This window comes from Streptomyces venezuelae (assembly GCF_008642315.1).
Taxonomy (GTDB): domain Bacteria; phylum Actinomycetota; class Actinomycetes; order Streptomycetales; family Streptomycetaceae; genus Streptomyces; species Streptomyces venezuelae_D.
The window spans coordinates 6,877,652-6,989,581 of sequence record NZ_CP029192.1 but is presented as its reverse complement, the minus strand read 5'-3'; the positions used below and the strand labels follow the sequence as shown (position 1 = coordinate 6,989,581).

General features: G+C 70.7%; 106 protein-coding genes, 3 rRNA genes and 1 pseudogene (2 of these 110 only partly in view). 40 read left to right on the top strand and 70 right to left on the bottom strand.

Going from position 1 to position 111,930, the window contains the following annotated elements; translation table 11 throughout:
* Positions 1-352, top strand: partial view of a DNA polymerase beta superfamily protein gene (locus tag DEJ48_RS30850; RefSeq protein WP_150219455.1) — the 3' end only. Its footprint begins 410 nt before the window's first position; 352 of the gene's 762 nt are visible here — the last part of the coding sequence; its start codon lies off the left edge, out of view; the stop codon is at positions 350-352.
* On the opposite strand, the gene DEJ48_RS30845 is transcribed toward DEJ48_RS30850, so the two are convergent.
* The 12 genes from DEJ48_RS30845 to DEJ48_RS30790 form a co-directional block, all read right to left on the bottom strand.
* Positions 260-1,042: a DNA polymerase beta superfamily protein gene (locus DEJ48_RS30845; RefSeq protein WP_411757498.1), complete on the bottom strand. Its 783-nt coding sequence runs from the start codon at positions 1,040-1,042 to the stop codon at positions 260-262. The genes DEJ48_RS30850 and DEJ48_RS30845 overlap by 93 nt on opposite strands.
* Before the next feature lie 3 nt (positions 1,043-1,045).
* Positions 1,046-2,047, bottom strand: coding sequence for an ADP-ribosylglycohydrolase family protein (locus tag DEJ48_RS30840; RefSeq protein ID WP_150219454.1), 1,002 nt, complete (start codon positions 2,045-2,047; stop codon positions 1,046-1,048).
* A complete protein-coding gene (locus tag DEJ48_RS30835) occupies positions 2,044-2,769 on the bottom strand; it encodes an NUDIX hydrolase (RefSeq protein ID WP_150219453.1) in 726 nt (241 codons plus the stop codon). Before DEJ48_RS30835 ends, DEJ48_RS30840 begins: the two co-directional genes overlap by 4 nt.
* A 71-nt stretch (positions 2,770-2,840) precedes the next feature.
* On the bottom strand, positions 2,841-3,968 hold the full coding sequence (locus DEJ48_RS30830; RefSeq protein ID WP_150219452.1) for a pseudouridine synthase: 1,128 nt from the start codon (positions 3,966-3,968) through the stop codon (positions 2,841-2,843).
* A 12-nt stretch (positions 3,969-3,980) separates the two neighbouring features.
* Complete coding sequence (scpB, locus tag DEJ48_RS30825; protein WP_223832259.1) at positions 3,981-4,637, bottom strand: SMC-Scp complex subunit ScpB; 657 nt, start codon at positions 4,635-4,637, stop codon at positions 3,981-3,983.
* Entirely contained in the window at positions 4,634-5,560 is a 927-nt protein-coding gene (locus tag DEJ48_RS30820) for a segregation and condensation protein A (protein ID WP_150219451.1), read from the bottom strand. Before DEJ48_RS30820 ends, scpB begins: the two co-directional genes overlap by 4 nt.
* A gap of 19 nt (positions 5,561-5,579) precedes the next feature.
* Positions 5,580-6,167: a hypothetical protein gene (locus DEJ48_RS30815; RefSeq protein WP_150219450.1), complete on the bottom strand. Its 588-nt coding sequence runs from the start codon at positions 6,165-6,167 to the stop codon at positions 5,580-5,582.
* A complete protein-coding gene (locus tag DEJ48_RS30810) occupies positions 6,152-7,324 on the bottom strand; it encodes a ParA family protein (protein ID WP_223828263.1) in 1,173 nt (390 codons plus the stop codon). The genes DEJ48_RS30815 and DEJ48_RS30810 overlap by 16 nt, the downstream gene beginning before the upstream one ends.
* Positions 7,325-7,680: 356 nt before the next feature.
* A complete protein-coding gene (ald, locus tag DEJ48_RS30805) occupies positions 7,681-8,796 on the bottom strand; it encodes an alanine dehydrogenase (RefSeq protein WP_150219449.1) in 1,116 nt (371 codons plus the stop codon).
* Positions 8,797-8,941: 145 nt separating this feature from the next.
* Positions 8,942-11,032: a tetratricopeptide repeat protein gene (locus DEJ48_RS30800; protein WP_190537688.1), complete on the bottom strand. Its 2,091-nt coding sequence runs from the start codon at positions 11,030-11,032 to the stop codon at positions 8,942-8,944.
* Positions 11,033-11,198: 166 nt separating this feature from the next.
* Complete coding sequence (locus tag DEJ48_RS30795) at positions 11,199-11,825, bottom strand: NUDIX domain-containing protein (protein WP_150219448.1); 627 nt, start codon at positions 11,823-11,825, stop codon at positions 11,199-11,201.
* 85 nt (positions 11,826-11,910) lie between these two features.
* Positions 11,911-13,587, bottom strand: a complete 1,677-nt coding sequence (locus DEJ48_RS30790; RefSeq protein ID WP_150219447.1) for a CTP synthase — start codon at positions 13,585-13,587, stop codon at positions 11,911-11,913.
* A 442-nt stretch (positions 13,588-14,029) separates the two neighbouring features.
* Between DEJ48_RS30790 and DEJ48_RS30785 the strand changes: the two genes are divergently transcribed.
* Together DEJ48_RS30785 and DEJ48_RS30780 are read left to right on the top strand one after the other, a co-directional pair.
* Positions 14,030-15,841, top strand: coding sequence for a glycoside hydrolase family 15 protein (locus DEJ48_RS30785; RefSeq protein WP_150221498.1), 1,812 nt, complete (start codon positions 14,030-14,032; stop codon positions 15,839-15,841).
* 175 nt (positions 15,842-16,016) lie between these two features.
* Positions 16,017-17,660 (top strand): PucR family transcriptional regulator, encoded by a 1,644-nt coding sequence (locus DEJ48_RS30780; protein WP_150219446.1) that lies wholly within the window; start codon positions 16,017-16,019, stop codon positions 17,658-17,660.
* 7 nt (positions 17,661-17,667) lie between these two features.
* Here DEJ48_RS30780 and DEJ48_RS30775 read toward each other — a convergent pair whose 3' ends face one another.
* The 4 genes from DEJ48_RS30775 to recN all read right to left on the bottom strand — a co-directional run bounded on the left by DEJ48_RS30775 (position 17,668) and on the right by recN (position 22,685).
* On the bottom strand, positions 17,668-18,804 hold the full coding sequence (locus tag DEJ48_RS30775; RefSeq protein WP_150219445.1) for a glycosyltransferase family 4 protein: 1,137 nt from the start codon (positions 18,802-18,804) through the stop codon (positions 17,668-17,670).
* 199 nt (positions 18,805-19,003) lie between these two features.
* Positions 19,004-20,089 carry a hypothetical protein gene (locus tag DEJ48_RS30770; protein ID WP_150219444.1) on the bottom strand — a complete coding sequence of 362 codons (1,086 nt, stop codon included), beginning with the start codon at positions 20,087-20,089 and terminating at the stop codon, positions 19,004-19,006.
* 51 nt (positions 20,090-20,140) lie between these two features.
* Complete coding sequence (locus tag DEJ48_RS30765; RefSeq protein WP_150219443.1) at positions 20,141-20,911, bottom strand: hypothetical protein; 771 nt, start codon at positions 20,909-20,911, stop codon at positions 20,141-20,143.
* 46 nt (positions 20,912-20,957) lie between these two features.
* Complete coding sequence (recN, locus tag DEJ48_RS30760) at positions 20,958-22,685, bottom strand: DNA repair protein RecN (protein WP_150221497.1); 1,728 nt, start codon at positions 22,683-22,685, stop codon at positions 20,958-20,960.
* A gap of 235 nt (positions 22,686-22,920) precedes the next feature.
* On the opposite strand from recN, the gene DEJ48_RS30755 reads away from it, so the two are divergent.
* Positions 22,921-24,276, top strand: coding sequence for an ABC transporter permease (locus DEJ48_RS30755; RefSeq protein ID WP_223832258.1), 1,356 nt, complete (start codon positions 22,921-22,923; stop codon positions 24,274-24,276).
* Positions 24,277-24,371: 95 nt separating this feature from the next.
* Here the strand turns inward: DEJ48_RS30755 and DEJ48_RS30750 are convergent, their stop codons facing one another.
* From DEJ48_RS30750 to DEJ48_RS30740, 3 genes are read right to left on the bottom strand one after another with little or no spacing between them, the layout of a single operon-like run.
* Complete coding sequence (locus DEJ48_RS30750) at positions 24,372-25,292, bottom strand: NAD kinase (RefSeq protein ID WP_411757497.1); 921 nt, start codon at positions 25,290-25,292, stop codon at positions 24,372-24,374.
* Positions 25,289-26,104 carry a TlyA family RNA methyltransferase gene (locus DEJ48_RS30745; protein ID WP_150219441.1) on the bottom strand — a complete coding sequence of 272 codons (816 nt, stop codon included), beginning with the start codon at positions 26,102-26,104 and terminating at the stop codon, positions 25,289-25,291. Before DEJ48_RS30745 ends, DEJ48_RS30750 begins: the two co-directional genes overlap by 4 nt.
* 7 nt (positions 26,105-26,111) lie before the next feature.
* Positions 26,112-26,426 (bottom strand): hypothetical protein, encoded by a 315-nt coding sequence (locus DEJ48_RS30740; RefSeq protein WP_150219440.1) that lies wholly within the window; start codon positions 26,424-26,426, stop codon positions 26,112-26,114.
* Positions 26,427-26,468: 42 nt separating this feature from the next.
* On the opposite strand from DEJ48_RS30740, the gene DEJ48_RS30735 reads away from it, so the two are divergent.
* Positions 26,469-26,816 (top strand): alkyl sulfatase C-terminal domain-containing protein, encoded by a 348-nt coding sequence (locus tag DEJ48_RS30735; RefSeq protein ID WP_150219439.1) that lies wholly within the window; start codon positions 26,469-26,471, stop codon positions 26,814-26,816.
* On the opposite strand, the gene DEJ48_RS30730 is transcribed toward DEJ48_RS30735, so the two are convergent.
* The 3 genes from DEJ48_RS30730 to DEJ48_RS30720 all read right to left on the bottom strand — a co-directional run bounded on the left by DEJ48_RS30730 (position 26,800) and on the right by DEJ48_RS30720 (position 29,763).
* Entirely contained in the window at positions 26,800-27,633 is an 834-nt protein-coding gene (locus DEJ48_RS30730; RefSeq protein WP_150219438.1) for an ABC transporter ATP-binding protein, read from the bottom strand. The genes DEJ48_RS30735 and DEJ48_RS30730 overlap by 17 nt on opposite strands.
* A 61-nt stretch (positions 27,634-27,694) precedes the next feature.
* Positions 27,695-28,723, bottom strand: a complete 1,029-nt coding sequence (locus DEJ48_RS30725; protein WP_150219437.1) for a FecCD family ABC transporter permease — start codon at positions 28,721-28,723, stop codon at positions 27,695-27,697.
* Positions 28,720-29,763, bottom strand: a complete 1,044-nt coding sequence (locus DEJ48_RS30720; RefSeq protein ID WP_150219436.1) for a FecCD family ABC transporter permease — start codon at positions 29,761-29,763, stop codon at positions 28,720-28,722. The genes DEJ48_RS30725 and DEJ48_RS30720 overlap by 4 nt, the downstream gene beginning before the upstream one ends.
* Positions 29,764-29,816: 53 nt before the next feature.
* Between DEJ48_RS30720 and DEJ48_RS30715 the strand changes: the two genes are divergently transcribed.
* Together DEJ48_RS30715 and DEJ48_RS30710 are read left to right on the top strand one after the other, a co-directional pair.
* Positions 29,817-30,863: an ABC transporter substrate-binding protein gene (locus DEJ48_RS30715; protein ID WP_150219435.1), complete on the top strand. Its 1,047-nt coding sequence runs from the start codon at positions 29,817-29,819 to the stop codon at positions 30,861-30,863.
* A complete protein-coding gene (locus DEJ48_RS30710) occupies positions 30,860-31,702 on the top strand; it encodes a siderophore-interacting protein (protein WP_150219434.1) in 843 nt (280 codons plus the stop codon). The genes DEJ48_RS30715 and DEJ48_RS30710 overlap by 4 nt, the downstream gene beginning before the upstream one ends.
* A gap of 86 nt (positions 31,703-31,788) precedes the next feature.
* On the opposite strand, the gene DEJ48_RS30705 is transcribed toward DEJ48_RS30710, so the two are convergent.
* Positions 31,789-32,844 (bottom strand): HAD hydrolase-like protein, encoded by a 1,056-nt coding sequence (locus DEJ48_RS30705; RefSeq protein ID WP_150219433.1) that lies wholly within the window; start codon positions 32,842-32,844, stop codon positions 31,789-31,791.
* A 72-nt stretch (positions 32,845-32,916) separates the two neighbouring features.
* On the opposite strand from DEJ48_RS30705, the gene DEJ48_RS30700 reads away from it, so the two are divergent.
* On the top strand, positions 32,917-34,215 hold the full coding sequence (locus tag DEJ48_RS30700) for a DUF1015 family protein (RefSeq protein WP_150219432.1): 1,299 nt from the start codon (positions 32,917-32,919) through the stop codon (positions 34,213-34,215).
* 54 nt (positions 34,216-34,269) lie between these two features.
* Here DEJ48_RS30700 and DEJ48_RS30695 read toward each other — a convergent pair whose 3' ends face one another.
* The 6 genes from DEJ48_RS30695 to DEJ48_RS30670 all read right to left on the bottom strand — a co-directional run bounded on the left by DEJ48_RS30695 (position 34,270) and on the right by DEJ48_RS30670 (position 42,395).
* The gene (locus DEJ48_RS30695) at positions 34,270-35,046 is read right to left on the bottom strand and encodes a tetratricopeptide repeat protein (protein WP_190538084.1); all 777 of its coding nucleotides are present in this window, start codon (positions 35,044-35,046) and stop codon (positions 34,270-34,272) included.
* The gene (locus DEJ48_RS40825; protein ID WP_263399488.1) at positions 34,938-35,762 is read right to left on the bottom strand and encodes a hypothetical protein; all 825 of its coding nucleotides are present in this window, start codon (positions 35,760-35,762) and stop codon (positions 34,938-34,940) included. Before DEJ48_RS40825 ends, DEJ48_RS30695 begins: the two co-directional genes overlap by 109 nt.
* A 243-nt stretch (positions 35,763-36,005) precedes the next feature.
* Positions 36,006-36,122: ribosomal RNA gene (gene rrf, locus DEJ48_RS30685) — 5S ribosomal RNA — on the bottom strand.
* Between the two features lie 138 nt (positions 36,123-36,260).
* Positions 36,261-39,383, bottom strand: a 23S ribosomal RNA gene (locus tag DEJ48_RS30680).
* Positions 39,384-39,692: 309 nt separating this feature from the next.
* Positions 39,693-41,218, bottom strand: a 16S ribosomal RNA gene (locus DEJ48_RS30675).
* Together the 16S, 23S and 5S rRNA genes form the textbook arrangement of a ribosomal RNA operon.
* A gap of 535 nt (positions 41,219-41,753) precedes the next feature.
* Entirely contained in the window at positions 41,754-42,395 is a 642-nt protein-coding gene (locus DEJ48_RS30670) for a DNA-3-methyladenine glycosylase (RefSeq protein WP_150219431.1), read from the bottom strand.
* A gap of 161 nt (positions 42,396-42,556) precedes the next feature.
* On the opposite strand from DEJ48_RS30670, the gene DEJ48_RS30665 reads away from it, so the two are divergent.
* The 3 genes from DEJ48_RS30665 to DEJ48_RS30655 all read left to right on the top strand — a co-directional run bounded on the left by DEJ48_RS30665 (position 42,557) and on the right by DEJ48_RS30655 (position 44,600).
* On the top strand, positions 42,557-43,339 hold the full coding sequence (locus DEJ48_RS30665; RefSeq protein ID WP_150219430.1) for a sporulation protein: 783 nt from the start codon (positions 42,557-42,559) through the stop codon (positions 43,337-43,339).
* Positions 43,340-43,387: 48 nt separating this feature from the next.
* Positions 43,388-43,927 (top strand): YbhB/YbcL family Raf kinase inhibitor-like protein, encoded by a 540-nt coding sequence (locus DEJ48_RS30660; protein ID WP_150219429.1) that lies wholly within the window; start codon positions 43,388-43,390, stop codon positions 43,925-43,927.
* Between the two features lie 166 nt (positions 43,928-44,093).
* Positions 44,094-44,600, top strand: a complete 507-nt coding sequence (locus tag DEJ48_RS30655) for an HNH endonuclease (RefSeq protein ID WP_150183357.1) — start codon at positions 44,094-44,096, stop codon at positions 44,598-44,600.
* Between the two features lie 78 nt (positions 44,601-44,678).
* Here the strand turns inward: DEJ48_RS30655 and DEJ48_RS30650 are convergent, their stop codons facing one another.
* The 3 genes from DEJ48_RS30650 to DEJ48_RS30640 all read right to left on the bottom strand — a co-directional run bounded on the left by DEJ48_RS30650 (position 44,679) and on the right by DEJ48_RS30640 (position 46,996).
* Positions 44,679-45,617, bottom strand: a complete 939-nt coding sequence (locus tag DEJ48_RS30650; RefSeq protein WP_055569440.1) for an SPFH domain-containing protein — start codon at positions 45,615-45,617, stop codon at positions 44,679-44,681.
* Positions 45,618-45,724: 107 nt separating this feature from the next.
* Complete coding sequence (locus DEJ48_RS30645; protein WP_150219428.1) at positions 45,725-46,153, bottom strand: NfeD family protein; 429 nt, start codon at positions 46,151-46,153, stop codon at positions 45,725-45,727.
* 45 nt (positions 46,154-46,198) lie between these two features.
* On the bottom strand, positions 46,199-46,996 hold the full coding sequence (locus DEJ48_RS30640; RefSeq protein ID WP_150183359.1) for an ABC transporter ATP-binding protein: 798 nt from the start codon (positions 46,994-46,996) through the stop codon (positions 46,199-46,201).
* Positions 46,997-47,117: 121 nt separating this feature from the next.
* Between DEJ48_RS30640 and DEJ48_RS30635 the strand changes: the two genes are divergently transcribed.
* A complete protein-coding gene (locus tag DEJ48_RS30635; protein ID WP_150219427.1) occupies positions 47,118-47,906 on the top strand; it encodes a hypothetical protein in 789 nt (262 codons plus the stop codon).
* Positions 47,907-47,966: 60 nt separating this feature from the next.
* Here DEJ48_RS30635 and DEJ48_RS30630 read toward each other — a convergent pair whose 3' ends face one another.
* From DEJ48_RS30630 to DEJ48_RS30615, 4 genes are all read right to left on the bottom strand, one after another.
* The gene (locus DEJ48_RS30630; protein WP_150219426.1) at positions 47,967-48,215 is read right to left on the bottom strand and encodes a chaplin; all 249 of its coding nucleotides are present in this window, start codon (positions 48,213-48,215) and stop codon (positions 47,967-47,969) included.
* A gap of 76 nt (positions 48,216-48,291) precedes the next feature.
* A complete protein-coding gene (locus tag DEJ48_RS30625) occupies positions 48,292-48,537 on the bottom strand; it encodes a chaplin (RefSeq protein WP_150219425.1) in 246 nt (81 codons plus the stop codon).
* Between the two features lie 148 nt (positions 48,538-48,685).
* Positions 48,686-49,366 (bottom strand): response regulator transcription factor, encoded by a 681-nt coding sequence (locus DEJ48_RS30620; RefSeq protein WP_317850937.1) that lies wholly within the window; start codon positions 49,364-49,366, stop codon positions 48,686-48,688.
* On the bottom strand, positions 49,359-50,504 hold the full coding sequence (locus DEJ48_RS30615; RefSeq protein WP_150219424.1) for a GAF domain-containing sensor histidine kinase: 1,146 nt from the start codon (positions 50,502-50,504) through the stop codon (positions 49,359-49,361). The genes DEJ48_RS30620 and DEJ48_RS30615 overlap by 8 nt, the downstream gene beginning before the upstream one ends.
* Before the next feature lie 201 nt (positions 50,505-50,705).
* On the opposite strand from DEJ48_RS30615, the gene DEJ48_RS30610 reads away from it, so the two are divergent.
* From DEJ48_RS30610 to DEJ48_RS30600, 3 genes are all read left to right on the top strand, one after another.
* Positions 50,706-51,404 carry an SDR family NAD(P)-dependent oxidoreductase gene (locus DEJ48_RS30610; protein ID WP_150219423.1) on the top strand — a complete coding sequence of 233 codons (699 nt, stop codon included), beginning with the start codon at positions 50,706-50,708 and terminating at the stop codon, positions 51,402-51,404.
* Positions 51,405-51,421: 17 nt separating this feature from the next.
* Positions 51,422-52,465: an S-adenosylmethionine:tRNA ribosyltransferase-isomerase gene (locus DEJ48_RS30605; protein ID WP_411757556.1), complete on the top strand. Its 1,044-nt coding sequence runs from the start codon at positions 51,422-51,424 to the stop codon at positions 52,463-52,465.
* Between the two features lie 323 nt (positions 52,466-52,788).
* Entirely contained in the window at positions 52,789-53,505 is a 717-nt protein-coding gene (locus tag DEJ48_RS30600; protein ID WP_150219422.1) for a transglycosylase SLT domain-containing protein, read from the top strand.
* A 113-nt stretch (positions 53,506-53,618) separates the two neighbouring features.
* On the opposite strand, the gene DEJ48_RS30595 is transcribed toward DEJ48_RS30600, so the two are convergent.
* Positions 53,619-56,225, bottom strand: coding sequence for an FHA domain-containing protein (locus DEJ48_RS30595; protein WP_150219421.1), 2,607 nt, complete (start codon positions 56,223-56,225; stop codon positions 53,619-53,621).
* A 265-nt stretch (positions 56,226-56,490) separates the two neighbouring features.
* On the opposite strand from DEJ48_RS30595, the gene DEJ48_RS30590 reads away from it, so the two are divergent.
* Entirely contained in the window at positions 56,491-58,437 is a 1,947-nt protein-coding gene (locus tag DEJ48_RS30590) for a streptophobe family protein (protein WP_150219420.1), read from the top strand.
* 541 nt (positions 58,438-58,978) lie between these two features.
* Complete coding sequence (gene serB, locus DEJ48_RS30585; RefSeq protein ID WP_150219419.1) at positions 58,979-60,193, top strand: phosphoserine phosphatase SerB; 1,215 nt, start codon at positions 58,979-58,981, stop codon at positions 60,191-60,193.
* A gap of 117 nt (positions 60,194-60,310) precedes the next feature.
* Here the strand turns inward: serB and DEJ48_RS30580 are convergent, their stop codons facing one another.
* The 4 genes from DEJ48_RS30580 to DEJ48_RS30570 form a co-directional block, all read right to left on the bottom strand.
* Positions 60,311-60,829, bottom strand: a complete 519-nt coding sequence (locus DEJ48_RS30580; protein WP_150219418.1) for a SixA phosphatase family protein — start codon at positions 60,827-60,829, stop codon at positions 60,311-60,313.
* Between the two features lie 100 nt (positions 60,830-60,929).
* Positions 60,930-61,193, bottom strand: a complete 264-nt coding sequence (locus DEJ48_RS30575) for a hypothetical protein (protein ID WP_317850936.1) — start codon at positions 61,191-61,193, stop codon at positions 60,930-60,932.
* 143 nt (positions 61,194-61,336) lie between these two features.
* On the bottom strand, positions 61,337-61,453 hold the full coding sequence (locus tag DEJ48_RS40820; RefSeq protein WP_263399467.1) for an SGM_5486 family transporter-associated protein: 117 nt from the start codon (positions 61,451-61,453) through the stop codon (positions 61,337-61,339).
* Positions 61,454-61,508: 55 nt separating this feature from the next.
* Positions 61,509-62,825 (bottom strand): CynX/NimT family MFS transporter, encoded by a 1,317-nt coding sequence (locus DEJ48_RS30570; protein ID WP_150219417.1) that lies wholly within the window; start codon positions 62,823-62,825, stop codon positions 61,509-61,511.
* An 88-nt stretch (positions 62,826-62,913) separates the two neighbouring features.
* Here DEJ48_RS30570 and DEJ48_RS30565 point away from each other — a divergent pair, with 88 nt between their 5' ends.
* Positions 62,914-63,600, top strand: coding sequence for a FadR/GntR family transcriptional regulator (locus tag DEJ48_RS30565; RefSeq protein WP_150219416.1), 687 nt, complete (start codon positions 62,914-62,916; stop codon positions 63,598-63,600).
* Positions 63,601-63,629: 29 nt separating this feature from the next.
* Here the strand turns inward: DEJ48_RS30565 and DEJ48_RS30560 are convergent, their stop codons facing one another.
* The 3 genes from DEJ48_RS30560 to fabG form a co-directional block, all read right to left on the bottom strand.
* Positions 63,630-63,947 (bottom strand): hypothetical protein, encoded by a 318-nt coding sequence (locus DEJ48_RS30560; protein WP_411757555.1) that lies wholly within the window; start codon positions 63,945-63,947, stop codon positions 63,630-63,632.
* A gap of 144 nt (positions 63,948-64,091) precedes the next feature.
* Positions 64,092-64,853, bottom strand: a complete 762-nt coding sequence (gene fabI, locus DEJ48_RS30555) for an enoyl-ACP reductase FabI (RefSeq protein ID WP_150219414.1) — start codon at positions 64,851-64,853, stop codon at positions 64,092-64,094.
* Positions 64,854-64,857: 4 nt separating this feature from the next.
* Positions 64,858-65,577, bottom strand: coding sequence for a 3-oxoacyl-[acyl-carrier-protein] reductase (fabG, locus tag DEJ48_RS30550; protein ID WP_150219413.1), 720 nt, complete (start codon positions 65,575-65,577; stop codon positions 64,858-64,860).
* A gap of 186 nt (positions 65,578-65,763) precedes the next feature.
* Between fabG and DEJ48_RS30545 the strand changes: the two genes are divergently transcribed.
* On the top strand, positions 65,764-67,290 hold the full coding sequence (locus DEJ48_RS30545) for a TldD/PmbA family protein (RefSeq protein WP_150219412.1): 1,527 nt from the start codon (positions 65,764-65,766) through the stop codon (positions 67,288-67,290).
* Positions 67,291-67,441: 151 nt separating this feature from the next.
* On the opposite strand, the gene DEJ48_RS30540 is transcribed toward DEJ48_RS30545, so the two are convergent.
* On the bottom strand, positions 67,442-67,750 hold the full coding sequence (locus DEJ48_RS30540; protein ID WP_150219411.1) for an MFS transporter: 309 nt from the start codon (positions 67,748-67,750) through the stop codon (positions 67,442-67,444).
* Between the two features lie 592 nt (positions 67,751-68,342).
* On the opposite strand from DEJ48_RS30540, the gene DEJ48_RS30535 reads away from it, so the two are divergent.
* Positions 68,343-69,986 (top strand): ABC-F family ATP-binding cassette domain-containing protein, encoded by a 1,644-nt coding sequence (locus DEJ48_RS30535; RefSeq protein WP_150219410.1) that lies wholly within the window; start codon positions 68,343-68,345, stop codon positions 69,984-69,986.
* 396 nt (positions 69,987-70,382) lie between these two features.
* Complete coding sequence (locus tag DEJ48_RS30525) at positions 70,383-71,183, top strand: GAF and ANTAR domain-containing protein (RefSeq protein ID WP_150219408.1); 801 nt, start codon at positions 70,383-70,385, stop codon at positions 71,181-71,183.
* A 260-nt stretch (positions 71,184-71,443) separates the two neighbouring features.
* On the opposite strand, the gene DEJ48_RS30520 is transcribed toward DEJ48_RS30525, so the two are convergent.
* The 3 genes from DEJ48_RS30520 to DEJ48_RS30510 form a co-directional block, all read right to left on the bottom strand.
* Positions 71,444-72,130 carry an ANTAR domain-containing protein gene (locus tag DEJ48_RS30520; protein ID WP_150219407.1) on the bottom strand — a complete coding sequence of 229 codons (687 nt, stop codon included), beginning with the start codon at positions 72,128-72,130 and terminating at the stop codon, positions 71,444-71,446.
* Between the two features lie 83 nt (positions 72,131-72,213).
* Positions 72,214-72,942, bottom strand: a complete 729-nt coding sequence (locus DEJ48_RS30515; protein ID WP_150219406.1) for a GAF and ANTAR domain-containing protein — start codon at positions 72,940-72,942, stop codon at positions 72,214-72,216.
* Positions 72,939-73,658: a GAF and ANTAR domain-containing protein gene (locus DEJ48_RS30510; RefSeq protein WP_190537686.1), complete on the bottom strand. Its 720-nt coding sequence runs from the start codon at positions 73,656-73,658 to the stop codon at positions 72,939-72,941. Before DEJ48_RS30510 ends, DEJ48_RS30515 begins: the two co-directional genes overlap by 4 nt.
* A 319-nt stretch (positions 73,659-73,977) precedes the next feature.
* Here DEJ48_RS30510 and DEJ48_RS30505 point away from each other — a divergent pair, with 319 nt between their 5' ends.
* From DEJ48_RS30505 to tyrS, 4 genes and pseudogenes are all read left to right on the top strand, one after another.
* Positions 73,978-74,718: a GAF and ANTAR domain-containing protein gene (locus DEJ48_RS30505; protein WP_150219404.1), complete on the top strand. Its 741-nt coding sequence runs from the start codon at positions 73,978-73,980 to the stop codon at positions 74,716-74,718.
* Positions 74,719-75,162: 444 nt separating this feature from the next.
* Positions 75,163-75,429: pseudogene (locus DEJ48_RS30500) on the top strand (TldD/PmbA family protein); the annotation flags it as partial.
* Positions 75,426-76,820 carry a metallopeptidase TldD-related protein gene (locus DEJ48_RS30495; protein ID WP_150219403.1) on the top strand — a complete coding sequence of 465 codons (1,395 nt, stop codon included), beginning with the start codon at positions 75,426-75,428 and terminating at the stop codon, positions 76,818-76,820. The pseudogene DEJ48_RS30500 and the gene DEJ48_RS30495, both read left to right, overlap by 4 nt.
* A 57-nt stretch (positions 76,821-76,877) precedes the next feature.
* A complete protein-coding gene (gene tyrS, locus DEJ48_RS30490; RefSeq protein ID WP_150219402.1) occupies positions 76,878-78,143 on the top strand; it encodes a tyrosine--tRNA ligase in 1,266 nt (421 codons plus the stop codon).
* Between the two features lie 64 nt (positions 78,144-78,207).
* Here tyrS and DEJ48_RS30485 read toward each other — a convergent pair whose 3' ends face one another.
* Complete coding sequence (locus DEJ48_RS30485; RefSeq protein ID WP_150183375.1) at positions 78,208-78,483, bottom strand: GlsB/YeaQ/YmgE family stress response membrane protein; 276 nt, start codon at positions 78,481-78,483, stop codon at positions 78,208-78,210.
* Positions 78,484-78,708: 225 nt separating this feature from the next.
* Between DEJ48_RS30485 and DEJ48_RS30480 the strand changes: the two genes are divergently transcribed.
* Both DEJ48_RS30480 and DEJ48_RS30475 read left to right on the top strand, forming a co-directional pair.
* The gene (locus DEJ48_RS30480; protein ID WP_150219401.1) at positions 78,709-79,095 is read left to right on the top strand and encodes a DUF3099 domain-containing protein; all 387 of its coding nucleotides are present in this window, start codon (positions 78,709-78,711) and stop codon (positions 79,093-79,095) included.
* A 201-nt stretch (positions 79,096-79,296) separates the two neighbouring features.
* Entirely contained in the window at positions 79,297-79,506 is a 210-nt protein-coding gene (locus tag DEJ48_RS30475; RefSeq protein ID WP_190537684.1) for a hypothetical protein, read from the top strand.
* On the opposite strand, the gene moaA is transcribed toward DEJ48_RS30475, so the two are convergent.
* The 3 genes from moaA to DEJ48_RS30460 all read right to left on the bottom strand — a co-directional run bounded on the left by moaA (position 79,503) and on the right by DEJ48_RS30460 (position 82,737).
* Entirely contained in the window at positions 79,503-80,510 is a 1,008-nt protein-coding gene (gene moaA / locus DEJ48_RS30470; protein ID WP_223832257.1) for a GTP 3',8-cyclase MoaA, read from the bottom strand. The genes DEJ48_RS30475 and moaA overlap by 4 nt on opposite strands.
* 173 nt (positions 80,511-80,683) lie before the next feature.
* A complete protein-coding gene (locus DEJ48_RS30465; protein WP_150219398.1) occupies positions 80,684-82,321 on the bottom strand; it encodes a cation acetate symporter in 1,638 nt (545 codons plus the stop codon).
* Positions 82,318-82,737 carry a DUF485 domain-containing protein gene (locus DEJ48_RS30460; RefSeq protein WP_223832256.1) on the bottom strand — a complete coding sequence of 140 codons (420 nt, stop codon included), beginning with the start codon at positions 82,735-82,737 and terminating at the stop codon, positions 82,318-82,320. Before DEJ48_RS30460 ends, DEJ48_RS30465 begins: the two co-directional genes overlap by 4 nt.
* A gap of 352 nt (positions 82,738-83,089) precedes the next feature.
* Here DEJ48_RS30460 and DEJ48_RS30455 point away from each other — a divergent pair, with 352 nt between their 5' ends.
* The 4 genes from DEJ48_RS30455 to DEJ48_RS30440 all read left to right on the top strand — a co-directional run bounded on the left by DEJ48_RS30455 (position 83,090) and on the right by DEJ48_RS30440 (position 88,007).
* Complete coding sequence (locus DEJ48_RS30455; RefSeq protein WP_150219396.1) at positions 83,090-84,634, top strand: S8 family peptidase; 1,545 nt, start codon at positions 83,090-83,092, stop codon at positions 84,632-84,634.
* Between the two features lie 38 nt (positions 84,635-84,672).
* A complete protein-coding gene (locus DEJ48_RS30450; RefSeq protein WP_150221490.1) occupies positions 84,673-86,226 on the top strand; it encodes a S8 family peptidase in 1,554 nt (517 codons plus the stop codon).
* Between the two features lie 82 nt (positions 86,227-86,308).
* Positions 86,309-86,851, top strand: a complete 543-nt coding sequence (locus DEJ48_RS30445) for a hypothetical protein (protein ID WP_150219395.1) — start codon at positions 86,309-86,311, stop codon at positions 86,849-86,851.
* 142 nt (positions 86,852-86,993) lie between these two features.
* Positions 86,994-88,007 (top strand): CopD family protein, encoded by a 1,014-nt coding sequence (locus DEJ48_RS30440; RefSeq protein WP_223832528.1) that lies wholly within the window; start codon positions 86,994-86,996, stop codon positions 88,005-88,007.
* On the opposite strand, the gene DEJ48_RS30435 is transcribed toward DEJ48_RS30440, so the two are convergent.
* From DEJ48_RS30435 to DEJ48_RS30410, 6 genes are all read right to left on the bottom strand, one after another.
* The gene (locus DEJ48_RS30435) at positions 87,914-88,633 is read right to left on the bottom strand and encodes a lysoplasmalogenase (protein WP_150219393.1); all 720 of its coding nucleotides are present in this window, start codon (positions 88,631-88,633) and stop codon (positions 87,914-87,916) included. The genes DEJ48_RS30440 and DEJ48_RS30435 overlap by 94 nt on opposite strands.
* The gene (locus DEJ48_RS30430; protein ID WP_150219392.1) at positions 88,630-89,535 is read right to left on the bottom strand and encodes a sterol desaturase family protein; all 906 of its coding nucleotides are present in this window, start codon (positions 89,533-89,535) and stop codon (positions 88,630-88,632) included. Before DEJ48_RS30430 ends, DEJ48_RS30435 begins: the two co-directional genes overlap by 4 nt.
* Positions 89,536-89,704: 169 nt before the next feature.
* Positions 89,705-90,967 (bottom strand): amidohydrolase family protein, encoded by a 1,263-nt coding sequence (locus tag DEJ48_RS30425; protein WP_150219391.1) that lies wholly within the window; start codon positions 90,965-90,967, stop codon positions 89,705-89,707.
* The gene (locus DEJ48_RS30420; RefSeq protein WP_150219390.1) at positions 90,964-92,256 is read right to left on the bottom strand and encodes an amidohydrolase family protein; all 1,293 of its coding nucleotides are present in this window, start codon (positions 92,254-92,256) and stop codon (positions 90,964-90,966) included. The genes DEJ48_RS30425 and DEJ48_RS30420 overlap by 4 nt, the downstream gene beginning before the upstream one ends.
* Positions 92,257-92,270: 14 nt before the next feature.
* Positions 92,271-93,155 (bottom strand): SDR family NAD(P)-dependent oxidoreductase, encoded by an 885-nt coding sequence (locus DEJ48_RS30415; RefSeq protein ID WP_150219389.1) that lies wholly within the window; start codon positions 93,153-93,155, stop codon positions 92,271-92,273.
* Between the two features lies 1 nt (position 93,156).
* A complete protein-coding gene (locus DEJ48_RS30410; RefSeq protein ID WP_150219388.1) occupies positions 93,157-93,954 on the bottom strand; it encodes an acetoacetate decarboxylase family protein in 798 nt (265 codons plus the stop codon).
* A gap of 83 nt (positions 93,955-94,037) precedes the next feature.
* Here DEJ48_RS30410 and DEJ48_RS30405 point away from each other — a divergent pair, with 83 nt between their 5' ends.
* From DEJ48_RS30405 to DEJ48_RS30380, 6 genes are all read left to right on the top strand, one after another.
* Positions 94,038-94,673, top strand: a complete 636-nt coding sequence (locus DEJ48_RS30405; protein ID WP_150219387.1) for a TetR/AcrR family transcriptional regulator — start codon at positions 94,038-94,040, stop codon at positions 94,671-94,673.
* Between the two features lie 31 nt (positions 94,674-94,704).
* On the top strand, positions 94,705-95,700 hold the full coding sequence (locus DEJ48_RS30400) for a DEDDh family exonuclease (RefSeq protein WP_150219386.1): 996 nt from the start codon (positions 94,705-94,707) through the stop codon (positions 95,698-95,700).
* Between the two features lie 93 nt (positions 95,701-95,793).
* The gene (locus DEJ48_RS30395) at positions 95,794-96,027 is read left to right on the top strand and encodes a hypothetical protein (protein ID WP_150166323.1); all 234 of its coding nucleotides are present in this window, start codon (positions 95,794-95,796) and stop codon (positions 96,025-96,027) included.
* Positions 96,028-96,076: 49 nt separating this feature from the next.
* A complete protein-coding gene (locus DEJ48_RS30390) occupies positions 96,077-96,865 on the top strand; it encodes an SURF1 family protein (RefSeq protein ID WP_150219385.1) in 789 nt (262 codons plus the stop codon).
* A 154-nt stretch (positions 96,866-97,019) separates the two neighbouring features.
* Entirely contained in the window at positions 97,020-98,798 is a 1,779-nt protein-coding gene (locus tag DEJ48_RS30385) for a glycoside hydrolase family 15 protein (protein ID WP_411757554.1), read from the top strand.
* 4 nt (positions 98,799-98,802) lie between these two features.
* On the top strand, positions 98,803-99,558 hold the full coding sequence (locus DEJ48_RS30380; protein ID WP_150219384.1) for an SDR family oxidoreductase: 756 nt from the start codon (positions 98,803-98,805) through the stop codon (positions 99,556-99,558).
* Positions 99,559-99,569: 11 nt separating this feature from the next.
* Here DEJ48_RS30380 and amaP read toward each other — a convergent pair whose 3' ends face one another.
* From amaP to DEJ48_RS30355, 5 genes are read right to left on the bottom strand one after another with little or no spacing between them, the layout of a single operon-like run.
* Complete coding sequence (gene amaP / locus DEJ48_RS30375) at positions 99,570-100,148, bottom strand: alkaline shock response membrane anchor protein AmaP (RefSeq protein WP_150219383.1); 579 nt, start codon at positions 100,146-100,148, stop codon at positions 99,570-99,572.
* 5 nt (positions 100,149-100,153) lie between these two features.
* Entirely contained in the window at positions 100,154-100,822 is a 669-nt protein-coding gene (locus DEJ48_RS30370; protein ID WP_150219382.1) for a DUF6286 domain-containing protein, read from the bottom strand.
* On the bottom strand, positions 100,819-101,163 hold the full coding sequence (locus DEJ48_RS30365) for an Asp23/Gls24 family envelope stress response protein (protein ID WP_150219381.1): 345 nt from the start codon (positions 101,161-101,163) through the stop codon (positions 100,819-100,821). Before DEJ48_RS30365 ends, DEJ48_RS30370 begins: the two co-directional genes overlap by 4 nt.
* Before the next feature lie 3 nt (positions 101,164-101,166).
* Positions 101,167-101,352: a hypothetical protein gene (locus DEJ48_RS30360; protein WP_150166335.1), complete on the bottom strand. Its 186-nt coding sequence runs from the start codon at positions 101,350-101,352 to the stop codon at positions 101,167-101,169.
* A gap of 11 nt (positions 101,353-101,363) precedes the next feature.
* Positions 101,364-101,849: an Asp23/Gls24 family envelope stress response protein gene (locus DEJ48_RS30355; protein ID WP_150219380.1), complete on the bottom strand. Its 486-nt coding sequence runs from the start codon at positions 101,847-101,849 to the stop codon at positions 101,364-101,366.
* 108 nt (positions 101,850-101,957) lie between these two features.
* Between DEJ48_RS30355 and DEJ48_RS30350 the strand changes: the two genes are divergently transcribed.
* Positions 101,958-102,671: a nucleopolyhedrovirus P10 family protein gene (locus DEJ48_RS30350; RefSeq protein ID WP_150219379.1), complete on the top strand. Its 714-nt coding sequence runs from the start codon at positions 101,958-101,960 to the stop codon at positions 102,669-102,671.
* 16 nt (positions 102,672-102,687) lie between these two features.
* On the opposite strand, the gene DEJ48_RS30345 is transcribed toward DEJ48_RS30350, so the two are convergent.
* The 4 genes from DEJ48_RS30345 to DEJ48_RS30330 form a co-directional block, all read right to left on the bottom strand.
* The gene (locus DEJ48_RS30345) at positions 102,688-103,491 is read right to left on the bottom strand and encodes an enoyl-CoA hydratase/isomerase family protein (protein ID WP_150219378.1); all 804 of its coding nucleotides are present in this window, start codon (positions 103,489-103,491) and stop codon (positions 102,688-102,690) included.
* A 135-nt stretch (positions 103,492-103,626) separates the two neighbouring features.
* Complete coding sequence (locus tag DEJ48_RS30340; protein ID WP_055550175.1) at positions 103,627-103,848, bottom strand: helix-turn-helix domain-containing protein; 222 nt, start codon at positions 103,846-103,848, stop codon at positions 103,627-103,629.
* Positions 103,849-104,202: 354 nt separating this feature from the next.
* Entirely contained in the window at positions 104,203-105,801 is a 1,599-nt protein-coding gene (locus tag DEJ48_RS30335; RefSeq protein ID WP_150183400.1) for an ABC-F family ATP-binding cassette domain-containing protein, read from the bottom strand.
* 122 nt (positions 105,802-105,923) lie between these two features.
* Positions 105,924-106,676 (bottom strand): hypothetical protein, encoded by a 753-nt coding sequence (locus DEJ48_RS30330; protein WP_150219377.1) that lies wholly within the window; start codon positions 106,674-106,676, stop codon positions 105,924-105,926.
* Positions 106,677-106,902: 226 nt separating this feature from the next.
* Between DEJ48_RS30330 and DEJ48_RS30325 the strand changes: the two genes are divergently transcribed.
* Positions 106,903-107,793, top strand: a complete 891-nt coding sequence (locus tag DEJ48_RS30325; protein ID WP_150219376.1) for a neutral zinc metallopeptidase — start codon at positions 106,903-106,905, stop codon at positions 107,791-107,793.
* A gap of 35 nt (positions 107,794-107,828) precedes the next feature.
* Here the strand turns inward: DEJ48_RS30325 and DEJ48_RS30320 are convergent, their stop codons facing one another.
* The 3 genes from DEJ48_RS30320 to DEJ48_RS30310 form a co-directional block, all read right to left on the bottom strand.
* Positions 107,829-109,286 (bottom strand): hypothetical protein, encoded by a 1,458-nt coding sequence (locus DEJ48_RS30320; protein WP_190537682.1) that lies wholly within the window; start codon positions 109,284-109,286, stop codon positions 107,829-107,831.
* Positions 109,287-109,387: 101 nt separating this feature from the next.
* Entirely contained in the window at positions 109,388-110,524 is a 1,137-nt protein-coding gene (locus tag DEJ48_RS30315; protein WP_150219375.1) for an alpha/beta hydrolase family protein, read from the bottom strand.
* Positions 110,525-110,534: 10 nt separating this feature from the next.
* Positions 110,535-111,257, bottom strand: coding sequence for a class II aldolase/adducin family protein (locus DEJ48_RS30310; RefSeq protein ID WP_150219374.1), 723 nt, complete (start codon positions 111,255-111,257; stop codon positions 110,535-110,537).
* A gap of 314 nt (positions 111,258-111,571) precedes the next feature.
* On the opposite strand from DEJ48_RS30310, the gene DEJ48_RS30305 reads away from it, so the two are divergent.
* Positions 111,572-111,930, top strand: the 5' end (the start) of a protein-coding gene (locus DEJ48_RS30305) for an inorganic phosphate transporter (protein ID WP_150219373.1). The gene runs 940 nt beyond the window's last position; only the first 359 of its 1,299 coding nucleotides appear in the window; its start codon is at positions 111,572-111,574; its stop codon lies off the right edge, out of view.

The following is a 111,930-nucleotide window of genomic DNA, read 5'->3' as shown; positions in this document are numbered from 1 at the left end:
CTGGAAGCACGCCATGCACCTGCTGCGGCTGCTGATGTCCTGCCGCGACCTGCTGCGCACCGGCGAACTGACCCTCGACGTCGGCCACCAGCGGGAGCCGCTGCTGGCGGTGAAGCGCGGCGAGGTGTCCTGGCCGCAGGTCGAGTCCTGGATGAACCGGCTCGCCGCCGAGTCGGAGGACGCGGCCGTGCACAGCCCGCTCCCGGCCGGGCCCGACCGGGAGCGGATCGAGGACTTCCTGTTCCGCACGCGCCGGACGTCAGCCCTGGAGTCCCTGAAGCCCCTGGAGGCGCACGCGGACGACGAGGTCGTGCAGGGCGTCGTACGCCGTGTGGGAACCGGGCAGGGCTGACTTGGCCTGCGCCTCGTCCAGGAGAGCGTGCAGCCGCTCCACGTCGGCGGCCACGCGCGCGTGGTCCACGTCGGCGCCACCGTGCTCGGCCTCGGCCTTGACGGCGACGAGTTCCGGCAGATAGGCGGGGGCGGCCTTCTCCTCCTCGACGAGCGTGGGCAGGTGGGCCACCACCGCACCGCTGCGCATGAGGTGGATCCCGGTCAGCAGCACACGGAACGTGTAGAGCAGCGGCTTGAGCTCGCCGTTCTTCTCGAAGAGCCGCCACTGGGTCCTGGCGAACCCCCGGTAGTGGTGGGCGTGGTGGCTGGTGAGGACGTCCGGCGCGTGCGCGACGAGCTCCGCGTGCGCCTCGGTGGTGTGCACGACCAGCGGCGAGAGCAGCTGCTCCAGGACGTATCCGTTGTGGCGCAGCATCAGCCGGACGAACTTGCGCAGGTCGTGCGTGACGAGGTCCATCTCGACGCCGTCCGTGAACCACATCCTCGACCGTGTCTCCTCCGGCTCCCGCAGCCCCACGAGATCGGTCACGGGCAGCAGGTGCACGCCCCGCAGGTCCACGTCGGAGTCCCGGGAGGGAAAGCCGTACAGGTGCGCCCCGGAGACCGTCGCGAAGAGCAGCGGGTCACGCTGCTCGGCGACGACGGAGGTCAGATCGATGTCCAGGTCGGGGCCCAGGTCCACAGTCATGGCTCAAGCGTCCCAGAGCACCCCGAACGCCTGGAGTTCGACCCCGTGTTCGACCCGTCCTGTCCACTCCTCGGGCCAGGCGTCCGCGCCGAGGTGAGCCCCCGCGAAGGCACCCGTGAGGCACGCGATCGAGTCCGAGTCGCCCGATGTGCAGGCCGCCCTGCGCAGCGCGGTGACCGGCTCGTCGACGAACGTCAGGAAGCAGAGCAGCCCGGTGGCGAAGGCCTCCTCGGCGATCCAGCCCTCGCCGGTCGCGAGGCAGGGGTCGGTCTCCGGCGAGGGCGAGCGGAGCGCGTCGCGGAGCCGCTCCAGGACGCCGAGGCACTCGTCCCAGCCCCGCGCGATGAACGCCTCGGGCGACGCGTCCCCGCCCCGCCTCCACAGCTCGCCGAGCCAGCGCTCGTGGTACGTCTCCCGGTTGTCGTACGCGTACGAGCGCAGCAGCCCGACCAGGCCCGTCGGCTCGGCGCCCGCGGCGAGGAGCCGGACGGCGTGCGCGGTGAGGTCGGAGGCGGCGAGCGCGGTCGGGTGGCCGTGGGTGAGGGCGGACTGGAGCTGGGCGGCGCCCGCCCGCTGTTCGTCGGTGAGTCCGGGTGCGAGCCCGACGGGCGCGACGCGCATGTTGGCGCCGCAGCCCTTCGAGTAGGTCTGGCTCGCCTCCTCCCACGGCTTGCCGGTCTTGAGGAGGCAGCAGGCCTTGAGGCAGGTGTTGCCGGGCGCGCGGTTGTTCTCCGGCGACTGGTACCAGTCGACGAACTCCTCGCGCAGCGGCCGCTCAAGACGCTTGGGGCCGAGCGGTCCCCGGTCCATGGCGGTGCGCAGCCCACGGCTCAGGGCGAGGGTCATCTGCGTGTCGTCGGTGATGTACGCCGGGTCGGGCAGCGCCATCTCGCGCCAGGGCCCGCACTTGGCGAGGATCGCCGGCACGTCGTTGAACTCGGTGGGGAAGCCGAGCGCGTCCCCGAGGGCGAGACCCATGAGGGATCCCGTGGCGGCACGCTTCATGAGGGCTGTCCTTCCGGGGCGGGGCGGAGCAGGGGCGGGTGCAGGGCGGACGCGGTGCCGGCCCGGAAGAGCGCGGCGGGCTTCCCGCGCCCGCCGGTCAGCCGTGCGGCGCCGGGCACGGCCTCCACCAGCCCGGCCGTGCCGACCACTTTGCGGCGGAAGTTGGCGGGGTCGAGCTCGGCGCCCCACACCGCTTCGTAGACCTGGCGCAGCTCGCCGAGCGTGAACTCGGGGGCGCAGAAGGCGGTGGCGAGGCCGGTGTACTCGAGCTTGGCGCAGACGCGGTCGTGGGCGTCGGCGAGGATCCGGTCGTGGTCGAAGGCGAGCGGCCGGTAGGCGGCCGGGCTGTGGGGCAGCCAGGCCGCGCGGGCGGCGTCGCCGCCTCCGTGCACCTCGGGCGGGTCGGGGACGAGGGCCGCGAAGGCGACGGAGACGACCCGCATGCGCGGATCGCGGTCGGGGTCGCTGTAGGTGCGCACCTGCTCCAGGTGGAGCCGCCCGACGTCGGCGATCCCGGTCTCCTCGGCGAGCTCGCGCCCCGCGGCCGCCTCGGCGGACTCGTCGGGCAGCACGAAGCCGCCGGGCAGGGCCCAGCGGCCGGCGTGGGGCTCCTGGCCGCGTTCGACGAGCAGGACGTGCAGCGCGCCGTCGCGGACGGTGAACACGGCCAGGTCGACGGTGACGGCGAACGGCTCGAAGGCGTGCTTGTCGTACTCCTGCATGCACGACCACCCCCCTCTCTTTATGGTCTTGATGACTATAAAGAGAGGGGGGTGGTTCGGGCAAGCGATTCCTACAGGTCGACTTCCTGCATCAGCATCCCGACCTCCGTGTTGGAGAGGCGACGCAGCCAGCCCGACTTCTGGTCGCCCAGGGTGATCGGCCCGAAGGCCACCCGCACCAGCTTGTCGACGGGGAAGCCCGCCTCGGCGAGCATGCGCCGCACGATGTGCTTGCGGCCCTCGTGGAGGGTCACCTCGACCAGGTAGTTCTTGCCGGTCTGCTCGACGACGCGGAAGTGGTCCGCGCGGGCGTACCCGTCCTCCAGCTGGATGCCGTCCTTGAGCTGCTTGCCCAGGTCACGCGGGATGGGGCCCACGATGTGCGCGAGGTAGACCTTCTTCACGCCGTACTTGGGGTGCGTCAGGCGGTGCGCCAGCTCGCCGTGGTTGGTGAGCAGGATGACACCCTCGGTCTCGGTGTCGAGCCGCCCCACGTGGAAGAGCCGCGTCTCGCGGTTGGTCACGTAGTCACCCAGGCACTGACGGCCCTCGGTGTCCTCCATCGTGGAGACGACACCGGCGGGCTTGTTCAGCGAGAAGAACTGGTACGACTGCGTGGCCACGGTCAGGCCGTCGACCTTGATCTCGTCCTTCTCCGGGTCGACGCGCAGGCCCTGCTCCAGGACGATCTCGCCGTTGACCTCGACACGGGCCTCCTCGACGAGCTCCTCGCAGGCGCGCCGCGAGCCGTAGCCCGCGCGGGCCAGGACCTTCTGCAGCCGCTCGCCCTCCTGCTCGGCGCCCGGGAAGGTCTTGGGCAGGTTGGTCTTCGCCTTGCCCGCGTACCGCTCGCGGTTGCGCTCCTCGGCCCGCGCGTCGTACTCACGCGAGGTGGCCGGGGCCCAGCGCCCCCGTCCGGTGCCCTGGCCCTGCTTGGGGCCGCCCTTGGCACCGCCGCGCGCCGAGGCGCCGCGGCCCGACTTGGGACCGTCCTGCGTGCCGCCGGAGCCCACGTCGTAACGCCGCTCCTCCGGACGCGGCTTCTTCGGACGGCCGGAGCCGCCCTGCTTGTCATCGCGGTTGTTACCGGCACCGCGGTAGTTACCGCGGCCACCGCTGCTCCCGCCGCGGCCGCCGCTGTTGCCACCACGGCTCCCGCCGTTGTTTCCGCTGCTGTTCCTGCCGCTGCTGCTTCGCATCAAAAGTTCCGTCTAGTCGGCTGTGTCCTGGGTGTACCCGTACCCCGGCGCATCGGGTGCGTCCGGGTCGAACGACGGGACACCTTCCTGCGTCTCTCCCTCGATCGCGTCCGCCTCGGGGAGGAAGGGCGCGAGCTCAGGGAGCTCGTCCAGGCCGCGCAGGCCCATCCGCTCCAGGAAGTAGTTCGTCGTCCTGTACAGGATCGCACCTGTTTCGGGTTCCGCGCCCGCCTCCTCCACCAGACCCCTCTGGAGGAGGGTGCGCATCACGCCGTCGCAGTTCACCCCGCGCACCGCGGAGACCCTGGAACGGCTGACCGGCTGGCGGTACGCGACGACGGCGAGGGTCTCCAGGGCCGCCTGGGTGAGCCGCGCCTGCTGCCCGTCCAGGACGAAGCCCTCCACCGCGGCGGCGTACTCGGGCCGCGTGTAGAACCGCCACCCGCCGGCCACGAGCCGCAGCTCGAAGCCGCGCTTCTGCGCGGTGTACTCGTCGGCGAGCTCCCGCAGCGCGACGGCGACGGCGCGCCGCGGCCGCTGCAGGATCTTCGCCAGGTGCTCCTCGGTGGCCGGCTCGTCGACGACCATGAGGACCGCCTCCAGGGCGGGCCGCAGCTCGAGATCGGCCACGGCCCCGGCAAGCTCCCCCACGGGGCTCTGCGTGCTCACGCCTTCTCCTCCAAGGGCTCGGGTGCCCGGTCGAACTCGTCGGTCACGGTCGGCTCCGCGGCGCCGTCCCCGCCGGTCCACCGCACCATGAGCTCGCCCAAGGGGTCCTCCTGGTCCAGGGCGACGGCCTTCTCGCGGTAGAGCTCCAGCAGGGCGAGGAAGCGGGCGACGACGGTGAGGGTGTCCCCCGCGTCCTCCACGAGCACCCGGAAGCTGGCCTCGCCCTGCTCCCGCAGCCGGGCGACGACGAGCCCCGCCTGTTCCTGCACGGAGACGAGCGGGGCGTGGATGTGTTCCACGTACACCTGCGGCTTCGCGCGGGGCTGCATCGCCTTCACGGCGAGCTTGGCGAATCCTTCCGCCCCGATGCTGATGACGACTTCCGGGAGCAGTTCGGCGTGGTGCGGTTCGAGGCCCACGGTCCGCGGATGGCGCCGCGCCTCGTCGTCGAGCCGCCCGCTGAAGATGTCCGCGATCTGTTTGTACGCGCGGTACTGCAGGAGCCGCGCGAACAGCAGGTCCCGCGCCTCCAGGAGCGCGAGGTCGGCCTCGTCCTCGACCTCGGCGGCGGGCAGCAGCCGCGCCGCCTTCAGGTCGAGCAGCGTGGCGGCGACGACCAGGAACTCGGTCGTCTGGTCCAGGTCCCAGTCGGCCCCCATGGCCCGGATGTGGGCCATGAACTCGTCGGTGACCCTGGAGAGCGCGACCTCGGTGACGTCGAGCTTGTGCTTCGAGATCAGCTGGAGCAGCAGATCGAAGGGCCCCTCGAAGTTCGCGAGCCGAACTTTGAACCGCCCGTCGTCGGGCTCTGCGGCTTCCGCGGGCTCGGCCGGGGGTTCCGGCTCGGCAGAAGACGCCCCTGGACCGCGCCCCAGGGCGCGGCGCCGAGCGGCGGGCGGTGCGGATTCACTGTTCGAGGCCATGAGGCCAGAAACGCTACCCCTACCGCCCGCGCAACCGTCGTACAAGGATGCTCGCGTCCCCGCGGGACTCCAGATCGGCGAGGACGACGGCGACCGCCTCCCGCACGATCCGCCCGCGGTCGACCGCGAGCCCGTGCTCGCCGCGCAGCACGAGCCGCGCGTGTTCGAGGTCCATCAGTTCCTCGGCTGAGACGTACACGGTGATCTTCTCGTCGTGCCGCTCGCGCCCGCTGGGCCGCCGGTTCGCCGCCCGTGCCCGCCGCCGCGCCTGCGCGGTGGAGGAGCCGCCGGACTTGCCGCCCTGCGCGGCAGAACCTTCCTGCGCCGTTGCCGGGCGCCGTCCGGCGCTCTTGTCGCCCTCGGCGCCTGCCGCCCTCGCGCGCGACTCGGTGCCCGACTCCGCGTCCGATGCCGCGTGTTCGGCGGGCTCACCGTCACCCTGGGCCGCGTCCTCGGCCGAGGCCGCCGCCTCGTCGCTCTCGCCCGCCGGAGCGGGCACCTTCGCCTCGCCGTTCGCCTGACGTCGCGGCGACGACGACTGCAGCGCCATTCCCCCGGTCGTGCGGAACAGTTCGTCGGCCCCCGGCAGACTCACTCGGCGTGACACCGGGCGAGCACCTCCCTGGCGAGCTGGCGATAGGCGGCCGCGCCGACCGAGTTGGAGGCGTACGTGGTGATCGGCTCACCGGCGACCGTGGTCTCCGGGAAGCGGACCGTGCGGCCGATGACCGTGTGGTAGACGTGGTCGTCGAAGGCCTCGACCACGCGCGCGAGCACCTCACGGCTGTGCACCGTGCGGGAGTCGTACATGGTCGCGAGGATGCCGTCGAGCTCCAGGTCGGGGTTGAGCCGCTCCTGGACCTTCTCGATGGTCTCCGTCAGGAGGGCCACGCCGCGCAGCGCGAAGAACTCGCACTCGAGCGGCACGATCACCTTGTGAGCCGCCGTCAGGGCGTTCACGGTGAGCAGGCCGAGCGAGGGCTGACAGTCGATCACGATGTAGTCGTAGTCCTGCATGAGCGGCTTCAGGGCGCGCTGCAGGGTGGACTCGCGCGCGACCTCGCTCACCAGCTGGACTTCGGCGGCCGACAGGTCGATGTTGCTGGGCAGCAGGTCCATGTTGGGGACCGCGGTCTTCAGGAGCACCTCGTCCGCGGACATGCCGCGCTCCATGAGGAGGTTGTAGACCGTCAGGTCCAGCTCCATCGGGTTGACCCCGAGGCCCACGGAGAGGGCGCCCTGCGGGTCGAAGTCGACGAGCAGGACCCGGCGTCCGTACTCCGCGAGGGCCGCGCCCAGGTTGATGGTCGACGTCGTCTTGCCGACGCCGCCCTTCTGGTTGCACATCGCGATGATCTTCGCGGGACCGTGGTCGGTCAGCGGGCCCGGGATCGGGAAGTACGGCAGCGGGCGTCCCGTCGGGCCGATGCGCTCGCGGCGCTGACGGGCGGCGTCCGGCGCGAGCGTGGCCGCGTACTCCGGATCGGGCTCGTACTCGGCGTCGGGGTCGTAGAAGTGCCCCTGGGGCAGTTCCTCGTAGTCGGCGAGGTGGGTGTGGGTGTTATCGCCACTCCGGTCGCCGGCCATGGCGTTCACGTGATGGCCATCCATGCTTTGGGGTGCTGACTGTGTCGGCTGGGGGCCCTGCCGGGCTTCGAAGGTGCGGACAGCGACCGAGCCGACGGCTTCGAGCCCCTCGGAACCCTGGTCCCGCACAGACGTTCCTGGTTGACCACCCCCGGGAGCAAATGTCGACTCATTCACAAGTCGTCTTACCTCCTTGGTGACCAGGAAATTTCTCGATAGGTCAGCGTGGCACCATGCCGACGGTTGGCGACTCTATGGCGTGTCACCGCTCCGCAGCAACACAATCCGCCGGACCCGGCCCGATGTGTCGGCAATGGAACACCCTTGTGTCAAGGGCGTGCGGCTCGCCATCGCCGTGTTTCGGGGGTGGGCGAAACGGTTAAAGGGTTACGTTCACGGCCAGTTGAGCGTGTCCGCACTGATACGCATACGGCCGGACCCCTCTCAAGGTCCGGCCGCGGGCGTGAGATTGACGACTTTCGTTGACGACAGCGCCGAAAGTGTCGGAGACCGACCGGAGTCGGTCACCTCGGTCAGCCGAGGAGCGTCTCCAGCTCGACGTGGTCGAGACCGTGCGCCTCGGCGACCTCCTTGTAAACGACCTTGCCGTCATGCGTGTTGAGACCGAGCGCGAGGGCGTGGTCGCGGCGCAGCGCCTCGACCCAGCCGCGGTTCGCGAGCTCGACGATGTACGGCATCGTCGCGTTGGTCAGCGCGTACGTCGACGTGTTGGGCACCGCGCCGGGCATGTTGGCGACGCAGTAGAAGACCGAGTTGTGGACCGGGAAGGTCGGCTCGGCGTGCGTGGTCGCGTGCGAGTCCTCGAAGCAGCCGCCCTGGTCGATCGCGATGTCGACAAGGACACTTCCGGGCTTCATGCGCGAGACGAGCTCGTTGGTGACCAGCTTCGGGGCCTTGGCGCCCGGGATGAGGACGGCACCGATGACGAGGTCGGCCTCGAGGCAGGCCTTCTCGAGCTCGAAGGCGTTGGAGACGACGGTCTGGATCTTCGTGCCGAAGATCTTGTCGGCTTCCTTGAGCTTGTTGATGTCCTTGTCGAGCAGGGTCACGTGGAAGCCCATGCCGATGGCGATCTGCGCGGCGTTCCAGCCGGAGACGCCGCCGCCGATGACGACGGCCTTGCCCGCGGCGACGCCCGGGACACCGCCCGGCAGGACGCCGCGGCCGCCGTTGGCGGCCATCAGGTGGTAGGCGCCGACCTGCGGGGCGAGACGGCCCGCGACCTCGGACATCGGGGCGAGCAGCGGGAGAGCGCGGTTGGCGGTCTCGACCGTCTCGTACGCGATCGCGGTGGTGCCCGACTCCAGGAGCGCGTCCGTGCACTCCTTGGACGCGGCCAGGTGGAGGTAGGTGAAGAGGGTCTGGTCCTTGCGGAGGCGGTGGTACTCCTCCGCGATGGGCTCCTTGACCTTCAGGAGCAGGTCCGCGGTGGCCCAGACCTCATCGGCGGTGTCCAGGATCTTGGCGCCCGCCGAGATGTACTCGGCGTCCGTGATCGAGGAGCCGACGCCGGCGTTCCGCTCGATGACGACCTCGTGGCCGTGGCGCACCAGCTCGTGCACACCGGCGGGGGTGATGGCCACCCGGAACTCGTTGTTCTTGACCTCGCGGGGGATGCCGACCTTCATCGTCGATCACGGTCCTTGGCTCAGGGGATTTCTCGGGCAATGCAACGCATACCGGTGCGCGTGGGGGCGCAGCGGGAGACACCGCAGAGGTATGCGGCGGAGCCAGTCTAATGAAGGATTTCTCGCTGTCTAGCCTTTCAATACTTCAATCTTCTGACGAAGCACTACGGATTTCGTAGGCGGAAGGGGCTGCTCCACCGTTCGATTCAAGCCTTGCGGCCTGCGGAAGCTCCTCTCCCAGCATGCGCTCGGCCGCACCGCGGTGCAGCCGGGCGGCCGCCGGGTCGCCGAGCCGCTCCAGGGTGTCCGCGAGCCGGAGCTGCAGCGCCGCCTGCAGCCGTACGTCCTTGGCGTGCCGGGCCAGCTCGACGGCCTCCTGGCAGGTCCGCAGCGACTCCTCGGGCCGCCCGGCGTACTCCTGCACGCGGGCCATCTCGCTCAACGCCCGCGCCTGCGCGGCCACATCCGCGCACTTGCGGTACCCGGTGACGGCCGAACTCCAGTTGCGCAGCGCCTCTCCGTAGCGCCCCGCGTAGGTGTGCACCGCCCCGATCCGGCCGTACAGGCGGGCGGCGTCCGCGCGCTCGCCCCGGGCCAGACGCTGGGCCAGCGCCCTGCCGAACCAGTCGGAGGCCCGCGACCAGTCCCCGAGCTCCTGGTGGGCGCCGCCTACGGATTCCATCGCGCGCCCGGTCGCGTACGGATCGCCGGCCGCGCGTCCCGCGTCCAGCGCCGCGCGATAGCGGGCGAGCGCGTCCTGCGTACGTCCCGTCTGCGCGTCCAGGTCCGCCAGGTTCAGCAGCGCCGCGGCCTGCTCGCGCGGCAGGTTCCGCCGCTCGGCGACGTCGAGGACCAGCCGGTGGATGCCGTACAGCTCCGGGGCCGCCTCCTCCGTGCCGCGGTGCGCCACCAGGGCCCTGACCAGGGCGGCCATCAGGCGCCGCGCGAGGGTGTCGAGCTCCCCGTCGGCCACCGCGAGGCGCGCGGCGGCGAGCAGCGCGGGCTGCCGGATGCTCAGCCACTCGGCGGCCGCCCGCGGTCCGGGGAAGCGCAGGGCGCGCGGCATCCCGGCGAGTTTCTTGCGGGCGGCGGACGCGTCCGGTTCCGTGACGGCCCGGCAGGACTGGAGCAGACGCACGGTCCGCTCCAGCATGCGGGCGCGGGCCAGCTGGATCTCGGCGGGGCGGTCCTGGCTCTCGGTGCGGGCCTTCAGCAGCGGCACCAGGCAGCCCGGCACCTCGTACTGCGGCAGCGGGGAGTCGACGGCCCGCACGAGCCCGAGGGCGACGAAGTCGTCGAGGGTGGTCCTTGCCGCGGAGACCGAGCAGCCCGCCAGCGCGGAAGCGGTGTGCGGGTCGACGTGCCCGGCCGGGGCGAGGGAGAGGAACCGCAGTATCCGGGCGGCGGGCGCGGGCAGCGAGGCGTAGGTGTGGGCGAAGACACGGGCGAGGGGCGAGCCCTCGTCCGGCATGTCGTGCACCTGCTTGGCCAGATCGGCCACGGCCGCCTTGGGCCGGCCCCCGAGCCAGCCGCCGGCCAGGACGAGCGCCGCCGGGTGGGCCGCGCACGCCTCGACGAGGGACTCCGCGGAGCGCGGGTCCACGGTGATGCGGACGGGCCCCGCGGCGCGCGCGAGGAGCTCGACGGCGGCCGCCTTGTCCAGGCCGCCGAGCGTGCAGGGCCGCACGTCGGGGATGCCGGTGAGCGGGCCCTCGGCGACCGCGACGACCAGGCAGTCCGGGGTGTCCGGAAGGAGCGGGTCGACCTGCTCGGCGTCGGTGGCGTCGTCGAGCAGGAGCAGCGCCCTGCGTTCGGCGAGCGCGTCCCTGAGGATCTCTGTGAGGTCGTCCTCGGCCGCCCCGGGGGGTGCGGGCACGCCGAGTGCGTCCAGGAGTTCGCGGGCCGTGCGTTCGGTGGGCACCCTGCTGCCGTCGGGGTCCGTGAGGCGGGCGCGCAGCACGCCGTCGGGGTAGGCGTCCGCGACCCGCCGGGCGAGTTCCTCGGCGAGCGAGGTGCGGCCCGAACCGGGGCGGCCCGCGACGAGCAGGACGCGCGCGCGAGGCGCCTTGCGGCCCGAGAGGGTGTCGAGGCCCGCACGGTCGATGTCCGCGCGGAGTTCCTTCAACTCCCGTCGTCTGCCGACGAACTGAGTTCCCGTCGGCTCCGGGGCACTCGCGGGCGGCGGCACGGCGCCGCCCGCCGTCGCACCGTCCGTGTCGACCGCCTGATCCGTCACGGGCCACGCTCCCGTCCGCCTGCGCACGAACCCGCCGGGCCTTCGGGCGGGACGCTTTCAGAGCCTAGTTCAGGCCCCGCGGCGGTTCCGGCCGCACGGCGCGCACAAGTCGCCCGATCGGATCAGTGGATCGTCATATCGGAACCCGTGTGCGCGCCCGCGGGGATTACGCGTCGAAGGGCCGGGCGGGCCAGGGCGCCTCGGCCGGGCGCAGGGCGTCGAGGCCGTCGCCGTGCTGGGCCGCGACCAGCGACAGCGCGCCGACGACGAGGCAGTTGTTGTGCAGCTCGCCGGCGAGCACACCGCGCACGAGCTCGTCGAGGGGCACCCGGTCGAGCTCCATGTCGGACTCCTCCTCCTCGACCTCGAAGCGCTCCCCCTCGGCCTCGGACAGATCGCGGGCGAGGAAGATCCGCACGGCTTCGTCGCAGCCGCCGGGGGTGGTGTAGACGTCGGTGAGGACGCGCCAGTCCTCGGCCTTGACGTGTGCCTCTTCGTAGAGCTCGCGCTGGGCGGCGTGCAGCGGGTTCTCGCCGGGGATGTCGAGGAGGCCCGCGGGGATCTCCCAGAGCTTGTGGCGGACCGGGTGGCGGTACTGGCGGATGACCAGGACACGGCCGGTGTCGTCGAGGGCGAGGACGGCCACCGAGCCGGGATGGACCTGGTAGTCGCGGCGGACGACCGAGCCGTCGGGCATGACCACGTCGTCGGTGCGGACGGAGGTCTTGTTCCCGACGAACGGGGTCTGGCTCGCCGTGACCTGCCACTCCTCGGCGGTGTCCTTGATCGTCATGTCGCCCTGTCCTCCCACACGTGCATAAAGAAACCGGGGTGCGTGTCGCGACGACACGCACCCCGGCAACCGTACCGCTCAGGTGTTACTTGCCCGACTTGCCGCCGGACTTCTGCTCGCCCTGCCGGCGCTCGACGGCGGCCTTCACCAGGCCGGCGAAGAGCGGGTGCGGGCGGGTCGGACGGGACCGCAGCTCCGGGTGGGCCTGCGTGGCGACCAGGTAGGGGTGGACCTCGCGCGGGTACTCGACGTACTCGACGAGCTTGCCGTCCGGGGAGGTGCCGGAGAACAGGATCCCGGCCTTCTTCTCCAGGTCCGCGCGGTAGGCGTTGTTCACCTCGTAGCGGTGGCGGTGACGCTCCTCGACGTACTCCTTGCCCTCGTACACCTCGCGCACGATGGAGCCCTCGGCGAGCTTGGCGGGGTACATGCCCAGGCGCATCGTGCCGCCCATGTCGCCCTCGCCCGCGACGATGTCGAGCTGCTCGGCCATGGTGGAGATCACCGGGTGGCCGGTGGCGGCGTCGAACTCCGTGGAGTTCGCGTCGGGGATGTCCGCGAGGTTGCGGGCGGCCTCGATGACGATGCACTGCAGGCCGAGGCAGATGCCGAGCAGCGGCACCTTGTTCTCGCGGGCGTACTGGATCGCGCCGACCTTGCCGGAGACACCGCGGTCGCCGAAGCCGCCGGGGATCAGGATCGCGTCGCAGTCGGCGAGCTGCTTCTTGGCGCCGGCCGGGGTCTTGCAGTCGTCCGAGGTGACCCACTTGACCTTGACGCGGGCCTTGTTGGCGAAGCCGCCGGCGCGCATGGCCTCGGTGATCGAGAGGTAGGCGTCGGGCAGGTCGATGTACTTGCCGACGAGCGCGACGGTGACCTCGTGCTTCGGGTTGTGCACGCGGTCCAGCAGGTCGTCCCACTGCGTCCAGTCGACGTCGCGGAACGGCAGGTCGAGCTTGCGCACCACGTAGGCGTCGAGGCCCTCGGTGTGCAGCACCTTCGGGATGTCGTAGATCGACTTGGCGTCGATGGCGGCGACCACGGCGGCCTCGTCGACGTCGCACATCAGCGAGATCTTGCGCTTGATGGCGGTCGGCACCTCGCGGTCGGCGCGCAGGACGATGGCGTCCGGCTGGATGCCGATGTTGCGCAGCGCGGCGACGGAGTGCTGGGTCGGCTTGGTCTTCAGCTCGCCGGAGGGGCCGATGTAGGGCAGCAGCGAGATGTGCACGACGAAGACGTTGTCGCGGCCGACCTCGTGGCGGACCTGGCGGACGGTCTCCAGGAACGGCAGCGACTCGATGTCGCCGACCGTGCCGCCGACCTCGGTGATGACGACGTCGACGTCGTCGGTCGCCATGCGGCGGATGCGGTGCTTGATCTCGTTGGTGATGTGCGGGATGACCTGGACGGTGTCGCCGAGGTACTCGCCGCGCCGCTCCTTGGCGATCACCTGGGAGTAGACCTGGCCGGTGGTGACGTTGGCCGAGCCGTCGAGGTCGACGTCGAGGAAGCGCTCGTAGTGGCCGATGTCCAGGTCGGTCTCGGCGCCGTCGTTGGTGACGAACACCTCACCGTGCTGGAAGGGGTTCATCGTGCCCGGGTCGACGTTCAGGTACGGGTCGAGCTTCTGCATCGTGACGCGCAGGCCACGAGCCTTGAGGAGCGCACCCAGGCTGGAGGCAGTCAGACCCTTGCCGAGGGAAGAGGCGACACCCCCGGTGACGAAGATGTGCTTGGTCGTCTTGGATTTGGGCTGCATGGCCAAGAGGGGGCTCCCGTGGTCGCGGTCTGGAGGGTGCGTACCGGCGCTCCACCAGGGATTAGGGGAGGTGCCGTCGCTGCGGTTCGGGGGTTCTATGACCACCGGCTCACGGGCTACCAGGGTATCAGCGCCCGGCGGAGCCCGCGCCCGGCCACGCTCCGCCATCAGGCACACACACCGTGGTCACGAGACCCGCACGTCCCCACTTTTCCCCGTCGCACCGCCTCTCACCTGCCGCTCACCCGTTCGGCGGAGCCTCGTTGCCGGGAGGGGCGCGCAGATCACTAGGGTGCGTCGTATCCTGCTCGGACAATCGCTGCCGAGCCCATCCGGCACACGGCACCATCCCGCCTTGACCCCGGAACAAGCGCTCGTCGACGATCACTTGACCGCTGATCTGTAAGCGCCCCGCGGGGCGAACGTGGCCGTTCGACTGGAGATAGACGTGGCCGGGCGCATCGAGGACTACGCACTCATCGGAGACATGCAGACCGCAGCCCTGGTCTGCCGGGACGGCACAGTCGACTGGCTGTGCCTGCCCCGCTTCGATTCCCACGCCATTTTTGCCGGCCTGCTGGGCACCGAGGAGCACGGCTTCTGGCGCCTTGGGCCCGCACACGAACCGGACGCGCAGCCACCCACTGCCGCGCGCCGCGGCTACCGCGGCGACTCCCTGGTGCTCGAATCCGAGTGGGACACGACGCGCGGAACCGTCCGCGTGATCGATTTCATGCCTCCGCGCGACACCGACGCGCCGCAGCTGGTGCGGATCGTCGAGGGAGTCAGCGGCCGGGTGCCGATGCGCTCGGCTCTGCGGATGCGTTTCAGCTACGGCCGAGTGGTGCCCTGGGTCCACAAGGTCGACGGACGCACCGTGGCCGTCGCGGGCCCCGACTCCGTCTGGCACGACACCGAGGCCGACACCTACGGCAAGGACCTGACGACCTACTCCGACTTCACCGTCTCGCCCGGTGAGCGGATCGCCTTCACGATCTCGTGGCAGCCCTCCCACAAGGACCAGCCCGCGCTGCCCGAGCCCGAGAACGCGCTCACCGCCACGGAGGAGTTCTGGCGGGAGTGGGTCGACCACTGCACGTACCACGGCCCCTACCGCGAGGCCGTGATCCGCTCGCTGATCACGCTCAAGGCGCTCACGTACGCGCCGACCGGCGGCATCGTCGCGGCGCCCACCACCTCGCTGCCCGAGGACGTCGGCGGCTCCCGCAACTGGGACTACCGCTTCACGTGGCTGCGCGACGCGGCGATCACGCTCTCCTCACTGCTGCGCACCGGCTACCGCGAGGAGGCCCGCGCATGGCGCGAGTGGCTGCTGCGGGCCGTCGCGGGCGACCCGGAGAACCTGCAGATCATGTACGGCATCGCGGGCGAGCGCGAGCTCGGCGAGACGGAGCTGGACTGGCTGCCGGGGTACGAGAACTCGCAGCCTGTCCGGGCGGGCAACGGCGCGGCGGGCCAGCTGCAGCTCGACGTGTACGGCGAGGTGACCGAGGCGCTGCACCTGGCCCACATGACGGGCCTGGCCCGCAACGACTACGCGTCACTCCTCCAGCTCAAGCTGATCCGGTATCTCGAGGACCACTGGGACGAGCCGGACGAGGGCATCTGGGAGGTGCGCGGACCGCGCCGCCACTTCGTTCACTCGAAGGTGATGGCGTGGGTCGCGGTGGACCGCACCATCAAGCTCATCGAGTCCGGTGACGCGGACGGCCCGCTGGAGAAGTGGCACAAGCTGCGCGACGACATCCACCGGGACGTGTGCGAGCGGGGCTACGACAAGGAGCGGAACACCTTCACGCAGTCGTACGGCTCGAAGGAGCTGGACGCCTCGCTGCTGCTGATTCCTCAGATGGGCTTCCTGCCGCCGGACGACAAGCGCGTCATCGGCACGATCGAGGCGATCCAGCGGGAGCTGTCCACCCCGGACGGCTTCATCCTGCGCTACCCGACCTCCGACGACGCGGAGAACCTGGACGGCCTGGAGGGCGACGAGGGCGCGTTCCTCGCCTGCTCGTTCTGGATGGCCGACGACCTCGCGATGATCGGCCGGGTCGACGAGGCCCGCAAGCTCTTCGAGAAGCTCCTCGCCCTCCGCAACGACCTGGGCCTGCTCGCCGAGGAGTGGGACCCGCGCCTCCAGCGGCAGGTCGGCAACTTCCCGCAGGCCTTCAGTCACGTGCCGCTGATCGACACGGCGCTGCGGCTGACGGCCTCGGGGGCGTACGGGGGCTAGCGCCCTCGGCATCCGGCACCGACACCCCCGCTCCTTGTGGCGTACGTCACAGGGGGCGGGGGTGTCCGCAATTGCCGTCCGGAACCGACGAGTTGCCCGGCCGCCGTCGGCTGTCGTCGGCCCTGTGATCGTCCGGAGATGTTCGCCGGAGGTGTGCCCCGGTAGCGTCCGCGCCATGGACAGTCAGGGCACTCAGGGCGGCATCACCGTGCAGCGCGCGCTGGAACTTCCGGGGCTGCGCGGCGGGCTCCCGGAGGTCGTCGCGGGCGCGGAACGGCTCCAGCGGACCGTGCGGTGGGTGCACGCGGGCGAGGTGCCCAACATCGCCTCGCTCCTCAAGGGCGGCGAGCTGCTGCTCACCACGGGCCTCGGGCTCGGCGCCCGCCCCGCCGAGCAGCGCGCCTTCGTGCGCAAGCTCGCCGAGCGGGGCATCGCGGCGCTCGTCGTCGAGCTGGGCCCGCGCTTCACGCGGCTGCCCGCGGCGATCGTCGAGACGGCGCGTTCCGCAGGGCTTCCGCTGGTGCAGCTGCACCGTGAGGTGCCGTTCGTGACGGTCACCGAGGAAGTGCACACCGAGATCGTCAACGGCCACTACGCGCTCCTCCAGCAGGCCGAGGAGGTGCACCGGCGCTGCACGGAGGCGCTGCTCGGCGGAGGCGGTACGCCGCAGGTCCTCGCGATCCTCGCGGAGTTCAGCGGCAACCCGGTGTTCCTGGAGACGGCGGACGGCCAGCTCCTGTACGCGGCCGGGGCGGGCACCGAGTGCGCGGACCCGCTCCAGGTGTGGGAGGGGCTGCGCGGGCGCGCCGTCGACCGGGAGGGCCCGCCCGCGAGCGCGGTCATCGTCGACGTGCCGGGCGGGGGCCCCGGCACGGGTTCGGTGCGGGCCCGGCTCGTCCTGCTCGCCGTGGAGTCGGCGCCGCTGCCGGTGCACCGCATCGCCGCGGAGCGGGCGGCGAGCAGCCTCGCGGTGGTCCTGATGCAGGCCCGGCAGGAGGAGGAGCTCGCCGCGCGCGGTCGCGGCGACTTCCTCACCGACCTCGCGGAGGGCCGCATCGCGGCCGACGACGCCCCCGCGCAGGCCCGTGTCCTCGGCTTCCGCCCCGGCTCGGCCGACCTCCCGCTGCTCCCGGTGGTGATGCGGCTCGCGGACGGCCTGCCGACCGGTGGCGGGTGGGCGGTCCTGGCACGGGCGGTCGCGGAGGAGCTGGCGTCGGTGGGGGTGCCCGCGCTGCTGGGCGTACGTCCCGTGGAGGGGCGGGTCCCGCTCCTGCTCGGTCTGCGCTCGGAGTCCGAGCGGACCGCGGTGGCCGACCGGGTCGCCGCCGCGCTGCGGGCCGGGGTCGAGCGGGCCGGGATGCAGCGTCCCGGGGCGCAGCCGCCGGTCGTGGTGGTCGGGGTCGCGGGCGGCTGGGCGGCGGCGTCGGCGGGGCTGCGGCACGCGGCGGAGACGGCGACGGCGGCGCAGGGACTCTCCGACCGGCCCTGGTACGACGCGCGGCGGCTCGACATCGACCTGCTGCTGTGGCGGCTGCACCGGCACGACGAGGACGGGGTCCTCGCGGCGTTCGTGGACCGCGCGATCGGTCCGCTGCGCGCCCACGACCAGCGCTCCAAGCCGCCGCTGCTGCCGACGCTGCAGACGTATCTGGCGCATGCGGGACGCAAGGCGGAGACCGCGCGCGAACTGCATCTGAACCGGCAGACCCTGTACAACCGGCTCGCGCGGATCAGTGAGTTGCTGGGCACGGATCTCGACGACCCGCAGACGGTGCTCGCGCTGAGTCTGGCGCTGCGGGCGCGCAGGCACGTGGCCTAGGGCCGCCTCAGGTGTAAGGGAGCGGCTGGGTCAACTCGTCGTAGATGCTCAGGACTTGCGTGACCGTTTCGTCCTCGGTCGGCCACGTGGCGACCTGGGCCGCTCCCCTGTCCCTGAGTTCCGCCCGGCGGACGGGGTCGGCGAGGAGGCGTACGACGGCACAGGCGAGGGCCTCCGTGTCGCCGTACGCGACGAGTTCGGCCGCGTCGCCGACGAGTTCGGGGATGCCTCCCACCGCGGTCGCCACGAGCGGCACGCGCGCGTGGAGCGCTTCCTGCGCGAGCACGGAGCGGGACTCCCACCTGCTGGGCAGCACGGCGAGGTCGGCCGCGGCGAGGAGTTCGGGGACGTCGTCGCGCCGCCCGACGAGCCGGACCGGCAGCAGTTCCTCCTCGATGCGGCGCTGCAGGGCGGCCCGTTCGGGCCCCTCCCCCGCGACGACGAGCAGCGGCAGCGGGTCCAGGTGGCGCCACGCGCGCGTGGCGTCCAGCAGGAGGTCGTAGCCGCCGTTCCGTTCCAGGGCGCCCACGGCGAGGATCAACGGCCGGTCCACAGCGCCGACTTCGGCGCGCGCCTTGTGGAGGAGGCCGTCGGGTTCCTCCGCGGGCTCCGGGCGGCGCGGCGGGGGCAGGGCGACGGCGGCGAGGCGGGCGTCGCGGGCGCCTCTGCTGCGGGCCCGGTCGACCAGGTCGGACGAGGTGCCGAGGACGACGGCCGCGGCCCTTGCGACGCGCCGCTCCAAGAGGCGCAGCAGGCGGGCGCGGGCGCCTTCCGCCTGCGCCCGGGTGTGCCAGGTGACGACGAGGGGGACACGGCGCCCGGTGAGCGCGAGGGCGGCACGGAGGGCGGCGTGCAGTCCGTGCGCGTGCACGAGGTCGGCGTCGGCGCAGGCGGCGCGGAGGGCGGCGACGGAGGCGGGGTCGCCGCTGCGGGGCACGGGGATGTGGCGGGCGCCCGCGCCGGTGAAGTCGTAGGTGCGGGCGGCCTCGTCGGGGGCGCAGACGGTGACCCGGAGCCCCCGGGCGCTGAGGCCCGCGGCCAGTGATCTGACGTGCGCGCTGCTGCCCGCGCTGCCACCTCCGAGGACCTGAACGGTGTGCAGCGGCGTCTGTCCGTGCGGCGAGTGGCTGCTCACGTGGCTCACGTGGCGGGGGCTCCTGGGTCTGCGTCGGTGGGTGCTCGGACGGGTACTCGGGCAGATGCTGCGCCAAGGATGCCAGGAGGCACGGGCGTTCCGGCACTGCCGAAAGGTCACTTCCGCAATTGGCAGGGCAACTCCGCGGACGCAATCACCCACACGGGGGAAAGATAAGGGAGGTTGCGGGCGCCGCGCGGGGTTGCCCTTAGAACGGCTGCCCGAACGGGGCGTCCTGCACGAGGTCGTACACCGCGCGCAGCCAGGGTTCGCGGACGGCGGGCAGCCGGGCCAGCGTACGGAGGAAGACCTGCCGGTCGGGCGCGAACAGCCGCATCGGGCGCAGCGGCAGCGGATCGTCGCGGTAGACCCCGTCGGGCAGTCCGCCCGTCGCCGGGACCGGCAACTGCTGGCGGGGAAAGGCCACATGGAGCCACACGTCGGCTTCGAGCGGCACGACCGCGGCGGCGGGGTCCGACGGCTGCCACACCTCACCGGTCCGCGGATGCCTGGGTACCAGGGCGATGTCACTCTCCCCCACGGCCGCCGGCAGACCGGGCCCGGCCGGAACGAGCCGCCGCGCCGCGGGCCCCGACGGGAGCAGCGCGTCGAGCGCGCGGCCGAACGTGTCCGTGAGGATCCCGTCGGGCAGGCTCACCGGCTCGCCCTCCGACACCGCGAGCAGCCGGGCCAGCGCCGCGCCGACCGCCGCCGCCCACCGTCCGTCCCACCCCCCGCACGGCTCGACCGGCGGGGCCGCCCGGTACTCCCGCGCGAGGGCACCCCAGTCGGCGCCGGGTTCCGCGGCCGCGGAGCACACATCGGCGTCGCTTCCGGGGACGAGGCGGACGGCGTCCGGAACGAACCACACCGTCTGCCAGAGAGAGCAGTCGTCGATGCGGGTCGCCACCGCGCTCCCGCACCGCGCGCAGGCCAGGTTCGGGCCGTCCCGCCCGTCGAGCCCCATGCAGTAGCCGTCGCACCGCTCGGGGATCAGGACGGTGCCGCGGGTGTCCCCCGGCGCGACGACGACCGCGCCCGGCGCGGCGAGGGAGAGCCGGTGCACGGGCGCGAACACGCCGCGCTCCGCCGCCGCCCGGGCCCCGATCTCGCTCCAGGACCGCCAGGGCGGCCCGAACGGCTCCGGGTCGACCGCGTACGTGCCGGATTCCATGAGCGGGGGAAGCAGATCGTGCCAGCACGTCTGATGGGCCCGCACGGGAAGCGCGACCCGCTCGATGGGCCGGGTGAGGACGGCATCGCACCGCACGCACGCGATCTCGACCCCGTACATCCCCCGTCTCCCCCCGCCCCCGAACCGTCGGACCCTAACCCGCCGCGACGATCATGATCCAACCCTTTTGTCCGCTCCGTCGGCGTATGCCGCCACAGCCACCAGCGCCGCCGCGTGCGCGGCGAGACCCGCGCGACCGTTGCCCGCCGCGATGGCCGTGCCCAGGGCGGCACCCAGGGCGTGCGCGCCCGCGTCGCCGAGCATCGTGCGCTCGCCGAGGTCGTCGGGCAGGACCGCCGCCGCGGCCCCCATGGCCGCGGCGGCGACCGCCGCGGCCGGCCCCTTGCGCAGCAGCCCCGGCGCGCCCAGGGCGAGCACGGCCGCGCCGGCCTGCCCCGGTCGTACGTCCACGAGGTTCACGAGGTGGGCGGTGCCCGCGACGACCACGCCCGCGAGCGCCTTGTCCACGGGCCGTTCCTTCAGGAGGGCCCCGGCGGCGAGCCCCGCGGCGGAGATGCCGAACAGCTTCACGGCGCCGCTGGTGATCTCGCCGTTCCGCAGCGCCCCGAGGTGCGCGCGGAAACCGCGGCGCGGGTCGCCGGCACCCGCCACGTCGTCGTAGCCCCCGCAGGCACCGGCGCCGAGGACGGCCAGTGCGGCGGCGGCGCGGGGCCTCGCGGGCAGCGCGGCGACACCGGCGGCCGCACCGAGGGCGACGGCGGGACCTGGGTACAGGTCGACGCTCCTGCCCGCGTAGTTCTTCCGTGTCCACCGCTCGGCCCCACCGGGCGCGAGGAACCGCAGCGCGGCGGTCCCGGCCCGGGTGGCGGCAGCGGCGACGGCCGCGGCACCCGGCCGCGACCCGAGCTTGCGTTCGATCATGCGGTCACCCTACGAGGCGACCGCGAACGCCCCACCCGTCACCGGGTCACCCATCGCCGCGGGCAGTCGCCAGCAACTCCTCCGCGTGGGCGCGTGCCGTCTCCGAGTCCTCCTGCCCCGCCAGCATGCGCGACAGTTCGCGCACCCGGTCCTCGCCCTCCAGGACCTGCACTCCGGAGCGCGTCACCATGCCGTCGTTGGTCTTCTCCACGAGCAGCTGGCGGTCGGCGAACGCCGCGACCTGCGGGAGGTGGGTGACGACCACGACCTGCGCCGACTTGGCGAGGCGTGCCAGGCGTCGGCCGATCTCGACCGCCGCCTTGCCGCCGACGCCCGCGTCGACCTCGTCGAAGAGGTACGTCGGTACGGGGTCCGTGCCCGCGAAGACCACCTCGACGGCGAGCATCACGCGCGACAGCTCACCGCCCGACGCGCCCTTGGCGATGGGCCGGGGCGGGGCGCCCGGGTGCGGGGCGAGCAGCAGCTCCACCTCGTCGACGCCCGCGGGGCCGTAGGCGACGAAGCGGCCGCCGAGCTCCACGCCGTCGGCGCCCTCCGGGACCTCCGTGCTGCTGATGGCGATCGACACGCGCGCGTGGGGCATCGCCAGCGAGGCGAGCTCCTCGGTGACGGCCGCGGCGAACCGCGTGGCCGCCTCCTGACGGGCATCGGTCAGCGCCTGGGCGAGCCCGGCGAGTTCGGCGCGCAGCGCGTCCCGCTCTGCGGTCAGCTCCCCGAGCCGGTCGTCGTCGCCCTCCAGCTCGGTGAGGCGCGCCGCGCCCTCCTCCGCCCACGCGAGGACGGCGTCGATGTCCTCGCCGTACTTCCGCGTGAGCTGCGTCAGCGCGGCCCTGCGCTCCTCGACCGCGGCGAGCCGCAGCGGGTCGGCGTCCAGGTCGTCGGCGTACCCGGCGAGCTCGCCCGCCACGTCGCCGAGGAGGATCCCGATCTCGCCGAGGCGGTCGGCGAGGGCGGACAGGGCGGGGTCGTGGGAACGTACGGCATCGAGGGCCCGGGACGCACCCGCGACCAGCGTCGAGGCGTCCACGACCTCCGGGTCCTCGGGGTTGCCCGCGAGCGCGGCGTGCGCGGAGGTGGCGGCGGAGGCGAGCGCCTCCGCGTGACCGAGCCGCTCGGCCTCGGCGGCGAGTTCGGTGTCCTCCCCCGCACGCGGTTCGACGCCCCCGATCTCCTCCAGGCCGAAGCGCAGCAGATCCGCTTCCTGGGCACGCTCCCGCGCGCGGGTGGTGATCTCCTCGACCTCGGTGGTGACGGCCCGCAGCCTGCGGTACGCGGCCGTGTACTTGGTGAGCGGCACGGTGACGGCGTCGCCCGCGTAGCGGTCGAGGGCGGCGCGCTGACGGGCCGGTCTCAGCAGGCCCTGCTGGTCGGTCTGGCCGTGCACGGCGACGAGGTCGTCCGCGAGCTCGGACAGCAGGCCGACGGGCACGGAGCGCCCGCCGAGGTGCGCCCGTGAGCGGCCTTCCGCCGAGACCGTACGGCTGATGAGCAGCGCGCCGTCGTCGAGTTCGGCCCCGGCCTCCTCCGCGCGCACGACGGCCGAGGTGCCGGCGGGCACGGCGATGCGCCCCTCCACCACCGCCGACTTCGCGCCGATCCGCACCAGGGCGGGGTCGGCGCGCCCGCCGAGCAGCAGGCCAAGGCTGGTGACCACCATCGTCTTGCCCGCACCGGTCTCACCCGTCACGGCGGTGAAGCCCGGTGAAAGCTCGACGACCGCGTCGTCGATGACTCCGAGCGACCGTATCCGCATCTCCTCCAACACGGACAAGACCTTACGAGGTCAGAGGGCCGGTGTGCGACGGGCCCTGGGCCCCTCCTGTGAAGACGCAGGTCGAAGCGGCGCACCGAACCCGCCTGTCACCCGCCGGAGTGGGCCTGCGGACCGGGCGACCCGCGCGGCGCGCCGGAGGGTGGGGCTACCCCCCGCAAGATCCACCGGTTCTCCACATGGTTACGTCCCCACACCCGGCGAGACCATGATCCACATGGCAACTGGACTGGCCCGAGCGGCCCTGCGCGCGCACCTACCGGCTTTTGTGGGAACGGCGGTGGCCGCGCTCTTCGCGGCGACCGTGGTGAGTGCGTCGACGATGATGCTCGGCACGACGAGCACGGACCGCGCGGGACTGTCCCCGGCGGCCCGCCGACAGATCGAGGAGAACGGCGTCGGCGACATCGCGGTCGTCCTGCTGATCGGTTCCGTCTACATGTCGATATTCGTGGTCGTGTCGACCATGGGCACGGCCGTCGCGCAGCAGCACCGCGAACTCGCGATGGTGCGCTCCATCGGTGCCAGGCCACGCCAGATCCGCCGCGCGGTGGCCGCACAGGCCTTGGCGGCGTCGATCCCCGCCGCACTCCTCGGCTTCGTGCTCGGCGGCTTCGGCGCCCGCTGGTGGCACGCCGGGATGGTCGGCCACGGGCTGCTGCCCGCCGAGGCCGACTTCCGTTTCAGCTGGCTCGCCCTGCCGGTATGCGTCGGGGTGTCCGTGGTGACGACGACACTCGCCGCGCTCCTCTCCGCGCTCCGGTTCTCCCTGCTCCGCCCGGCCCACGCCCTGAGCGAGGCGGCGACGGGTCGCAGAGGCCTGGGCCTGCTCCGGGCCCCGCTCGGCATCCTGGCGGTGGCAGGAGCCTGCGCCGTCGCGGTACTCCTCTCCTCCCAGCCCGCACAGGAGGCGGGCGAAGGCGCGTTCCTGGTCCTCATCCTCTTCTGCGCGGGAGCGGGGCTGCTCGGTCCGCGCATCATCGGCCCCGCGGCCTGGCTGGTCTCGGCGGTGATCGGCCGCTTCGGCCCGAGCGCGCGCCTGGCGATGCTCAACGTCCGTTCGCAGCCCCGCCGCTTCTCCGCCGCGGTGGTCCCGCTCCTCCTGGTCGTAGGCTTCGGCCTCACGAAGATCGGCATGCACACGACGGCCCAGCACTACACGGGTTCGGCGGGCGAGCGGGGCGAGGTCTGGCTCGACTACGTGGGCACGGGCCTGTACGCGGGCTTCGCCGCCATCGCCGCGGCGAACACCCTCGCCATGATCTCCTTCGAACGCCGCCGCGACGTGGCGCTGCTGCGGGTCGTGGGCAGCCGACGCGCACAGGTCGGCGCGATGGCGGCATGGGAGGCGGCGGTCGTGGCGGGAACGGCCCTGGTCCTGGGCACGGCGATCGCCCTCGGCACGCTGGCCCCGATCCTCAGCACGGCGTTCGGCTCAGCACTCCCGCACCTGCCGTGGCCGGTACCGGCAGCAGTGGCAACGGGCACCCTGCTCCTCACCCTCCTGGCAACGGGCATCCCCGTCCGCGCGGCGATGCGGAGGCGAGCAGTCTCCGTACTGAGCACCACGTAAAAACGCCGGGGCGAAGGGTAGCCAAGGGGCGCGGGGAACTGCGCGACAAGCCCCCACCGACCCGCACCCACAACCGCCCCCGGCGAGAACCCGCGTTACTGCGGAGCCCCCCGCCACCCGGAAACCGGCAACGCGAACTTGGCGACAAGGCGGTCCGTGAACGACGCATGGTGCAGCCGAGCCAACCGCACCGGCACCTCACCCCGCCGCACCTCGACCCGCGCCCCCGAGGGCAGCTCGAGCGTCCGCCGCCCGTCGCACCACAGCACCCCGTGCGGAGTATGCGGCTGGACCTCGACGGCCAGCACCGAGTCCGGCGACGTCACCAGCGGCTTCGCGAAGAGCGCGTGCGCACTGATCGGCACCATGAGCAGCGCCTCCACCTCCGGCCACACCACGGGCCCGCCCGCCGAGAACGCGTACGCCGTGGAGCCCGTGGGCGTCGCGCAGACGATGCCGTCGCAGCCGAACCCCGTGACGGGCCGCCCGTCGATCTCCAGGACGACTTCGAGCATCCGCTCGGGCGACACCTTCTGCACCGCCGCCTCGTTCAGCGCCCAGTCGCGGTGCACGACGTCACCGTTGCGGTGCACGACGACGTCGATCGTCATCCGCTCCTCGACCTCGTACGCCCGGGTGACCACCCGGTCGACGACCTTGTCGAGGTCGTCCCGCTCGGCCTCCGCGAGGAAGCCGACCCGCCCGAGGTTCACCCCGAGCATCGGCACCCCGGACGCCCGCGCGAACTCGGCGCCCCGCAGCAGCGTCCCGTCACCGCCGAGGACGACGATGAGCTCGCAGTCGTCGATGCACTCGGCCGTGGCCTCCTCGACGGTCTCGACCTCGGCGGGCAGCGGCAGGTCCACCGCCTCCGCCTCCAGGACCCGTACACCGAGACCGCTGCGCAGCAGCCCCTGGACGACGAGCTCGGCACTGCGGATGGCCGCGGGCCGCCCGGTGTGCGCGAGCAGGAAGACGGTACGAGCTCGGGTCTGGGTCACTCGGGTCTCGGTCAACGGGGCCCCTCCGCCACGGCACGGTCAACATCCGCCGGGTCCAGCTCATCGGCACCGGCGCGCAGCCACAGAAAGTACTCGACGTTGCCGGAGGGCCCGGGCAGCGGGCTCGCGGTCACCCCGCGCACCCCGAGGCCGAGCCCCCACGCCTGCCGTGCCACGCCCCGCACGGCGTCCGCCCGCAGTTCGGCGCTGCGCACGACACCGCCGCTGCCGAGCCGTTCCTTGCCGACCTCGAACTGCGGCTTGACCATGAGGACGAGGTCCGCGTCGGGCGCCGCGCACCGCACCAGGGCGGGCAGCACCAGGCCGAGCGGGATGAAGGAGAGGTCCCCGACGACCACGTCGACAGGAATCCCGTCGACCGCTTCGAGCGTCAACTCGCGTACGTTCGTACGGTCCTTCACGGTGACCCGGTCGTCGCTCTGCAGCGACCAGGCGAGCTGCCCGTAACCGACGTCGACGGCGACGACGTGCGCGACGCCCGCGCGCAGCAGCACGTCGGTGAAGCCGCCGGTGGACGCGCCCGCGTCCAGCGCGCGGCGCCCCTCGACGGTCAGACCGCGCGGCCCGAAGGCGGCGAGGGCGCCCGCGAGCTTGTGCCCGCCGCGCGAGACGTAGTCGGGGTCGCTGTCGTCCTGGGTCACCACGATCGCGGCGGCCGTCTCGACCTGCGTCGCCGCCTTGGTCGCGACGGTCTTGCCGACCGCGACCCGGCCTGCGGCGATCAGCTGGCTCGCGTGCTCGCGCGAGCGCGCGAGCTTCCTGCGGACGAGCTCGGCGTCGAGGCGGCGTCGTGCCACTCCTGCCACGTTCGGTTCAGCTCCTGTCGTACGAAGATCGAGTTGTCGGTGCCCCGGTGGGCGCCGGCGGGCCGGGGCGCGCGTCGAGCGCGGTCAGCGCCTCGCGCAGGCCCCGGTGTACATCCTCGTACACCTCGATGTGGCCGTCCGTGGCGAGGTGGTCCGCGTCGCCGAGCCGGGCCAGACACGCGTCCACCTCGGCGTTGCCGGTGGGCGTGCGCTCGACGCCGAGGGGCGCGGGGGCGGCGGGGTCGTACGAAGGATCGTCCGGAGCCTGGTGCTCCGGCTCCACCGCCTCCCCCTGTCCGGGGCCCGCGAAAGAGTCGCTCATGGCACGACGCTACCGCGAAGGCCTGGGGTACGGTCGATCACGATGGCGACCATGGCGGAGTGCCGTACAGCACTCGACAAACTCTCGGACACCCTCGCGTCGGCCGACGGCGACGTGCGCAGTGCCGCTGCTCTGAACCGCTCGCTGAGCTGCCGGATCACCGATCTCGACGTCACATTCACCGGGCGTCTCGAGAACGGCCGGATCACGGTGCTGGACAGCCACCCGGGGCCGCCGCGCGAGAAGGCGGAGATCCGTCTCGCGATGACCGGCGACGACCTGCTCGCGATGGTGGACGGCGAGCTCAACTTCGCGAAGGCGTGGGCGTCGGGCCGGGTGAAGCTGGAGGCGGGCTTCCGGGACCTGCTGCGCCTCAGGTCGCTGCTTTAGCCGACGACGTCCCCGCCGCAACGGCTGTCCGCCGGCCTGCCCGCGCCGCCGGCACCACCAGCGGCGTCCCCGTCTCTGGATCGTCGATGATCTGGCAGTCGATCCCGAACGCCTCCTTCACCAGCTCCGCCGTGACGATCTCGGACGGCGCGCCCTCGGCGAGGACCGCGCCGTCGCGCAGCGCGATGAGGTGCGTGGCGTAGCGGGCGGCGTGGTTGAGGTCGTGCAGGACGGCGACGAGCGTGCGGCCCTGCTCCTCGTGGAGCTCGGCGCAGAGGTCGAGGACGTCGAGCTGGTGCTGGATGTCGAGGAACGTCGTGGGCTCGTCGAGGAGCAGCAGCGGCGTCTGCTGGGCGAGCGCCATGGCGATCCACACGCGCTGGCGCTGGCCGCCGGAGAGCTCGTCGACGTACCGCTCGGCGAGCTCGCCCACGCCCGTCGAGGCCATGGATTCGTTGACGATGCGCTCGTCGTCCTCGGACCACTGCCGCAGCAGCCCCTGGTGGGGGTAGCGGCCGCGGGCGACGAGGTCGCCGACGGTGATGCCGTCGGGCGCGACGGATGACTGCGGGAGCAGCCCGAGCGTCCTCGCGACCTTCTTGGCGGGCATCGACTGGATGACGTTCCCGTCGAGCAGGACGCGTCCCGTGGACGGCTTGAGCATGCGGGACAGGGCGCGCAGCAGCGTGGACTTGCCGCAGGCGTTGGGGCCCACGATCACGGTGAAGGAGTTGTCGGGTATCTCGACGGACAGCTTCTCCGCGATGACGCGCTGGTCATAGCCGAGGGTGACGTCGTCGGCGATGAGCCGGTTCACAGCAGCACGCTCCTGGTCGTGGGGTGGTACGTCGTGGGTGGTACGGGTTCGCGGCGGGGCTTCATATCCGTCCCGCCTTGCGCTGGCTGACGAGCAGCCACAGCAGGTAGACGCCGCCGAGCACGCCGGTGACGACGCCGACGGGCAGCTGGTCGGCGCCGAAGGCCCGCTGCGAGGCCCAGTCCGCGACGATCAGGAGCGTGGCGCCCATGAACATGGCGGGCATCAGGTTGGGGCCCGGCGCGCGCGTGAGGCGGCGCGCCAGCTGGGGTGCGGTGAGCGCGACGAAGCTGACGGGGCCCGCCGCGGCGGTGGCGGCCGCGGTGAGCAGCACGGAGGCGCCGAGGAGCACGAACCGGGTGCGTTCGACGCGTACGCCCAGCGAGTTCGCGACGTCCTCGCCCATCTCCAGCATCCGTAGCGGACGCCCGTACACGAGCACGAGCGGTACGAGGACGGCGCAGAGGACGAGCAGCGGCCAGACCTGGTCCCAGTCGCGGCCGTTGAGGGAGCCGGTCATCCAGACCACGGAACGGGCGGCGTCGACGAAGTCCGCCTTGGTGAGCAGGTAGCCGTTGATGGCGGTGATGAACGCGGAGACGCCGATGCCCACGAGGACGAGGCGGTACCCGTGCACGCCGCGCTTCCAGGCGAGCAGATAGATCGCGAGGCCGGTGACGAGACCGCCGACGAGGGCGCCGGCCGCGACCTGCACCGCACTGCCCTGGAACAGGACGATCATGGTGAGCGCCCCGGCGGTCGAGCCCTGCCCGAGGCCGAGCACGTCCGGGCTGCCCAGCGGATTGCGGGCGATGGACTGGAACAGCGCACCGCCGAGCCCGAGGGCCGCGCCCACCAGGAGGCCGACGAGGACCCGCGGCAGCCGCAGGTCGTTGATGATGAACTCCTGCCCCGCGTCGCCGTTGCCGAACAGGGTGCGGACGACGTCCGCGGCCGGGATGTAGAAGTCGCCCGTGCCGATCAGGACGACGCCGGACACGAGCGCGGCGACCACGAGGAGCGCGATGACCACGGCCGTGCGGACGTCGAGGCGGACGGAGAGGCCGCCCCGGGTGCGTATCGCCTTCACAGCTGGGCCACCTTGCGCCGACGTACGAGGAAGATGAAGACCGGCGCGCCGATGACCGCGGTCACGATGCCGACCTGGAGTTCGGCGGGCCGGGCCACGACGCGTCCGACGACGTCCGCGCCGAGCAGCAGGACCGGCGAGAGGACGGCCGAGTACGGCAGGATCCAGCGCATGTCGGGCCCGGTGAAGGAACGCACCATGTGCGGCACCATCAGGCCGACGAACACGATCGGGCCGCAGGCGGCGGTCGCGGCGCCGCAGAGCAGGGTCGCCGCCGCCATGGACAGGACGCGGGTGCGCGTGAGGTGCGCGCCGAGGGCGCGGGCGGTGTCGTCGCCCATGGCCATGGCGTTCAGCGGCCGGGCCAGGGAGAGGGCGAGCACGGTGCCGATCGCGAGGAAGGGCAGCACCTGCTTGATGGTGTCCATGTTGGCGGAGGCGAGGGAGCCGACCGTCCAGAAGCGCATCTTGTTCAGCGCCGCGCCGTCCATGATCATGACGGCCTGCAGATAGCCGTAGAGGGCGGCGCTGAGCGCGGTGCCGGCGAGCGCGAGCCGTACCGGGGTCGCTCCGCGCGATCCGCCGAGGAAGTAGAGCAGTACGCCGACGAGCAGCGCGCCGGTGAAGGCGAACCACACGTAGCCGCTCAGCGAGGTGACGCCGAAGAAGCTGATCGCGCTGACGACGGCGGCCGAGGCGCCGAGGTTGATGCCGAGCAGTCCGGGGTCGGCCAGCGGGTTGCGGGTGAGCGCCTGGAGGACGGCGCCGGAGAGGCCGAGCGCGACTCCGGCGAGCAGTCCGAGGAGGCTGCGGGCGAGCCGCTCGCCGACCACCACGTCCCCGTACGTCCCGGTGTCCTGAAACAGACCGTGCCAGACCTGGTCCATGGACATCGATTTGGCGCCGACCGCGATGCTCGCGAGGAACACGAGGAGCAGGACGGCCAGCGCGACGAGCAGCCCGACGCTGCGTATCGCGCGGCGTCCGGGGGGCGCGGCGGCGGTCTCCGCGCGCGATTCTGGGGGACTGTCGACCAACACCTGGTTAGGTTAGCCTACCCTCCCACTGGACTTCGACGAGAGAAGCACCACCCATGCGCGCAGCCCGGCGCTCCCCCTCACCTGCCCCGAACCGCCGCCGCGTACTCCTCGCGGGCGGCGCCCTCGGCCTCGGCGCCCTGCTCACCGCCTGCGGCGACAGCGGCTCCTCCGCGTCCGGCAAGAACGGCAAGGGCGGCGGGGGCGGCGGGTCCTGGAGGTTCAAGGACGACCGCGGCAAGACGGCCGCGACCGAGGAACACCCGAAGAACATCGTCGCCTTCATCAGCGCGGCGGCCGCCCTGCACGACTACGGCATCGAGTGCAAGGGGGTCTTCGGCCCCTCCGAGCCCGTCGGCGGAAAGCCGAACCCCCAGGCAGGCGACCTGAACCTGAAGGGGCTCACCAGCCTCGGCACCGAATGGGGCCAGTTCAACATCGAGAAGTACGCGGCCCTCGAACCCGACCTGCTGATCAGCAACATGTTCCCGGCGCCCGCCCTGTGGTACGTGCCCGAGGAGAGCACCGAGAAGATCGCCTCCCTCGCCCCCACCGTCGGCATCAGCGTCGCCCGCACCTCCCTGAAGGAACCGCTGAAGCGCTACACCGAGCTGGCCGCCTCCCTCGGCGCGGACCTGGAGACGGAACGCGTGCGCGCCGCGAAGGCCCGCTTCCACCGCGCCGAACGGACCCTGCGCAAGGCCGCGGAGGCCAACCGCGGCCTCAAGGTCATGGCGATGACGGGCACCGCCGACCAGATGTACGTCGCTGTCCCCGACTCCTACTGCGACCTCAACTACTTCAAGGACCTCGGCATCGAGTTCGTCGAGGGCAAGAAGAGCGACGAGTGGGGCTTCTGGGAGTTCCTCGGCTGGGAGAACGCCGACCGGTACCACGCCGACCTCATCATGATCGACAACCGTACGTCGGCGCTCCCGGCCAAGGAGCTCGCGAAGAAACCCACCTGGAACAAGCTCCCGGCCGTGGCCGCCGGCCAGACCATCCCGTGGCCGATGGAAGAGCGCTACAGCTACGCCGGTTACGCACCCGTCCTCGAGCGGCTCGCCGCCGCCGTCGAGAAGTCGAAGAGGCTCAAGCGATGACAGACTCCCCAGACTCCCCGTACCGGTTCTTCGACGTCGACGTGGCGCGCGCCGAGCACCTCACCCCCGCCATGATCCGCGTGACGTTCACCGGCGCCGACCTGCCCCGCATGGCGAGCGCCGGTCTCGACCAGCGCGTCAAGATCTTCCTGCCGCACCCGGGCCAGGACGCCCCGGTCATGCCGGACACCACATCGGGGGACGCCCTCGACTGGTACGCCGCCTGGTGCGACCTCGACCCTTCGGTACGGGGCATCATGCGCACGTACACGACCCGTGAGCTGCGCCGCGACCCGCACGAGCTGATCATCGACTTCGCCGTGCACGGCCCCGCCCCGTCGCCCGCCGACGGCCCGGCGACCAGCTGGGCGCGGACCGCGCGGCCGGGCTCCCGCATCGGCGTCCTCGCCCCGGTCGACGAGGAGAACTCGGCGTACGACTTCCGCCTCCCCGACGACACGGACTGGCTGCTCCTGGCCGCCGACGAGTCGGCGCTGCCCGCCGTCGCCAACATCCTCGCGACGCTGCCGACGGGCCTGCCGACCCGCGTCTGGATCGAGGTCCACGACCTCGCCGACCGGCAAGAGCTGCCCACCAGGGCCGACGCCGAGATCCACTGGCTCACGCGCGTGGGCGCCACGGCGGACGCCATCCGCGGCACGGACCTCCCCGAAGGCACCCCCTACGCCTGGATCGCCGGCGAGTCCGCGACCGTCAAGGCCGTCCGCCGCCACCTCGTCGCCGACCGCGGCCACGACCGCAAGCGCGTGTCGTTCTCGGGCTACTGGCGCCAGGGAACAACCACGGACGAACTGATCGACTCCAACGAAACGGCCTGACGCCTCCCGGCCGGGGACACGATCCTTCCCGTCCCAGGCCCGTGCCGGATAACAGGTCCCGGGCCCCAGCGCCGGGCCTTACCGCCTCACAACCCCAGCCGGGACAACGCCTTCCCCGCGTCGAGATCGCACGTGCCGTCGCCCGCCTGCGTCCAGGCCGTCGCGCACAGGGCCCGCAGGCCGTCCATGGACTCGCCCTCGCCGTCCAGCGCGAGCTCCTCGCCGCGCACCGAGGCGGTCCAGCCGCCGCAGCCGAATCCACCGCCGTCCACCGGGGTGACGTCCGGCTGACCGGTGAGCATGCCGCGCAGATCCGCGTCCACGTACGTCGGCCGGTGTTCGGGCGGCGCCGCGAGCAGCTGCGCGCCGTCCGTGACGCCGGTCAGCACGAGCAGCGAATCCACCTCGCCGTTGAACGCGCCCTCGATGTCCGTGTCGAGGCGGTCGCCCACCACGAGCGGCCGCTCGGCACCGGTCCGCAGGATCGTCTCGCGGTGCATGGGGGGCAGCGGCTTGCCCGCCACCTGCGGCTCCCCGCCCGTCGCGATCCGGACGACCTCGACCGCCGCGCCGTTGCCGGGCGCGATGCCACGGGCGCTCGGGATCGTCAGGTCCGTGTTGGACGCGAACCACGGCACCCCGCGCGCGATGGCGTAACAGGCCTCCGCGAACCGCCCCCACGCCATGTCCGGGCCCCCGTACCCCTGCACGACAGCCACCGGATCGTCGTCGGCCGACTCGACCGGCTCCAGACCGCGCTCGCGCAGCGCGACCCGCAGCCCCTCGCCACCGATCACGAGCACCCGCGCACCCTGCGGCACCTGCTCGCTCACCAGCCGGGCCGCGGCCTGCGCCGACGTGATGACGTCCGAGCCGTCGGTCGCGATCCCCAGCTCCGTCAGGTGCTCGGCCACCGCGTCCGGCGTCCGCAGCGCGTTGTTCGTGACGTACGCGAGGTGCATGCCGCCCTCGCGCGCGGTGCCCAGCGACTCGACGGCGTGCGCGATGGCGTGCCCGCCCGCGTAGACCACCCCGTCGAGGTCGAGGAGAGCCGTGTCGTACACCTCACTCAGCGCCCGTTCGCTGCCGTCCGGGCACGTCCTGACACGGCCATCTGCATTCCCGCTGGCGGCCTGGCTCATTACGCATCGCTCCTCGCTCGATCCCACTCCCCCGATCATCGCTTATGCCACTGACACACATACGATGCCCTAATGAACACAGCGGGTCACAACGACGTCACCGGCCTCGATCTGATCCCGTTCCGGGGTGTGCGCTACGTCCCCGAACGGGTCGGCAGTCTCGCCGCGGTGACCTCACCGCCGTACGACGTGGTGGTGCGGCCGGACGGCCTGCTCCACCTGGAATCCGCCGACCCGCACAACATCGTCCGGCTGATCCTGCCGCAGGCCACCACCCCGGAAGCCCGCAACCAGCAGGCCGCCGACACTCTCCACACCTGGCTCGCCGAGGGCGTCCTCGCCCCCGACGCCGAGCCCAGCCTGTACGTCTACGAACAGCGGAACAGCGAGATTTTGCAGCGCGGCGTCATCGGCGCCCTGCGCCTCTCGGAGGCCGCGGACGGCATCGTCCTCCCCCACGAGGGCGTGATGCCGCACGTCGTCGAGGACCGCGCCGCCCTCATGCAGGCGACGTCCGCGAACCTGGAGCCGCTGCTCCTGACGTACCGCGGCGACGAACCCGACGCCGAAACCGAGACCGAGCCCGACGGCGCGACGGCCGTGGTCGAACGCGCCGCTCGCCGCGAGCCCCTCCTCTCGACGACCACGGAGGACGGCTTCCACCACCGCCTGTGGGCGGTCACCGACCCGGCGGAGATCGCCGAGATCCAGTCGGACCTGGCCCACCACCAGGCCCTGATCGCGGACGGCCACCACCGCTGGGCGACGAACCTGCGCCTGCGCGCCGAGCACCCGTCACCGAGCGCCTGGGACTACGGCCTGGTTCTCCTCGTGGACACGGCCCGCTACCCGCTGCGCGTCCGCGCCATCCACCGCTACCTCCACCGGCTCCCGGTGTCCGACGCCCTGGCCGCCCTCGGGGACTCCTTCCACATACGGACCGTCGAGGGCCCCCTCGACCACGCCCTCGAAGCACTGGCCGAGGCAGCCGCCAAGGGCAACGCCTTCGTGCTCGCCGGCGACGGCGCCTTCCACCTCGTCGACCACCCGTCCCCGGAGCTCCTCGCCCGTACGGTCCCGAACGACCATCCCGTGGCCTGGCGCACCCTCGACGCGACGGTCCTGCACTCCACGCTCCTCGACCACGTGTGGCGGATCCCGGACACCCCGGACCACATCGCGTACATCCACGACACCGCGGCGACGGTCGAGAAGGCGGAGCGCGACGGCGGCACGGCGATCCTGATGCATCCGGTACGCGAGGAGGTCGTCCGCGACCTGGCCCGGCAGGGCGTCACGATGCCCCGCAAGTCGACGTCGTTCGGCCCGAAGCCGGCGACGGGCCTGGTACTCCGGGACCTCACCTTCTGACATGCGAAAGGGCGGGCTCCCCCAGAGGGGAGCCCGCCCTTTCATGCCTACGGATCAGTCCTTGTCAGGCCCATCGACATCGCCACCGACGCCAGTCTCGGCACCGGCACCGGCACCGGCATCGGCCTCATCCACGTCGTCGTCCCCATCGACGTCGTCCAGGTCGACGAACTCGACACCGTCCAGCTCGGCGAGCCGGTCCGACGCGTCGGTGCTGCCGTCCTTGTCGGACTCGACGGCCTTCGCGAACCACTCGCGCGCCTCGTCCTCGCGTCCGGCGGCGAGCAGCGCGTCGGCGTACGCGTACCGCAAGCGGGCCGTCCAGGGCTGCACGGAGTTCGAGGCCAGCTCGGGGCTCTGCAGGGTGACGATGGCGGCGTCGATCTGGTCCAGGTCGCGGCGCGCACCGGCGGCCACGAGCCGCATCTCGACCTGTCCGGCCTTGTCGAGCTTGTGCACCTCGGGGGCACCGGCCATCTCCAGGGCCTTCTCGGGCCTGCCGAGCCCGCGCTCGCAGTCGGCCATGACGGGCCACAGTTCGACGCTGCCGGTCATGCGCCGCGCGGCACGGAACTCCGCGAGTGCCTCGCCGTACTTCTGGTTCGCGTACGCGGCGAAGCCGGCGGCCTCACGCACGGCGGCGACCCTGGAGGCCAGCCGCAGCGCGATCCGCGAGTATGCGTACGCCTGCTCGGGCTCCTCGTCGATGAGCTTGGCGACCATCACCAGGTTCTTGGCGACGTCCTCAGCGAGTCCCTTGGGAAGGCTCTGCAGCTCCTGCTGTACGTCCTTGTCGATCTCGTAGCCCGTGACGTCCTCGGGGATCGGCAGCCGCCTGATGGGCTCGCGGTCCCGGTCGTCACGCCCGCCGCGGTATCCACCGCGGTCGCCGTCACGCCGGTCGTCACGCCCGCGGAACCCGCCACCACCGGGCCGCCCGCCGCGGTCGTCACGACGCGGCCCGCGCCCGCGGTCGTCGCGACCCCGGTCGTCACGCCCGCGGTAGCCGCCGCCACCACGGTTGTCGTCGCGCCGGAACCCACCACGGTCACCATCGCGCCGATCATCCCGGCGGTCATCCCGCCGGTCGAACGAGCGGTCGTCCCGCCGGTCGTCACGCCGGAAAGCGGGCCGGTCACCGTCACGACGATCGTCACGACGGAACCCACCACGGTCACGGTCATCACGCCGGTCGTCACGACGCGGCCCACCGGACCGGTCGTCACGCCCGCGGTAGCCACCGCCACCACGGTTGTCGTCGCGCCGGAACCCACCACGGTCACCATCGCGCCGATCATCCCGGCGGTCATCCCGCCGGAAAGCGGGCCGGTCACCGTCACGACGGTCATCGCGACGGAACCCACCACGGTCACGGTCATCACGCCGGTCGTCACGACGCGGCCCACCGGACCGGTCGTCACGGCGGAACGGGGGACGGCCGCCACGGTCACGGTCACCATCGCGGCGGTCGTCACGGCGATCGTCACGGCCTCGGTAGCCACCGCCACCACGGTTGTCGTCGCGCCGGTCGTCACGGCGGAAGCCACCGCGGTCACCGCGGTCGTTGTCCCGTCGGGGAGCCGCCCCGCGGTATCCGCCCCGGTCACCACTGTCCCGGCGGCGCTGGTCGCGCTCGGGTCGCTCGTCGGGAGAGTTGGGGGACATCGGTGACTCCTAGTCTTCGGTACCGCAGTCATTCTCGCGCAGCCGGGGTGCCGGCGCGCTTCGACAAAAACAAAAGGACCCCTGGTCCCAGCGTGAACGCTGGGACCAGGGGTCCTCCAAAGATTGTTCGGCGGCGTCCTACTCTCCCACAGGGTCCCCCCTGCAGTACCATCGGCGCTTTGAGGCTTAGCTTCCGGGTTCGAAATGTAACCGGGCGTTTCCCTCACGCTATGACCACCGAAACCCTATGAAACATCCGGCTGATACGCAGGATCTCAAACAGGGCAGCGAACAAGCACACTCTTCAATTAAATAGTGACGCTGTTCAGCCGACACAACTGTTCGTTGTTTCAGAACAAACACAGTGGACGCGAGCAACTGAGGACAAGCCCTCGGCCTATTAGTACCAGTCACCTCCACCCGTTACCGGGCTTCCAGATCTGGCCTATCAACCCAGTCGTCTACTGGGAGCCTTAACCCCTCAAAGGGGGTGGGAATACTCATCTCGAAGCAGGCTTCCCGCTTAGATGCTTTCAGCGGTTATCCTTTCCGAACGTAGCCAACCAGCCATGCCCTTGGCAGGACAACTGGCACACCAGAGGTTCGTCCGTCCCGGTCCTCTCGTACTAGGGACAGCCCTTCTCAATATTCCTACGCGCACAGAGGATAGGGACCGAACTGTCTCACGACGTTCTAAACCCAGCTCGCGTACCGCTTTAATGGGCGAACAGCCCAACCCTTGGGACCGACTCCAGCCCCAGGATGCGACGAGCCGACATCGAGGTGCCAAACCATCCCGTCGATATGGACTCTTGGGGAAGATCAGCCTGTTATCCCCGGGGTACCTTTTATCCGTTGAGCGACGGCGCTTCCACAAGCCACCGCCGGATCACTAGTCCCGACTTTCGTCCCTGCTCGACCCGTCGGTCTCACAGTCAAGCTCCCTTGTGCACTTACACTCAACACCTGATTACCAACCAGGCTGAGGGAACCTTTGGGCGCCTCCGTTACTCTTTGGGAGGCAACCGCCCCAGTTAAACTACCCATCAGACACTGTCCCTGATCCGGATCACGGACCGAGGTTAGACATCCAGCACGACCAGAGTGGTATTTCAACGTTGACTCCACGAACACTGGCGTGCCCGCTTCAAAGTCTCCCACCTATCCTACACAAGCCGAACCGAACACCAATATCAAACTGTAGTAAAGGTCCCGGGGTCTTTCCGTCCTTCTGCGCGAAACGAGCATCTTTACTCGTAGTGCAATTTCACCGGGCCTATGGTTGAGACAGTCGAGAAGTCGTTACGCCATTCGTGCAGGTCGGAACTTACCCGACAAGGAATTTCGCTACCTTAGGATGGTTATAGTTACCACCGCCGTTTACTGGCGCTTAAGTTCTCAGCTTCGCACGCCCGAAAGCGCACTAACCGGTCCCCTTAACGTTCCAGCACCGGGCAGGCGTCAGTCCGTATACATCGCCTTACGGCTTCGCACGGACCTGTGTTTTTAGTAAACAGTCGCTTCTCGCTGGTCTCTGCGGCCACCCCCAGCTCACGGAGTAAATCCGATCACCAGGAATGGCCCCCCTTCTCCCGAAGTTACGGGGGCATTTTGCCGAGTTCCTTAACCATAGTTCACCCGAACGCCTCGGTATTCTCTACCTGACCACCTGAGTCGGTTTAGGGTACGGGCCGCCATGAAACTCGCTAGAGGCTTTTCTCGACAGCATAGGATCATCCACTTCACCACAATCGGCTCGGCATCAGGTCTCAGGCACAAGCTGTCCGGATTTACCTAGACAGCGCCCTACACCCTTACCCCGGGACAACCACCGCCCGGGCTGGACTACCTTCCTGCGTCACCCCATCACTCACCTACTACAAGTCTGGTTCGTCGGCTCCACCACTTCCCTCAACTCCGAAGAGATCGGGACGGCTTCACGGACTTAGCATCGCCTGATTCGATGTTTGACGCTTCACAGCGGGTACCGGAATATCAACCGGTTATCCATCGACTACGCCTGTCGGCCTCGCCTTAGGTCCCGACTTACCCTGGGCAGATCAGCTTGACCCAGGAACCCTTAGTCAATCGGCGCACACGTTTCTCACGTATGTATCGCTACTCATGCCTGCATTCTCACTCGTGAACCGTCCACCACTGCCTTCCGGCGCAGCTTCACCCGGCACACGACGCTCCCCTACCCATCCCAGCACCCGTTGGGGCTTATTGCTGGAATGACACGACTTCGGCGGTACGCTTGAGCCCCGCTACATTGTCGGCGCGGAATCACTAGACCAGTGAGCTATTACGCACTCTTTCAAGGGTGGCTGCTTCTAAGCCAACCTCCTGGTTGTCTCTGCGACTCCACATCCTTTCCCACTTAGCGTACGCTTAGGGGCCTTAGTCGATGCTCTGGGCTGTTTCCCTCTCGACCATGGAGCTTATCCCCCACAGTCTCACTGCCGTGCTCTCACTTACCGGCATTCGGAGTTTGGCTAAGGTCAGTAACCCGGTAGGGCCCATCGCCTATCCAGTGCTCTACCTCCGGCAAGAAACACACGACGCTGCACCTAAATGCATTTCGGGGAGAACCAGCTATCACGGAGTTTGATTGGCCTTTCACCCCTAACCACAGGTCATCCCCCAGGTTTTCAACCCTGGTGGGTTCGGTCCTCCACGACCTCTTACAGCCGCTTCAACCTGCCCATGGCTAGATCACTCCGCTTCGGGTCTTGAGCGCGCTACTAAATCGCCCTATTCGGACTCGCTTTCGCTACGGCTTCCCCACACGGGTTAACCTCGCAACACACCGCAAACTCGCAGGCTCATTCTTCAAAAGGCACGCAGTCACGAGGATGAAGCAAGCTCCATCCCGACGCTCCCACGGCTTGTAGGCACACGGTTTCAGGTACTATTTCACTCCGCTCCCGCGGTACTTTTCACCATTCCCTCACGGTACTATCCGCTATCGGTCACCAGGGAATATTTAGGCTTAACGGGTGGTCCCGCCAGATTCACACGGGATTTCTCGGGCCCCGTGCTACTTGGGTGTCTCTCAAACGAGCCGCTGACGTTTCGACTACGGGGGTCTTACCCTCTACGCCGGACCTTTCGCATGTCCTTCGTCTACATCAACGGTTTCTGACTCGTCTCACAGCCGGCAGACTGTAAAAGAGAGATCCCACAACCCCGTATGCGCAACCCCTGCCGGGTCTCACACGCATACGGTTTGGCCTCATCCGGTTTCGCTCGCCACTACTCCCGGAATCACGGTTGTTTTCTCTTCCTGCGGGTACTGAGATGTTTCACTTCCCCGCGTTCCCTCCACACTGCCTATGTGTTCAGCAGCGGGTGACAGCCCATGACGACTGCCGGGTTTCCCCATTCGGAAACCCCCGGATCAAAGCCTGGTTGACGACTCCCCGGGGACTATCGTGGCCTCCCACGTCCTTCATCGGTTCCTGGTGCCAAGGCATCCACCGTGCGCCCTTAAAAACTTGGCCACAGATGCTCGCGTCCACTGTGCAGTTCTCAAACAACGACCAACCACCCATCACACACCACTAAGCGCAGTGCTGCACTGGGGTCGGCATTGAGGTCGGGATCAAATCCGTACCCTCAGATACCCAACAGCGTGCCCGACCGGACCCTGTCCGGAGATCATGCTTTCCACACTCTTGCGAGTAGTACTTGCAGCCTCCGGCCCAGACTCAGGCCGAGTAGTCAACGTTCCACCCATGAGCAACCACCGTCGAACGTTTGCCGACGTAGTGGCCTCTGGACTGCCGAGGCAGCCTAGAAGTGCTCCTTAGAAAGGAGGTGATCCAGCCGCACCTTCCGGTACGGCTACCTTGTTACGACTTCGTCCCAATCGCCAGTCCCACCTTCGACAGCTCCCTCCCACAAGGGGTTGGGCCACCGGCTTCGGGTGTTACCGACTTTCGTGACGTGACGGGCGGTGTGTACAAGGCCCGGGAACGTATTCACCGCAGCAATGCTGATCTGCGATTACTAGCAACTCCAACTTCATGGGGTCGAGTTGCAGACCCCAATCCGAACTGAGACCGACTTTTTGAGATTCGCTCCACCTCACGGTATCGCAGCTCATTGTATCGGCCATTGTAGCACGTGTGCAGCCCAAGACATAAGGGGCATGATGACTTGACGTCGTCCCCACCTTCCTCCGAGTTGACCCCGGCGGTCTCCTGTGAGTCCCCATCACCCCGAAGGGCATGCTGGCAACACAGAACAAGGGTTGCGCTCGTTGCGGGACTTAACCCAACATCTCACGACACGAGCTGACGACAGCCATGCACCACCTGTACACCGACCACAAGGGGGGCACTATCTCTAATGCTTTCCGGTGTATGTCAAGCCTTGGTAAGGTTCTTCGCGTTGCGTCGAATTAAGCCACATGCTCCGCTGCTTGTGCGGGCCCCCGTCAATTCCTTTGAGTTTTAGCCTTGCGGCCGTACTCCCCAGGCGGGGAACTTAATGCGTTAGCTGCGGCACCGACGACGTGGAATGTCGCCAACACCTAGTTCCCACCGTTTACGGCGTGGACTACCAGGGTATCTAATCCTGTTCGCTCCCCACGCTTTCGCTCCTCAGCGTCAGTAATGGCCCAGAGATCCGCCTTCGCCACCGGTGTTCCTCCTGATATCTGCGCATTTCACCGCTACACCAGGAATTCCGATCTCCCCTACCACACTCTAGCTAGCCCGTATCGACTGCAGACTCGGGGTTAAGCCCCGAGCTTTCACAATCGACGTGACAAGCCGCCTACGAGCTCTTTACGCCCAATAATTCCGGACAACGCTTGCGCCCTACGTATTACCGCGGCTGCTGGCACGTAGTTAGCCGGCGCTTCTTCTGCAGGTACCGTCACTTTCGCTTCTTCCCTGCTGAAAGAGGTTTACAACCCGAAGGCCGTCATCCCTCACGCGGCGTCGCTGCATCAGGCTTTCGCCCATTGTGCAATATTCCCCACTGCTGCCTCCCGTAGGAGTCTGGGCCGTGTCTCAGTCCCAGTGTGGCCGGTCGCCCTCTCAGGCCGGCTACCCGTCGTCGCCTTGGTGAGCTTCTACCTCACCAACAAGCTGATAGGCCGCGGGCTCATCCTTCACCGCCGGAGCTTTCAACCTTCCCCCATGCGAGGGAAGGTGTTATCCGGTATTAGACCCCGTTTCCAGGGCTTGTCCCAGAGTGAAGGGCAGATTGCCCACGTGTTACTCACCCGTTCGCCACTAATCCACCCCGAAGGGCTTCATCGTTCGACTTGCATGTGTTAAGCACGCCGCCAGCGTTCGTCCTGAGCCAGGATCAAACTCTCCGTGAATGTGTACCGGTAATCCGGTGACACAGCACGAGAGCGGAACCAGGGAGAGGAATAATCTCCCGGTTCACAGCGTCCTCGCTGTGTTTTTTCAAAGGAACCTCCAACTCACCGAAGTGAGCCGGGGTTATCAACATATCTGGCGTTGACTTTTGGCACGCTGTTGAGTTCTCAAGGAACGGACGCTTCCTTTGTACTCACCCTTGCGGGCTTTCCTCCGGGCGCTTCCCTTCGGTGTTTCTTTTGTTCTTGCGTTTCCAACTCTACCAGATCCGTTTTCCGTTCCGTTCCGGGTTCGGATTTCATTTCCGGTGGCCGTTGGAGGGCCTTTGCCTTTCGGCGTGTTCACTACTTTAGCGGATTCCCTCCGCAACTCATAATCGAGTTTCGCGAGTTCGAATTACGGCATGCGGGCACGCCGAATAAGACCCCGCCGAGGGGAAGTTGTCAGGTAGTGGTTGGCCGCTTCCGGCTCCCGGCAGATTGCCGTACCCGGTTCAAGCGACTCGGACTACCTTACGGAGGCACCAAGGCCGCGTCAAGTTCGGCGGCGACGGGGCACATGGGCCCGATAGGGGCTGACCGTAGGGTCGTTGGTCACCCAGAAGCGCCACGGGTGGACGCCGCCCTCCCCCGCCACTCCGGTACGAGGTCCGCTGCTGACCTGGGCGGGCGGCGTGGGTGTGCCGGTCAGTACGGAGAAGGGTGAGGACGGGTCCCCGCAGACGTCGGCGCCGTCGAGCTGTCGGTCCACGTCAAGAGCGGTGGCCAGGCGCGCGGGGCCTTTGGCCAGTTCCTTGTCGTTGCGGGCCGAGAGTCGACGCTTGCGGGCGATCTCCGCGCCCTCCGTGATCTCGCCCGCGCGCAACAGGACCGCGCCGGCCTTGCCCACCGGACCGCACACCAGGTTCATGCAGTGCCACATGCCGTAGGTGAAGTAGACGTACATGTGTCCGCCCTGTCCGAACATCACGCTGTTGCGGGCGGTGCGGCCGCGGTAGGCATGGGAGCCGGGGTCGACCTCCCCCGCGTACGCCTCCACCTCTGTCAGACGGACCTCGATGGGGCCGGCCGCCGAGTCGCGCACGAGGATCCGGCCGAGCAGATCCGGGGCGACCTCGAGGACCGGCCGGTCGAAGAAGTCTCGGGTCAGGGGCGTACGGTCAGGGCTCGCGATCATGCCGTACGAGCGTAATGCACTTGTCTTCGTCCATGGGTGGTCCACGGGCCGCCCGGTTGTCAGGGTGATGGTGCGGAACCACGGACGGTTCCCTCGCGTTTCTATCGATCAAGTATCCAAGTCGAGACGAGCCACAGGCGGCGGCCTGGGGATGGAGTGTCATGGGGTTCAAGAAGCTGCTCGCGAGTCTGGGTGCCGGTGGTGCCTCGGTGGAGACCGTGCTGGCCGAGGTCAACGTGGTCCCGGGCGGCGTCGTCCAGGGTGAGGTCCGCATCCAGGGCGGTTCGGTGGACCAGGAGATCGAGGGTCTCTCCGTCGGTCTGCAGGCACGGGTCGAGGTCGAAGGCAACGACCAGGAGACCAAGCAGGACATCGAGTTCACCAAGGTGCGGCTCGGCGGCGCCTTCACGCTCCAGGCCAACCAGGTGCACGCCGTGCAGTTCACCCTGGAGATCCCCTGGGAGACTCCGGTCACGAGCATCGACGGACAGCAGCTGCGCGGCATGAACATCGGTGTGACCACCGAGCTGGAGATCGCGCGCGCCGTGGACTCCAGCGACCTGGACCCGATCAACGTGCACCCGCTGCCGGCGCAGCAGGCCATCCTGGACGCCTTCATCCAGCTGGGCTTCCGCTTCAAGAGCGCGGACATGGAGCGCGGCCACATCCGCGGCACGCGGCAGAAGCTCCCCTTCTACCAGGAGATCGAGTTCTTCCCGCCGCAGCAGTACCGCGGGCTCAACCAGGTCGAGCTGAGCTTCGTCGCCGACGACCGCGAGATGGACGTCGTCCTGGAGATGGACAAGAAGCCGGGTCTGTTCAGCGAGGGCAGCGACTCGTTCCGCTCGTTCAAGGTGGGGCTGAACGACTTCCAGGGCACCGACTGGGCGGCGTACCTGAACGAGTGGCTGTCCCAGGTCGGCAGCAAGCGCAACTGGTTCTAGGCTCGGAGAGGATCAGCGAGGACCAGCAATCAACCAGGAGGTGCCTACGTGAGCGAGCTCAAGAGGCCGCCGCTTCCCCATGACTTCCATCCGCCCGTGCCGTCCTTCACGGTCACGAGCGAGGACTTCGAACCGGGTGCGGTCCTCAAGGACGCTCAGGTCTACGCGGCCGGCAACACCTCGCCGCAGCTGCGGTGGGAGGGCTTCCCGCCGGAGACCAAGAGCTTCGCCGTCACGTGCTTCGACCCGGACGCCCCGACGGGCAGCGGGTTCTGGCACTGGACCGTCTTCGACATCCCGGTCTCGGCGACCGAGTTGCCGGGCGGTGCGGGCAGCGGGAAGTTCGAGGGGCTGCCCGAGGGCGCGGTGCAGGTGCGCAACGACTTCGGGACGAAGGACTTCGGGGGTGCGGCGCCGCCTGCCGGCGACCGGCCGCACCGTTACGTGTTCACCGTGTACGCGGTGGACCAGGAGAAGCTGGGTCCCGACTCGGACGCGCCGCCCGCGTTCGTGGGCTTCAACCTCCGGTTCCACACGCTGGCGCGCGCCCAGGTGATCGCCGAGTACGCGGCTCCCGCGGAGAGCTGAGCGACTGTCGGGTACTGAGCGTTCACCCAGTGTTTGCCCGCCTCTGGTCATGGAAGTGATCAGAGGCGGGCATTTTTTATTGCGTTGTCCATCTCGGCGTGCCCGGCCAGAGTTGATCCCAGCCCGCCAGGCGGTGGGCCGGTGCATACGGGAGGTGGGCAGGTTGATGCGGGACACGCTGGTGCTGAACGCGAGCTTCGAGCCGCTCTCGACGGTGTCGCTCAACCGGGCCGTCGTTCTGGTGCTCCAGGACAAGGCCGTGGTCGAGCACGCCCACCCCGGACTGCGTGTGCGCGCGGCGGCGATCGACATACCTGTGCCCCGGGTGATCAGGCTGTGCAGATACGTGCGGGTGCCGTTCCGAAGACAGGCGCCATGGTCGAGACGTGGCGTGCTGGTCAGGGACCGGCACCGGTGCGCGTACTGCGGGAGGCGCGCCACGACCGTGGACCACGTGGTGCCGCGGTCGCAGGGGGGTGCCGATTCCTGGCTGAACACGGTCGCTTCGTGTGCGCTGGACAATCACCGCAAGGCGAACCGGACTCCGGAGGAGGCGGGCATGCCGTTGTTGCGGCAGCCCTTTGAGCCGACCCCCGCGGACGCGATGCTCTTGTCGCTCGGGCGGGACGAGTTGGCCTCGCTGCCGGAGTGGCTGGCGCAGCCTGCCGCGTAGTGTTTTCGCCGCAGGCCGTCCTGGGCTGATCGCGCAGTTCCCCGCGCCCCTGAAGGGGCACGGGGTCCTCTGTTCGCCTCAGTCGATCGGCGGCTGTTCGCGGCGCTCGGTGGCGGGGGCCGAGCCGCCCGAACCGCCGCCCAGCGGGCCGAAGTTGCCGAGTGCGCCGCCGAGTCCCTTGAGGGCGTCGCCGATTTCGCTGGGCACGATCCAGAGCTTGTTGGCGTCGCCCTCGGCGATCTTCGGGAGCATCTGGAGGTACTGGTAGGACAGGAGCTTCTGGTCGGGGTCGCCCGCGTGGATCGACTCGAAGACCGTGCGGATCGCCTGGGCCTCGCCCTCGGCGCGCAGGGCGGCGGCCTTGGCCTCACCTTCGGCGCGCAGGATCGCGGACTGCTTCTCGCCCTCGGCGCGCAGGATCTCCGACTGTCGTACACCTTCGGCCTGGAGGATCGCCGCGCGCTTGTCACGGTCGGCGCGCATCTGCTTCTCCATCGAGTCCTGGATGGAGGTCGGCGGCTCGATCGCCTTGAGCTCGACGCGGTTGACGCGGATGCCCCACTTGCCGGTCGCCTCGTCGAGGACGCCGCGCAGGGCCGCGTTGATCTCCTCGCGGGAGGTCAGGGTCCGCTCCAGGTCCATGCCACCGATGATGTTGCGCAGGGTGGTGACGGTGAGCTGTTCGATCGCCTGGATGTAGCTGGCGACTTCGTACGTCGCGGCCCTGGCGTCGGTCACCTGGTAGTAGATGACGGTGTCGATGTTGACCACCAGGTTGTCCTGGGTGATCACGGGCTGCGGCGGGAACGGGACGACCTGTTCGCGCAGGTCGATGCGGTTGCGGATCGAGTCGATGAACGGGACGACGATGTTGAGTCCGGCGTTCAGCGTGCGGGTGTAGCGGCCGAAACGTTCCACGATGGCGGCGCTCGCCTGTGGAATGACCTGGATGGTCTTGATCAGGGCGATGAAGACCAGCACCACCAGAATGATCAGGACGATGATGATTGGTTCCATCGTGGCTCCCCGTACCCTTCATGCCTCGGTGTTCCCGGAAGACTCCGCGCGGTCGCGAAGATCTTGCTGGTCGAGTCTGTCAGACCGTCGTACCGCCCGTGGGGCATTCACATGACGACGGCCGTCGCTCCGTCGATCTCGACGACGTCGACCTCTTGGCCCGCTTCGTAGGCACGGTCGGTGTCGAGTGCGCGGGCCGACCAGATCTCTCCCGCCAGCTTGATGCGTCCGCCGGAGGCGTCGACCCGTTCGAGGACGAGGGCGGATCTGCCCTTCAAGGCATCGACCCCGGTGACCAGTTCGGGTCGTCCGGCGCGGTGCCGGGTCGCGATCGGGCGTACGACGGCGATGAGCGCCACCGAGACCGCGGCGAAGACGACGACCTGGAGCACGGCGCCGCCGCCGAGGCCCGCGGTCACGGAGGCCGCGACGGCGCCCACGGCGAGCATGCCGAGTTCCGGCATCGCGGTCAGTACGAGCGGGATTCCGAGTGCGGCGGCCCCGATCAGCCACCACACCCATGCGTCGATGTCCACGTGGTCATCGTAGGACCGCGGGTCCCCTCGGGGACAGGGCGCCGATCAGCTGAGCGGGAGGCCCGTGGCGGTCCAGCGGTCGTTCTTCTGGTCGACGACGAGCGGGAGGCCGAAGCAGAGGCTGAGGTTGCGGGAGGTGAGTTCGAGCTCCAGCGGGCCCGCGGCGAGGACCTTGCCCTGGCGGATCATCAGGACGTGGGTGAAGCCGGGTGCGATCTCCTCGACGTGGTGCGTGACCATGATCATCGAGGGGGCGATCGGGTCGCGGGCGAGGCGGCCGAGGCGGCGTACGAGGTCTTCGCGGCCGCCGAGGTCGAGGCCCGCGGCGGGCTCGTCGAGGAGGAGCAGCTCGGGGTCGGTCATCAGGGCGCGGGCGATCAGGGTGCGCTTGCGCTCGCCCTCGGAGAGGGTGCCGAACCTGCGGTCGAGGTAGTCGCTCATGCCGAGGCGGTCGAGGAAGGCGCGGGCGCGCTGCTCGTCCACGTCCTCGTAGTCCTCGTGCCAGCCTGCGGTCATGCCGTAGGCCGCCGTGAGGACCGTCTGGAGGACGGTCTGCCGCTTGGGCAGCTTCTCCGCCATGGCGATGCCCGCGACGCCGATGCGCGGGCGCAGTTCGAAGACGTCCGTGCCGGGCTTGCCGAGGGTCTCGCCGAGGATGGTGGCGGTGCCGGTGCTCGGGTAGAGGTAGCTGGACGCGACGTTGAGGAGGGTGGTCTTGCCGGCGCCGTTGGGGCCGAGGATGACCCAGCGCTCCCCTTCCTTGACCGACCAGGAGACCTGGTCCACCAGAGCCCGGCCCTCGCGGACCACAGATACGTCCTCAAGCTCCAGTACATCGCTCATGAGCGCGCTGTCTCCCATTGCAGTCTCGGTCGTCGCTCGCGCCTGTGGACGCGGCCCCCGGATAAAACCTACGCCACCGGCCGACCGTTCCTGTCGTGAGCCCGGTCCTTAGGCTGTGTGCATGCTCTCGGAACCACGCTCAGGACGCCTGGCCGCATGGGGAAATGCCCTTTTGGCCGGACTTGTTTCGCCGGACGACGCCGTGCTCGCGATGGTCGGCGACGACGCGGTGCACCGCGTCGAAGGCCTTCCCGGGGAATCCGGCCCGGTCGGGCTGACGCTCGCGATGGGACGGCTGCGCTCCCAGGGGGTGACCGGTCTGCGGGTGGCGCTGCCCGCGCCGGGGCATCCGCTGGGGCTGAGCGGGCCGCCCGAGTTCAACGCGCGCGCACTGGAGGCGGAGGAGGCCGTCGTCGGGTTCGGCGCGCCGTACGGCCTGGTGCCGGAGGTGTACGAGGCGGGGCCCGACGGTGACGTGCACGTGGGGGTCGTCTGGCACTGCCTGCCCGTGCGTGAGGCGCCGCCCGCCGATGTGCCCTCGCTCGGCGAGGCGGAGCGAGAGCTCGCGGAGGCGCTGCGGGAGGCGACGGAGGTGCTGTCCCGGCTCGACGTCGCGGGGTCGGGGCCGGTGGCCGAGGCGGCGCTCGACGCGTACCGGGCGCGGGCGGAGCGGGGGCGCGAGCTGCTCGCACCGGGCTATCCGCCGCGTGCGGTGCGGGTGCTCGAACTGGCCCAGCGGGTCGGTCTGCTGATCTCGCTGGCGTACGAGAACGGGCACGGCGGGGCCGTGAGCGCGTCGGAGATGGCCGCGCGGGTGCAGGCGCTGCGGCCCGTGGAGCGGACGGCGCGGCGGGCGCAGGTGGCCGCGTACAACTCGAGTGTCGAGGAGCGCGAGCGGGGCGGGCGCTGAGCGAAGGCACGGGCCCCGCGGACCTCTGCGGTCCGCGGGGCCCGTGCCGGGGCGTGTGCCTCAGTGGTTCACCGTGTGGTTGGCGAACGCCGGGTTCAGGACGCCGATGACGTTCACGCTGTTGCCCGTGGCGTTGACCGGGACGTCGACCGGCACCTGGACGAGGTTGCCGGAGCCGACGCCCGGGGACTTCGTGGCGACACCGTCGGCCTGGGCGTCCGACGTGGCGGAGGCGACTCCGGCGGACGCGCCCGCGGCGAGACCGGCGGCGACGACGGCCAGGGCGGCCTTCTTGGCGATGTTGTTCATGGGACGAGCTCCTCCTGCTGACATGGGCGACCCCGGATGTGGCGGGGCCAGGGGCTGTGCTGGTCGCAGGATGCGATCAGAGGTTCTTGCAGACGTTGCCGAACACCGGGTTGAGGCCGCCGATGACGGTGACGGTGTTGCCGCAGACGTTCACCGGGACGTGGACCGGAGCCTGGACCAGGTTGCCCGAGACGACGCCGGGCGAGTTCTTGGCGACTCCGTCGGCGTGCGCGCCACCGTGGGCGGAAGCCATGCCGGCGCCGGCCGCAACCAGGCCGCCGGCCACCATCGTGACGGCAGCGGCCTTCTTCAGGTTCTTCACTTCTACGGTCCTCCTGAGCAGAAGCTGCGGCCAGCCGCCGCAGCACGCACTGGAGAACGCCCGAACGCCCCGGGGGATACGCCATCCGGGGGACATCCACACGACGGTATGAATCTCAGACCGCGAGTCGACGGGTCGGCGGAGGATCTCAGCCGGTCACGCCGTGGCGTACGGCCCAGAGCGCGGCCTGGGTGCGGTCGGCCAGGTCGAGCTTCATCAGGATGTTCGAGACGTGTGTCTTGACGGTCTTCTCGGAGAGGACGAGGGCGCGGGCGATCTCGCGGTTCGAGCGGCCGTCGGCGATCAGACCGAGGACCTCGCGCTCGCGCTCGGTGAGCGAACCGCCTCTGCCCTGGCCGCCGCCCGTCTCCTCCTGGGAGAGCAGGGCGCCCGCCACCTCGGGCTGCAGGAGCACGTGCCCGGCGTGCACGGAGCGGATGGCGCCTGCGAGGGCGTCCGGGTCCACGTCCTTGTACACGTACCCCGCGGCGCCGGCGCGCAGGGCCGGGACGACCGTGCGCTGCTCGGTGAAGCTGGTGACGATGAGCACGCGCGCGGGGTTGGCCAGTTCGCGGAGCTTGCGCAGCGCCTCGACGCCGTCCATGCCGGGCATCTTGACGTCCATCAGGACGACGTCCGGCTTCAGCTCCTCGGCCTGGGCGACTCCTTCGGCGCCGTCCGACGCCTCTCCGACGACGTCTATGTCGTCCTGGATCTCCAGGAACGTACGCAGGCCGCGGCGGACCACCTGGTGGTCGTCGACCAGCAGCACCCGGATCCCTGCCCCTTTGTCGACCGCGTTGACCGTATTGCGCGCCGCGTCAGCCACCGGGCACCTCCATCTCGATCGTCGTGCCCTTGCCGGGCTCCGATTCCACGGTCAGCCGTCCGCCGACCCCGCTCGCCCGGTCCCGCATGGAGACCAGGCCGAGGTGGCGCCCCGCGCTCCGCACCGACCTCGGGTCGAAGCCCGAGCCGTCGTCGACGACGCGCAGGGCGGCACCGGCGCCGCGCTTGTCCAGGAGCACGGCGACGTGCTCGGCGCCGGAGTGGCGCAGAGCGTTGTGCAGGGCCTCCTGGGCGACCCGCAGCATGGCTTCTTCCTGGGAGGCCGGCAGGGCCCGCACTCCGTTGCTCTCGAAGGTGACCTCGGCGGAGTGCGCGCGGTGCAGCACCCGGATGTGGGTGCGCAACGTGGCCACCAGGCCGTCCTCGTCCAGGGCGGCGGGGCGCAGCTCCACGACGGCCGCGCGCAGTTCGTCGGCGGCTTCGGCGGCGAGCATCGCCACCTGCTGCAGTTCGCCCTTGGCGCGGGACGGGTCCCGGTCCACCAGGGCCGTGGCGGCCTGGGCCGTCAGGCGCAGCGAGAAGAGTTTCTGGCTGACGGCGTCGTGCAGTTCGTGGGCGAGGCGGGAGCGCTCCTCGGCGATGGTCAGCTCGCGGCTGCGCTCGTACAGACGGGCGTTGGTGAGGGCGATGGCCGCGTGCTGGGCGAGGATCGCGAGGAGCTCCGCGTCGTCCTCGGTGAAGCCGCACATGCCCTGGAGCTTGGGGCAGTTCTTGTTGGCGAGGAAGAGCGCGCCGAGCGTCTCGTCGTCGGAGCGGATGGGCACGCCCAGGAAGTCGGACATGTCCGGGTGGGCGGAGGGCCAGCCTCCGAAGCGCGGGTCCTCGCGCACGTCGCCGAGGCGGACGGTCTCGCCCTTCTGCAGCATCGAGGCGAGGATGCCGTGCTGCCGGGGCAGAGGGCCGATGGCCTTCCACTGATCGTCGCTGACGCCGTCGACGACGAACTGGGCGAAGCCGCCGTGGTCGTCCGGGACCCCCAGCGCGGCGTACTCGGCGTCGAGCAGCTCGCGGGCCGAGGCGACGATCGTCTTGAGGACGTCGCGCACCTCCAGGTGCCTGCTCATGGCGAGGAGCGCGGAGCTCACCGCGGTCAGGCCGGATCGGGGTCCTTGACTCATGACCACACGCTACCGGCGGGGTGTGACAGTCCGTATCCGACCTGTGGAGGCCTCCGCCTAGGGCCCGGGGCCTAGGTCCATGGTCCGTCGCCCGGTAGTAGGGCGAAGGGACCCCGTGAGGTGCGGCTCTCGCACGAGGCGCCGCTGGGGCCCGCGTTCCTACGGTGGTGGTCCTGTCGAGCGAGCGAGGGGACGGATGTCATGCCGGTAGCACTCATCACAGGGGCTTCGAAGGGGTTGGGGCGCGCGTTGGGCGCGGTGCTCGCGGAGTCCGGCTGGGATCTCGTGGTCGACGCGCGGACCGAAGTGGTCCTGCAAGAGGCGGCGCGCGAACTGAGCGGGTACGGCACGCGCGTAGAGGCGCTGCCCGGGGACGTGACCGACGCGGGGCACCGCGCGGACCTGGTGGCGGCGGCCCGGCGGCTGGGCGGCCTCGATCTGCTGGTGAACAACGCGAGCGCGCTGGGGGCCGAGCCCCTGGTGGGGCTGGCGGGGCTCGCGCTCGGCGGGCTGCGGTCGGCGCTGGAGACGAACGTGGTGGCGGCGCTCGGGCTGGTGCAGGAGGCGTTGCCGTTGTTGCGGGAGTCCGCGGGGGCGGTGATCGACGTCAGTTCCGACGCGGCCGTCGAGGCGTACGCGACGTGGGGCGGGTACGGCGCGTCCAAGGCCGCCCTGGACCAGCTCTCCGCGGTCCTCGCCGAGGAGGAGCCCGGGATCAGGGTGTGGGCGGTGGATCCCGGGGACATGCGGACGGACCTGTACCGGGCCGCCGTGCCGGACGACGATCCGTCCGGGAGGCCGCGTCCCGGGAGCGTGGCGCCGGCCTTCCTGCGGCTGCTCGCCGAGCGGCCCGCCAGTGGGCGCTACACGGTGTCCGCACTGTCGGCGGGTGTCCTGTGAACGTCCTGGGCGCGCCGCTGTGTGTGCCTGACTCCCTCGTGGCCACGGTGCCCGCCGAGGAGCGGGGCCCGGGTCTGGGCAGGGATGCGGTGCGGTTGCTGGTGTCGCGGGGCACGGATGTCGCGCACCACGCGTTCGCGGAGCTGCCGACGCTGCTGCGGGCCGGGGACCTGCTCGTGGTCAACACGTCGCAGACCCTGCCCGCGGCGGTGGACGGGCGCCTGGGGCACGCGCGCGTGGTGGTGCATTTCTCCACCCGGGGCGAGGACGGGCGGTGGGCGGTGGAGCTGCGCGATCCGGACGGGCGGGGCACCACACGCGCGCGTGCCGGGGGCCCGGCCGGTTCCGTGGTGCGGCTCCCCGGAGACGTACGCCTGGTGTGTGAGGAGCCCATGGCCACGGAGAGCGGGCGTCTGTGGTGGGTGCGGGTGTCGGCCGACGTGCCCGCGCTGTTGCGAGGGCACGGGCGTCCCATTCGTTACTCCTATACAGAGAGGGATCAGCCGCTCTCCGCGTACCAGACCGTGTTCGCGCTGCCGTCGGCGGACGGGGCGGGGAGTGCGGAGATGCCGAGTGCGGGGCGGCCGTTCACGGCGTCCGTCGTGGCGGAGCTGGTGAGCAGGGGGGTGCAGTTCGCGCCGGTCGTGCTGCACACCGGTGTCGCGTCCCAGGAGGCGCACGAGCCGCCGTATCCGGAGCTCTTCGAGGTGCCGGAGACGTCGGCGCGGCTGATCAATGCCGCGCGGGCCGGCGGGGGCCGGGTCGTGGCGGTCGGTACGACGGCGGTGCGCGCCGTGGAGTCCGCGGCGGGGCCGGACGGTGTGGTGCGGGCGGCGGCGGGGCGGACCGAGCTCGTGGTGACTCCGGAGCGCGGGGTGCGTGTGGTGGACGGTCTGCTGACGGGGTTCCATGAGCCGGAGGCGTCGCATCTGCTGATGCTGGAGGCCGTGGCGGGGCGGGCGGCGATCGAGCGGGGTTACGCGGAGGCCGTAGGCCGTCTCTACCTGTGGCACGAGTTCGGGGACGTCCACCTCATCCTCCGGGATGAGGCACCTCACTGAGAGCGTTGCTGCGGCAACTCCTGGTGAGACTGTTACGTGTTCGATGTGAGCCCGCGCATAGGACGCACATCACGTACGAAGGTCCCTAGTGGATAAGCAATCCCTTTATGTCCGCGGGATGCGGACCAGTCGAGGCTTGTCCGGATCCGCTGATCCACTACCCGCGATCGTACGTCACACCTTTGCCACAGATTTTTGCTGCCGCTAAGAATTGCTCCCGTCGCTCGGCGCCGCGGTCTCACCACCGCGGCGTTTTGCCGGAGAAGCAACCTGTCCCCCACCGGACCAGAGCGACCTCCGCTATTCGAAGAGGTCCATCTCGCATGTCCAAGCACAGCCTTCCTGGTCATAGTCGCTCGACCGTGACCAAGACCCAGAAGCTCTCGATCGCCGGTGTCGCCACGCTCGGCGCCGCCGCCCTCGCGTTCTCCCTGGTGCCGGGCAACTCCGAGGCCACCACCCAGGCCGCCGGTGACATCTCCCCCGTCGCCTTCGCCGCGGGCACCAACGCGCAGCAGGCCGTCCACGCCAGCGTCTCGAAGCAGCAGTCCAACGCCGACAAGCAGGCCAAGGACGCCGCCGAGAAGGCCGCCGCCGACAAGAAGAAGGCCGACGAGGCCAAGAAGCGCGCCGACGAGGCCGCCGCGAAGAAGAAGGCGGAGGACGAGCGCAAGGCCAAGGAGGCCGCGAGCCGCGCCGCCGCCCGCAAGCCCGTCTACGCCAACAACCTCGACGGCTGGATCCGCCAGTCCCTCGACATCATGAAGGCCAAGGGCATCCCCGGTTCGTACGAGGGTCTGCACCGCAACATCATCCGTGAGTCCGCGGGCAACCCGCAGGCCGTGAACGGCTGGGACATCAACGCCATCAACGGCACCCCGTCGATCGGCCTGCTCCAGGTCATCCAGCCGACGTTCGACGCGTACCACGTCGACGGCACCTCGACGAACATCTACGACCCGGTCGCCAACATCACGGCCGCGGCCAACTACGCCGCCGACCGGTACGGCTCGATGGACAACGTGAACGGCGCCTACTGAGCCTTGATCGCCTGATCACTGGACCTCTTCAGCCGAAGCCGAGGTTCGCCAGACGCCGAAGGGCGGCACCCCACGCGGGGTGCCGCCCTTCTCGTGTGCCCGAGGGCACCGGGTCACTTGCGCATGACCTCCGGCTCGTGCCGGCGCAGCAGACGCGAGACCGCGATGCCGCAGATGACGCCGAGCACGATCAGGACCGTGATGTTCAGGCTCCACTGGCCCACCGAGTGCTCCCACAGCGGATCCAGGTCGCCCGGCTTCTTCGGGTCCCACGGCGGCATCAGGTGCGCGAGGTCGAGCGTGGAGCCCGCGCCGGCGATGGCCCAGCGGGAGGGCATCAGCCAGGCGAACTGCTCCAGGCCCGGCGAGCCGTAGACCTGGAAGAGGACACCGGTGAACACGACCTGGACGATCGCGAACATCACCAGGAGCGGCATGGTCTTCTCGGAGGTCTTCACCAGCGAGGAGATGACCAGGCCGAACATCATCGAGGTGAAGCCGAGCGCGATGATCGTCAGGCACATCTCCACGGCCGGGGGCATGAGCAGGCCCTCTTCCGGCAGCTCGCGCGGGGCGAAGCCGATGCCGCAGATGATGACGCCCTGGAAGGCCGTGATCACGCCGAGAACGATGACCTTGGACATCAGGTACGCCGAGCGGGACAGGCCGGTCGCCCGTTCCCGTTCGTAGATGACCCGTTCCTTGATCAGCTCACGTACGGAATTGGCCGCGCCCGAGAAGCACATGCCGACCGCGAGGATCAGCATGATCGTGCCCGCGTCCGCGTTGAACTTGACCGGCGGTTTCGGCGGCGCGAGGCCGAAGTCGGCCGGGATCACGACGCTGACGATGCCGAGGACCGCGGGCAGGATCACCATCAGGCCCATGAAGCCCTTGTCGGAGGCGATCACCGAGACGTAGCGCCGGATCAGGGTCCACAGCTGTGAGCCCCAGCCCTGTGGCTTCGGCGGTTTGACGGCCTGGGGCGGCGGCATCTGTACGGACTGCGCGGCGACGGCGTCGATGTCCGCGGCGTACATCTGGTAGTGCTGCGAGCCCTTCCAGCGGCCCGCCCAGTCGTAGTCGCGGTAGTTCTCGAAGGCGGAGAAGACGTCGGCCCAGGTGCTGTAGCCGAAGAAGTTGAGGGCTTCCTCCGGCGGGCCGAAGTACGCCACCGAACCGCCGGGCGCCATCACCAGGAGCTTGTCGCAGATCGCCAGCTCGGCGACCGAGTGCGTGACGACGAGGACCGTGCGGCCGTCGTCGGCGAGGCCGCGCAGCAGCTGCATGACGTCGCGGTCCATGCCCGGGTCGAGGCCGGAGGTCGGCTCGTCCAGGAAGATCAGCGAGGGCTTGGTCAGCAGCTCGAGGGCGACCGACACACGCTTGCGCTGGCCACCGGAGAGGGAGGTGACCTTCTTCTCCTTGTGGATGTCCAGCTTGAGCTCGCGCAGGACCTCGTCGATGCGGGACTCGCGCTCGGCCTCCGTGGTGTCCGCGGGGAAGCGCAGCTTGGCCGCGTACTTGAGGGCCTTCTTGACGGTCAGCTCCTTGTGCAGGATGTCGTCCTGCGGGACCAGACCGATGCGCTGACGCAGCTCGGCGAACTGCTTGTACAGGTTCCTGTTGTCGTACAGGACGTCGCCCTGGTTGGCGGGCCGGTAGCCGGTGAGCGCCTTGAGCAGGGTGGACTTGCCGGAACCGGAGGGGCCGATGACCGCGATGAGCGACTTCTCCGGGACGCCGAAGGAGACGTCCTTGAGGATCTGCTTGCCGCCGTCGACCGTGACCGTGAGGTGGCGGGCCGAGAAGGAGACGTCACCGGTGTCGACGAACTCCTCGAGCTGACCGCCGACGATGCGGAAGGTCGAGTGGCCGACGCCGACGATGTCGTTCGGACCGATCAGGACGGTCGAGGACTTCGCGATCGGCTGGCCGTTGACGTACGTGCCGTTGTGCGACCCGAGGTCATGCAGCTCGAAGCGGCCGTCGGGCGTCGCGGAGAACTCGGCGTGGTGGCGCGAGACCTGGAGGTCGGAGACGACCAGCTCGTTCTCGAGCGCACGGCCGATGCGCATCTTGCGGCCGAGGGCCAGCTGGTGGAACGTCGTCGGGCTGCGGTCGCCGTAGACCGGCGGGGCCCCCGCGACACCGCCGGAACCCGGAGATTTCTGTGCGTACTGCTCGGACGGGCCGCCCTGCTGCTGAGGCACGTGCGACTGGTGCTGCTGCTGAGGCGGGTGCTGCTGGTGCACCGGCGCCTGATGCTGCTGCGGCGGCTGCTGTTGCTGCCAGCCCTGCTGCTGCGGCTGGTACGGGGCCTGCTGCTGGGGTGCCTGCTGCTGCGGGGTCTGAGCGGCCCAGCCGGGAGCTTCCTGCTGATGCTGCTGGGGCGCGTGCTGCGGCGTGGAGACGGCCGCGGCCGCGGCGCCACCGGACACGTTCACCAGCGGACCGTCGGTCGCGTTGCCGAGGTGCACGGCCGTGCCCGGACCGATTTCCATCTGATGGATCCGCTGGCCCTGCACGAAGGTGCCATTGGTGCTGCCGTGGTCCTCGATGACCCAACTGCGGCCGCTCCAGCTGATCGTCGCGTGACGCCAGGACACCCTGGCGTCGTCGAGCGAGATATCCCCCTGCGGATCACGTCCGAGGGTGTACGGCCTGGACGCGTCCAGCGTCCAGGTCCTGCCATTCAATTCCAGTACGAGTTCCGGCACTCCAGCCCCACTGAGTTGTCCCCCGAGCTAGCCCCCATCGATGGGGAGTCTAGGGATGTCGAACATCGGGAGGAACTATTTCAGGCGGAGGGCTCTGACCGAAAGTCGGGCCTTGTGAAGACTGCGTACGCGCGTGACGGGTTGCCCCGTTGACGGAGAAGAAATCGCCCCGGAGAGTGGTAAGCGCCCATCAGTGCATACGGATCATGCTCATTGAGAGCATTAAGTGCATTTAGGGCAACGCGCTGCGGTCCGGGGGGTCCTGATGCAGGCCGAGGAACGGAACGGCGAGAGCCGGGGCGTGCGGTGGGGCGATGTACTGCTCTCCGCGATCGCCGCGGTCAGTTGGGCGCTGGTGGGCATGGCGGGGACGGCCGCGCTCGCCCTGCACCTGCTCGGCGCGGACGAGGTCGCCGCGCTCGGGCCGTTGACGGCGGCCACCGTCGCGCTGGGCGCGGGGGGTTCGGTCACGCCGTCCGGCGACGTCTCGGCGTTCGGTCTGGACGACGCCGAGGCGACCACGACAGTCGATATTGCGCCACTCGGTGTGGGTTTGGTCGGAGCGCTCCTGCTCGCCCACTTCTTCCTGCGCTCCCTGCGCGGGGCTGGCGTCGTCATCGCACCCGCCGAACTCCTCGCGCGCGCGGGCGCGGTGATCGCCCTCTCCCTCGGGATGCTCGCGGGGCTCGCCTGGGCCGGCCACGACGTCATCACGATCGACGGCAAGCAGCTCGGCATCGACAAAGGGATCGAGAAAGGCATCGACGAGCTGCCGGGCGGCATCGGCGACAAGCTGCCCGGTGGGATCGGGGACATCGGCGGGCTGCTGCCGGACCGGCTCGGGGACCTCGTGGCGGCGAAGGCGTCGGTCGGGTTCACCGTCGACACGGGTCCGACGCTGCTCGGCGGCGCGGTCTGGGTGACCGGTGTCCTGCTCGTCGCCCTCCTCGCGTCGCGGCGCACGCCGTTGCCCCGGGCCCTGGACGGCCTGCACCGGGTGGTGCGTCCTGCCGTCTCCGCGCTGGTCACGGTGGTGCTGGTGGCGGTCGCCGCGGGGCTCGCCGCGGCGGCGTACGCGATGATCGGCGACGACCATCCGAAGCGGATCGCGGGCGCGGCGCTGCTCGGGGCGCCGAACGGGGTGTGGCTCGGCCTGCCGGTCGGCCTCTTCGTCCCCTGGGACGGCAAGGCGACGGGCGCGCTCACGCGCTTCCTGCCGGACCCGGTGGACGACCTCCTGACGGGCCCCTCCGACAAGGCGCTCACACTCGGGCGGCTGGCCGAGCTCGACGGCCGGGTCTGGCTGTTGGGCGTCGCGGCGGCCATGGCGATGTTGTTCGCGGGGGTCCTGACGGCTGTACGCACACCACGCCTCCGGGACACCTTGTCCACGGCCGGGTTCGCGGGGCGGTGCGGGGTCCGCCTCGGAATCGTGACGGCACTGGGGCTGCCGCTCCTGGTGTGGCTGACGGAGATCTCGGCGGACGCCTCGCTCTCCGTGTTCGGCTTCGACGCGTTCGGCGCGGGGATCGAGCTCCACGGACGACTGGGGATGGCGGCGGTGCTGGGGGCGGCGTGGGGGTTCGGGGCGGGGGTCGTGGGGGCGGTGCTCGCGGTGCTCACGGGGGCGGCGGGCGGCCGGACCGCCCCATTGGCCCTCGCCTCCGGCGCGGGGGGTCTCCCTGCGGGGAAGGGGTCCGCGGTGCGGGTTGGTCAGGGGTCGGATGTGCCTGCGGGTTCGGGGGCGGGTGGGGCTTGGGATCAAGGTCCCCCCGGGCCTGGGCGTCCAGGTCCGGCCGGGCCTGCGGGTTCGGGGGCGGGGCCGTACGCGCCGGGGCGGCCGTACCGGCCACCCAACCCTGAGACGAACCCGTACTTGCGCACGGATGGGGGGCCGGGGGGCGCTTCGGGTCCGGCGGGGTCTGCGGGGTCTGGGGGGTCCGGGGGCCGCACGGGGTCCGCTGGGCGCAGCGGGTCTACGGGCCCCACGGGCCCCATGGGTACGCCGGAGCCCCCGCGGGAGGCGCCCACTACTTCGCCCTCCGACTCTTCGCCCTCCAACCAGGACGTCTCCGGAGCCCCCACCGTTCTGGGCCCGGTGGTTCCTCCTCCCCCACCGCCCCGACGCCGCTCACGCTCACGCTCCGCGGACTGGCCACCCCCACCTCCGCCTCCGCCACCACCCCCCAAGACCCCACGAAGGCCCGACTGAACGGCCCCCGGCACCGTGGGTTGTGCCCACCCGTGCCGCCCTGCGGCACGCCTGCCCACAACGGGAGGGCGGATCCGTCCCGGAACGCGGGGCCCGGGGGGGGAGGCGCTCGGCAGGGCCGACGGGGCAACTGACATGTCGGCCATGAGCGGGCCCATGCGGGGCAGGCCCGCGACGGAAGGGCAGGTCCGTCCCGCAACGCGGGACCCGGGGAGGGAGGCGCTCGGCAGGACCGACCGGGCAGCTGACGTGTCGGCCATGAGCGGGCCCATGCGGGGCAGGCCCGCGACGGAAGGGCAGGTCCGTCCCGCAACGCGGGACCCGGGGAGGGAGGCGCTCGGCAGGACCGACCGGGCAGCTGACATGTCGGCCATGAGCGGGCCCATGCGGGGCGGGCCCGCGAGGGACGCGCGGGTGGCGCCTTGCGTTGGGGAGGGGCTCGGGTGGGTGGGTGAGGGAATTGGTGCGGAGTCACCGGGGGCGTCCGGCAGGCGGACTGGGGGGCGCGGCCGAGAAGAGGGCGGATACCGTAGGGATCACCATGAGTGCTTCGCAGCCCCCTCAGCCCGCCGACATCCCGACGCTCCTCGTCAAGATCTTCGGCAAGGACCGCCCCGGCATCACCGCCGGCCTCTTCGACACCCTCGCCGCCTACTCCGTCGACGTCGTCGACATCGAGCAGGTCGTCACCCGTGGCCGGATCGTGCTGTGTGCGCTCGTGACCGAGCCGCCCGCCGGTCTGGAGGGTGACCTGCGCGCCACCGTCCACAGCTGGGCGGAGTCCATGAAGATGCAGGCCGAGATCATCTCGGGCATCGGCGACAACCGGCCGCGAGGCCTCGGGCGTTCACTGGTGACCGTCCTCGGCCACCCGCTGACCTCCGAGTCGACGGCGGCGATCGCCGCCAGCATCACCGCCACCGGCGGCAACATCGACCGTATCTTCCGGCTCGCCAAGTACCCGGTCACCGCCGTCGAGTTCGCTGTCTCCGGCACCGAGACGGAGCCGCTGCGCACCGCCCTCGCCATAGAGGCCGCCCGGCTCGGCGTGGACGTCGCGGTCGTGTCGGCGGGCCTGCACCGCCGCGCCCAGCGCCTGGTCGTGATGGACGTCGACTCGACACTCATCCAGGACGAGGTCATCGAACTCTTCGCCGCGCACGCCGGATGCGAGGCCGAGGTCGCCGGGGTGACGGCGGCCGCGATGCGCGGCGAGCTGGACTTCGAGCAGTCGCTGCACGCCCGCGTGGCGCTCCTCGCGGGTCTCGACGCCTCGGTCGTGGACAAGGTCCGCTCCGAGGTCCGGCTCACCCCGGGCGCCCGCACCCTGATCCGCACCCTCAAGCGCCTCGGCTACCAAGTCGGCGTCGTCTCTGGCGGGTTCACTCAGGTCACCGACGATCTGAAGGAACGTCTCGGCCTCGACTTCGCCCAGGCCAACACCCTGGAGATCGTCGACGGCAAGCTCACCGGCAAGGTGACCGGCGAGATCGTCGACCGCGCGGGCAAGGCCCGGCTGCTGCGCCGCTTCGCCACGGAGGCCGGCGTCCCGCTGGAGCAGACCGTCGCGATCGGCGACGGCGCGAACGACCTGGACATGCTGAACGCGGCGGGCCTCGGCGTCGCCTTCAACGCCAAGCCCCTGGTTCGCGAGGCGGCGCACACCGCGGTGAACGTCCCCTTCCTGGACACGGTCCTCTACCTCCTCGGCATCACCCGCGAAGAGGTCGAGGCGGCGGACACACACGCCGACTGAGGCGGCGGCGCGCATCGCGTACGTCCCACGTCGCGTCCGTCCGCGTCGCGTACATCAACGTCAAAGGGGCCCGGCACCGCGAAGGTGCCGGGCCCTGGCGACGGGCGGGGAGTGGGACTACTCGGACGGCGCCCAGTAGTCGACGAGCGTGGCCACGCCGGGCTCCAGCGCCTTCCACGATCCGGTGTACGTCAGGACGGCGAAGGCCGCGGTCGGGAAGCCCCTGCGGTTCAGCCGCTCTCTGGCGTCGCCCTCGGTGTCCCCCGCGAGGACGTCGGTGAGGCCCTGGACGCCGGGGTTGTGGCCGATCAGGACGAGGTCCCGCACGTCGTCCGGGGTCTCGTTGAGCACGGCGATCAGCTCGCCGGGAGAGGCTTCGTACACCCGATCCTCGTAGACGGTCTTCGGCCGCTGCGGGAGCTCCTGGACGGCGAGCTTCCAGGTCTCGCGGGTCCGGGCGGCGGTCGAGCAGAGGGCCAGGTCGAAGGCGATGCCGCTGTCGGCCAGCTTGCGCCCGGCGACGGGGGCGTCCCGGCGTCCGCGGTCGGCGAGCGGCCTCTCGTGGTCGGAAACCTGCGGCCAGTCGGCCTTCGCATGCCGGAAGAGGACAATCCTGCGGGGTTCTGCGACGCTCATGCTTCCCAGCTTCGCATGAAACGCGCCACGGGGCGCAGGGAGTTGGTGCGGTCCCCCGGCGCGGGTGACGGCACCGGTGCGCGGCACCGGTGGAAACGGGTCAGGAAGCCGTGCGCAGGATCATCGTCTGTATCCGCTCCAGGAGGCTGGTGATCACCGGCTCGCTGGATGCCGCGTGCGCGTCCACGGGGTTCAGGATGAGCAGGAGCAGCGCCGCGAAGGCGACGGCGGGGAGGGCGATCGCCCACCAGGGAAGCTGGACCTCGATGCTGCCCGACTTCGCCGGGTCGCGCAGGGTGTGCGATCGGGCCGACATCTCGCCTCCGTGGTCCTCGAGTGTTCCGAGCCGCGTCTTCGCGGCCACAACTCGAAGTTAGGCGATCGGCGCGCCTCAACCCATCCGGAGATCCACCCACTTGACCCTGACACTGGCCCCCTAGGGGATGGTGGTGCCAGCACCACCATCCGCCTTCCGGGGGCCGGTTCACGGCGAGGCGATGAGAGCGGTCACGGCGAGGCGATCGAGGCGATGATGCCGATGATCACGGTGATGGCCAGCATCGAGCCGAGCACGATGAGCAACTTCTTCTGGCCGTTCTGGGGGTTCGGGTCGAGGGCGGGCATACGGCCAGTCTCGCACCCTTTGCCCGCCCCCTCCGCGTCGGGGTGGCCCCGGACGTCAGGCCGTGGTGGCTCTCGCGGTCACCTCGTCCTCGACCGTGCGGTTGCGGCCCGCGAGGGTGCCGATGACGATCTGCGGCACCATGAGGCCGGCCATGAGCGCGAGGGGCAGCCCCCAGCCGCCGCTGTGCTGGTAGAGCACGCCCACGAGGAGCGGGCCCGGGATCGAGATCAGGTAGCCCGTGCTCTGTGCGAAGGCGGACAGCTTGGCCACGCCCACGCTGCTCTTGGCGCGCATGCCGACCATGGTGAGGGCCAGCGGGAAGGCGCAGTTGGAGATGCCGAGCAGCAGGGCCCAGACCCAGGCGCCGCCCGCGGGGGCGAGGTAGAGGCCCGCGTACCCGGCGAGGCCGCACGTGCCGAGGACGATCACGACAGGACCCTGGTTGGTCAGGCGCGTGGCGACCCGCGGGATGACGAACGCCAGGGGCACGCCCATGGCCATCGTGACGGCGAGCAGGACGCCCGCCTCGCCCGCGGGGACGCCCGCGTCGCGGAAGATCTGCGGCATCCAGCCCATCGTGATGTACGCGGCGGTGGCCTGGAGGCCGAAGAAGACGGCGAGCGCCCAGGCGGTGCGGCTGGAGGTGATGCGCAGCCCGTCGTCCTCGCGACGTACGGCGGCACTGACGTGCTCCGGGACGGCGGCCGCGGTCTGGCTGCGGTCGCGGACGAGCGGGATCCAGGGGATGACGGCGACGACGGCGAGCAGGGCCCACACGGCGAGGCCGGTCTGCCAGCGTCCGCCGAGACCGTCGGTGACGGGCACGGTGAGTGCGGCCGCCAGGGAGGTGCCGAGTGCGAGCGCCATCGAGTACAGGCCGGTCATGGAGCCGACCCGGTCGGGGAACCAGCGCTTGACGATGACGGGCATCAGGACGTTGCTGACGGCGATGCCCGCGAGGGCGAGGGCGGTGGCGGCGAGGAAGCCCGCGGTGCCGCCGATGAAGGGCCGGATCACCAGGCCCGCGGCGATGGCTGCCATGCCGACGCAGACGACCGCGCTGGGGCCGAAGCGCTTGGCCAGGCGGGGCGCCATCACGCCGAAGATCGCGAAGCAGAGCGGCGGCACGGAGGTGAGCAGTCCCGCGAGGGTGCCGCTCATGCCGAGGCCGTCGCGGACCTCTTCGAGGAGGGCGCCGAGGCTGGTGATGGCCGGGCGGAGGTTCATGGCGGCGAGGACGATGCCGACGATGACGAGTCGCGTCGCCCACGCGCGCGTGGGGGCCTGTTTCTCGGCGCTCTCGGTCCGTACGGGGGGTGCCGGGCTCGCCCCGGCCGTCGGGGTCATCGTCTCGGTTTTCTCGCTAGCCATGGAGCCATCATAGAATCATGGGATGATTGGCTGTCCAATCGATTGCGTCACACTGCCCATCCGCACCGGCCACGCACGAAGGAACGTCATGCCGCTGACCACCCCTCGCCGTTCGGCACTCTCCGAACAGGTCATCTCCGAGCTGCGCAACCAGATCTCGTCGGGCGAGTGGCCGGTCGGTTCCCGCATCCCCACCGAGCCCGAGCTGGTCGACCAGCTCGGCGTCGCCAGGAACACGGTCAGGGAGGCCGTGCGCGCCCTCGCGCACAACGGCCTGCTCGACATCCGGCAGGGCTCGGGGACGTACGTGGTCGCGACGAGCGAGCTCGCGGGCGTGATGCAGCGCAGGTTCGCCGACGCGGACCCCCGGCACATCGCCGAGCTGCGCAGCACGCTGGAGTCCAGCGCCGCGAAGCTCGCCGCCGAGCGCCGCACCGAGCGGGACCTCAAGCAGCTGGACGCGCTGCTCGTACGCCGCGAGGAGGTGTGGGCGTCCGGGGACGCGGAGGCGTTCGTGACGGCCGACGCGACGTTCCACATGGCCGTCGTCGCCGCGTCGCACAACGACGTCATGGTGGCGCTCTACGCGGACCTCGGCGAGGTGCTGCGGGACTGGCTGCGCGAGGACATCGGCGAGGAGCTGACGCCCGAGGCGCACATGGACCACGCGCGGCTGGTCGACGCGATCCGCACGGGCGATGCGGAGGCCGCCGCGACGGAGGCCGCGGGCTACCCGTTCATGTGCCGCCCGGACCGCTTCACTTCTGGTGGCTGACCGGATTCACCGGCGGCGACCGGTCCGGCTCACTTCTGGTGGCTGACCCAGACCGAGCGGACCTCTTTCCAGCACCGTCCGGTGAGCCGCACCGTCATCGCGGCCTCGGCGTCGACGGGGCGGGAGTCCGTGTCGATGTCCCACCACTGGTCGCACTCCACGTGCAGACGGACCCGGTCGGTCTCCGGGTAGGGGTTGTGGCAGTACGCGACGACGTGGGAGCCGGCGACTCCGGTGCGGCACTCCGACCCGAAGGGCCGAGGTTTCGAGGACGTCTCACGCGCGGGGGAAGACCCCTGCGGCGCGGCGCTCGGCGCGGCGACCACAAGAGCGAGAGCCACGAGCACCGCACTTGTAAGACGCACACTTCAGAGTGCCGGTCACTCACCCCTCGGCGCCCGGCAAGGGGACCGAACGGGTGAGGCCCCGCCGCCCGCGCACTGCGGGGGACGGGGCCTCGAAAACACACCCAGTACTGGGCGAGCGCCTGATCAGGCACCCATCATGTGCACGCCGCCGTCGACGTGGATGATCTCGCCGGTGGTCTTCGGGAAGAAGTCCGAGAGCAGGGCGACGACGCCGCGGCCCGCGGGCTCCGGGTCGGCCATGTCCCAGTTCAGCGGGGAGCGGGTGTTCCAGACGTCCGCGAGCTCCTCGAAGCCCGGGATGGACTTCGCCGCCATGGAGCCGAGCGGCCCCGCGGAGATCAGGTTGCAGCGGATGTCCTCCTTGCCCAGGTCGCGGGCGAGGTAGCGGCTGGTGGCCTCCAGGGCGGCCTTGGCCGGGCCCATCCAGTCGTACTTCGGCCACGCGTACTGCGCGTCGAAGGTGAGGCCGACGACCGAGGCGCCGCCCTCGAACAGCGGGCGGCAAGCCATGGTGAGCGACTTCAGGGAGTACGCCGAGACGTGCATCGCCGTGGAGACGTCCTCGAAGGAGGCCTCCAGGAAGTTGAACGCGCCCTGCGGTGCGAAGCCGATGGAGTGCACGATGCCGTCGAGGCCGCCGAGCTCCTCCTTGACGACGCCCGCGAGGCGGTCCAGGTGCTCCTGGTTGGTCACGTCCAGCTCGATGACCTTGGCGGGCTTGGGGAGCTTCTTGGCGATGCGCTCGGTGAGCGTGGGCCGCGGGAAGGCGGTCAGGATGACCTCGGCGCCCTGCTCCTGAGCGACCTTGGCCGTGTGGAAGGCGATGGAGGACTCCGTCAGCACCCCGGTGACGAGGATGCGCTTGCCTTCGAGAATTCCGCTCATGTGATCAGTGACCCATGCCCAATCCGCCGTCAACGGGGATGACGGCTCCAGTGATGTAAGAGGCGTCGTCCGACGCGAGGAACTTCACCGCGGCGGCGATCTCCTCGGGCTCCGCGTAACGGCCGAGCGGCACCTGGGAGACGATGCCCTTGCGCTGCTCGTCCGTCAGCACCTTGGTCATGTCGGTGTCGACAAAACCGGGGGCGACGACGTTGAAGGTGAGGTTGCGCGAACCGAGCTCGCGGGCCAGCGAACGCGCGAAGCCGACCAGTCCCGCCTTGGAGGCGGCGTAGTTCGCCTGTCCGGCGCCGCCCAGCAGGCCGACGACCGAGGAGATGAGGACGACGCGGCCCTTCTTGGCGCGCAGCATGCCGCGGTTGGCACGCTTGACGACGCGGAAGGTGCCGGTGAGGTTGGTGTCGAGGACGGACGTGAAGTCCTCCTCGGACATGCGCATCAGGAGCTGGTCCTTGGTGATACCGGCATTGGCGACCAGGACCTCGACGTTCCCGTGCTTCTCCTCGATCTCCTTGTAGGCCTGCTCCACCTGCTCGGCGTCGGTGATGTCGCACTTGACGGCGAGAACCCCGGCGTCGGTGAGGAGCTTCGGCGGCTCACCCGAGCGGTAGGTGATCGCGACCTTGTCGCCGGCGTCGGCGAAGGCGCGGGCGATGGCGAGGCCGATGCCCCGGTTTCCTCCGGTGACGAGAACCGAGCGGCTCAACGGATCACCCTTTCCATAGTGGTCTGGTACCTCGAAAACCTATCGGTACCTGTCGCGATACGGAGAATCGGCGACCGACAGTGGCTCAGAGGACTCGCTGTCGGATCCCTACAGAAAACCCTGGCCGCCGGGGCGCCGGGCGCGACATGATCGGGGCTGACCGGAGCCGACAGCAGGGAGACATCCGTGCCTCATTCCATCGATGAAGCCTTCACGGCGCTGCCGCTGCGGGCTCTCGCCGACGCCGCGCTGGCCCGCGCGCGGGCGCTCGGCGCCGACCACGCGGACTTCCGCCTGGAGCGGGTGCGCAGCGCGTCCTGGCTGCTGCGCGACGCCAAGCCGGCGGGCAGCTCCGACGCCACGGACCTCGGGTACGCGGTCCGTGTGGTGCACGGCGGCACCTGGGGCTTCGCCTCCGGTGTCGACATGACGATGGACGCGGCGGCGCGCGTCGCCTCGCAGGCCGTGGCCATGGCGAAACTGTCCGCACAGGTCATCAAGGCGGCCGGGTCGACCGAGCGCGTGGAGCTCGCGGACGAGCCGGTGCACGCGGACAAGACGTGGGTCTCCTCGTACGAGATCGACCCGTTCTCCGTGCCGGACGAGGAGAAGGCGGGGCTGCTCGCCGACTGGAGCGCGCGGCTGCTCGCCGCCGACGGGGTCACGCACGTCGACGCGTCCCTGATGACCGTGCACGAGAACAAGTTCTACGCGGACACGGCGGGCACCACGACCACGCAGCAGCGTGTGCGGCTGCATCCGCAGCTGACGGCGGTGGCCGTCGACGCGTCGAGCGGAGAGTTCGACTCGATGCGGACGATCGCACCGCCGGTCGGCCGCGGCTGGGAGTACCTCACGGGGACGGGCTGGGACTGGGCGGCGGAGCTCGCCGAGATCCCGGAGCTTTTGGCGGAGAAGATGCGGGCGCCGAGCGTCCGGGCGGGTTCGTACGACCTCGTCGTCGATCCGTCGAACCTGTGGCTGACGATCCACGAGTCCATCGGCCACGCCACGGAGCTGGACCGCGCGCTCGGCTACGAGGCCGCGTACGCGGGCACGTCCTTCGCCACCTTCGACCAGCTGGGCAAGCTGGCGTACGGCTCCTCGCTGATGAACGTGACGGGCGACCGGACGGCCGAGCACGGGCTCGCGACGATCGGGTACGACGACGAGGGCGTGGCAGGACAGTCCTGGGACCTGGTCAAGGACGGCACGCTGGTCGGCTACCAGCTGGACCGGCGCATCGCGAAGCTCACCGGTTTCCAGCGCTCCAACGGCTGCGCGTACGCCGACTCCCCCGGCCACGTCCCGGTGCAGCGCATGGCGAACGTCTCGCTCCAGCCGGACCCCGGCGGGCTGCCCACGGAGGATCTGATCGCGGGCGTGGACCGCGGGATCTATGTGGTCGGGGACCGGTCGTGGTCGATCGACATGCAGAGGTACAACTTTCAATTTACTCAGCAGAGGGCATACGAGATCCGGAACGGCCGCCTTGTCGGGCAGCTCCGGGATGTTGCCTATCAGGGAACAACCCCTCAGTTCTGGGGTTCCATGGAGAAGGTGGGAGGGCCCCAGACGTATGTACTGGGAGGAGCCTTCAACTGCGGAAAGGCGCAGCCGGGTCAGATCGCCGCGGTCTCCCATGGATGCCCGTCCGCGTTGTTCCGGAACGTGAACATCCTGAACACTTCGACCGAGTCGGGACGCTCCTGATCATTGCCCGCCAAGGTCCCTGCTGTCAGGACCGAAACGGCCACCAACGGGGGGCCATCAACGCAGGACCGGCTGCCCCCCCTGGTGCCGTTCTTTGTGTCTGTCCCGTCCAGCCTCCCTGGAGAGATACGGCTCCAGCTGTGGGCGGGTTTCACCGTCGGTCAGGGACCTTGATCGGTTCGGTCAGGGTGAACATGAGGGCCCGCATCGCGGTCAGGGCCGTGATGACGTACCAGATGCTCCCTGCGAAGGCAGTGGTCACGGTGGTGCCGTGGCTGCCTGCGGGGGCGTGGTTGAAGAAGACGAAGGAAGCCATGGCCAGTCCGAGGGTGGTGCCCGACTGCATGGCGGTGTTGAACAGACCAGCGGCGGATCCGGCGTCTTCGTTGTGGACCCGGCTGAGGGTGAGTCCGGACAGTTGGGCGCCGATCGCGCCCAGCCCGAGCCCAATAGGGAGCATCGGTGCGGCGGCGGCCCGAACGGCAGTTGGGTGCCCTGGCTGAAGATCAGCAGCTGGTAACCGGTCAGGCTGAGGGCGATCAGGATCGTGCCGGCTTGGGGGACGCGTCGCTGGTGGCGGTCGACCAAGGTCAGCAGAAACACACCGAGCATCAGACCGAAGACCAGCTGTGCGGCCCGCGCCGCCACCAGGAAGCCCGGGTCCACGGCGATCCCGCACAGCAGCGAGGCCACGTGAAGACGGCGGTCCCGGGGAATCGAGGTCGCACAGGGCCGCAGCAGATGTGTACCGTGGTGAGTGGTCCTGTTGTCGCCGATCGAGGTGGACTTTGCGCATCTGAGGTTCGTGCCCCTGTAGCCGGCACAGTGCTCCTGTGCTGCCCTGCCGCCTTCGGCTGTGCCGACGGTGGTGGTCGTGCACGACTCAGCGCCCCCTCTTGGCCCATCGTGCGTCGGGGGAGGCCATCCGGGCCCCTGACCCGCCTCAGCGGCTCCTGGTGCCGTGCACTCCCGCCTGCCGTCGTGATGCCGAGCGCGTACCTCCCTCGCACACTTGTCACCACAGGTGACCGACCTTTCCGGTAGGCGACCGCATGTCCGCAACCCTGACCGCCAGGAATCTCGCCGCAGGCCACGGCGACCTCCCCCTCTTCTCCGGCCTCGACCTGGTCGTACCCCCAGGAGAGGTGATCGGCCTCGTCGGAACCAACGGAGCGGGCAAGTCCACCCTGCTCCGCCTCCTGGCCGGTCTCGACCGGCCCGAACAAGGACAGGTACAGCTGGCCCCGGCCGGTGCGACCATCGGGTACCTGCCCCAGGAGGCGGACCGGCGCACGGGCGAGAGCGTCTCCGCCTTCCTGGCCCGCCGCACCGGCGTCGCCGCCGCCGAACGAGCCCTGGACACCGCCTCCCAGGCGCTGGCCGACGGCGTCGCCGGCGCCGCGGAGGCCTACGACACGAGCCTGCAGCAGTGGCTGAGCCTGGGCGCAGCAGACCTTCCAGAGCGCGCCGAACACGTGACCGCCACGCTCGGGCTGGGCATCGGGCTGGAACAGGCCATGACGTCGCTGTCCGGCGGGCAGGCCGCCCGCGCACAGCTGGCCTCGCTGCTCCTGTCACGCTTCGACGTCTTTCTGCTGGACGAGCCCACCAACGATCTCGACCTGGCCGGCCTGGAACAGCTGGAGCAGTTCGTGACCGGGCTGCGCGCGGGCACGGTCGTGGTCAGCCACGACCGCGAGTTCCTCACCCGGACCGTCACCCAGGTCCTCGAACTCGACCGCGCCCAGCAACAGGTGCGCCACTACGGCGGTGGATACACGACCTACCTCCAGGAAGCAGAACGCGCCCGCCATCAGGCCCGCGCCCAGTACGAGGAGTACGCCGAGCGCAAGGCCGCCTTGCAGGACCGGGCGAACATGCACCGCTCCTGGGCGGAGAAGGGAGTGCGCACCGCGCAGCGCCGCAGCCGGGACAACAACAAGTTCGCCCGCAGCGGCCGGATGGAGAACAGCGAGAACCTGGCCGCCCGGGCCAAGCAGGCCGAACGCCTCATCGAGCGCCTGGAGGAGGTGGAGGAGCCGCGCAAGGAATGGCAGCTGCGCATGCAGATCGCCGCCGCGCCCCGCTCCGGCGCCATCGTCGCCACGCTGCACGAAGCCACCGTCCAGCGCGGCGGGTTCACGCTGGGGCCTGTGACGCTGCAGATCGACTGGGCGGACCGTGTCGCGATCACCGGCGCGAACGGCACCGGCAAGTCGACGCTGCTCGGCGCCCTCCTGGGCCGTATCCCCCTGAGCGCCGGTCGCCAGGCACTCGGCTCGGGGGTAGTGATCGGCGAGATCGACCAGGCCCGGGCCCTGTTCCACGGCGCCGACACCCTCCTGGACGCCTTCCGGGCCGCTGTCCCCGAAACGGAGCCCGCCGAAGTCCGCACCCTGCTGGCGAAGTTCGGCCTGGGCCCCGACCAGGTCCTGCGCCCAGCCAGCAGCCTGTCCCCCGGTGAAAGGACCCGGGCCGCACTCGCGCTGCTACAAGGGCGCGGGGTGAATCTGCTGGTGCTGGACGAGCCCACCAACCACCTCGACCTGCCGGCCATCGAACAACTCGAATCCGCCCTCGACTCCTACAACGGCACCCTGCTACTCGTCTCCCACGACCGCCGCCTGCTCCAGACCGTGAGAATCACCCGACGGCTGGAACTCCACGACGGCACCCTCACCGGAACCCCCGCATGACCCGCACAGCTGCCCGGAGGTCACTTTCCGTTGAACTCTCCGTCCAAGACTCGGGGCCTCCGTTCATCAGCGTTCAGAGGGTTCTACAGGCCAAAGAGCACCACTCAGCAGAGGGCATACGAGATCCGGAACGGCCGCCTTGTCGGGCAGCTCCGGGACGTTGCCCATCAGGGAACAACCCCTCAGTTCCGGGGTTCCATGGAGAAGGTGGGCGGACCGGACACCTCCGGGTTGCACCGCGCGTATCGCCTGACGGCGGGCCCTGACTGCCTGGTTTTCACACTTGCCGGAAGGTAGCGTTTCCTCTTAGGTCAGCACCTCGCCGGGTGGTATTCCACCCAGCCCCCGTAGTGTGCTTCCGGCCCTGGTCGCTGGCCCCTCGAACCGGAGGCCTGCATGTCCAATCCATTCGTTCCGCCGCCCGACCGCCCCTCGGTGAACGGGCCATCCCGATTACCGCGCGAGGCCCGGATCACCGCCGCACTGATCAACTTGGCCGACACTCTGGTCGATGACTTCGATCCCGCCGAGTTCTTCTACCGCGTCGCCGAACACTGCATGGAACTGCTCGACATCGGTGATGCCGGCGTCATGCTCGCCGCGCCCAGTGGCCCACTGCGTCTGGTCGCCGCCTCCTCCGAACGCGTCCGCCTGGTCGAGCTCTTCGAGCTCGATGCCAGCGAAGGCCCCTGTCACAGCGCCTTCCACCAGTCCGCCCCGGTCGATCACATCATCGGCGCCGCGCTCTCACCCCGGTGGCCGCGCTTCAGTGCCCGCGCGCACCGCTCCGGCTACACATCCGTCCACGCCACCCCGATCCGGCTGCGTACCGAAACCATAGGCGTGCTGAACCTCTTCCAACGCACTCCCGGCCCCCTCCAGCAAGCCGACCGCGACCTGGCCCGGGCACTGGCCGACGCCACCGCCATTTCCCTGCTCCAGCAGACCACCCTCGACCAGCACCGCACGGTACGAGCCCAACTCCAGTCGGCCCTGAACAGCCGCACCGCCATCGAACAGGCCAAGGGCTTCCTCTGCGCCCGCCACGCAGTCGACCCCGACACCGCCTTCCATCGTCTCCGTGCGCACGCTCGCCATCACCACCTGCTCCTGGTCGACCTGGCGCGCGACATCGTCAACGGAAACTTCGTCCTGCCTCCACCCCCGGAAGCCGGCACAGTCCCCGCCAAGCCCTGACAGCCAGTCGTTTGAGAAGTGCTGGTCGCTCCGCCGACTGCAACCGCCTTGCAGCTCGTACCGTGGCCGGTCTCCGCTTCCGCGGGAGAGGAAGGCGGACCCGGCGCTTGTGGGTGTGCGCCGCAGGCTCGCTCCGCTGCGGGATCGGTCCTCACCACCGCGTCGGGGAGACGACGGAGGACCCGCTCAGACCAGACCGCTGCGAGAGAGGCTGACCGCCACGCGCGAGAAGTGTTGCGAGGGACCGGCCTCAACAAAGGTCAGTCCAGAGTGTGGTGGGCCAAAACGTGGTCGGCGGTCTGGTGAAGGGGCTGGCCGTGGCGGAAGGCGTGGGCGCGCATGCGTGCCAGGGCGTCGTCCGGGGACAAATGGTTCATCTCGGCAAGGACACCGGCCGCCATGTGGACGCTGGGCGGATAACCCTGTGGGCCGGGCCGAGTGAGCCGGTACTCGGTTGTCAGCAAGTGGGGGTACTCGTCCAAGGCGAGCAGGGCGAGAATGCGGGCGTAGGAGCCGGCTCGGGACTTGTGCCGGGCGGTGAGAAGGCCGGGTGCGGTGCGGTAGAGGTCCACCGCACCGATGCACAGGTGCCCGATGGTCAGGGGCAGAGCCGTCACCGAGCGCATCTCCTGCTCGCCCGCAGTTTGGGTGAAGGCGGGCCATCGGCCGAACGCCCGGTGCAGATCTGCCTCTTCGATGAGGGTGCGCTGCACGTAAGCGTCGGTGCAGGGACCTTCCCCGGTGGTGAGCTGGGCGTCCTCCAGGAGCCGGGCACGCTCGTCGGTGGCGTGGCCCATGACGCGCAGTTCGCCGGCGACGACCAGGCTCACCCCGAGGCTGTCAATTCCGAGGTCCGCCACGCAGGCTCGGGCGGCGGCGGCAAGAGTGACGCCGTCTTCGGCGTCGCTGGTCCGGCGCCAGGCGTCGATATGCCCGTCGTCATCCATCGAGTGCCACTCCAGAGGTAGCGGTGTGTGCGGGGCGGCGGGACAGGTGGTCCTGTTCGTGCGGCACAGAAAGTCGGTTGCGATCAAGTGTGGGTTATGGCGTCGATGTCGAGTTCGCCGTCGATGAGTTGACGGCAGACCCGCGTCAGCCCGATCCGGTGGGTACGGGCGTGGCGGCGCAGGGCGTCGAAAGCGTTGTCCACGTGGGTATTCCAGCGTTCGGCAAGGATGCCCTTCGCCTGTTCGATGACGACACGGCTGGTGAGGGCCGCGCGCATCTGCGCGCGTTGCTGGTTGGCGTGCGCGACGGTGCGATGCTGGAGAACGGCGATGGTCGCCACGTCGGCGAGCGCCTGGGCGACACGCGTGTCCACGGCGGACAGGGCCTGCGCCCGAGTGTCGAAGAGGTTCATCGCACCGATGACCGTGTCGCGCAGCCGCATCGGCAGTGCGTGGGTCGTGAGGAAACCAGTCCCTCGGGCCCGAGCCGCGAAGACGGGGAAGGGAGCTGTCCCGGCCGTCGAGTCGAGGTCGATGTTCAACCGGGCCGTGCCGCTTCGGTGGCACTCGACGCAGGGGCCTTGGTCGTGTTGCAGGGCGAAGAGTTCCAGGAGTCGAGTGTGTTCGTCGGAAGCGGCGATCAGCTGCAGGCTCCCGCCGGGGTCTTCCAGCATGACCCCCACCGCCGACACGTCGAGCAGTTCGACGCAGCGATCACACAAGGTGTGCAGGAAGTCGATCAGGTCGAAGTCTTCGACGAGCGTGTCGACCGCGTCGATGACGGCTGCCAGCAGGCGTTCTTCTCGGGTCATGACCCTTCAGTCCCTCCGCCGGCCACGAAGCCCGGCTCGTCTCCATCATCATGGCGAAAGCGCACCCGCCTGGCCACCACGTCATCGGCTACCTCCAGCAACGGCCGCCCCTGCTGGTAGGCGTACGCCCGCAGCCGCATCAGAGCCTCGGCCAATGACACACCCGCCTGCACGCTGATCATTCCGGAGGCTTGGTGCACCGCGGCCCGATAGAAGTGCGAAGTCTCCTCCGCCTCGGCGAAGGCTTGCCATGCTTCCCCGTCCTCGACCAGCGCGGCAGTCAGCGCGTGCGTGACCGTCCACGCATCGGCCAACGGTGACTTTCCCAGCGGTCCGGCCCTCGCTCGTTGCAGCGTCAGTGCACCCAGGCTGGCCTTGCCCAGGCGCAGCGGGAGGCAGAACACCGCGCCGATCCCCACGGCCACCAGCTCGGGCAGCAGGGCAGGCCACCGGTCGGGGGACTCGGCCGACAGATCGGGCACCAGAACAGGCGCGCCCGACGAAGCTGCCTCCGGACCCGGTCCTTGGCCCAGCGTGAACTGCAAGTCCTCCAGCTGCCTGCTGGCGCCGGGCGTGGCCCACAGCAGTTCGGTCAGCCCGCTGCCCGGTGTCACGGACACGGCCACCCCGTCGACGCCCAGCACGCGGGCGCACCCCTCAGCGTCGGCGCCGACCAGGTCCCAGCCGCCCGGGGCGGGACGCAGGCTTTCCAGCACAGCAGCAAGGTCACCCATAGCCATGGACCGCTACCCTCTCCTGCCCGGCCGAACCCGTCGCGAGCAGTGTAAGTCGCGAGCACTTCAAGGGTCGGAGGATCGTCGCCGACGGGCCTCATGCCCATGCCCCGGGCAGAAGGCGTAGGGTGGAAAACCAGGCTGTCCACGTATTCGAGCAGACGGTTTCGTCCAGTACGACAACCCTGACATTGGCTTCCGATCACGGGCAGCATCGGCGGTGAGTGCCACCCATCGGAAGAACCGCCATGCCCACGCTCGAGAAGACACAGTCCTTCCCCGTCGGCTACACCCTCGTCGCGTGACAGCCTCCCGGAAGGCGGCTGTCGAGCTGGCCGCCCTGCACGTGGATCGCCCCGACCCGTCGAGCAGCCTCGTGCACTCGTGCCGAGCGGAACTGAGATACGTCTGCTCGGTGGGGCTCACGCTGGCAGTGGACGCCGCCCTTGCCCAACGTGTGTCGCTGGCTGCCGAGGGCCCTCTCGCCCGGCGAGGCGAAGCCTTGCAGATCAACCTTGGGGAAGGCCCGTGCGTAGAGGCCCTCAAAGAGCGCAGAACGGTTCTCGTTCCCGACCTCGACGACCCGTACCCCACCGTCGGCTGGCCCGTCTACGCCCAACAGGCCCGCGCCCACGGCATCCGTGCCACCTTCGCGCTCTGTGCCCTCCTCGAACCCGACCACAGCGGTCCTCAACCGGGCCTGGTCATGTCCGTCTACCGCGACCGGCCCGGCCCCCTGCCCCACAAGGACCTGGAGACCGTGCGGGCCCACGTACACGCCGCCGACATCCTCCTCCTGGCCGTCCCGCGCCCCGGCGAGAACACGGCGGCCGACGCGTGGTTCCTGCACTCCGACGCCGTCGTCCACCAGGCCACCGGAATGATCAGCTACCGCCACCATGTGACCGCCGGCCAGGCGCTGGCCCTGTTGCGCGCCCATGCCCACGCCTGCCAGACGGATGTGCGCGACCTTGCCCACACGGTCGTCCATGAGGGCCTGCACCTGCCACCGCTCCCACCGCCGGACCCCACCAACCCATGAGCCAGGATCCGCTCCCCCTCGGAGGCTTGTTCGGCTCGGACCAGCAGTGGCGCCATGCCTTCGGCTGTTCCTTTGCTCGTCGAGCGCGAGCACTCCAGAGTGCGCAGCCTGTACGAAATGTGGGAGTAGGCCTGGTTCAGCGAGGTTTCAACGTTCCCTGATCCACCGCCGCACGACGCACTGCTCCTGGCTCGCCCTCGGCAGTGAACGGGCGGGAGCGGTAGCCTCCCGTGGCCTGGATACGGCCTTGAGGCCTCTCACGCCCATGAGCGATGATCTTCGCCATAGCCCGGGCGAGGACCGCCCCCGAGGTCGTCACGAACGTCAGCAGACCCCGCACAGTCCGGTCTCAACCGGTATGACAGGGATTGAGGGTAGATCGTGAAACGCCGTCCGACCTGCACGAAGACTGATCAGAGGGGTATGCCCTCCGCTCACACCGTGAACTTTCAACTTACGGGGCAGCGTTTCCACCGCATCGAGAACGGCCGCCTCGCCGGGCAGCTGCGCGACGTCGCGTACCGGGCGACGACCACCGGCTTCTGGGGCTCGATGGCCGCGGTCGGCGGTCCGCAGACGTACGTCCTCGGTGGCGCCTCCAACTACGGCAAGGCCCAGCCCGGCCGGATCGCCGCCGTCTCGCACGGCTGCCCGTCCGCCCTGTTCCGGGGCGTGAACATTCTGAACACCACGCAGGAGGCCGGTCGATGAGCCGCAGCGCCACCAAGCCGCACGAGATCGTCGAGCGCGCCCTCGAACTGTCCACCGCCGACGGCTGCGTCGTGATCGCCGACGAGGAGTCGACGGCGAACCTGCGCTGGGCGGGCAACGCGCTGACCACCAATGGCGTCACGCGCGGACGGACCCTCACCGTCATCGCGACCGTCGACGGCAAGGAAGGCACCGCCTCCGGCGTCGTGACGCGGTCCGCCGTGACCGCGGACGACCTGGAGCCGCTGGTGCGGGCCGCCGAGGAGGCCGCACGCGGGGCGGGGCCCGCCGAGGACGCGCAGCCACTGGTGACCGGCACGGCCGCCTCCCCCGACTTCACCGAGGCGGCCGGCGAGACGTCATCGGCGGTCTTCGCGGAGTTCGCCCCGGCCCTCGGAGAGGCGTTCGCGCGGGCCCGCGCGGGCGGCCGTGAGCTGTACGGCTTCGCGAACCACGAGTTCGTGTCGAGCTATCTCGGTACGTCGACGGGGCTCCGGCTGCGGCACGACCAGCCCAACGGCACCCTGGAGCTCAACGCCAAGTCGCCCGACCGCACCAGGTCCGCGTGGGCCGGGCGCGCCACCCGCGACTTCAAGGACGTCGACCCGGCCGCCCTGGACACGGAGCTCGCCCGGCGCCTCGGGTGGGCGGAGCGCCGCGTCGACCTGCCCGCGGGGCGGTACGAGACGCTGCTGCCGCCGACCGCCGTCGCCGACCTGCTGATCTACCAGCTGTGGCAGTCCTCGGCCCGCGACGCCGCCGAGGGCCGCACGGTGTTCTCCAAGCCCGGCGGCGCCACACGTCTCGGCGAGCGGATCGCCGAGCTGCCGCTGACGCTGCGCAGCGACCCGCACGAGCCGGGCCTGGAGTCGGCGCCCTTCGTGCTCGCGCACGCCTCGGGCGGCGACGCGTCGGTCTTCGACAACGGTCTGCCGCTGTCCGCCACCGAGTGGATCCGCGCCGGTGAGCTCGCTCACCTCGCCACCAGCCGGCACAGCGCGCGGCTGACGGGGCTCCCGGTGACACCGGCCGTCGACAACCTCGTCCTGGACGGCGGCGGCGAGCGCTCGCTGGAGGAGATGGTCGCGGCCACCGAGCGGGGGCTGCTGCTGACCTGCCTCTGGTACATCCGCGAGGTGGACCCGGCGACGCTGCTGCTCACGGGGCTGACCAGGGACGGCGTGTACCTCGTGGAGAACGGCGAGGTCGTGGGCGAGGTCAACAACTTCCGGTTCAACGAGTCGCCGGTGGACCTGCTCGGCCGGGCGACGGAGGCGGGACGTACGGAGAAGACGCTGCCGCGCGAGTGGGGCGACTACTTCACCCGGGCCGCGATGCCCGCGCTGCGCGTCCCGGATTTCAATATGAGTTCGGTCAGTCCGGGCGTATAACCTCGGACCCTGCACTCACGTGCACCGTGTAAGCACACCCAAGGAGACGCGAGACCCGTGACGGACATCGTCGACGAGCTGAAGTGGCGGGGGCTTTTCTCCCTGTCCACCGATGAAGACGCACTGCGCAAGGCGCTCGCGGACGGTCCCGTCACGTTCTATTGCGGCTTCGACCCGACCGCGGCGAGCCTGCACGTCGGGCACCTCGTGCAGGTCCTCACCGTCCGGCGGCTCCAGCAGGCGGGCCACCGTCCGCTGGCGCTGGTCGGCGGGGCCACGGGCCAGATCGGCGACCCGCGGCCGACCGCAGAGCGCACCCTGAACGACCCCGAGACGGTCGCGAACTGGGTGGCGCGGCTGCGCTCGCAGATCGAGCCGTTCCTGTCCTTCGAGGGCGAGAACGGCGCGACGATGGTGAACAACCTCGACTGGACCGCGGGCATGTCCGCGATCGAGTTCCTGCGCGACATCGGCAAGCACTTCCGCGTGAACAAGATGCTGACCAAGGACTCCGTGGCCCGCCGCCTGGAGTCGCAGGAAGGCATCTCCTACACGGAGTTCAGCTACCAGCTCCTGCAGGGCATGGACTTCCTGGAGCTCTACCGGCGGTACGGCTGCACGCTGCAGACCGGCGGCAGCGACCAGTGGGGCAATCTCACGGCGGGCATCGACCTGATCCACCGCCTGGAGCCGGCCGCCGCGGTCCACGCGCTCGGCACGCCGCTGATGCTCAAGTCGGACGGCACCAAGTTCGGCAAGTCCGAGGGCGGCGCGGTCTGGCTCGACCCGACGATGACGACGCCGTACGCGTTCTACCAGTTCTGGCTGAACACGGACGACCGGGACATCTCGACGTACATGCGGATCCTGTCCTTCAAGTCCCGCGAGGAGCTGGAGGAGATCGAGAGGCAGACGGAGGAGCGTCCGCAGGCGCGTGCCGCGCAGCGTGCGCTCGCCGAGGAGCTGACCACGCTGGTGCACGGCGCGGACCAGTGCGCCGCGGTGATCGCCGCGTCCAAGGCGCTCTTCGGGCAGGGCGAGCTGGGTGACCTGGACGAGGCGACGCTGGCCGCGGCACTCTCCGAGCTGCCGCGCGTCGAGGTCGCCGAGCCCGGTCCGGTGGTGGACCTGCTCGCCGAGGTGGGCCTGGTGGCGAGCAAGTCCGCCGCCCGGCGCACGGTCAAGGAAGGCGGTGCCTACGTGAACAACGTGAAGGTCGCCGCCGAGGACGCCGTGCCGGCCCGCGAGGACCTGCTGCACGGGCGGTGGCTGGTGCTGCGCCGCGGCAAGAAGAACCTGGCGGCGGTCGAGGTCACGCAGTAGCCGCAGCCGTACGCGGAAAGGGGGCCGGTCCCGGTGGACCGGCCCCCTTCACCGTGCGAGGCGGCTACGCCCTGCGTTTGTTGCCGCGGAGCATGGTGTACGCCGCGTCACCGAGGCCGACGACGACGAGCGCCGCGACCAGCTGGAGCGCGTGCCGGCCCCAGTCGATGCCCTTGGTCTCATTGATGCCGAACTGCGTCGCGAGCCAGTTGCCCAGGACGGCTCCGATGATGCCGAACACCGTGGTCAGCCAGAGGGGACTGTGCTGCTTGCCGGGCAGAATCGCCTTGGCAATCAGACCCAGCACGAATCCCACGATGATCGCCCACAACCAGCCCATAGCTGCCTCCTAGTCGGCTCTACATGAGCGTTACGGCCAGTCTCGTCCCGTACGCCATACGGCGCATGTCGGGCAGCTCCATACGTGGCACGACGCAGGCAGGGCACCGAGGTGAGGGCTGCCCCGGTCTCGTAGGCGGCGCAGCCGCGGCGTAACGTGGGACGGGCCGGACCAGGGGTGGATTCCAGGGAGAGCCCGGCGCAGCGGACAGGGCGGTGGAACGTGATGCGGAAGCAGAGCAGCGGCCAGGTCTTCCGGATCACGGGGGCCAGGCAGGGTCTGGCGGAGGACGTGCGGGGCAGGCAGCGCCGCTACGTGATCTCCATGTCGGTGCGCACCGTGTCGGTGGTGGCCGCCGCGGTCCTCTGGAACGTCGAGCGACACGTCGCCCTCGTCGCACTGGTGCTCGGTGTCCTCCTGCCGTACATCTCCGTCGTGATCGCCAACGCCGGTCGGGAGAGTCCGCCTTCGCTGCCGTCGACGTTCGTGCCCGCTCCTTCTCGGCCAATGCTGGCGCCGCCCGCCGCAGCCGCCGCCGCGGAATCCGTCCCGGAAGATCCCCCGGGGCCCGCGTACGACCAGCGAAGCGGCGCCACGACCGAACCGAGCTGACCGTCGACGTTGCGCCAAGCTCAAGAAAACCTCAGATCAATCATGTAGTTCCGGTGCCAGTAGCCGGGTCCCCCATGACATACTTCGTACGCGCTCCGCATCCCCCGTCGGAGCGACAGACCGACGCCGGGCAGCTCCCCCCGTGGCTGCTCGGCGTCGCCTTGTGTGAAGCACTTTTTGGACGCGCCTGTGAGTGACCCCGTGAGTGACGAAAACCCGATCTGTTCCGCCAAGGGCTGCCGCGTCGACGCGGTCTGGGTGCTCGCCTGGAACAACCCCAAGATCCACACCCCGGAGCGCCGCAAGACGTGGCTCGCCTGCGACGAACACCGCGAGCACCTCTCGCAGTTCCTGGGGGTGCGCGGCTTCCTGAAGGACGTCGTCAAGCTGGAGGAGTGGCAGGCGAGCTAGCCGCCGATCGCCGACATCGGGCGGTCCGGCTGGAGGAACGTCGGGTCGTCCAGGCCCGAGCCCGCCTTCTTGCCCCACATCGCGAGTTTCCAGATGCGGGCGATCGCTTCGTCCGAGCCGTTCTCGGTGTCCTCGGGGGCCGCGCGGAGTGCGGCGCGGAGGTCCGTCTCCTCGGTGGCGAAGAGGCAGGTGCGGACCTGGCCGTCGGCCGTCAGGCGGGTGCGGTCGCAGGCCGAGCAGAACGGGCGGGTGACGGAGGCGATGACGCCGACGCGGTGCGGGCCACCGTCCACGATCCAGCGCTCGGCGGGGGCCGAGCCGCGCTCCGTGGAGCCCTCTTCGGTGAGCTCGAAGCGGGTGCGCAGGGACTCCAGGATGTCACCCGCGGTGATCATGCCGTCGCGCTTCCAGCCGTGCTGGGCGTCCAGGGGCATCTGCTCGATGAACCGGAGTTCGTAGTCGTTCTCGACGGCCCAGGCGAGCAGGTCGGGGGCCTCGTCGTCGTTCAGGCCCGGCATCAGGACGGTGTTGACCTTGACCGGGGTGAGGCCGGCGTCACGGGCGGCTTCGAGGCCTTCGAGGACGTCCTTGTGACGGTCGCGGCGGGTGAGCGTCTTGAAGACGTCGGGGCGCAGCGTGTCCAGGGAGACGTTGACCCGGTCCAGGCCCGCGGCCTTGAGGGCCTTCGCGGTGCGCTTGAGGCCGATGCCGTTCGTCGTCAGGGACATCTTGGGGCGGGGTTCCAGCTGGGCGCAGCGCTCGACGATGCCGACGAGGCCGGGGCGGAGCAGGGGCTCGCCGCCGGTGAAGCGGACCTCCGTGATGCCCAGCTGGGTGACGGCGATGCGCACGAGCCGCACGATCTCGTCGTCCGTGAGCAGGTCCGGCTTGGACAGCCACTGCAGGCCTTCTTCCGGCATGCAGTACGTACAGCGCAGATTGCAGCGGTCGGTCAGTGAAACGCGCAGGTCAGTGGCTACTCGGCCAAAGGTGTCGATGAGCACTGCGGCCCCCTCCCCGGCGGTTGGATGTTCTGGGTCCACTGCTTTCGACCTTACGCGACGCCTCTGACATCCTCATGGGCCATTTGCCACGAGGAACGGCACGGCCGCGTCGTAGGACTCTACGACGCGGCCGCTACGAACGTGTGAACAAAGGGGGGGGCAAGCGGTTCGGATCAGTGGGCTCCGACGCCCGTGAGGGACTTGACCTCCAGCTCCGCGTACTTGCCCTTGTCCGGTTCCTCCTTGGAGAGGAGGGAGCCGAGCCAGCCGAGCAGGAAGCCCAGCGGGATGGAGATGAGGCCCGGATTCTCCAGCGGGAAGAAGTCGAAGTTCGCGTCGGGGAACATCGAGGAGGGCTTGCCGGAGACGACCGGTGAGAACAGCACCAGGCCGACCGCGGCGACGAGGCCTCCGTAGATGGACCAGAGGGCACCCTGGGTGGTGAACCTCTTCCAGAACAGGCTGTAGAGGATCGTCGGCAGGTTGGCGGAGGCCGCGACCGCGAAGGCGAGGGCGACCAGGCCGGCCACGTTGAGATCGCGGGCCAGCGCGCCGAGGGCGATGGAGACGATGCCGATGAACACGGTCGACCAGCGGGCCGCCTTCATCTCCTCCTTCTCCGTGGCCTTGCCCTTGCGGATGACGTTCGCGTAGATGTCGTGCGCGAACGAGGACGACGAGGCGAGGGTGAGGCCCGCGACGACCGCGAGGATCGTGGCGAAGGCGACCGCGGAGATCACCGCGAGCAGGATCGCGCCGCCGGTGGAGTCGCCACCGCCGCCGATCTCCAGGGCGGCGAGCGGTGCCGCCGTGTTGCCCGCCTTGTTGGAGGCGATGATGTCGCCGGGCTTGAGCAGCGCGGCGGCGCCGAAGCCGAGGACGATCGTCATCAGGTAGAAGGCGCCGATGATGCCGATCGCCCAGTTCACGGACTTACGGGCGGCCTTGGCCGTGGGCACCGTGTAGAAGCGGATGAGGATGTGCGGCAGTCCCGCGGTGCCGAGGACCAGGGCGATGCCGAGCGAGATGAAGTCCAGCTTCGATGTGCCGGACGCGCCGTACTTGAGGCCGGGCTCCAGGAACGCCGAGCCCTTGCCGCTGTTGGAGGCGGCCGTGCCGAGCAGGTCGGAGACGTTGAAGTTGAACTTCAGGAGGATCAGGAAGGTGATGAGGATGGTGCCGGTGATGAGCAGGACGGCCTTGACCATCTGCACCCAGGTGGTGCCCTTCATGCCGCCGATGGTGACGTAGACGATCATCAGGACGCCGACGAGGGCGACGATGAGGATCTTGCCGGCGTCACTGGTGATGCCGAGCAGCAGCGAGACGAGGACGCCCGCGCCCGCCATCTGCGCGAGCAGGTAGAAGATCGACACGACGATGGTGGAGGTGCCGGCCGCGGTGCGGACCGGGCGCTGGCGCATGCGGTACGCGAGGACGTCGCCCATCGTGTAGCGGCCGGAGTTGCGCAGCGGTTCGGCGACCAGCAGGAGCGCCACCAGCCAGGCGACGAGGAAGCCGATGGAGTAGAGGAACCCGTCGTAGCCGAAGAGGGCGATGGCGCCCGCGATGCCGAGGAAGGACGCGGCGGACATGTAGTCGCCGGAGATCGCCAGGCCGTTCTGGAAGCCGGTGAACTGGCGGCCGCCCGCGTAGAAGTCGGCGGCGCTCTTGGTCTGCCGGCCCGCCCAGACCGTGATGAAGAGGGTCGCGACGACGAAGGCCGCGAAGAGGCTGATGATCAGCGTCCGGTGCTCGGAGGCGTCGGACGCGGCCGCCAGCTCGATGACGGCGGGGTGCGCGGGGCTCATGCGTCGCCCTCCAGGCGGGTCTGCGGGCGGTCCGGGGTGCTCTGCGGGCCGTGCTCCATGCGGGCCCTGATCGCCTCGGCCTTGGGGTCGAGCTTCGAGGCGGCGTGGCGCGAGTAGAACCAGGCGATGAGGAACGTCGTCAGGAACTGCCCGAGACCGAGGACCAGGGCGACGTTGATGTTGCCGAAGAGCTTGGTGCCCATGAAGTCGCCCGCGTAGTTGGAGAGCAGGACGTACACGAGGTACCAGGCGATGAAGGCGATGGTGAGCGGGAAGGCGAACGAGCGGTGCGCGGAGCGCAGTTCACCGAATTCCGCGCTCTCCTGCACCTCGGCGAACTCCTCCGTGGAGGGCGCGTGGGGAGCGGGTTCTTTTCCCGCGCCACCCTTCGAAGGGGGCGGTGCGTCGGTGGCCACGGAGTCTCCTCGTGGTGCGGGTGGGGTGGGGACGGACAGTTGTTCCATGGGCTCCTGGTCTCACATCCAGCGTGACGCGGATCACGTGAGCCACGGATGGCGATGCTAAGGCCATGGGACGTGATCCGACAGGGGGTTGATGTTGCTTCCGTTCTCTGCTCAACGTCCCCGCGGCGCGTCCGACGTGGTCGAACTCCCCCATTTCTTCGGTAAGTCATTGCTGGCCTGGAAGTTTCAGGGTTAGCTTCACCCTGAACCACCCGTCATGTACCTGCCCGAGCACCAGTCGTGTTCGGGCAGTTCCGTATGCGATTCCGCGTGCGGTTCCGTCTCCGGATGATGTGGAGATCCCATGGCTCATCTGCGTTCCAGACGTCGTACGGCACTGATCGTGCCGCTCGGCCTCGCGCTCGCCGCCTCGGTCGGTTTCGTGCCCGGCGCCGCGACCGCGGCCCCCAACGAGTCGCCCGCCCCGGTGTCGGCGAAGGCCGCGGAGGACGCCCCCGTCTTCGCGTACGTCGTCAACACCCGTACCGACCGCAAGACGCTCGCGTACGTCAAGAAGGCGATCGCGAGGGCCGGTGGCTCCGTCGTCGTCACGCACGAGAAGATCGGCGTCATCGTCGCGCACTCGTCGAACCCGCAGTTCGGCGAGCAGATACGCAAGGTCCGCGGTGTCCAGTCCGCGGGCGCGACCCACACCTCGCCCCTGAAGGCCGCCGGCACCACGGACGACGGCAAGGCGAAGCTGCTCTCCAAGTCCGAGGCCAAGGCCCTGAAGCGGAGCGCCGCCCCCGGCGCCGAGCCGATGGAGGCCGACCAGTGGGACCTGCGCGCGATAGACGCCGACAAGGCCGCGAAGATCAACCCGGGCAGCAAGAAGGTCACCGTCGCCGTGATCGACACCGGCGTCGACGACACCCACCCCGACCTCGCCGCCAACTTCTCGCCGTCGCAGTCGGCGAGCTGTGTCGGCGGCAAGGCGGACACCTCGGCCGGGGCCTGGCGTCCGTCGTCGAAGGACAGCTACCACGGCACGCACGTGGCCGGTGAGATCGCCGCCGCGCGCAACGGCGTCGGTGTCGCGGGCGTGGCGCCCGGCGTGAAGATCTCCGCCATCCGGGTGGCCGACCCGGTCGACGAGCTGTTCTACCCGGAGAACGTGGTCTGCGCCTTCGTGTTCGCCGCCGAGCACGGCGTCGAGATCACCAACAACAGCTACTACGTGGACCCGTGGCTGTACAACTGCAAGGACGACCCGGACCAGAAGGCCATCCTCGACGCGGTCAACCGCGCGCAGCTGTACGGCCAGAAGAAGGGCACCCTGCACGTCGCCTCCGCGGGCAACTCCAACCACGACCTGGACTCCGACGCGATCGTCGACGACTCCAGCCCGGACGACTCCACCCCGGTGACCCGCACCATCGACCCGCACGAGTGCCTCGACGTGCCGACCCAGCTGCCGGGCGTCGTCACCACCAGCGCGACGGGCGTCAAGGACCTGAAGTCGATCTACTCCAGCTACGGCAAGGGTGTCGTCGACATCGCAGCCCCGGGCGGCGACAAGTGGCAGATCCCGTCGGACACCCCGTCGAAGAACGGCCGCATCCTCTCCACCATGCCGGGCGGCGAGTACGGCTGGCTGCAGGGCACCTCGATGGCCGCGCCGCACGCCTCGGGCGTCGCCGCGCTGATCAAGTCCACGCACCCCAAGGCGAGCCCGGCCGAGGTGCAGCGGCTCCTGAAGAAGCAGGCCGACCGCCTGGAGTGCCCGACGGGTCCGTACGACCCCGACGGTGACGGCGACGCCGACGCGGTCTGCCAGAGCGGCAAGCACGACAACAGCTTCTACGGCAGCGGTCTCGTCGACGCGCTCGACGCCGTGAAGAAGAAGTGACGGGGAGAGAGAACGTGCACAAGTCCCACATATCGGCCATGGCCTTCCTGCGCTCCCGCCGCGCGCTGGCCCTGCCGCTCGGCGTCGCGCTGGTCTCGGCCGTCGCCTTCCTGCCCGGCACGGCCTCGGCCAGGCCCGCGGGGATCCCCGACGCTCCGGCCTCGGTGTCGCAGGCCCTGGGGTTGCCGACCGCGGACGCGGCGTCGATGAGCTACGTCGTGAACGTCCGCCCCGGCAAGGGAAGTTCGGAGCGGGCGAAGAAGGCCATCGCCAAGGCGGGCGGTGACGTCGTCATCGCGTACGACCGGATCGGCGTCATCGTCGTCCACTCGGCCGACCCCGACTTCGCGAAGACGATCCGCAAGGTCAAGGGCGTCGACTCGGCGGGTGCGACCCGCACGGCCCCGCTGTCCGCGCAGGCCGACGACGCCCTGGAGTCGGAGCGGCCGCTGACCGCCGCCGAGGCGAAGGCCGCGGCGGGCAAGGCGGCGGCGGGCCAGGACGAGCTGGAGCCGCTGCAGTGGGACCTGCCCGCCATGAAGGCGGACAAGGCGCACAAGATCTCGCTCGGCAGCAGCAGGGTCACCGTCGGCGTCCTCGACTCCGGGGTCGACGACACGCACCCCGACATCGCGCCGAACTTCGACCGCAGGGCCTCCGCGAGCTGCCTGGGCGGCGTGCCCGTCCAGAAGGGCGACGCGTGGCGCCCGGTGGCCGGGGAGAGCGACCACGGCATGCACGTGGCGGGCACCATCGCCGCCGCGAAGAACGGCACCGGCGTCACCGGTGTCGCGCCCGGCGTGAAGGTCGCGAGCCTTAAGGTGGCCGAGCCGGCGACCGGCATGTACTACACGGAGGCCGTGGTCTGCGGCTTCGTGTGGGCGGCCGACCACGGCGTCGACGTCACCAACAGCAGTTACTACACCGACCCTTGGCTGTTCAACTGCAAGACCGACGCCGACCAGAAGGCGCTCGTCGACGCGGTCGGGCGGGCGTCGAGGTACGCGGAGCGCAAGGGCGCGGTGAACGTCGCGGCCGCGGGCAACGCGAAGACCGACCTCGCCCAGGACGAGATCCTCGACGAGTCGAGCCCCGACGACACCACTCCGGTGCCGCGGACCATCAAGACCAAGGACTGCCTCGACCTTCCGTCGCAGCTGCCCGGTGTCGTGACGGTCTCGGCCACGGGCGCGAAGGGCCTCAAGTCGTCGTACTCGAACTACGGCAACGGCGTCGTCGACATCGCGGCTCCCGGCGGCGACTCCACGAAGTACCAGGCGCCGGACGCGCCGGCCGTCGACGGCCGCATCCTGTCGACGCTGCCGGGCGGCAAGTTCGGCTACAAGGCCGGTACGTCGATGGCGTCGCCGCACGCCGCGGGCGTGGCCGCGCTGCTGAAGTCGACGCATCCGCACGCCTCGGCGGCGCGCATCAAGGCGCTGCTCTACCGCCAGGCGGACGCGATGGTCTGCCCGAAGCCGTACGACTACGACGGTGACGGCAAGGCCGACGCGGTCTGCGAGGGCGGCCGGAACAAGAACGGCTTCTACGGCGTGGGCATGGCCGACGCGCTGGACGCCTTGCGCAAGTAGCACCGGGACACGGTGGGGTGGGGCCGGGCGGCTTGGGGGCCGCCCGGCCCCTTTCCGTCGGCCCACGAGAGGATCACGTGTCATGTACGAGTACAAGAACTCCGAGTTCGTCGTCTCCGGCACGGAGCACTGGGTGGCGTGGCCGGTGCGCCCCCGGTGGCAACTGGTGGCCCGGTTCGCCGCAACCGTGCTGTTCCTGCCGTTCTGGGCCGTCCTCGGGATCGCGATCTTCCTCGGCACCCTCGCCATCGGTCTGGCCACCGAGGTGATCACGGCGGTGAGCTCGTCGTACGACAAGGCCTTCGACCGGTTCATGGACAAGGCGTTCGGCCGCGTCTTCACGCTGCCGCGCTGGTGCGTGCTCTGGTCCGAGATGCGGTACGAGGGGGACGCCGCGTACTACCGCGCGGAGGTCGACCGGCTCGTCGCCAAGTGGACGGCGAAGGCGACGGCCCCGTACGTGCGCAACAAGTCGCGTCCGATCTCCGAGTGCGAGATCCCGCGCCGCGCCTACCGCGGGTGCGGCGGGCACTACGTCGTGCAGACGGCGACGGCCCAGGGGTGGGAGCTGCGGCCCTCGGACCCCGAGAAGTCGGTCAGGCTGTGGTGGTCGGCGAGCAGCTGAGAAATGAGTGACGGCGTCCGATCGGAACGCCTTTGCACCGGTTGTCCCCCAGGACTTGCCCACCACCGGAAGCCCTGGTGAAGATCATGTGGTGAGCTCCATACGACCGTCCGTCGAGCCCGGAGGCGATGCCACCACCGGAGTGCCGGCCACAGCCGTCACCGCCCCCGTCTCGCACCGCGCCCCGCGCCGCCGGCCCTCAGCCGGCCGCGCCGTCGCCGTGCTCGTGCTCGTGGCCGTCGCCGCGCTGATCCCCCTGCTCGGCCCGTCGGCGGCGCTGCACGGCACCGGTGAGGCCAGGGCTCCCGGCACGGGCGGGATCACCTTTCTGCGGGCGGTCCTGTTCGCCGCCCTGTGCGTGCAGTTGGGCGAGGTGTTCACCGTCCGGCTCGCGCGCCGGGTTCCGGGGGCGCCGCTCGACAGGGCGCCGCGCGGCTGGTCCGCGTACGCGGCGTGGGCGGGGTGCGCCGCGGCACTGGGGCTCGCGGCGATCGTGGCGAACGGCAATCTGGTCCCGCAGGAGCTCCCGGACCTGGACATCGGGCGGCTGTACGACACCCGGGACGGGCGGCTCGCCCTCCTGGAGGTCAACGCGTTCATCGTGGCCGCCCTGTGCGCGCGATCACGGCGACCGGCGGGGGCGGCGCTCCCGCTGGCCGCGGTGATCGTCGCGGAGGCACTGCGGGCCCACCCTCCGGTGGAGGACACCCCGCTCCTGGGCAGCGGCCTCACGCTCGTCCATCTGACGTGCGGCGCGCTGTGGGCGGGCGGTCTGCTGTACGTCCTGCGCATACTCCGCGGATGGCGGACGTCCTCTCCGGAGGAGGCCGTCGCGGTACTGGGGCTCTACGCGCGCGTGGCCGCCGTCCTGTTCGCCGCGATCACGGCGACCGGGGTGTGCAGCACGCTGCGCCGGATGCCGGCGGGCACGGTCCTCGACCAGCTCACCGGAACGGCCTACGGCCGCACCCTGCTCGCCAAGGTGCTGCTCGTCCTGGCCGTCGCCCTGCTCGCGGTCCTGGCCCGCCGTCGGCTGCGGCGCGGCTCGGACCGCGCCTCGGCCTACCTTCCCGCGCGCGGTGAGGTGATCGCGCTGGGTGTCGTCGTGGTGCTCTCGGCGCTGCTCACCGCGGTGCCGGTACCGATTCGCTGGTGAGCCGCCAGCACCCCCTCGGCCAGCAGGAACTGGGCCGCGATGTACGTGAGCATGATCGCGAAGTCGGGTCGCGGCAACTGGGGCCACTCGGCGACGCCGGTCGCGATGAGGGTGTCCGAGAGCAGGAAGAGCGCCCCTCCCGCGGCCGCGACGGGACCGAGTGCGGTGGCGCCGAACGCCATGGCGGTGAGCAGCAGGCTGTAGCCCGCGACGGGGCCCCGCATGTCGGCCGGCAGGTCGGGCCAGAGCAGCGCCACGGTGCCGACGAGCGCGAGGGCGTACACGGTCACGAGGCCCGCCCCCCGCGCGCGGGGCGCCCGTCGTCCGTACCGCTTGAAGAGCACGAGGTAGCAGACGTGCCCCGCGGCGAAGGAGCCCATCCCGGCGAGGAAGGCGGGATCGGCGTCGAGGAGCAGGAAGGTGTCGCCGCCCCAGCCGAAGAGGAGGGCGGCGATCAGCAGCCGCGGCCCGCCCCGCAGGGCAACGTACGCCGCGAGGAGCGGCATGAGCAGCGGCTTGCAGACGGCGTGACCCGGCTCGAAGTCCACGAGGAGCGCGAGGAGGTCACCGAGCGCGGCGACACCGAAGGCGCCGAGGACCGTCCGCGGCGCGGGCCTTCGCGTCACGCGGCGCGCTCCGGGACGGGGGTGTCGGAGGCGGGCACGACGGCCGGAGACGCCTCGGGGGCGGCCGGGGCCGCCGGCTGCCACCCGGGGCCTCCGAAGACGCGTCCGGCCCGCTCGCGCCAACCGGTGGCCGCCTTCAGGTCCCTGGCGATGGCGGCGTACTCGTGGGTCGCCACGCGCAGCGGGTTGTACGTGTGGATGTTCTTCGTGAGGCCGTACACGGGACGGTCGGTCTCGGCGACCCAGGAGCCGAACATGCGGTCCCAGATGATGAGGATGCCGCCGAAGTTGCGGTCGAGGTAGCCGCCCTGGGAGGCGTGGTGCACGCGGTGGTGCGAGGGCGTGTTGAAGACGTACTCGACGGGGCGCGGCAGCTTCCCGATGCGCTCCGTGTGGATCCAGAACTGGTAGACCAGGTTGGCCGACGAGCAGAACGCGAGCGCCGCCGGGTGGACGCCGAGCGCGATCAGCGGCAGGTAGAACGGCCACACCGTCAGGCTCGTCCAGGGCTGGCGGAGCGCGGTGGTGAGGTTGAACTTCTCGCTGGAGTGGTGCACCACGTGACAGGCCCACAGGACGCGGATCACGTGGTGGCCGCGGTGCGACCAGTAGTAGAAGAAGTCCTGCGCGAGGAGCATCAGCGGAATCGTCCACCACAGGATGGGCACGCTCAGCGGGGTCAGCGCGTAGACGCCCGAGTAGATCGCGACGATGGGGATCTTCCACAGGAAGTCGAAGACGAGGCTGCCGAGCCCCATGGTGATGCTGGTCGCGGCGTCCTTGGTCTCGTACCCGGCGGCATCGTCGTCGGGATGGATCCGGTGGCTCACGATCTCGACGACGGTGAGCAGCACGAAGGCCGGGATGGACCACAGCACGACATCGGGCAGGTTCGGGGACATGCAGGCACCGTAGAACGGCTATTCGCCCACGACTAGGGGTTGTTACCGACAAGTATTACCGGCGGTACGGGTGTGGATGTTGGTGATCCTCACCAAAGGTCCCGGCTCAAACGGGTGGCGAGCGGGCGGGGGCGACCCGAACCCCCGCCCGCTCGCCGGACGCGCCCGCTCACCAGACCCGTACCGACCCTCCCGTCGCGAACACCGGACTCGTCGCGTCGGCGGGCGTCTCCTTGAGGGGTTCGTCCAGTTCTCCGACCGTCGGTCCCACGCGCGCGGCGATCTCCCCGAGACGGTCGAGGTCGAAGCCGTAGACGCCGGCCGCGTTGCCGCCGACCATGGCGGCGATCTCCTCCCTGGGGAGGCCGGCGTAGGCGATGCGCAGGCCCTCGCGCGAGTAGGGGTACGTCCCCTCGTCGTGCGGGTAGTCGCTGCCCCACATGATCTTGTCGAGGCCGATCCGGTCGCGCAGGGCCGCCTCGTGGGGGCGCATGAAGCTGGCGCCCACGAAACAGTTGTCGCGCCACACTTCGGAGGGGCCCTTGCCCATCGCGTCGGCGAGACCCGCGCCGAACTTCGACTCGGCGGTGTCTGCCGTGCCCGCGCCGCCCGTCCGCCGCGCCGCGGCGACCAGCCGCCCGTGGTAGTAGTCCAGCATGTCGAGCACCCCGGGGACCCACCCCGAGCCCTGCTCCGTGAGGACCAGCTTGAGCTCCGGGTGGCGGCGGAAGGCCCCGCCGAAGGCGAGGTGCCACAGCGCCCGGTGGGAGAACCACGTCGTCTCGACCATGAACACCGCGCGGGCGGCCGGTTCCTCGCCGAGCGGCGGTGAGGCCGATCCCGCGTGGTGGTTGACGGGCACGCCCAGATCGGCGCAGGCCGCCCAGATCGGGTCGTACGCCGCCGAGTAGAGCTCCGGGAGGCCCGAGCCGGGCGGGGTGCCGGGCAGCATGAGGCCGCCCGTCAGGCCCGCCTCCACGGAGCGGTGGATCTCCTCGACGGCCCGGTCGACGTCGTTGAGCAGGATCTGGAAGACGCCTGCCCTGCGGCCCGGCGCGGCGGCGCAGAAGTCCGCGAGCCAGCGGTTGTGGGCGCGCAGGCCGGCCCAGCGCTGCTCGAACTCCTCGCGGGTGGGCGCCGGCGCCATGAGGGACGCCGAGGGGAAGAACGGCGGAATCGTGTTGGGGAAGACGACCTCGGCGACGATGCCGTCCGCTTCGAGCTCGGCGACCCGGCGGTCGGAGTTCCAGTTGCGGTCGGCGGTGTCGGCGAGGAGGTCCTCGTACGGATTGACGTAGGTGGCCGCCCAGGCGTCGAACGCGTCGTGGTGGCGCGACTCCAAGTACGGCCTGTAGTCGAGGAGATCGGCTCCCGCGTGACAGTCCGCGGAGATGACGGTGTAGCGGTCCTCGGTCGTCCGTGGTGCACTCATGCGTCCGCCCCCAGTACCGGGAAGTCGTGGTCGGTCAGCCAGTGGCGGCCCACCTCGCGCGAGCGGGCCCAGGAGGCCTCGACGGACGTCTGGTCGGCGTCCTGGCCGAGGTCGGCGGGTGTCGGGCCGATGCGCCGGGCCAGCGGCGCGAGTGCCGCCGTGTCGAAGCCGAAGACCTCGGCGGCGGCGAGCCCCAGCATGCGGCGGGTCTCCGCCACGGGAATGTCGTGGAAGGTCTTGCGCAGCCACGCGCGCGTGGCTGGCCAGGTGCCCTCGGGGTGCGGGAAGTCGCTGCCCCACAGGATGTTGTCGACGCCGATCTCGTACCGCTGGGCGAGCTCGCGCCGCTTGGTGTTGGTGGCGCAGACGAAGATCTGCCGGTCCAGGTACTCGTGCGGCGGACGCTTGAGCTCCTCGAACGGGGAGAGCTTCTTGCCTCCGTGGGCGCCCAGATAGAGGCGGTCCATGAACCACAGGAGGTTCGGCAGCCACCAGCAGCCGGACTCGGCGACGCCGAACCTCAGCCCCGGGTGGCGTTCGAAGACGCCGGACCAGAGCATGAACCACAGGGGTCGGGCCGGCCACCAGGTCACTTCGGAGACGTAGATCCCGAGGTGGTCGCCGTACTCGTGACGGGGCGCCGCTCCGGAGTGGGTGACCACGGGCATCGCGCACTCGGCAGCCGCCGCCCACACGGGGTCGTAGCGCCGGTCGTGGTAGGGCGCCTTGTCGACCCACATGGAGGGGATCATCAGCGCGCCGAGCCCCGACTCCTTGGCGCGGTGGACCTCGGCGACGACGCGGTCGACGTCTCCGGTGATGGGCAACAGAGCGACTCCGCAATGCCGTTCGGGTTGCTCGGAGACGAAGTCGGCCAGCCAGCGGTTGTGGGCCTGGGCACCCGCCATGCCGAGCTCGGGGTCCTGGTCGCCGGAGAGGCCGAGGCCGACCCCGAAGGGCGCGGCGGTGCGGCTGTCGACGGCGTCCGCGTCGGGGAAGACGACTTCGGCGGCCACCCCGTCGCCGTCCAGCTCCTTGAGGCGCTGTGCGGCGTCCCAGCCGCCGCGCAGGCCCTCTTCGTTGTCCTGGAACCACTTGGCGGCGAACGCGTCGTTGCGGATGCCGAGCCGGGTGGCCTCCTCGCGGCGGGCGCCCCGCTCGCCGAGGAAGTCGTCGAAGTCGCGGTGGAAGCGGCGGTCGAGGTAGGGCCGGTACTCCTCGGTGGGGAGACCGGCGTGGCAGTCGGAGGAGATGATCAGGTACGGGTCCTGAGGGTCCTGAGCGCTCATCTGCGGATCCCCTTTCAGTCCAGGATGAAGTTCTCCAGGTACGCCGGGTCGGCGCGGTCGAGCATCGAGCGCGACCTCGCCCTGATCTGCCGGTCGCTGTGCTCGCTCTCCGGAAGCAGCCAGAAACGGCCGGCCGCGATGCCCTCGGCCACGAAGTCCGCGACCTCCTCGACCGGCGTGAACTCGATCTCCTGGCCCGCCTCCTTCATCGCGGTCTCCCACTGGTCGAGACTGCGGTAAGGCGTCCTGCGGGGGCGGGACTTGGCGTACCGGTCGGGCCGGTTGCGGTGCGACTCCCACAGGCCGGTGCGGAGCATGTGGGGGCCCGGGAAGAGCACGGAGGCGCCCACGCGCGCGTGCTCCGCCTTCAGGTGGGCGTACAGCGACTCGGTCATCGTGACGACGGCGGCCTTGGTGACCGCGTACACGGAGGCGGTGGGCAGGGGCGCGATGCCGCCGTCGCCGGACGAGGTGTTGACGACATGTCCCGGCTCGCCGCCCGCGATCATGCGGGGCACGAAGGCCTGGATGCCGTGGAAGACGCCCCAGACGTTGACTTCGAAGGCCCACTTCCAGTCGTTCGGCTCGTGCTCCCACATGCGCCCCTCGGCGCCCGACCCGACCCCCGCGTTGTTGCACAGCACATGGACGGCGCCGAACCTGTCGTACGCCTCTTCGGCGAGGGCGAAGACCTGCTCGCGCACTCCGACGTCGACCACGCGCGCGTGCACCGTCGCGCCGTCCTCCCGCAGGGAGGCGGCCGCCTTCTCCAGGGCGCTCTCCTCGACGTCCGCGAGCACCACCCGCAGGCCGTCCGCCGCGAACCTGCGCGCCATAGCGAGCCCGATGCCGCTCGCCGCGCCCGTGACGACGGCGACCTGCCCGGCGTGCAGCTCCATCTCAGGCGCTCCCCTCGGGCGGGCCGTCGAGGATCTGCGCGGGGTCGTCGTAGCGCTGGTGGATGTAGGGCAGCAGGGACTGCGCGCTGACGCGCTCGACGACGCGGCCCTGCTGGTCGGTGGTCTTCTCGCCGATGGTGATCTCGACGAGGGAGCGCACCGGCAGGTCGGCCACCGGGTCGTACATCGACTCGCGCAGCACCACGTCCCCGGTGACGGCCTCCAGCTTGCGGACCTTCTCGTTCCGTACGCAGTGCACGAGCACGGGGTCCGCGTCGAAGCCCGAACCGTCCACCGCGGGCAGGAACTTGAAGTAGAAGTCGGTCTTCTGCGTCGGCTCGGGCAGCGGCAGGGCGCCGCTGACCGCGCCCCGCACCTCCACGAAGGCGATGCCGTGCCGGGCGAGGCGGGCACGTACCACCAGGCCGTCCCGCTCGACCTCCACCTCGCCGAGCTTCTTCGGCTCCCCGAACACCTCGCGCCCGCCGATCAGGGCACGCTCGTGGGTCATCGGCATCACCAGCGGATACCAGCCCTCCACTCCCCCGTGCTCGGCGGCCACGGCGACCGAGCCCGCGCCCAGCGGATAGCCGGGCAGGTCGACCTTGCTGATGTTCACCCGCACCAGCGGCCGGCCGGTGGGCTTCAGCGGCGGCGGGAGGACCGCGGCGACCACGTCCGGGTCGCTCTCCCAGACGGCCACGACGCCCGTGGACCAGATGTCGGGGAGCTTGGAACTCGCTGTGCGTGCGGCGGCGATCTCCGCCTCGTCACGTGCTCCGTAGCGAATGCGTGCCATGTCGTACCACCCTTCGTCGGCGCGGACGGGGGGTCCGCGGGCGGGACTTGCGGCGGTTCTGTAACACAGTTACAACAGGACTCGTGAAGGGTAAAGAGACGCGCACGCAACTGAACCGGGCCGTCGTGCTCGACACCGCCGCGCACCTCGTCAAGCGGCACGGCCCGCAGGCTCTGACGATGCGGGCGCTCGCCGCCGAGCTCGGCACCGCCGTCACCTCCATCTACTGGCACGTCGGCAACCGCGAGTCGCTCCTGGACGCCCTCGTCGAGCGCACCCTCGCCGACCTCGGCGAGATCCGCGCCACAGGACGCACCCCCGTCCAGCGCGTCGCCTCCGTGGCCCGCGCCCTGCGCCACCAGCTCCTCGACCACCCGCACCTCGTCGCGATGGTCCACGAACGCGGCCTGACGGAAAGGATGTTCCTGCCCGCCCAGCGCACGCTCGTCCACGAGGTCCACGAGGCGGGTCTGCGCGGCGCCCGCGCCGCCGAGGCCGTGCGCGCCGTCCAGGTCCACGTCGTCGGACACGTCCTCGTCGAGCGGGCCCGCGCACGGGCGCCCGTGCAGCGGCCGGGCGAGGAGGAGTTGTGGACGGCTCAGGCCGCGGAGCAGGACGGCGCGCTCGCCCGCGCGCTCGCGGGACCCGTCGATCCTGACGCGGTTTTCGCCGCCTCCGTCAGGGCTCTGGTGGCCGGGCTTCTCGGACCGGCGCCCTGACTGTCGGTCGCGGCCCGTATCCTCATGGACCATGCTCGAAGACCGCACGACCGCAGCGTCCGCAGTGCCCTGGCCGGCCGCGTATCCAACGGGATACGCGGTCGTCGACGTGGAGACCACCGGCCTGGCCCGCGACGACCGCATAGTGTCGGCCGCCGTCTACCGCGTGAGCGCCCGGGGCGACATCGAGGACCACTGGTACACGCTGGTGAACCCCCAGCGCGACCCGGGTCCCGTCTGGATCCACGGGCTGACCAGCGAGATGCTCGCGGACGCCCCGCTCTTCGAGGACGTCGCCGAGGAGTTCGCGGCCCGCCTCGACGGCCGCGTCCTCGTCGCGCACAACGCCGTCTTCGACTGGTCGATGATCGCCAGGGAGTACGCGCGCGCGGAGCGCACCGCCCCCGTGCGCCAACGCCTGTGCACCATCGCGCTCTCCAAGGAGCTGGCGCTCCCGCTGCCCAACCACAAGCTGGAGTCCCTGGCCGCGCACTTCGGCGTCGAGCAGCGCCACGCGCACAACGCCCTGGACGACGCGCGCGTGCTCGCCGAGGCGTTCCGCCCCAGTCTGCTGGCGGCGGCCGGTGGCAACGTCCGCCTGCCGCTCCTGGAGTGCAGGCCGCTCACCGAGTGGTCGGACGGCGCGCCCCGCATCGTCCGCCAGGCGACGGGCCCGACGCCCGCCTCGTCGTACCGGCCCGGAAGTTGGCGCCCCTCGCGGAAGCGCCCGCCGTGCCCGTACCCGAACCCGGGCCGTTACGAACCGGGCAAACCGCTCAAGCAGGGCATGCGGGTCGCGTTCTCCGGGGACACCTCCGTGGAGCGTGAACTCCTGGAGGACCGCGCGGTGGAGGCCGGGCTGCACATCGCGACGAGTGTGTCGCGCCTCACGAGCCTGCTCGTCACCAACGACCCGGACTCCGGCACCTCCAAGACGGTCAAGGCCCGCTCGTTCGGCACGCCGGTCATCGACGAGGCGGCGTTCGGACAGCTCCTCCAGGACGTGACGCCCGCCACGGAGTCGTAGCGCCCGAGCCATAACCGTCAGACGGGTGATTGCCGCGCGACTCGCCCGCCGACCGCTCGCCCCGCACCGCCGCGGCGTCCCACCCTGTGGCGCATGGCACGTTGCGAGGTCTGCGGAAACGACTACGGCATGTCCTTCGAAGTGCACGCCCAAGGGGCGGTGCACGTCTTCGACTGCTTCTCCTGCGCCATCCACCGCATGGCGCCCATCTGCGAGCACTGCCGGTGCCGCATCATCGGCCAGGGCGTCGAGGTGGAGGGCCACTGGTACTGCGGCGCCCACTGCTCGCGCGCGGAGGGGCGGGTGGGCATCGTCGACAACGTCTGACCGGACCCCGCCGCCGGGCACCCCACGACCCGAGAGGTACCTTCGTGGGGTGTACCGCTTCCTGTTGTCCCGGCAGTGGGTGATCCTCACCCTCATCGCCCTCGTCCTCATCCCCGTGATGGTCGAGCTCGGCTTCTGGCAGCTGCACCGCCACGAGAACCGGGTCGCCCAGAACCAGCGGATCTCGGACGCGCTGAACGCCGACCCGGTACCGGCCGAGAAGCTCACCTCGCCCGGCCACGAGGTGCCCAAGGAGGACCTCTACCGCCGGGTGAGCGCCAAGGGCACGTTCGACCCTCGGCACGAGGTCGTGGTGCGGCGCCGCACCAACTCCGACGACGCGGTCGGCTTCCACGTCCTGACCCCGTTCGTCCTGGACGACGGCAAGGTCCTGCTCGTCAACCGGGGCTGGATCCCCGCCGACGGCCCGCAGACCGCCTTCCCGAAGATCCCCGCGCCGCCCAAGGGCGAGATCACCGTCACCGGCCGCCTCATGGCCGACGAGACGTCCGCGGCCAGCGGCATCAAGGACGTCCGCGGTCTTCCGGACCGTCAGATCATGCTGATCAGCAGCGGCCAGCAGGCCGACGCCCTCGGCAAGGAGGTCCTCGGCGGCTACGTCGAGCTGTCCGCCCCCGAGGCGAAGGGCGGCTCCCCCGAGCTGATCGGCGAGCCCGACCACAGCAGCATCGGCGCGCACATGGCGTACGCGGTCCAGTGGTGGCTGTTCGCCACGGGCGTCCCGATCGGCTGGGTGGTCCTGGTCCGCAGGGAGCGGCGCGACCGCACGGCGGCCGCGGAAGCCACGGCTCCGGAAGCGACGCCCGCAGCCGTCTAGGGCTTCGGTGTCCGTGCCGGAAGCCCCGCATTACGCCGCGGAAGTCCCGCATTCCGCCGGATTGACGGAGCCCGACTCCGGGAAACCGTCATCCGTGTCCCGCCACATCGAAGACCTCGCGCCCGCCACCGATCTCCCGCCCGCCGAAGAGCTCGTGCCCATCGAGGACCTCGCGCTCATCGGCGACCACCAGACCGTCGCCCTCGTCGGCAGGGACGGTTCCATCGGATGGCTCTGCCTGCCCCGCTTCGACTCCCCCGCCTGCTTCGCCTCGCTGCTCGGCGACGAGGAGAACGGGCACTGGCGCATGGCACCCAAGGACGCGGGGGCCTGCACCCGCCGCGCCTACCGCTCCGACTCCCTCGTCCTCGACTCGGAGTGGGACACGGAGGACGGGTCCGTCCGCGTCACGGACTTCATGCCGCAGCGCGACCGCGCCCCCGACGTCATCCGCATCGTCGAGGGCCTCAAGGGCCGCGTCACCGTGCGCAGCACGCTCCGGCTCCGGTTCGACTACGGCTCGGTCGTGCCCTGGATGCGCCAGAAGGACGGCCACCGCGTCGCCGTGGCGGGCCCCGACTCCGTGTGGCTGCGCAGCGAGCCGTCCGTGCACACCTGGGGCCATTCCTTCGGCACGCACTCCGAGTTCACCGTCGAGGAGGGCGAGAAGGTCGCCTTCGTCCTCACCTGGCATCCCTCGCACGAGCCGCGCCCCTCGCTCGTCGACCCGTACGAGTCACTGGAGCACAGCCTGGAGGACTGGCGCGCCTGGACGTCGCTGTGCCACTACGACGGACCGTACCGGGACGCGGTGATCCGCTCCCTCATCACCCTCAAGGCCCTCACGTACGCCCCGACGGGTGGCATCGTCGCCGCGCCCACCACCTCGCTGCCCGAGGAACCCGGCGGCGTGCGCAACTGGGACTACCGCTTCTGCTGGCTGCGCGACTCCACCCTCACCCTGGGCGCGCTGCTCGCCGCGGGCTTCTCGGAGGAGGCCGAGGCGTGGCGCGACTGGCTGCTGCGCGCCGTCGCGGGCAACCCGGCGGACCTGCAGATCGTGTACGGCCTCTCCGGAGAGCGCCGATTGCCGGAGTACGAGGTTCCGTGGCTGTCCGGGTACGCGGACTCCGCCCCGGTCCGCATCGGCAACGAAGCGGTCGAACAGCTGCAGCTCGACGTGTACGGGGAAGTCGTCGACTCACTCGCCCTCGCCGACCGTTCGGGCCTGGACACGCCTCCGCACGCCTGGCACCTCCAGCTGTCCCTGCTCGAGTTCCTGCACAAGAAGTGGCGGGAGCCCGACCAGGGCCTGTGGGAGGTGCGCGGCCCCCGCAGGCACTTCGTGTACTCGAAGGTGATGGTCTGGGTCGCCGCCGACCGCACGGTGCGCGCCCTGGAGGAGAACCCGAAGCTCCGCGGCGACGTCGACCGGTGGCGCAAGCTGCGGGACGAGGTGCACCGCGAGGTCTGCGAGCGCGGCTACGACCCGGAGCGCAACACGTTCACACAGTCCTACGGCTCCGCCGAACTGGACGCGTCGCTGCTGCTCATACCGCGTGTGGGGTTCCTGCCGCCCGACGACCCGCGCGTCGTCGGCACCATCGACGCGGTCCACGCCGAGCTCGGCCACGGCGGGCTCCTGCGCCGCTACACCTCCGACCAGACGGCCATCGACGGCCTGCCGGGACAGGAGGGCGTCTTCGTCGTCTGCTCGTTCTGGCTGGTGGACGCCCTGCACATGACGGGCCGTACGAAGGAGGCGCGGGAGCTGTTCGAGCGGCTGCTCGCGCTCCGCAACGACGTGGGGCTGCTCGCGGAGGAGTACGACCCCTCGTCCCGCCGTCAGCTGGGCAACTTCCCGCAGGCATTCAGCCACATCGGCCTGGTCAATACCGCCCTCGCGCTCTACGGGGCGGACGCGGGAGACTAGGGCCATGGATCTTGGACTGGAAAACCGTGTCTACGTAGTCACCGGCGCCACCCGTGGCCTCGGCAACGCCACCGCCCGCGAGCTCGTCGCGGACGGCGCGAAGGTCGTGGTCACGGGCCGTCAGCAGAAGACGGTCGACGAGGCGGCCGCCGAGCTCGGCCCGAACGCGGTGGGTGTCGTCGCGGACAACGCCGACCCGGACTCCGCCGCCGCGCTCGTCGCCGCCGCCCGTGAGCACTTCGGCCGCTTCGACGGCGTGCTGATCAGCGTCGGCGGGCCCGCGCCGGGCTTCGTCGCGGACAACACCGACGAGCAGTGGCAGGCGGCGTTCGAGTCGGTGTTCCTCGGCGCGGTGCGCCTCGCGCGGACCGCGGCCGCGGAGCTCGGCGAGGGCGGCGTCATCGGCTTCGTGCTCTCCGGTTCGGTGTACGAGCCGATCGCGGGCCTCACGATCTCGAACGGGCTGCGGCCGGGGCTCGCCGGGTTCGCCAAGTCCCTCGCGGACGAGCTCGGCCCGCGCGGCATCCGGGTGGTCGGCGTGCTGCCCGGCCGGATCGGCACCGACCGCATGCGCCAGCTGGACGGCCTCTCCCCCGACCCGGAGGCCACCCGCGCCGCCAACGAGGCGGGCATCCCCCTGCGGCGCTACGGCACGCCGCAGGAGTTCGGCCGCACCGCGGCGTTCCTGCTCTCGCCCGCGGCCTCGTACCTGACCGGGATCATGGTGCCGGTGGACGGCGGATCACGCGCCGGGTTCTGACGACGCGGGGCTCAGCTGACCCTCTCCGCCCGGTGCTTGGCGGCCCGCAGCCGGACCGTGGCGGGCAGGGACGCGAGGCCCGCCGAGTCGCGGGCCCGGCCGAGCGTGTCGGCGGAGAGGTGGTGCAGCGCCTCGGCCGGGGTGGCGTGCGGGGTGAGGGTGAGGTCCACTCGCGCTTGCGGGGCGCTGCGCCTGCCGGTGAGGACGGCCTGGGCGCGGTCGACGCCGTCCAGCGTCTCGGCCTCGCGGGCCAGGACGTTCTCCATGGCCCGGCCGCGCAGCAACGCGCCCTCGCCGTCCCCGGTCTCCACCAGGATCTCGGCGAGTCGGCGCCTGCGCAGCTGGGCGGAGAGCCACCACAGCGCGAGCAGCACGCACACCGCGAGGGCGGCGATGACCGTGGGCCAGAACCATCCCTCGTCCCGCCACCGAGCCCGGTCGGCGGCGCTGACCAGCACGTCGTGCCGGCCGTCGTGGATCCACCAGGAGGGCGCGGACGCGCCGAGTCCGACGGCGAGCACGGAGCCGCCGAGGACGAGCAGGACGAGCCCGGCGAGTGCCAGGACGACGCGGTTGACCGTGCGCAGCATGCCGCTCACCCCTTCCTGCCGGGCCGGGCCACGTGGACGGAGAGTCCGGGGACGCGGGCGAGGCCCAGATCGCGGATGCCGTCGGCGATCGTCGCGTCCAGGTCGCCGCGTACGTCGTCGAGTTCACGGAAGTGGGACACGGCCCGCACGTCGACCTTGGAGCGCTTCATCCGGACCCGCACGGACTGTACGCCCGGCACGTCCATGGCACGGTCGCGCAGGACCATGGCGGCGGCGCCGCGGTACAGGCCGCCGCGCACGTCGGAGTGGGTGCGGCGCATCGGCAGGATGCCGCGCTGCCCGGGTGTCACGGCGAGGACCAGGAGCCAGAGGCCCAGGAGGGCGGCGACCGCGGCCCCGATGAGCACCGCGGTGTCGTCGAGGGGGCGCCTGCCGAGCTGGTGGGCCAGTTCGCGCCGCCAGTGCATGGCGGGGTGGTCGGCCCGGACGGCGACGATGTCGTAGAGGAGCAGTCCCGCGGCGCCGAGGACCACCAGGGCGAGGAGCGCGGCGGGCACCCGGCGGGCCGACCAGAACCGGGAGGCCTTCTCCTCGTCGTCGGAGAGCGTGGGCAGCGGGTCGTACGCCGTCGCGGACGCCGACTGGCGCAGCTCGCCCTCCGTCTGTTCGACGACCGGCAGCGGCTGGGTGCCGCCCCCGTGGGGTTCACTCATCGTGTCCTCCCCTGTGCCGCGGCGCGCACCTGCGCGGAGTGGAGCCGCTCCACCTGAACGGCCACCTCGGGTACGTCCATCCCCGCCAACGCCTCTACCCGCTCGGTGACATGGCGACGCACCGCGCCGCACTGCCCGCCGATGTCGCAGGGGTACTCCAGCTCCAGGCTGACGCGGATGCGGGCCGCCTCGTGGTGGACGGAGACCGTGGCGCGGGGCGGTGAGCCGTCGGCCGGGACCGCGTCCACCGCCTCACGGGCCGCTCTCGCGGCGATCTTCGCGACGACCCGGTCGGCGATCCGGGTCGCGCCGCGCTCCCGGGGCGCGACCTGTGCCGCCACCGCTCACCGCCGCCGGTCGCCGCGGGTGCGGAAGAACTCGCCGGGCTCCAGGTCTCCGTCGAGGAACTTGCCTGCGACGAAGCCGATGGCGCCCAAGGCGGCCACCAGCAGGAACGCCCCGAATCCGCCGAAGTATCCGGCGAAGCCCAGAGCCATTCCCGCGATCATGCCGATCACGGCCATACTCATCTGCGCGCTCCCTACTGAAGGCGTCCTGGTTGCTCGTCGTCGTCCTCGTCGGGCAGCTTCACGTCGCTCACCGCGATGTTGACCTCGACGACCTCAAGACCGGTCATACGCTCGACGGCCGTGATCACGTTCTCGCGCACGTCCTGGGTGACATCGGCGATCGAGACGCCGTACTCGACGACGATCTCCAGGTCGATCGCGGTCTGCACCTCGCCGACCTCGGCCTTCACGCCGCGCGACACGGACTTCGAGCCGCCCGGCACACGGTCGCGCACGGCGCCGAAGGTCCGGGCGAGGCCGCCGCCCATCGCGTGCACGCCGTCGACGTCACGCGCGGCGAGGCCGGCGATCTTCTCGACGACGCCGTCCGCGATCGTGGTGCGGCCGCGGCTGCCGGGGTCACCGCCGCCCCGTCCGGGCGCGGACCGTGCCGCGCTCTCGTCCGGGGAGTCCTTCTCCAGCGTCTGCGACGCCTTCCGCTGTCCGGTGTCGGTCATGGCCGTCCCGTCCCTTTCGAAAGGGGAACTGCCCGAGTGGGGCTGCTTCTCCGCCCACATTAAGCGCGGCCCCGCGCCCGCGCGCCCGGGATGCGGCAGGCTGGGGCCATGACGGCAGAGGGTTGGACGCAGGCGGTGCGCCGGCAGCTGGGGCTCGGCCGGGTGCTGCCGCTCGGCGGTGCCGCGGACGGCGTGTGGGTGACGGAATCGGCGGTGGACGGCGCGTTGCGCCAGATGGCTGAGCGGGTGCCCGGGGTGCGGCTCGGTACGGTACGCATCGGGCAGGCCGCCCCGGACGAGGCGGGAGTCCCGGCCGTTCCGCCGCCCCCGAGCGCGCTGCCGCCCGGACCGCTGCGGATCACGGCGGAGTTCGCCGCGGTCGCCGGTGAGCCACTGCCCGCGGCGGCGGACCGGCTGCGCGCGGCGCTGTACGAGGCGGCGGTCGGACTCGGCCTGATCACCGACGAGGTGGACCTGAAGGTGACGGCGCTCCTCGACGAGGCCGACGAGGCGCCTCCTCGACGGACCGGTCCCCCGGAGCCCGCCCCGGAGCGGCCCGCCGCCGACCACGACGAGGCACGCGCCGAACGGGCGGCCCTCGCGGTCCCCGGGGTGGCCCGGCTGACCGGCGTGCTCGGCCGCGCCGTCCACTTCGAGGAGCCTCCGGCGTCGCACGCACTCCCGCGCCGCCACGCGCGCGTGGAACTCGCGACGGACCACGGGCACCGCGCCCTGGACGTGGCACTCGCGGTCCGCGAGGCCGTCGGCGCGGCCCTGCCCGACGGTCCGACGGTGGCGGTGCTCATCACCGAGGTGCGGTAGGCGCGCCGCGCGCGGATCAGTCGCCGAGGCCCGCGAGGTCGCGCAGGCGGCGGCCCTGGGCGGCGCGTTCGGCGACGCGCTGGTCTTCGTAGGAACGGCCCACCGCGCCCTGCAGCAGGGCCTTCGTCTCGATGACCGCGTCGCGGGGCGCGGCGACGAGCGCGGCGGCGAGGTCGGTGGCAGCCGCGCCGAGCTGGTCTGCGGGCACGACGAGGTTGGCGAGGCCGGTCCGCTCCGCCTCGTCCGCGTGGACGAAGCGCCCGGTGGCGCAGATCTCCAGCGCGCGGGCATAGCCGACGAGCCCCACCAGCGGGTGTGTGCCGGTGAGGTCGGGGACCAGGCCCAGGCTGGTCTCGCGCATGGCGAACTGCACGTCGTCCGCCGCGATCCGCAGATCGCAGGCGAGCGCGAGCTGGAAGCCGGCGCCGATGGCATGGCCCTGGACGGCGGCGATGGACACGATGTCGCTCCGCCGCCACCAGGTGAACGCTTCCTGGTACTCGGTGATCGTGGCGTCGAGAAGGCCGTCCTCACCGCGTGCCAGATCGATGAAGGACGGTTCGCCGTCGAAGCCCTCGGGCGTGAACGCCTGCCGGTCGAGGCCCGCGGAGAACGACTTGCCCTCTCCGCGCAGCACCACGACACGGACGCTGCCCGGCAACAGCTGACCGGCCTCGACCAACGCCCTCCACAGCGCGGGAGATTGGGCGTTGCGCTTGGCCGGATTGGTCAGCGTCACCGTGGCGACGGCCTCGTCGATGGTGAGGCGTACGCCGTCCTTGTCGAGAACCGGTGCGAGCTCGCTGTCGGACGAAGCCATGGGGTGCCTCCGATGGGGGTGCGGTCGGTCCGGACGCCGGGAGCGCCCGTAAGTGACTGCACAGTAACCACCCGGTCGATCGGTTGACCGACCGGGTGGTCACCATCGGACCATGGGACAGCGTGCCGCCCGCCGTCAGCCGGCGGCGGCCTTCTTGCCTCGCGTCGCCCCGCCGCGTCCCCGCAGCGTGACGCCGGATTCGCTGAGCATGCGGTGCACGAAGCCGTACGAGCGGCCGGTCTCCTCGGCCAACGCCCGGATGCTCGCACCGCCGTCGTACTTCTTCTTCAGGTCTGCCGCGAGCTTGTCGCGCGCGGCGCCGGTTACCCGGCTGCCCTTCTTCAGAGTCTCGGCCACCCGTGCCTCCTCATGGGAAGTGCGCTCTGGACTTCTCATGATCACCCCTCCCGGGCTTCCTGGCCACCCATTCGACAAGGTCCGTACGGCGGGGTTCGTCCCTTCGGGGACGGACATCACGATCGGAGTGAACGATTCCGCACGTCGCTGCGCGCGCGTCAGAACGCGAGCGACGGCGAATCCCCAGGTCAGCGCCGCGACGGCCGGTGAGGTGAGCCTTGTCGCAGCTCAGCGCGGAAATCCGTGTATGCCACACCTCGGTACGAGGCCGGCTCACACAGATGAGGGATCACGGATCGGCCGAATGATCCATACCCAGTGGATCAGTCATTCGATCAAGCAGGGTGGACGGCCTCAGGCGAGCGCGACCAGGTCCGCGTAGTCCTGGCCCCACAGGTCCTCGACGCCGTCGGGGAGCAGGATGATGCGCTCCGGCTGGAGCGCCTCGACAGCGCCCTCGTCGTGCGTGACGAGGACGACCGCTCCCTTGTACGTGCGCAGCGCGCCGAGGATCTCCTCGCGGCTGGCCGGGTCGAGGTTGTTCGTGGGCTCGTCGAGGAGGAGGACGTTGGCCGAGGAGACGACCAGGGTGGCCAGCGCGAGCCGGGTCTTCTCGCCGCCGGAGAGCACACCGGCGGGCTTGTCGACGTCGTCCCCGGAGAAGAGGAACGAGCCGAGCGTCTTGCGCACCTCGACGAGGTCGAGGTCGGGGGCGGCCGAGCGCATGTTCTCCAGGACCGTGCGCTCCGGGTCGAGCGTCTCGTGCTCCTGCGCGTAGTACCCGAGCTTCAGGCCGTGGCCCTCGATGACCTGGCCGGTGTCGGGCTTCTCGGCGCCGCCGAGGAGCCGCAGCAGCGTGGTCTTGCCCGCGCCGTTGAGGCCGAGGATGACGACGCGCGAACCCTTGTCGATGGCGAGGTCGACGTCGGTGAAGATCTCAAGCGAGCCGTACGACTTCGAGAGGCCCTCGGCCATCAGCGGCGTCTTGCCGCACGGGGCGGGCTCGGGGAAGCGCAGCTTGGCGACCTTGTCGTTCTGGCGCACGGCCTCCAGGCCCGCGAGGAGCTTGTCGGCGCGCTTGGCCATGTTCTGCGCGGCGACGGTCTTGGTGGCCTTGGCGCGCATCTTGTCGGCCTGCGAGTGCAGCGTCGCGGCCTTCTTCTCGGCGTTCTGCCGCTCGCGCTTGCGGCGCTTCTCGTCGGACTCGCGCTGCTGCTGGTAGAGCTTCCAGCCCATGTTGTAGACGTCGATCTGGGCACGGTTGGCGTCCAGGTAGAAGACCTTGTTCACCACCGTCTCGACGAGGTCGACGTCGTGGGAGATCACGATGAACCCGCCGCGGTACGTCTTCAGGTAGTCGCGCAGCCAGACGATCGAGTCGGCGTCGAGGTGGTTGGTCGGCTCGTCGAGGAGGAGCGTGTCGGCGTCCGAGAACAGGATGCGGGCCAGCTCGATACGGCGGCGCTGACCACCGGAGAGCGTGTGCAGGGGCTGGCCGAGCACGCGGTCGGGGAGGTTGAGCGCGGCGGCGATGGTGGCGGCCTCGGCCTCGGCGGCGTACCCGCCCTTGGTGAGGAACTCCGTCTCCTGGCGCTCGTACTGCTTGAGGGCCTTCTCGCGGGTGGCGCCCGAGCCGTTCGCGATCCGCTGTTCGTTCTCGCGCATCTTGCGGATCAGTACGTCGAGACCGCGCGCGGAGAGGATGCGGTTGCGGGCGAGCACGTCGAGGTCGCCGGTGCGGGGGTCCTGCGGGAGGTAGCCGACCTCTCCGGAGCGGGAGATGGTGCCGCCGGCGGGCATGCCCTCACCCGCCAGGCACTTGGTGAGGGTGGTCTTGCCCGCGCCGTTGCGGCCGACGAGGCCGATGCGGTCGCCCTTCGCGATGCGGAAGGTGGCGTTCTCGATGAGGATGCGGGCGCCGGCGCGCAGCTCGATGCCGGAAGCGGTGATCACGGGGTTCTCCTGAAACAGAGTGGACGGCGAGAGGGACGACTGAGGTGCTCAGGAACCGGTGTCTATGCCGTCCAACTGAGGAGAGGTGCTGCCATGGCAGCCAGTCTAACGGGCCGTCGCAACTAGTTTTCCGGGCTCCCGGCGCCGTCGGGGCCCCGCCGCAGGTCGCCGTTGCCGAGCGGGGTGCGGCCCGGAACGATTCTGCCGTAGTCGTCCACCGCGACGACCTGCGCGGTCCAGGCGGCGGGGCCCGTGCAGGGCTGGGCGACCAGGAGCGCCCCGTCCCTGCGGACGGAGCGTGCGGGTTCGAAGGCGCAGCCGGTCCTGGCGGGCAGCACCCAGCGCAGATCGCCGTCCGACGTGCGGTAGGCGGCGATGCGGTGCGGGGTGACGACGGCGAGCATGGCGGCGTCCGGGGTGAGCGGCTGGAGGACTCCTGCGCCGCCGCGCGCCTCCGGGGTGCGCAGCCAGTCGGCGCTCGCGGGGACGGCGCGGTGCCAGCGAACGGAGCGGCCGTCGGCCCGCGCGGTGTCGGTGACCAGACCGTCGCTCCAGAGCGCGACGGCGTGGCCCGGCGTGGACAGGAGGGTGACGGGACGGCGCCCCGCGCGGGTGTACGTCCAGCGGGGGGCGCCGCTCTCCTCGTCGTACGCCCGTACGGCACCTCCCGTCGCGCGCAGCGCGGGTTCCCGGCCGGGCCGCGCGTCGTCCACGCGCGCGTGGACGGTGAGCCGGTCTCCATAGGGGGCGGGCCGCGAGTGGTGGGCGGCGGTGACGAGCGGCAGGGCGAGCACGGCGAGGGCCACGGGCAGCGCGATGCGCGTGCCCCGACGGGCCGGGGCGAGGCCCGTCGCGCCGAGCGGCAGAGCGGCCATGACGCCCCCTTCCGTACCACTGTCATGGATCAGGCGCAGAGCGTAGCCGCGGGGGGTGGGGCGGCCGTTCCGTGGCGGGGGCGACACGGCGTGGGGAGCGGTTCGTGTCCCCCGTTCGGACCTTCCTCCGGGGCTCGGTGGGGGTGGGCGTATCAGGATGAAGTGGCCGGTGGTCCGGCGCGGGACGGCGTGTGCCGTTCCGGATGCGCGGCAGAGGGGTGCGCCCATGCAGTTCGACGACGACGCCGACCTGGACACCTCGGAGGTGCAGGATGTGCGCGGCAGTCGGATCCCCGGCGGCCGGGCGACGGTGGGCGGCGGCATCGCCGGCCTGATCGCCCTGCTCCTGGGGCTCTTCTTCGGGGTCGGCCCCGACCAGCTGGGGCTGTCGTCCGGCAACGACGAGCCCACGGTCACCTCCTCGTCCCTCGCGCAGGTGCAGCAGACCTGCCACAAGGGGCGGGACGCGAACAGCAAGGAGGACTGCCGGATCGTCGCGGTGGTCAACAGCGTCCAGGACTTCTGGCGGCCCGAGTTCCAGCGCCGCGAGGGCACGTACTCCCCCGCGCGGACCATCCTGTTCACGGGCCGGGTGGGCACCGCCTGCGGCACCGCCACGTCGGCGGTCGGCCCCTTCTACTGCCCCGGTGACCGGAAGGTCTATCTGGATCTGGACTTCTTCGACGACCTGCGGACCAAGTTCGGGTCGAGCGGCGGGCCCTTCGCGCAGGCGTACGTCGTGGCGCACGAGTACGGGCACCACGTGCAGAACCTGATGGGCACCCTGAAGCGCTCCCAGGACGGCCGCACGGGCCGGGACAGCAACGCCGTGAAGGTCGAGCTGCAGGCCGACTGCTACGCCGGTGTCTGGGCCCGGCACGCGACGCGCAGCCCCGACGAGCGCACGGGCAAGCCGCTGATCAGCAGCCTCGACGACAACGACATCCGCGACGGCCTGGACGCGGCGGCCGCGGTGGGCGACGACCGCATCCAGGAGAAGTTCCAGGGCCGGGTCACCCCGGAGTCCTGGACGCACGGCTCGGCCGAGCAGCGCCAGCAGTGGTTCTACGAGGGCTACCGCACCGGCGACATGGGCCGGTGCAACACCTTCCGTTGAGGCGGTGAGGCGGTGAGGCGGTGAGGCGGTGACGCTCACTCGCCGCCGGTGTGGACCTGGAAGGCCGCCCGTCGCAGCGCCTTGGCGAGCGCCGGATCGGGGTGGGCCGCCGCGAGGGCGACGAGGACCTGCACGGTGCGGGGGTGGCCGACGCGGCGGACCTCGTCGAGGAGGGCGGGGACGGTGGGCTGGACCGCCGACTCCAGGTGCCGGACGAGGAGGTCGGCCTCTCCGTGGTCGGCGACGGCCGCCGCGGTGTCGACCCAGAGCCAGGTGGACTCCTCGCGGGTCAGCACGAGGTGGACGTCCTCCGGGTCGGCGCCTTCCTGCTCGGCGAGCCACAGCAGCGCGTAGGGACGCAGGGAGGACTCCTCGACGACGGCCCTGACGTCCGCCTCGGCCGGTGCGCCGACGACGCGCAGCGCCTCGAAGGCGAGGCCGCGCAGCAGGGCGTCCTCGCCGCGGGCGGCGGTGAGGAGGTCGGTGACGGCGCTGCCTACGGGGCGTGCGGCGAGCCAGGCGCGGTACTCGGCGCGGGCCGCGTTGGGTCGCAGGCGGGTGCAGCCGCGCAGCATGTCCTCGGCGGACTGCTCGAAGTGCCCGGCGGGGCTCTGTGCGGCGACGCAGATCTGTTCCAGCTTGACCCAGACCGCCCAGCTGCCCAGCGGGGTGAGCGTGGCCTGCCCTTCGGCGCAGGTGAGCGCTCCCACGGTGGCGAGGCCGTGCAGGGCCCAGTCGAGGAGAGCGGGGAGCGGGGCGTCCTGCGGGGCCTCGCCGGGGGCGGCCGGTTCGGGCTGCGGGCCGTGGGCGATCTCGCAGCGCTCGGTGCGCAGTTCCGTGACGCGCTGGTCCAGGAGGTCGAGGAGCTGCGGCACGGGGACGGGGCCCGCCGACAGCTGCAGGAGGGACAGGACCTGCGGCATGGCCTCGACGGTCTCGGCGACGGCCGCGGGGGCGAGGTCGTCGGGCGCCGGGTGGGCGAGCGACCAGGCGTCGAAGAGGGCGACCCAGCCGCGCAGTACGGCGGTGTCGTCGCGGTCCCACACGCGCAGCCGCCAGCCGGGGCGTGCGCTGTCGCCGTGCACCTCGACGAGGCCGGAGAGGCGGGCGGTGTCCCAGTCGGCGCGGACCTGAGCGGGGGTCAGTCCCAGTTCGGCGGCGGCCCGTTCGGCGGTGGCGTCGGAGAGGGTGCCCTTGCCGTCGGGGGTCGCGCCGGTGCCGCGGGGGCCCGGGCGGAGGGCCGCGTCGGCCCAGCGGGCGACCCGTGCGGCGGCGGCGAGAACGGCTCGTGCGCCCCGCGCGAGCTCCGCGGGAGCGGGCGTGCCCTCCGGCGGCCGGGGCGCGGGACGGCGCGTGCGGCTGCCCCCCATGGCGCCGGGCGCGGCGGACAGGGGCCGTGCTGGGTCGCGCCGGGTCTCTCCTCGCTCTTCGGCCCTCTGGCGGGGCGCGCGGACAAGTCGGAGCCTGGAGTCGCGCGGGGTACGGGACGTCACAGGAACAGTCTTCCTGTTGACGGTCCGAAAACCCAAACGGAATGGCGGCGCGGGCCTTCGGGGGCGGTGCGCGACCGGCGTACGGGAAGGGCCTCGTGGGGTCAGATCAGGGGGGTGAGGAAGCGGCGCAGCACCTCTTCGTAGGCCGCCGGGTCCGCGTTCCACATGGCGCCGTGCGGCGCGTCCGGTACCGGGTGCAACGTGACCAGGTCCGGGCGCTGTTCGGCCATCCTGCGGGAGAAGACCCAGGGGGCGACGGTGTCGTCGGGACCGTGCACGACGAGGGTCGGCACGTGCAGCGCGTCGGCGCCCGCGGACTCCAGGATGCGGTCCCCGCGCAGACCCGTGCGGCCCTGGGCCGCACGGACCGCAAGCGGAAGGAGCGGCCCGGGGGTGCGGCGGGCACCGGCGAGGGCCCGCAGCGTGACCTCCCAGTTCAGCACGGGCGAGTCCAGGACGAGCCCGCTGATGCGGTCGCGGAGCGCCGAGTGCGCCGCGGCGTGCAGGCACATGGCGGCGCCGGTGGACCAGCCGTGCAGGACGACGCGCTCGGCGCCGTTGCGCACGGCGTAGCGGATGGCGGCGTCCAGGTCGCGCCACTCGGTCTCGCCGAGGTGGCCGAGGCCGTCCGGGGAGCGGGGCGCGCCGAGGTCGCCGCGGTAGGCGAGGTCGAGGACGGGGACCCGCATGCGGTTCAGGAAGTCCATGACGACCATCGGGTGCTCGCGGGTGGTGCCGAGGCCGTGCACCGTGATGACCCAGGTGTCCCGGGTGGCGGGCACGAACCAGGCGGGCAGCCCGCCGAGTTCACCGGGGATGTCGACGTCGGCGTGGTCGAGGCCGAGTGCGGTGCGGGGGTCGCCGATGTGGACCTGGGGCGTGAGCCAGACGCGGGAGCCGGGCTCCATGGCGCCGTGGGTGACGGCTTCCAGGCGGCGTACGACGGTGTCGGCCTCGTGCGGGGCGGAGTCCAGGACGGGTCCGACGACGGCGTGGGTGCCGTTGCCGCTCAGGCCGTACGTGCCCGGGCGCAGGCTCGCCAGGGCGCGGGTGAGGCTGATCTGGCCCGCGGCCGTGGCGTGCACGGTGAGGCGGGGTTCGGTGGGCAGGGGTCGGCCCGCGGGCGCCTTGAGGGCGGCGTCGCTGGCGAAACGGCCCGCCGCGATGGCGGCTGCGGCCGTCCCCAGGGCGGCTGTTACTGCGGTGACGGCCGCTGCCGTCGCTTTGGCTGGGCGCACCGTCCCAGTGTTATGGGCGAAGGGCTCCGGGGCCAGTGGGCGGTGTCCCTGGGGTGACCGGATCACTTCGATGCTGGCCGTACCCCTTCAGCCGGTCTTCCGCCTCGCGCAGCTGGGAGGGGGACAGGAGAGCCGGGGCGCGGCCGGGGACCGCGGCGGCGGTGAGCCAGAGGCGGGACATGTACTCCAGCTGGGCCGTGCGGTCGTACGCCTGGGAGAGGGTGTCCCCGTAGGTGACCGTTCCGTGGTTCTGGAGGAGGCATCCGGTGCGGTCGCGCAGGGCGTGGAGCATGTTCTCCGCCAGCTCTTCCGTGCCGTACAGCGCGTAGGGCGCGACGCGGGGCGGGCCGCCGAGGATGCCGGTCATGTAGTGGACGGCGGGGAGCTCGGGGACGAGCATCGAGACGGCCGTGGCGTGCACGGCGTGGGTGTGGACCACGGCGGCCGCGGAGGTCTCGCGGTAGATCGTGAGGTGCATGGGCAGCTCGCTGGTGGGCGAGAGGTCGCCGAAGAGCTGCCGTCCCCGGAGGTCGACGCCGACCGCGTCCTCGGGTCGCAGGCGGTCGTACGGCACGCCGCTCGGGGTGACGAGGACGGTGCCGCCCACCCGTACCGAGACGTTGCCCGAGGTGCCGACGACCAGGCCGTCCGTGACGGTCCTGCGGGCCGCGTCGACGAGCTCGGCCCAGGCCTTCCGGATGACGTCACTGTCTCCGTGCTGCTGCTCAGTCATGCGGCGATCCTGCCAGCCGCCCGTCGAACACCGGAGAGTGTGGGACGCGGGGTGATCAGTATCTCTTCGACGGGCTTGTCGGACTGTTCGAAACGGTGCCGCGCGACGGCGGCCGCCGGATGGCGGAGCCCGACACTCCGCCCAGTTTGCGGGCCCCCCGCCCCCGCTCCGTACGATCGCTCTCGAACGCCCGGAACGGACGAGGTGAGGGCACTCCGCTTCGAGTCACCGCACCGCCCGGCCCAGTTCACTTTCCGTTCACCCGGGTTGCCTACGTTCCACATGCCACTGACGTCCAACAGAAGCCTGGGTAAATGGAACACATCACGCTTCTCCTCGGGATCGTGATCGTCACCGCTCTCGTGTTCGATTTCACGAACGGTTTCCACGACACTGCCAACGCGATGGCGACGACCATCTCGACCGGCGCCCTGAAGCCCAAGACGGCGGTGGCCATGTCCGCCGTGCTCAACCTCGTCGGCGCCTTCCTCTCGGTGGAAGTCGCCAAGACGATCTCCGGCGGCATCGTCAACGAGGACGGCCTCAAGACAGAGGTCATCTTCGCCGCGCTCGTCGGCGCGATTCTCTGGAACCTCCTGACCTGGCTGGTGGGCCTGCCCTCCAGCTCCTCCCACGCGCTCTTCGGCGGCCTCATCGGCGCCGCGGTCATGTC

Bases quoted from the DNA above. Each gene is read 5' to 3' on its own strand.
- DEJ48_RS30635 (WP_150219427.1), top strand. From the start codon at position 47,118: ATGCTCTCGGAACCACGCTCAGGACGCCTGGCCGCATGGGGAAATGCC.
- DEJ48_RS30755 (WP_223832258.1), top strand. From the start codon at position 22,921: ATGGCAACTGGACTGGCCCGAGCGGCCCTGCGCGCGCACCTACCGGCT.
- DEJ48_RS30640 (WP_150183359.1), bottom strand. From the start codon at position 46,996: ATGAGCGATGTACTGGAGCTTGAGGACGTATCTGTGGTCCGCGAGGGC.
- DEJ48_RS40820 (WP_263399467.1), bottom strand. From the start codon at position 61,453: ATGCCCGCCCTCGACCCGAACCCCCAGAACGGCCAGAAGAAGTTGCTC.
- DEJ48_RS30325 (WP_150219376.1), top strand. From the start codon at position 106,903: ATGCAGTTCGACGACGACGCCGACCTGGACACCTCGGAGGTGCAGGAT.
- DEJ48_RS30310 (WP_150219374.1), bottom strand. From the start codon at position 111,257: ATGACTGAGCAGCAGCACGGAGACAGTGACGTCATCCGGAAGGCCTGG.
- DEJ48_RS30450 (WP_150221490.1), top strand. From the start codon at position 84,673: ATGGCCTTCCTGCGCTCCCGCCGCGCGCTGGCCCTGCCGCTCGGCGTC.
- DEJ48_RS30580 (WP_150219418.1), bottom strand. From the start codon at position 60,829: ATGAGCGTCGCAGAACCCCGCAGGATTGTCCTCTTCCGGCATGCGAAG.
- DEJ48_RS30765 (WP_150219443.1), bottom strand. From the start codon at position 20,911: ATGATCGAACGCAAGCTCGGGTCGCGGCCGGGTGCCGCGGCCGTCGCC.
- DEJ48_RS30455 (WP_150219396.1), top strand. From the start codon at position 83,090: ATGGCTCATCTGCGTTCCAGACGTCGTACGGCACTGATCGTGCCGCTC.
- DEJ48_RS30415 (WP_150219389.1), bottom strand. From the start codon at position 93,155: ATGGAGCTGCACGCCGGGCAGGTCGCCGTCGTCACGGGCGCGGCGAGC.
- DEJ48_RS30420 (WP_150219390.1), bottom strand. From the start codon at position 92,256: ATGAGCGCTCAGGACCCTCAGGACCCGTACCTGATCATCTCCTCCGAC.
- DEJ48_RS30840 (WP_150219454.1), bottom strand. From the start codon at position 2,047: ATGAAGCGTGCCGCCACGGGATCCCTCATGGGTCTCGCCCTCGGGGAC.
- DEJ48_RS30520 (WP_150219407.1), bottom strand. From the start codon at position 72,130: ATGGATGACGACGGGCATATCGACGCCTGGCGCCGGACCAGCGACGCC.
- DEJ48_RS30535 (WP_150219410.1), top strand. From the start codon at position 68,343: ATGTCCGCAACCCTGACCGCCAGGAATCTCGCCGCAGGCCACGGCGAC.
- DEJ48_RS30740 (WP_150219440.1), bottom strand. From the start codon at position 26,426: ATGAGCGACTCTTTCGCGGGCCCCGGACAGGGGGAGGCGGTGGAGCCG.
- DEJ48_RS30845 (WP_411757498.1), bottom strand. From the start codon at position 1,042: ATGACTGTGGACCTGGGCCCCGACCTGGACATCGATCTGACCTCCGTC.
- DEJ48_RS30715 (WP_150219435.1), top strand. From the start codon at position 29,817: ATGCGCGCAGCCCGGCGCTCCCCCTCACCTGCCCCGAACCGCCGCCGC.
- DEJ48_RS30615 (WP_150219424.1), bottom strand. From the start codon at position 50,504: ATGAGTCAAGGACCCCGATCCGGCCTGACCGCGGTGAGCTCCGCGCTC.
- DEJ48_RS30330 (WP_150219377.1), bottom strand. From the start codon at position 106,676: ATGGCCGCTCTGCCGCTCGGCGCGACGGGCCTCGCCCCGGCCCGTCGG.
- DEJ48_RS30495 (WP_150219403.1), top strand. From the start codon at position 75,426: ATGAGCCGCAGCGCCACCAAGCCGCACGAGATCGTCGAGCGCGCCCTC.
- recN (WP_150221497.1), bottom strand. From the start codon at position 22,685: ATGCGGATACGGTCGCTCGGAGTCATCGACGACGCGGTCGTCGAGCTT.
- DEJ48_RS30425 (WP_150219391.1), bottom strand. From the start codon at position 90,967: ATGAGTGCACCACGGACGACCGAGGACCGCTACACCGTCATCTCCGCG.
- DEJ48_RS30515 (WP_150219406.1), bottom strand. From the start codon at position 72,942: ATGACCCGAGAAGAACGCCTGCTGGCAGCCGTCATCGACGCGGTCGAC.
- DEJ48_RS30430 (WP_150219392.1), bottom strand. From the start codon at position 89,535: ATGTCCCCGAACCTGCCCGATGTCGTGCTGTGGTCCATCCCGGCCTTC.
- ald (WP_150219449.1), bottom strand. From the start codon at position 8,796: ATGAAGGTCGGCATCCCCCGCGAGGTCAAGAACAACGAGTTCCGGGTG.
- DEJ48_RS30565 (WP_150219416.1), top strand. From the start codon at position 62,914: ATGCCGCTGACCACCCCTCGCCGTTCGGCACTCTCCGAACAGGTCATC.
- DEJ48_RS30735 (WP_150219439.1), top strand. From the start codon at position 26,469: ATGGCGACCATGGCGGAGTGCCGTACAGCACTCGACAAACTCTCGGAC.
- DEJ48_RS30370 (WP_150219382.1), bottom strand. From the start codon at position 100,822: ATGAGTGAACCCCACGGGGGCGGCACCCAGCCGCTGCCGGTCGTCGAA.
- amaP (WP_150219383.1), bottom strand. From the start codon at position 100,148: ATGCTGCGCACGGTCAACCGCGTCGTCCTGGCACTCGCCGGGCTCGTC.
- DEJ48_RS30345 (WP_150219378.1), bottom strand. From the start codon at position 103,491: ATGGCTTCGTCCGACAGCGAGCTCGCACCGGTTCTCGACAAGGACGGC.
- DEJ48_RS30700 (WP_150219432.1), top strand. From the start codon at position 32,917: ATGAACACAGCGGGTCACAACGACGTCACCGGCCTCGATCTGATCCCG.
- fabI (WP_150219414.1), bottom strand. From the start codon at position 64,853: ATGAGCGGAATTCTCGAAGGCAAGCGCATCCTCGTCACCGGGGTGCTG.
- DEJ48_RS30485 (WP_150183375.1), bottom strand. From the start codon at position 78,483: ATGGGCTGGTTGTGGGCGATCATCGTGGGATTCGTGCTGGGTCTGATT.
- DEJ48_RS30780 (WP_150219446.1), top strand. From the start codon at position 16,017: ATGGACAGTCAGGGCACTCAGGGCGGCATCACCGTGCAGCGCGCGCTG.
- DEJ48_RS30355 (WP_150219380.1), bottom strand. From the start codon at position 101,849: ATGACCGACACCGGACAGCGGAAGGCGTCGCAGACGCTGGAGAAGGAC.
- DEJ48_RS30540 (WP_150219411.1), bottom strand. From the start codon at position 67,750: ATGCTCCCTATTGGGCTCGGGCTGGGCGCGATCGGCGCCCAACTGTCC.
- DEJ48_RS30380 (WP_150219384.1), top strand. From the start codon at position 98,803: ATGGATCTTGGACTGGAAAACCGTGTCTACGTAGTCACCGGCGCCACC.
- DEJ48_RS30705 (WP_150219433.1), bottom strand. From the start codon at position 32,844: ATGAGCCAGGCCGCCAGCGGGAATGCAGATGGCCGTGTCAGGACGTGC.
- DEJ48_RS30655 (WP_150183357.1), top strand. From the start codon at position 44,094: ATGCGGGACACGCTGGTGCTGAACGCGAGCTTCGAGCCGCTCTCGACG.
- DEJ48_RS30590 (WP_150219420.1), top strand. From the start codon at position 56,491: ATGCAGGCCGAGGAACGGAACGGCGAGAGCCGGGGCGTGCGGTGGGGC.
- DEJ48_RS30350 (WP_150219379.1), top strand. From the start codon at position 101,958: ATGACGGCAGAGGGTTGGACGCAGGCGGTGCGCCGGCAGCTGGGGCTC.
- DEJ48_RS30360 (WP_150166335.1), bottom strand. From the start codon at position 101,352: ATGAGTATGGCCGTGATCGGCATGATCGCGGGAATGGCTCTGGGCTTC.
- DEJ48_RS30670 (WP_150219431.1), bottom strand. From the start codon at position 42,395: ATGATCGCGAGCCCTGACCGTACGCCCCTGACCCGAGACTTCTTCGAC.
- DEJ48_RS30820 (WP_150219451.1), bottom strand. From the start codon at position 5,560: ATGGCCTCGAACAGTGAATCCGCACCGCCCGCCGCTCGGCGCCGCGCC.
- DEJ48_RS30600 (WP_150219422.1), top strand. From the start codon at position 52,789: ATGTCCAAGCACAGCCTTCCTGGTCATAGTCGCTCGACCGTGACCAAG.
- DEJ48_RS30395 (WP_150166323.1), top strand. From the start codon at position 95,794: ATGGCACGTTGCGAGGTCTGCGGAAACGACTACGGCATGTCCTTCGAA.
- DEJ48_RS30410 (WP_150219388.1), bottom strand. From the start codon at position 93,954: ATGGCACGCATTCGCTACGGAGCACGTGACGAGGCGGAGATCGCCGCC.
- DEJ48_RS30770 (WP_150219444.1), bottom strand. From the start codon at position 20,089: ATGTACGGGGTCGAGATCGCGTGCGTGCGGTGCGATGCCGTCCTCACC.
- DEJ48_RS30610 (WP_150219423.1), top strand. From the start codon at position 50,706: ATGCCGGTAGCACTCATCACAGGGGCTTCGAAGGGGTTGGGGCGCGCG.
- DEJ48_RS30570 (WP_150219417.1), bottom strand. From the start codon at position 62,825: ATGGCTAGCGAGAAAACCGAGACGATGACCCCGACGGCCGGGGCGAGC.
- DEJ48_RS30480 (WP_150219401.1), top strand. From the start codon at position 78,709: ATGCGGAAGCAGAGCAGCGGCCAGGTCTTCCGGATCACGGGGGCCAGG.
- DEJ48_RS30400 (WP_150219386.1), top strand. From the start codon at position 94,705: ATGCTCGAAGACCGCACGACCGCAGCGTCCGCAGTGCCCTGGCCGGCC.
- DEJ48_RS30830 (WP_150219452.1), bottom strand. From the start codon at position 3,968: ATGCGAAGCAGCAGCGGCAGGAACAGCAGCGGAAACAACGGCGGGAGC.
- DEJ48_RS30710 (WP_150219434.1), top strand. From the start codon at position 30,860: ATGACAGACTCCCCAGACTCCCCGTACCGGTTCTTCGACGTCGACGTG.
- DEJ48_RS30835 (WP_150219453.1), bottom strand. From the start codon at position 2,769: ATGCAGGAGTACGACAAGCACGCCTTCGAGCCGTTCGCCGTCACCGTC.
- DEJ48_RS30790 (WP_150219447.1), bottom strand. From the start codon at position 13,587: ATGCAGCCCAAATCCAAGACGACCAAGCACATCTTCGTCACCGGGGGT.
- serB (WP_150219419.1), top strand. From the start codon at position 58,979: ATGAGTGCTTCGCAGCCCCCTCAGCCCGCCGACATCCCGACGCTCCTC.
- DEJ48_RS30525 (WP_150219408.1), top strand. From the start codon at position 70,383: ATGTCCAATCCATTCGTTCCGCCGCCCGACCGCCCCTCGGTGAACGGG.
- DEJ48_RS30630 (WP_150219426.1), bottom strand. From the start codon at position 48,215: ATGAACAACATCGCCAAGAAGGCCGCCCTGGCCGTCGTCGCCGCCGGT.
- DEJ48_RS30465 (WP_150219398.1), bottom strand. From the start codon at position 82,321: ATGAGCCCCGCGCACCCCGCCGTCATCGAGCTGGCGGCCGCGTCCGAC.
- DEJ48_RS30795 (WP_150219448.1), bottom strand. From the start codon at position 11,825: ATGACGATCAAGGACACCGCCGAGGAGTGGCAGGTCACGGCGAGCCAG.
- DEJ48_RS30650 (WP_055569440.1), bottom strand. From the start codon at position 45,617: ATGGAACCAATCATCATCGTCCTGATCATTCTGGTGGTGCTGGTCTTC.
- DEJ48_RS30665 (WP_150219430.1), top strand. From the start codon at position 42,557: ATGGGGTTCAAGAAGCTGCTCGCGAGTCTGGGTGCCGGTGGTGCCTCG.
- DEJ48_RS30445 (WP_150219395.1), top strand. From the start codon at position 86,309: ATGTACGAGTACAAGAACTCCGAGTTCGTCGTCTCCGGCACGGAGCAC.